Source organism: Candidatus Thiodiazotropha sp. LNASS1 (assembly GCF_964212655.1).
Classification (GTDB): domain Bacteria; phylum Pseudomonadota; class Gammaproteobacteria; order Chromatiales; family Chromatiaceae; genus Thiodiazotropha.
In genome coordinates, this window is the sequence record NZ_OZ156465.1 from 922,379 (window position 1) to 1,037,721 (window position 115,343).

The 115,343-nt window shown below is 51.1% G+C and carries 99 protein-coding genes, 1 tRNA gene and 1 riboswitch (2 of these 101 running past the window's edge); of the genes, 50 read left to right on the forward strand and 50 right to left on the reverse strand.

Going from position 1 to position 115,343, the window contains the following annotated elements:
- The 4 genes from AB8516_RS04005 to AB8516_RS04020 form a co-directional block, all read right to left on the reverse strand.
- On the reverse strand, nucleotides 1-926 hold the start of the coding sequence (locus AB8516_RS04005) for an Ig-like domain-containing protein (RefSeq protein ID WP_369158331.1). Its footprint begins 2,395 nt before the window's first position; the window shows 926 of its 3,321 coding nt (coding positions 1-926); the start codon lies at nucleotides 924-926; the stop codon falls past the left edge of the window.
- An 18-nt stretch (nucleotides 927-944) separates the two neighbouring features.
- Nucleotides 945-2,348: a multicopper oxidase domain-containing protein gene (locus tag AB8516_RS04010; RefSeq protein ID WP_369158334.1), complete on the reverse strand. Its 1,404-nt coding sequence runs from the start codon at nucleotides 2,346-2,348 to the stop codon at nucleotides 945-947.
- 27 nt (nucleotides 2,349-2,375) lie between these two features.
- Nucleotides 2,376-3,731, reverse strand: coding sequence for a multicopper oxidase domain-containing protein (locus tag AB8516_RS04015; RefSeq protein WP_369158336.1), 1,356 nt, complete (start codon nucleotides 3,729-3,731; stop codon nucleotides 2,376-2,378).
- A 139-nt stretch (nucleotides 3,732-3,870) separates the two neighbouring features.
- Entirely contained in the window at nucleotides 3,871-9,843 is a 5,973-nt protein-coding gene (locus AB8516_RS04020; protein ID WP_369158339.1) for a hypothetical protein, read from the reverse strand.
- A 601-nt stretch (nucleotides 9,844-10,444) separates the two neighbouring features.
- Between AB8516_RS04020 and AB8516_RS04025 the strand changes: the two genes are divergently transcribed.
- Nucleotides 10,445-11,107: a response regulator gene (locus AB8516_RS04025; protein ID WP_369158342.1), complete on the forward strand. Its 663-nt coding sequence runs from the start codon at nucleotides 10,445-10,447 to the stop codon at nucleotides 11,105-11,107.
- Here the strand turns inward: AB8516_RS04025 and AB8516_RS04030 are convergent.
- The 7 genes from AB8516_RS04030 to AB8516_RS04060 form a co-directional block, all read right to left on the reverse strand.
- A complete protein-coding gene (locus AB8516_RS04030; protein ID WP_369158344.1) occupies nucleotides 11,097-11,945 on the reverse strand; it encodes a sensor histidine kinase in 849 nt (282 codons plus the stop codon). The two genes, AB8516_RS04025 and AB8516_RS04030, sit on opposite strands and share 11 nt — an antisense overlap.
- A gap of 408 nt (nucleotides 11,946-12,353) precedes the next feature.
- Nucleotides 12,354-13,106, reverse strand: a complete 753-nt coding sequence (gene kdsB, locus AB8516_RS04035) for a 3-deoxy-manno-octulosonate cytidylyltransferase (protein ID WP_369158346.1) — start codon at nucleotides 13,104-13,106, stop codon at nucleotides 12,354-12,356.
- Nucleotides 13,106-13,303 (reverse strand): Trm112 family protein, encoded by a 198-nt coding sequence (locus tag AB8516_RS04040; RefSeq protein WP_369158348.1) that lies wholly within the window; start codon nucleotides 13,301-13,303, stop codon nucleotides 13,106-13,108. Before AB8516_RS04040 ends, kdsB begins: the two co-directional genes overlap by 1 nt.
- Nucleotides 13,284-14,279, reverse strand: a complete 996-nt coding sequence (gene lpxK / locus AB8516_RS04045) for a tetraacyldisaccharide 4'-kinase (RefSeq protein ID WP_108292988.1) — start codon at nucleotides 14,277-14,279, stop codon at nucleotides 13,284-13,286. The genes AB8516_RS04040 and lpxK overlap by 20 nt, the downstream gene beginning before the upstream one ends.
- A 13-nt stretch (nucleotides 14,280-14,292) precedes the next feature.
- A complete protein-coding gene (locus AB8516_RS04050) occupies nucleotides 14,293-14,712 on the reverse strand; it encodes a biopolymer transporter ExbD (protein WP_108292986.1) in 420 nt (139 codons plus the stop codon).
- A complete protein-coding gene (locus AB8516_RS04055) occupies nucleotides 14,709-15,323 on the reverse strand; it encodes a MotA/TolQ/ExbB proton channel family protein (RefSeq protein WP_069123525.1) in 615 nt (204 codons plus the stop codon). The genes AB8516_RS04050 and AB8516_RS04055 overlap by 4 nt, the downstream gene beginning before the upstream one ends.
- Before the next feature lie 145 nt (nucleotides 15,324-15,468).
- A complete protein-coding gene (locus tag AB8516_RS04060) occupies nucleotides 15,469-17,751 on the reverse strand; it encodes a DNA internalization-related competence protein ComEC/Rec2 (RefSeq protein ID WP_369158353.1) in 2,283 nt (760 codons plus the stop codon).
- A 152-nt stretch (nucleotides 17,752-17,903) separates the two neighbouring features.
- On the opposite strand from AB8516_RS04060, the gene AB8516_RS04065 reads away from it, so the two are divergent.
- Complete coding sequence (locus AB8516_RS04065; protein ID WP_108292982.1) at nucleotides 17,904-18,443, forward strand: DUF2062 domain-containing protein; 540 nt, start codon at nucleotides 17,904-17,906, stop codon at nucleotides 18,441-18,443.
- Between the two features lie 68 nt (nucleotides 18,444-18,511).
- On the opposite strand, the gene lolD is transcribed toward AB8516_RS04065, so the two are convergent.
- Together lolD and AB8516_RS04075 are read right to left on the reverse strand one after the other, a co-directional pair.
- Nucleotides 18,512-19,213, reverse strand: a complete 702-nt coding sequence (gene lolD, locus AB8516_RS04070; RefSeq protein WP_369158355.1) for a lipoprotein-releasing ABC transporter ATP-binding protein LolD — start codon at nucleotides 19,211-19,213, stop codon at nucleotides 18,512-18,514.
- A complete protein-coding gene (locus AB8516_RS04075) occupies nucleotides 19,206-20,453 on the reverse strand; it encodes a lipoprotein-releasing ABC transporter permease subunit (protein ID WP_108292978.1) in 1,248 nt (415 codons plus the stop codon). The genes lolD and AB8516_RS04075 overlap by 8 nt, the downstream gene beginning before the upstream one ends.
- Before the next feature lie 274 nt (nucleotides 20,454-20,727).
- Between AB8516_RS04075 and AB8516_RS04080 the strand changes: the two genes are divergently transcribed.
- From AB8516_RS04080 to ccmI, 13 genes are all read left to right on the forward strand, one after another.
- Nucleotides 20,728-21,018, forward strand: coding sequence for a hypothetical protein (locus AB8516_RS04080; RefSeq protein ID WP_369158359.1), 291 nt, complete (start codon nucleotides 20,728-20,730; stop codon nucleotides 21,016-21,018).
- 371 nt (nucleotides 21,019-21,389) lie between these two features.
- On the forward strand, nucleotides 21,390-22,496 hold the full coding sequence (locus tag AB8516_RS04085; RefSeq protein WP_108292974.1) for an anthranilate phosphoribosyltransferase: 1,107 nt from the start codon (nucleotides 21,390-21,392) through the stop codon (nucleotides 22,494-22,496).
- Nucleotides 22,497-22,501: 5 nt separating this feature from the next.
- Nucleotides 22,502-22,816, forward strand: coding sequence for a non-heme iron oxygenase ferredoxin subunit (locus tag AB8516_RS04090; RefSeq protein ID WP_108292972.1), 315 nt, complete (start codon nucleotides 22,502-22,504; stop codon nucleotides 22,814-22,816).
- 158 nt (nucleotides 22,817-22,974) lie between these two features.
- Nucleotides 22,975-23,112, forward strand: a complete 138-nt coding sequence (locus AB8516_RS04095; RefSeq protein WP_369158362.1) for a hypothetical protein — start codon at nucleotides 22,975-22,977, stop codon at nucleotides 23,110-23,112.
- 344 nt (nucleotides 23,113-23,456) lie between these two features.
- Nucleotides 23,457-24,107 (forward strand): cytochrome c biogenesis heme-transporting ATPase CcmA, encoded by a 651-nt coding sequence (gene ccmA / locus AB8516_RS04100; protein WP_369158364.1) that lies wholly within the window; start codon nucleotides 23,457-23,459, stop codon nucleotides 24,105-24,107.
- A complete protein-coding gene (ccmB, locus tag AB8516_RS04105; RefSeq protein ID WP_108292970.1) occupies nucleotides 24,104-24,787 on the forward strand; it encodes a heme exporter protein CcmB in 684 nt (227 codons plus the stop codon). Before ccmA ends, ccmB begins: the two co-directional genes overlap by 4 nt.
- Before the next feature lies 1 nt (nucleotide 24,788).
- On the forward strand, nucleotides 24,789-25,535 hold the full coding sequence (locus AB8516_RS04110) for a heme ABC transporter permease (RefSeq protein ID WP_108292968.1): 747 nt from the start codon (nucleotides 24,789-24,791) through the stop codon (nucleotides 25,533-25,535).
- Nucleotides 25,532-25,699, forward strand: a complete 168-nt coding sequence (gene ccmD, locus AB8516_RS04115; RefSeq protein WP_108292966.1) for a heme exporter protein CcmD — start codon at nucleotides 25,532-25,534, stop codon at nucleotides 25,697-25,699. The genes AB8516_RS04110 and ccmD overlap by 4 nt, the downstream gene beginning before the upstream one ends.
- Nucleotides 25,696-26,157: a cytochrome c maturation protein CcmE gene (gene ccmE, locus AB8516_RS04120; protein ID WP_069123492.1), complete on the forward strand. Its 462-nt coding sequence runs from the start codon at nucleotides 25,696-25,698 to the stop codon at nucleotides 26,155-26,157. The genes ccmD and ccmE overlap by 4 nt, the downstream gene beginning before the upstream one ends.
- On the forward strand, nucleotides 26,154-28,151 hold the full coding sequence (locus AB8516_RS04125; protein ID WP_369158367.1) for a heme lyase CcmF/NrfE family subunit: 1,998 nt from the start codon (nucleotides 26,154-26,156) through the stop codon (nucleotides 28,149-28,151). Before ccmE ends, AB8516_RS04125 begins: the two co-directional genes overlap by 4 nt.
- Nucleotides 28,152-28,158: 7 nt before the next feature.
- Nucleotides 28,159-28,698 carry a DsbE family thiol:disulfide interchange protein gene (locus tag AB8516_RS04130; protein WP_108292960.1) on the forward strand — a complete coding sequence of 180 codons (540 nt, stop codon included), beginning with the start codon at nucleotides 28,159-28,161 and terminating at the stop codon, nucleotides 28,696-28,698.
- 4 nt (nucleotides 28,699-28,702) lie between these two features.
- Nucleotides 28,703-29,182: a cytochrome c-type biogenesis protein gene (locus AB8516_RS04135; protein WP_108292958.1), complete on the forward strand. Its 480-nt coding sequence runs from the start codon at nucleotides 28,703-28,705 to the stop codon at nucleotides 29,180-29,182.
- A complete protein-coding gene (ccmI, locus tag AB8516_RS04140) occupies nucleotides 29,179-30,465 on the forward strand; it encodes a c-type cytochrome biogenesis protein CcmI (protein ID WP_108292956.1) in 1,287 nt (428 codons plus the stop codon). Before AB8516_RS04135 ends, ccmI begins: the two co-directional genes overlap by 4 nt.
- On the opposite strand, the gene AB8516_RS04145 is transcribed toward ccmI, so the two are convergent.
- The gene (locus AB8516_RS04145) at nucleotides 30,420-30,728 is read right to left on the reverse strand and encodes a hypothetical protein (protein WP_369158370.1); all 309 of its coding nucleotides are present in this window, start codon (nucleotides 30,726-30,728) and stop codon (nucleotides 30,420-30,422) included. The two genes, ccmI and AB8516_RS04145, sit on opposite strands and share 46 nt — an antisense overlap.
- A gap of 44 nt (nucleotides 30,729-30,772) precedes the next feature.
- Between AB8516_RS04145 and fusA the strand changes: the two genes are divergently transcribed.
- The 5 genes from fusA (at nucleotide 30,773) to AB8516_RS04170 (ending at nucleotide 37,419) form a co-directional block, all read left to right on the forward strand.
- Nucleotides 30,773-32,809 (forward strand): elongation factor G, encoded by a 2,037-nt coding sequence (gene fusA / locus AB8516_RS04150; protein ID WP_369158372.1) that lies wholly within the window; start codon nucleotides 30,773-30,775, stop codon nucleotides 32,807-32,809.
- A gap of 593 nt (nucleotides 32,810-33,402) precedes the next feature.
- Nucleotides 33,403-34,896 carry a multiheme c-type cytochrome gene (locus tag AB8516_RS04155; protein WP_108292952.1) on the forward strand — a complete coding sequence of 498 codons (1,494 nt, stop codon included), beginning with the start codon at nucleotides 33,403-33,405 and terminating at the stop codon, nucleotides 34,894-34,896.
- An 80-nt stretch (nucleotides 34,897-34,976) separates the two neighbouring features.
- Nucleotides 34,977-35,420, forward strand: coding sequence for a lipopolysaccharide assembly protein LapB (locus tag AB8516_RS04160; protein WP_108292950.1), 444 nt, complete (start codon nucleotides 34,977-34,979; stop codon nucleotides 35,418-35,420).
- A 26-nt stretch (nucleotides 35,421-35,446) separates the two neighbouring features.
- A complete protein-coding gene (locus AB8516_RS04165) occupies nucleotides 35,447-36,115 on the forward strand; it encodes a c-type cytochrome (RefSeq protein ID WP_108292948.1) in 669 nt (222 codons plus the stop codon).
- A gap of 11 nt (nucleotides 36,116-36,126) precedes the next feature.
- Nucleotides 36,127-37,419 (forward strand): FCSD flavin-binding domain-containing protein, encoded by a 1,293-nt coding sequence (locus AB8516_RS04170; protein WP_369158375.1) that lies wholly within the window; start codon nucleotides 36,127-36,129, stop codon nucleotides 37,417-37,419.
- Nucleotides 37,420-37,666: 247 nt separating this feature from the next.
- On the opposite strand, the gene tnpA is transcribed toward AB8516_RS04170, so the two are convergent.
- The 3 genes from tnpA to AB8516_RS04185 all read right to left on the reverse strand — a co-directional run bounded on the left by tnpA (nucleotide 37,667) and on the right by AB8516_RS04185 (nucleotide 40,961).
- Complete coding sequence (gene tnpA, locus AB8516_RS04175; RefSeq protein WP_369157546.1) at nucleotides 37,667-38,095, reverse strand: IS200/IS605 family transposase; 429 nt, start codon at nucleotides 38,093-38,095, stop codon at nucleotides 37,667-37,669.
- Nucleotides 38,096-38,387: 292 nt separating this feature from the next.
- The gene (gene cfa / locus AB8516_RS04180) at nucleotides 38,388-39,677 is read right to left on the reverse strand and encodes a cyclopropane fatty acyl phospholipid synthase (RefSeq protein WP_369158377.1); all 1,290 of its coding nucleotides are present in this window, start codon (nucleotides 39,675-39,677) and stop codon (nucleotides 38,388-38,390) included.
- A gap of 375 nt (nucleotides 39,678-40,052) precedes the next feature.
- Complete coding sequence (locus AB8516_RS04185; protein WP_369158379.1) at nucleotides 40,053-40,961, reverse strand: crotonase/enoyl-CoA hydratase family protein; 909 nt, start codon at nucleotides 40,959-40,961, stop codon at nucleotides 40,053-40,055.
- Between the two features lie 391 nt (nucleotides 40,962-41,352).
- Between AB8516_RS04185 and AB8516_RS04190 the strand changes: the two genes are divergently transcribed.
- Nucleotides 41,353-43,923 carry an ATP-binding protein gene (locus tag AB8516_RS04190; RefSeq protein WP_369158381.1) on the forward strand — a complete coding sequence of 857 codons (2,571 nt, stop codon included), beginning with the start codon at nucleotides 41,353-41,355 and terminating at the stop codon, nucleotides 43,921-43,923.
- Between the two features lie 273 nt (nucleotides 43,924-44,196).
- Here AB8516_RS04190 and AB8516_RS04195 read toward each other — a convergent pair whose 3' ends face one another.
- On the reverse strand, nucleotides 44,197-46,302 hold the full coding sequence (locus AB8516_RS04195) for an ATP-binding protein (protein ID WP_369158383.1): 2,106 nt from the start codon (nucleotides 46,300-46,302) through the stop codon (nucleotides 44,197-44,199).
- A gap of 452 nt (nucleotides 46,303-46,754) precedes the next feature.
- Here AB8516_RS04195 and AB8516_RS04200 point away from each other — a divergent pair, with 452 nt between their 5' ends.
- The gene (locus AB8516_RS04200) at nucleotides 46,755-47,939 is read left to right on the forward strand and encodes a YbfB/YjiJ family MFS transporter (RefSeq protein WP_108292934.1); all 1,185 of its coding nucleotides are present in this window, start codon (nucleotides 46,755-46,757) and stop codon (nucleotides 47,937-47,939) included.
- A gap of 116 nt (nucleotides 47,940-48,055) precedes the next feature.
- Here the strand turns inward: AB8516_RS04200 and AB8516_RS04205 are convergent, their stop codons facing one another.
- Genes AB8516_RS04205 through AB8516_RS04220 form a run of 4 tightly spaced genes read right to left on the reverse strand, consistent with a single transcriptional unit; the run spans nucleotide 48,056 to nucleotide 54,580 of the window.
- The gene (locus AB8516_RS04205) at nucleotides 48,056-48,409 is read right to left on the reverse strand and encodes a copper-binding protein (protein ID WP_369158386.1); all 354 of its coding nucleotides are present in this window, start codon (nucleotides 48,407-48,409) and stop codon (nucleotides 48,056-48,058) included.
- Nucleotides 48,410-48,422: 13 nt separating this feature from the next.
- Complete coding sequence (locus AB8516_RS04210; protein WP_369158388.1) at nucleotides 48,423-51,620, reverse strand: efflux RND transporter permease subunit; 3,198 nt, start codon at nucleotides 51,618-51,620, stop codon at nucleotides 48,423-48,425.
- 27 nt (nucleotides 51,621-51,647) lie between these two features.
- A complete protein-coding gene (locus AB8516_RS04215) occupies nucleotides 51,648-53,279 on the reverse strand; it encodes an efflux RND transporter periplasmic adaptor subunit (RefSeq protein ID WP_369158390.1) in 1,632 nt (543 codons plus the stop codon).
- Nucleotides 53,276-54,580: a TolC family protein gene (locus AB8516_RS04220; protein ID WP_369158392.1), complete on the reverse strand. Its 1,305-nt coding sequence runs from the start codon at nucleotides 54,578-54,580 to the stop codon at nucleotides 53,276-53,278. Before AB8516_RS04220 ends, AB8516_RS04215 begins: the two co-directional genes overlap by 4 nt.
- 728 nt (nucleotides 54,581-55,308) lie before the next feature.
- Here AB8516_RS04220 and dusA point away from each other — a divergent pair.
- Nucleotides 55,309-56,331, forward strand: a complete 1,023-nt coding sequence (gene dusA / locus AB8516_RS04225; RefSeq protein ID WP_369158394.1) for a tRNA dihydrouridine(20/20a) synthase DusA — start codon at nucleotides 55,309-55,311, stop codon at nucleotides 56,329-56,331.
- A gap of 366 nt (nucleotides 56,332-56,697) precedes the next feature.
- On the opposite strand, the gene AB8516_RS04230 is transcribed toward dusA, so the two are convergent.
- From AB8516_RS04230 to AB8516_RS04245, 4 genes are all read right to left on the reverse strand, one after another.
- Nucleotides 56,698-57,270, reverse strand: coding sequence for a YceI family protein (locus tag AB8516_RS04230; RefSeq protein WP_108292924.1), 573 nt, complete (start codon nucleotides 57,268-57,270; stop codon nucleotides 56,698-56,700).
- A 192-nt stretch (nucleotides 57,271-57,462) separates the two neighbouring features.
- Nucleotides 57,463-58,062, reverse strand: coding sequence for a flavodoxin family protein (locus AB8516_RS04235; protein ID WP_108292922.1), 600 nt, complete (start codon nucleotides 58,060-58,062; stop codon nucleotides 57,463-57,465).
- 23 nt (nucleotides 58,063-58,085) lie between these two features.
- Nucleotides 58,086-58,631, reverse strand: a complete 546-nt coding sequence (locus AB8516_RS04240; protein WP_108340455.1) for a cytochrome b — start codon at nucleotides 58,629-58,631, stop codon at nucleotides 58,086-58,088.
- The gene (locus tag AB8516_RS04245) at nucleotides 58,631-59,476 is read right to left on the reverse strand and encodes a pirin family protein (RefSeq protein WP_369158397.1); all 846 of its coding nucleotides are present in this window, start codon (nucleotides 59,474-59,476) and stop codon (nucleotides 58,631-58,633) included. The genes AB8516_RS04240 and AB8516_RS04245 overlap by 1 nt, the downstream gene beginning before the upstream one ends.
- A 115-nt stretch (nucleotides 59,477-59,591) precedes the next feature.
- Here AB8516_RS04245 and AB8516_RS04250 point away from each other — a divergent pair, with 115 nt between their 5' ends.
- Nucleotides 59,592-60,506 carry a LysR family transcriptional regulator gene (locus AB8516_RS04250; RefSeq protein ID WP_369158399.1) on the forward strand — a complete coding sequence of 305 codons (915 nt, stop codon included), beginning with the start codon at nucleotides 59,592-59,594 and terminating at the stop codon, nucleotides 60,504-60,506.
- Here the strand turns inward: AB8516_RS04250 and AB8516_RS04255 are convergent.
- The 6 genes from AB8516_RS04255 to AB8516_RS04280 form a co-directional block, all read right to left on the reverse strand.
- On the reverse strand, nucleotides 60,503-63,247 hold the full coding sequence (locus tag AB8516_RS04255) for a hypothetical protein (protein WP_369158401.1): 2,745 nt from the start codon (nucleotides 63,245-63,247) through the stop codon (nucleotides 60,503-60,505). The two genes, AB8516_RS04250 and AB8516_RS04255, sit on opposite strands and share 4 nt — an antisense overlap.
- Nucleotides 63,240-64,013 (reverse strand): carboxypeptidase-like regulatory domain-containing protein, encoded by a 774-nt coding sequence (locus tag AB8516_RS04260; protein WP_369158403.1) that lies wholly within the window; start codon nucleotides 64,011-64,013, stop codon nucleotides 63,240-63,242. The genes AB8516_RS04255 and AB8516_RS04260 overlap by 8 nt, the downstream gene beginning before the upstream one ends.
- A complete protein-coding gene (locus AB8516_RS04265) occupies nucleotides 64,006-64,632 on the reverse strand; it encodes a hypothetical protein (protein WP_369158405.1) in 627 nt (208 codons plus the stop codon). The genes AB8516_RS04260 and AB8516_RS04265 overlap by 8 nt, the downstream gene beginning before the upstream one ends.
- A 229-nt stretch (nucleotides 64,633-64,861) precedes the next feature.
- Nucleotides 64,862-70,831 carry a PKD domain-containing protein gene (locus AB8516_RS04270; protein WP_369158407.1) on the reverse strand — a complete coding sequence of 1,990 codons (5,970 nt, stop codon included), beginning with the start codon at nucleotides 70,829-70,831 and terminating at the stop codon, nucleotides 64,862-64,864.
- A gap of 287 nt (nucleotides 70,832-71,118) precedes the next feature.
- Nucleotides 71,119-71,457, reverse strand: coding sequence for a polysulfide reductase chain A (locus tag AB8516_RS04275; RefSeq protein ID WP_108292906.1), 339 nt, complete (start codon nucleotides 71,455-71,457; stop codon nucleotides 71,119-71,121).
- Between the two features lie 69 nt (nucleotides 71,458-71,526).
- Entirely contained in the window at nucleotides 71,527-73,095 is a 1,569-nt protein-coding gene (locus AB8516_RS04280) for an AAA family ATPase (RefSeq protein WP_369158409.1), read from the reverse strand.
- A gap of 159 nt (nucleotides 73,096-73,254) precedes the next feature.
- On the opposite strand from AB8516_RS04280, the gene AB8516_RS04285 reads away from it, so the two are divergent.
- Nucleotides 73,255-73,455, forward strand: coding sequence for a DUF2892 domain-containing protein (locus AB8516_RS04285; RefSeq protein ID WP_108292902.1), 201 nt, complete (start codon nucleotides 73,255-73,257; stop codon nucleotides 73,453-73,455).
- Nucleotides 73,456-73,536: 81 nt separating this feature from the next.
- On the opposite strand, the gene rimO is transcribed toward AB8516_RS04285, so the two are convergent.
- From rimO to AB8516_RS04300, 3 genes are read right to left on the reverse strand one after another with little or no spacing between them, the layout of a single operon-like run.
- The gene (gene rimO / locus AB8516_RS04290) at nucleotides 73,537-74,877 is read right to left on the reverse strand and encodes a 30S ribosomal protein S12 methylthiotransferase RimO (RefSeq protein ID WP_108293020.1); all 1,341 of its coding nucleotides are present in this window, start codon (nucleotides 74,875-74,877) and stop codon (nucleotides 73,537-73,539) included.
- 10 nt (nucleotides 74,878-74,887) lie between these two features.
- On the reverse strand, nucleotides 74,888-75,751 hold the full coding sequence (locus AB8516_RS04295) for a tetratricopeptide repeat protein (protein ID WP_369158411.1): 864 nt from the start codon (nucleotides 75,749-75,751) through the stop codon (nucleotides 74,888-74,890).
- On the reverse strand, nucleotides 75,748-76,080 hold the full coding sequence (locus AB8516_RS04300) for a transcriptional regulator (RefSeq protein WP_108292898.1): 333 nt from the start codon (nucleotides 76,078-76,080) through the stop codon (nucleotides 75,748-75,750). Before AB8516_RS04300 ends, AB8516_RS04295 begins: the two co-directional genes overlap by 4 nt.
- Nucleotides 76,081-76,420: 340 nt before the next feature.
- Here AB8516_RS04300 and AB8516_RS04305 point away from each other — a divergent pair, with 340 nt between their 5' ends.
- Nucleotides 76,421-76,561: a hypothetical protein gene (locus AB8516_RS04305; protein ID WP_369158414.1), complete on the forward strand. Its 141-nt coding sequence runs from the start codon at nucleotides 76,421-76,423 to the stop codon at nucleotides 76,559-76,561.
- Between the two features lie 132 nt (nucleotides 76,562-76,693).
- Here the strand turns inward: AB8516_RS04305 and AB8516_RS04310 are convergent, their stop codons facing one another.
- On the reverse strand, nucleotides 76,694-76,894 hold the full coding sequence (locus AB8516_RS04310) for a hypothetical protein (protein WP_108292896.1): 201 nt from the start codon (nucleotides 76,892-76,894) through the stop codon (nucleotides 76,694-76,696).
- Between the two features lie 99 nt (nucleotides 76,895-76,993).
- On the opposite strand from AB8516_RS04310, the gene AB8516_RS04315 reads away from it, so the two are divergent.
- From AB8516_RS04315 to AB8516_RS04365, 11 genes are all read left to right on the forward strand, one after another.
- Nucleotides 76,994-77,779 carry a hypothetical protein gene (locus AB8516_RS04315; protein ID WP_369158417.1) on the forward strand — a complete coding sequence of 262 codons (786 nt, stop codon included), beginning with the start codon at nucleotides 76,994-76,996 and terminating at the stop codon, nucleotides 77,777-77,779.
- Between the two features lie 3 nt (nucleotides 77,780-77,782).
- Nucleotides 77,783-78,268 carry a peptidylprolyl isomerase gene (locus AB8516_RS04320; RefSeq protein ID WP_369158419.1) on the forward strand — a complete coding sequence of 162 codons (486 nt, stop codon included), beginning with the start codon at nucleotides 77,783-77,785 and terminating at the stop codon, nucleotides 78,266-78,268.
- A 24-nt stretch (nucleotides 78,269-78,292) separates the two neighbouring features.
- A complete protein-coding gene (gene ispH / locus AB8516_RS04325) occupies nucleotides 78,293-79,252 on the forward strand; it encodes a 4-hydroxy-3-methylbut-2-enyl diphosphate reductase (protein ID WP_369158421.1) in 960 nt (319 codons plus the stop codon).
- 468 nt (nucleotides 79,253-79,720) lie between these two features.
- Nucleotides 79,721-80,161 carry a GspH/FimT family pseudopilin gene (locus AB8516_RS04330; protein ID WP_369158423.1) on the forward strand — a complete coding sequence of 147 codons (441 nt, stop codon included), beginning with the start codon at nucleotides 79,721-79,723 and terminating at the stop codon, nucleotides 80,159-80,161.
- The gene (gene pilV, locus AB8516_RS04335; protein ID WP_369158425.1) at nucleotides 80,158-80,736 is read left to right on the forward strand and encodes a type IV pilus modification protein PilV; all 579 of its coding nucleotides are present in this window, start codon (nucleotides 80,158-80,160) and stop codon (nucleotides 80,734-80,736) included. Before AB8516_RS04330 ends, pilV begins: the two co-directional genes overlap by 4 nt.
- 1 nt (nucleotide 80,737) lies before the next feature.
- Nucleotides 80,738-81,583 (forward strand): PilW family protein, encoded by an 846-nt coding sequence (locus tag AB8516_RS04340; protein WP_369158428.1) that lies wholly within the window; start codon nucleotides 80,738-80,740, stop codon nucleotides 81,581-81,583.
- A gap of 8 nt (nucleotides 81,584-81,591) precedes the next feature.
- A complete protein-coding gene (locus AB8516_RS04345; RefSeq protein WP_369158431.1) occupies nucleotides 81,592-82,116 on the forward strand; it encodes a PilX N-terminal domain-containing pilus assembly protein in 525 nt (174 codons plus the stop codon).
- A gap of 11 nt (nucleotides 82,117-82,127) precedes the next feature.
- A complete protein-coding gene (locus AB8516_RS04350) occupies nucleotides 82,128-84,929 on the forward strand; it encodes a pilus assembly protein (protein WP_369158433.1) in 2,802 nt (933 codons plus the stop codon).
- Nucleotides 84,922-85,350, forward strand: a complete 429-nt coding sequence (locus tag AB8516_RS04355) for a type IV pilin protein (protein ID WP_369158435.1) — start codon at nucleotides 84,922-84,924, stop codon at nucleotides 85,348-85,350. Before AB8516_RS04350 ends, AB8516_RS04355 begins: the two co-directional genes overlap by 8 nt.
- A 293-nt stretch (nucleotides 85,351-85,643) precedes the next feature.
- Nucleotides 85,644-86,729, forward strand: a complete 1,086-nt coding sequence (thiO, locus tag AB8516_RS04360) for a glycine oxidase ThiO (RefSeq protein WP_369158437.1) — start codon at nucleotides 85,644-85,646, stop codon at nucleotides 86,727-86,729.
- Between the two features lie 115 nt (nucleotides 86,730-86,844).
- Nucleotides 86,845-86,920, forward strand: a tRNA-Thr gene (locus tag AB8516_RS04365).
- Nucleotides 86,921-86,998: 78 nt separating this feature from the next.
- On the opposite strand, the gene AB8516_RS04370 is transcribed toward AB8516_RS04365, so the two are convergent.
- Both AB8516_RS04370 and AB8516_RS04375 read right to left on the reverse strand, forming a co-directional pair.
- Nucleotides 86,999-87,472 (reverse strand): hypothetical protein, encoded by a 474-nt coding sequence (locus AB8516_RS04370; protein ID WP_369158439.1) that lies wholly within the window; start codon nucleotides 87,470-87,472, stop codon nucleotides 86,999-87,001.
- A 328-nt stretch (nucleotides 87,473-87,800) separates the two neighbouring features.
- Nucleotides 87,801-87,889, forward strand: a riboswitch (cyclic di-GMP riboswitch).
- A 595-nt stretch (nucleotides 87,890-88,484) separates the two neighbouring features.
- Nucleotides 88,485-89,642: a c-type cytochrome gene (locus AB8516_RS04375; protein WP_369158441.1), complete on the reverse strand. Its 1,158-nt coding sequence runs from the start codon at nucleotides 89,640-89,642 to the stop codon at nucleotides 88,485-88,487.
- Nucleotides 89,643-89,866: 224 nt separating this feature from the next.
- Here AB8516_RS04375 and AB8516_RS04380 point away from each other — a divergent pair, with 224 nt between their 5' ends.
- Entirely contained in the window at nucleotides 89,867-90,196 is a 330-nt protein-coding gene (locus AB8516_RS04380; protein WP_369158443.1) for a cytochrome c, read from the forward strand.
- Between the two features lie 46 nt (nucleotides 90,197-90,242).
- On the opposite strand, the gene AB8516_RS04385 is transcribed toward AB8516_RS04380, so the two are convergent.
- The 7 genes from AB8516_RS04385 to AB8516_RS04415 form a co-directional block, all read right to left on the reverse strand.
- Nucleotides 90,243-91,784: a cytochrome c3 family protein gene (locus tag AB8516_RS04385; RefSeq protein ID WP_369158445.1), complete on the reverse strand. Its 1,542-nt coding sequence runs from the start codon at nucleotides 91,782-91,784 to the stop codon at nucleotides 90,243-90,245.
- A 253-nt stretch (nucleotides 91,785-92,037) separates the two neighbouring features.
- On the reverse strand, nucleotides 92,038-93,045 hold the full coding sequence (locus AB8516_RS04390) for a 6-bladed beta-propeller (protein ID WP_369158447.1): 1,008 nt from the start codon (nucleotides 93,043-93,045) through the stop codon (nucleotides 92,038-92,040).
- A complete protein-coding gene (locus tag AB8516_RS04395; RefSeq protein ID WP_369158450.1) occupies nucleotides 93,042-95,039 on the reverse strand; it encodes a hypothetical protein in 1,998 nt (665 codons plus the stop codon). The genes AB8516_RS04390 and AB8516_RS04395 overlap by 4 nt, the downstream gene beginning before the upstream one ends.
- 23 nt (nucleotides 95,040-95,062) lie before the next feature.
- Nucleotides 95,063-95,401: a c(7)-type cytochrome triheme domain-containing protein gene (locus tag AB8516_RS04400; RefSeq protein WP_369158453.1), complete on the reverse strand. Its 339-nt coding sequence runs from the start codon at nucleotides 95,399-95,401 to the stop codon at nucleotides 95,063-95,065.
- A gap of 53 nt (nucleotides 95,402-95,454) precedes the next feature.
- Nucleotides 95,455-96,099 carry a c(7)-type cytochrome triheme domain-containing protein gene (locus AB8516_RS04405; protein ID WP_369158455.1) on the reverse strand — a complete coding sequence of 215 codons (645 nt, stop codon included), beginning with the start codon at nucleotides 96,097-96,099 and terminating at the stop codon, nucleotides 95,455-95,457.
- 61 nt (nucleotides 96,100-96,160) lie between these two features.
- Entirely contained in the window at nucleotides 96,161-96,787 is a 627-nt protein-coding gene (locus AB8516_RS04410; RefSeq protein ID WP_369158457.1) for a cytochrome c3 family protein, read from the reverse strand.
- A gap of 499 nt (nucleotides 96,788-97,286) precedes the next feature.
- Nucleotides 97,287-98,384, reverse strand: coding sequence for a 6-bladed beta-propeller (locus AB8516_RS04415; protein WP_369158459.1), 1,098 nt, complete (start codon nucleotides 98,382-98,384; stop codon nucleotides 97,287-97,289).
- Nucleotides 98,385-98,670: 286 nt separating this feature from the next.
- On the opposite strand from AB8516_RS04415, the gene AB8516_RS04420 reads away from it, so the two are divergent.
- The 5 genes from AB8516_RS04420 (at nucleotide 98,671) to AB8516_RS04440 (ending at nucleotide 103,313) form a co-directional block, all read left to right on the forward strand.
- The gene (locus tag AB8516_RS04420; protein WP_369158461.1) at nucleotides 98,671-99,390 is read left to right on the forward strand and encodes a hypothetical protein; all 720 of its coding nucleotides are present in this window, start codon (nucleotides 98,671-98,673) and stop codon (nucleotides 99,388-99,390) included.
- Nucleotides 99,391-99,697: 307 nt separating this feature from the next.
- Nucleotides 99,698-101,305: a TIR domain-containing protein gene (locus AB8516_RS04425; protein ID WP_369158463.1), complete on the forward strand. Its 1,608-nt coding sequence runs from the start codon at nucleotides 99,698-99,700 to the stop codon at nucleotides 101,303-101,305.
- Between the two features lie 400 nt (nucleotides 101,306-101,705).
- On the forward strand, nucleotides 101,706-102,041 hold the full coding sequence (locus AB8516_RS04430; protein WP_201259016.1) for a DUF1820 family protein: 336 nt from the start codon (nucleotides 101,706-101,708) through the stop codon (nucleotides 102,039-102,041).
- 70 nt (nucleotides 102,042-102,111) lie between these two features.
- A complete protein-coding gene (locus AB8516_RS04435; protein ID WP_369158466.1) occupies nucleotides 102,112-102,693 on the forward strand; it encodes an ankyrin repeat domain-containing protein in 582 nt (193 codons plus the stop codon).
- A 155-nt stretch (nucleotides 102,694-102,848) separates the two neighbouring features.
- A complete protein-coding gene (locus AB8516_RS04440) occupies nucleotides 102,849-103,313 on the forward strand; it encodes a hypothetical protein (RefSeq protein WP_369158468.1) in 465 nt (154 codons plus the stop codon).
- Nucleotides 103,314-103,332: 19 nt separating this feature from the next.
- On the opposite strand, the gene AB8516_RS04445 is transcribed toward AB8516_RS04440, so the two are convergent.
- Both AB8516_RS04445 and AB8516_RS04450 read right to left on the reverse strand, forming a co-directional pair.
- Nucleotides 103,333-104,457 (reverse strand): PilT/PilU family type 4a pilus ATPase, encoded by a 1,125-nt coding sequence (locus AB8516_RS04445; RefSeq protein ID WP_369158470.1) that lies wholly within the window; start codon nucleotides 104,455-104,457, stop codon nucleotides 103,333-103,335.
- 126 nt (nucleotides 104,458-104,583) lie between these two features.
- Nucleotides 104,584-105,618 (reverse strand): type IV pilus twitching motility protein PilT, encoded by a 1,035-nt coding sequence (locus AB8516_RS04450; protein WP_108289743.1) that lies wholly within the window; start codon nucleotides 105,616-105,618, stop codon nucleotides 104,584-104,586.
- 553 nt (nucleotides 105,619-106,171) lie between these two features.
- Here AB8516_RS04450 and AB8516_RS04455 point away from each other — a divergent pair.
- The 6 genes from AB8516_RS04455 (at nucleotide 106,172) to AB8516_RS04480 (ending at nucleotide 111,369) form a co-directional block, all read left to right on the forward strand.
- Nucleotides 106,172-106,879 carry a YggS family pyridoxal phosphate-dependent enzyme gene (locus AB8516_RS04455; RefSeq protein WP_369158473.1) on the forward strand — a complete coding sequence of 236 codons (708 nt, stop codon included), beginning with the start codon at nucleotides 106,172-106,174 and terminating at the stop codon, nucleotides 106,877-106,879.
- Between the two features lie 37 nt (nucleotides 106,880-106,916).
- Entirely contained in the window at nucleotides 106,917-107,744 is an 828-nt protein-coding gene (proC, locus tag AB8516_RS04460) for a pyrroline-5-carboxylate reductase (protein ID WP_108289745.1), read from the forward strand.
- Nucleotides 107,744-108,322 carry a YggT family protein gene (locus AB8516_RS04465; RefSeq protein WP_369158476.1) on the forward strand — a complete coding sequence of 193 codons (579 nt, stop codon included), beginning with the start codon at nucleotides 107,744-107,746 and terminating at the stop codon, nucleotides 108,320-108,322. Before proC ends, AB8516_RS04465 begins: the two co-directional genes overlap by 1 nt.
- Nucleotides 108,319-108,603 (forward strand): DUF167 family protein, encoded by a 285-nt coding sequence (locus tag AB8516_RS04470; protein WP_108289747.1) that lies wholly within the window; start codon nucleotides 108,319-108,321, stop codon nucleotides 108,601-108,603. Before AB8516_RS04465 ends, AB8516_RS04470 begins: the two co-directional genes overlap by 4 nt.
- A gap of 101 nt (nucleotides 108,604-108,704) precedes the next feature.
- A complete protein-coding gene (locus AB8516_RS04475; RefSeq protein WP_369158479.1) occupies nucleotides 108,705-110,681 on the forward strand; it encodes a dynamin family protein in 1,977 nt (658 codons plus the stop codon).
- A gap of 244 nt (nucleotides 110,682-110,925) precedes the next feature.
- Nucleotides 110,926-111,369, forward strand: coding sequence for a DUF4426 domain-containing protein (locus AB8516_RS04480; protein WP_108289749.1), 444 nt, complete (start codon nucleotides 110,926-110,928; stop codon nucleotides 111,367-111,369).
- Nucleotides 111,370-111,483: 114 nt separating this feature from the next.
- Here AB8516_RS04480 and AB8516_RS04485 read toward each other — a convergent pair whose 3' ends face one another.
- Together AB8516_RS04485 and AB8516_RS04490 are read right to left on the reverse strand one after the other, a co-directional pair.
- Nucleotides 111,484-112,164, reverse strand: coding sequence for a sulfite exporter TauE/SafE family protein (locus AB8516_RS04485; RefSeq protein ID WP_108289750.1), 681 nt, complete (start codon nucleotides 112,162-112,164; stop codon nucleotides 111,484-111,486).
- Between the two features lie 39 nt (nucleotides 112,165-112,203).
- Complete coding sequence (locus AB8516_RS04490; protein WP_369158482.1) at nucleotides 112,204-113,607, reverse strand: AmpG family muropeptide MFS transporter; 1,404 nt, start codon at nucleotides 113,605-113,607, stop codon at nucleotides 112,204-112,206.
- A gap of 415 nt (nucleotides 113,608-114,022) precedes the next feature.
- Between AB8516_RS04490 and pyrE the strand changes: the two genes are divergently transcribed.
- Nucleotides 114,023-114,667: an orotate phosphoribosyltransferase gene (gene pyrE, locus AB8516_RS04495; protein WP_369158484.1), complete on the forward strand. Its 645-nt coding sequence runs from the start codon at nucleotides 114,023-114,025 to the stop codon at nucleotides 114,665-114,667.
- Nucleotides 114,668-114,691: 24 nt separating this feature from the next.
- Here pyrE and AB8516_RS04500 read toward each other — a convergent pair whose 3' ends face one another.
- Nucleotides 114,692-115,343: the 3' portion of a sulfite exporter TauE/SafE family protein gene (locus AB8516_RS04500; protein WP_108289753.1), read on the reverse strand. It continues 95 nt past the right edge of the window; 652 of the gene's 747 nt are visible here — the last part of the coding sequence; its start codon lies off the right edge, out of view; the stop codon is at nucleotides 114,692-114,694.

A 115,343-nucleotide genomic window follows, 5' to 3' on the forward strand; every position in this document is an offset into this window, starting at 1 on the left:
TTTTCGGTTGCCGCACTGGCGAAACGAATCAGATTGCTCTGATTGACATCGATACCGGTAATAGTATTGGTACCCACGGCGTTAATCGTCCCGCTCGGATCATAGGGCTCGCCATTGATCAGGAACCAGGTGGGATGACGCTCGATAGCCGTTTCCAATGGCGGATATGCAGCGTATGCCGGATCGTACGGTGCCACCACTGATTTATTGAAGTCAGGATCGATATCGCTGTAGAAGAGCGTGGTATCGCTGGTGTACGCGACGCCGGGATAGACCTCGCCAGAAACGGAGTCACGTGTGACCATGCCATAGAGCCCCATGTAGAGCTGCTTTTGGGGATGTGTGCCGGTGTGGTAAATGAAACTGCCCGTATTCGTAATAGGATTGTTCCGGTTACTGTTCCAGATATATGCCCGTCTACCGCCGTTGCGATTCGCTTCACGACCATAAGAGCGCATCTTCAAGGTTGTATCGCCGGCTGGGCGTCCCCCGGTAATGGCATTCCCACCGAACGGACCATCCCAAGTGGGACCGTTATCGGCCGCTGAGTAAGGCAACTCCTGCCCTGGGATCACGATGGATGACGGCTCAGGCAACGTATTAGTCAAAAAAATCCGCAGTGCCGTATCGGTCGGCGGAATATCCAACCTCGGGCCCGGTGCCACAGGATCAGGCAGATTGTCGACACAGGTACGTCGCGCAGCCGCTGGCGTTGTTTCATAACAATCACCTCTGCCGGAACTATCGTTATCCGGATCGATCACATACCCCCACATGGGAACAACACTTCCATCCGGCATAGTCTTGGAGTACGCCTTTGTGGCCAGGGTGTAGTCGATAGCACCTGCTTGTCCGGCTGCCATGGCCAATGCACAGGCGGCGACGATGGGTTTGATTCTAAGCTTCATGATTTTTGACCTTTTCATGTTCGTGCCCTCCCACGCTTATTCGATGGGTGTGCCGGGAGGCACAATAACCACGGAGCCCAAGCTGCCGCCGGGGAAGATATCGAATGTGGTCAGCTCCTTTTCCGCATGTGAGTGCCACACCAGAAAGTAGCCGCCAAAGGGATTCAGACCACCTTCACCGGGAGGCAGATCACCTGTATCGCCGAGGAATGGGCTACCACTCCACCAGCCACCGAGTGAAAGATCGCCCACACCTGGCAGCGTGACCGGCAACGGTTTGCCATGATCGGCACAATATTCGTGATCATAGGTGGAGCCGGACTCAACATCGCCAAATCCGTCATTGTCCGTATCGATACAGACATGGCCGGTATCATGTCCATAGATATCCCAATTCAGTCCCTTGCCGGTCCAGGTCCAGAGTGCATCAACAGTCTGTTTCGGCGCTGAGTTGATAGTATTGTCGGAACGTCCCAGGTCGGAAACGATGCCGTCTGAACTCAACATCTTCCCATCGCGACCGATAAAGGTGAGGTTCTCGCCATGGTAGTGCATGGGGTGGGAATCGTGTCCCGCATTGATATTACGCACCAATACCATGTCACCCGGTTGAGCTATTGCGAGTGCCTCATAGGGTTGATGTGGAAAGAGCGGGTTGTAATCCCCCTGGAACAGATCGGGAAAGACCCGACCGTTGATAAACCAGATCTTGGCATGCCGATCGGAGTGGGTGAAATGACTTCTGTGCCCACGCTCCATCTGCAGGTGAATTTCAGGATCAACCTCTGTCATAAGATAGAGATTCTCCTGATCGTACTGTGTACCGGTATCTACACCGTAAGCGGTGCGATTGGGACCTGCACCGAAATCAGCCGGACGCACAATCATCACCCCCAACAGCCCCATCTCTACATGCAGTCCGGGATTGCTGCCATCCAGGCTGTGATAAATGTAGGTGCCTGGGGATCCTGCGGTAAAGGTGTATGTCACCGCTTCATTGATATCAGCGGATGAGGTCACGAGTCCTGCTGTACAGGTGCTTGGACCACCGCCGGGAAAGGGTGCACAGGACCCACTCGCGTTATGGCCTGTAACGACGATACCGACCGGTTCGGGAACCCCATAATTGGCGATATTGATGGTCACGCTATCCCCTTCCGTGACAATCAGGGTGGGTGCCGGGTATTGCGGTAGTGCATAACCATCACCCGCTGCATGGGTGGCGTTCGCACCGCCATCCATATCACCAAAACCCCACATATATAAACTGGTGCCTTCAGGCAGGTTCATATTGAAGGGATAGGCATACAGGTTGAATGTGGGACCTGTTATACCGCGAATGTCGTGAGCCGCATGGGTTAACGGCGCACTGAAGACACCTGCAAGGCCCAGCATAAGGAAGCTGATGAACCGCCCAGGTTTTTTGAATATGCTCTTCATTAGTCTCATCTCCTAGTTCGGCCAGCCTCAGTTGACAACAATCTCGGTTATCATGCCGCCATCCAGCTGTGTCGCATTACTCATCTGGTGTACTTCGGTGGCATGGAGGAAATAGGTGCCAGGTGCCACATCGGCCGTATCGATGATGACATCGGTGGTCTCACCGCCACCGAAGTTGAGTGATGCCGTTTCACGGTAGAGATTTTTGCCATCACTTCCGCGCATCTGACGTGCACCGGTACCGACAATCTTCATCTTCAGACCCATGGCAGTGATGGTCCAGAAGCGGTCAAGGCCCACATTCGACAGACGCAGCAAGAGACGCTCGCCCTGATTGACCTCAATGACGGAATCCATCGTCTGAGTGGGATCGCCATTGTTCAGGATTTCACCGGGATTGCCAGTCACTTTACCTGCAGGATGACCTGCCACCGGCGTTACGTTATCGGTAGGTGCCGGTAAATCGCCTGGGCTTACCGTATCCGGATAGCCTCGACCGTTGATCTGAGGATAATTACCTTCAAGATCCGCAAACGGCAGAGGCTGAACGAAAAGACTGGCGTCATGGAAGTTGCCATCGAAGCTTGAGAACTGCAGCGCCACTTCCACATCCCAAGCCGTGGAGCCGTCGTTGTCGTTGTAGACATAACCTGTCGGGCCGGTGCTGCCTGGATCTTTTCGGGTTCCCGGCGCACAACCGCCGTTCGGTACAGGTTCCGGATCATATTCCGCGGTACCCGGGTTATCGACCAAATCGAAACAACCGATCTCGTCCTGAATCGGATGCACGTAGAGATTGGCCAACATACCCATCTCCATGTGCTCAGTGGCTTCCACGTGGCAGTGATAGATATAAGTACCGGGCTCGACGATGTTGTAGTAGTAGGTCAGTGTCGATCCCATATTGATGGAGATCGAAACCTCAGGTACACCGTCGAAAGCCGCGGAGGCGTTGGGGAAGCCATGGAAATGAACCGTATGCGGATCGAACAGATCGGGTCGGATCACAGTACCCACGTTGGTCAGATTGAGAAAGAACTCCTGCCCTTGATCCAGTTCGATGGTGGGTCCAGGCCACTCGGCCGCCAAGATACCATTGCCGATCACCGTGTCTGGTGTGTTGCCATTCCCTGTTTTGTCACCAAAACCGAAGGTATACAAGGGATTGCCGTCTGACATGATTGCAAAGCTGTCACCGGCGATCAGATGCATACATTTGGCATTCTCATTGTAATCGGGATGGCCAGGTCCAACATCGACAGTTGCGTCCCCGTCTAAATCGCCTGGACACTGAACATTGACCACGGCACTGGCGGTACCAACGAACCCCAACAACGTGAGGGCAATTGCCCCTGCAAGTATGTTTTTACGATAAGTTTTCATTGGGCGTTACTCCTCGTGATCTTGTAACCGCCGTTTGTGATTACTCGGTGACCCACCACTACGATCAATCTGACGTCGGTAGCATGGGTCGTGATGCTTGTATGATTCTTTGTTTGTTTCATTGCCACACTACCCTTTACTAAGGCGCCAGTTCATCAGCGCCGATATCAGAACCCGTGGCGGGTCTTGGATCATTGTCGAAATCGACCTGTGTACGGCTGCCACCGGTGGGACCACCCTGGTTGTCAGCCTGATTGCCTGCCGCCAGGTGATAGTCATAAAGCGCACCGAGGGAATCAACCAGCGTGACAGGACCGAAACTGACCTGCAGGAAGTTACCGCCTTCATCGAAGGCCCCGGCCGCCTGTATCACCTTGAACTCTGGGAACAGCAGACTGTCGGTCGCTTCGTTGTAGACCGGATTGACAAATCCCACATCACCGGTGATCAGCTCATTTGTACCGCTGGCTGTGTCGTACTCGGTACCATCCTGCAGCAGGCAGTAACGAGGCCGCAACAGATCCGTTGTGCTCTCGGTGACACCGGTCACTACACCCATATCATTGGTATAAGCCTCATAGTCCGTCAGTGCACAACCGGCACAATCCGGCAGCAGACCGCCTGAGAGCTGTGTCGGATCACCGTTGTTGGACCAGTAGAACGAACGGTTGTGGTAAACAATGGTGTCACGCAACGTTGGGTTGCTGTAAGTTGCGTTCTGCGTCATTGCGCCAGGCGCCGGATTGTCATCCTCATCATAGGAGTCGATCGCGAGCGCCATGGCCTGCGCCATATCATTACTATGGGTCCGCGATACGATACCCGCCGGCAACGGTTGCGACTCATTCGGATTGGCCGGATCGGCAAACGCCTGGGAACCGGTCGAGGTTGAATCGTTTCTCGCCACCGTGTTGTTGCGAATCACAACCTTCGGGGAGTCGAGTATCGATAAACCACCACCTGCTACTCCGGCCACATTGTTATTGACCATGTTGTTGAACAGGTTGACGCCGTACCAGCGGCCTCTGATCCATTCATCGCTCTCTTCGCCATCTGCAGCAAAGCGACTTTGCGGGATATCCTGTCCATTGACGCTGGTGATGCTGATACCGCCGCCATCGCCGGCACCCGCCAGGTTACCGCGGATGATGTTGGCGTCGACGGTCACGTTACCGGTACCGGGTGACAACATCAGCCCTGTCTCTGCCTCAGGCACCAGCGCGGGCTGTCCGGCGATATAGATACCGCCACCATCCGGCGAAGTTCCCGGTGTCTGCTGGAAGGACTCATTGAAGATAACCATATTATCCTCAATGATGCCGCCCCGGTTGAGACCCAGGTGAGCGATACCGGCGCCGCTTCCTTGAGCGAAGTTACCGCATACCCAGTTATTTCTCACCCGGTAGGCGTCAGCGCCTGTATTCAGCGAGATACCGGCACCTGCACCGTTCAGTACACCGTTCTTCTGTACCAGGTTGTGATGGATATTGACGCGGTCGTTTCGGCTGTCGGTATAGACCAGAGTGCCTACCGCATAGTTGTCATTCTCCTCAATGAAATCCGGATCGTCTTCAGTTTCGATCTCATGGGTCAACTGAGGATGACCGACACGGATACCGCCACCGTAGAAACCGGAGTTGGCGGTAATCTTATTGTTGGAGATATTCAACCACTGGTTATAGCCGTTGGCGACAATGCCACCGCCGGTGCTGGCACCGATTATGGTGAAACCATCGATACGGGCACCACGATTCCTGGGATGGCCGAAACGGTTGCCACCGCTGTTGGTGCCGGCCACGAAGATACCTGCACCCTCTTCTGTCGGGAAGAGTTGCGCACCCAGTCCGGGGAAACCGAATGGCGCCAGGGCCTGACCCGGCAGGAGTGAGATCGAGCCATTGGACTCCAGCGTGGTGGCCAGATTACGCCAGTTGGCAACCTTTTCGGTGGGCACCTGTCTGGCATTCAGGGTAACCGCACCGGCACCCCAACCTTGCAGCTTGACAGGTTTCCACATGATCACCATCTCGTCATAGTCACCCGGCGCAACGAGAATCAGGTCACCAGCGGCAGCGGAAGGTCCGGCTGGATTGTTGACCGGATCGCCAATCGCCTCCTGAATGGTGGCGAAATCACCCGGTACGCGCCAGACCGCTGACGTTGTGGCTTCCTGGTTTGCAGCATTGTAATTGGCCCTGGGGGCACGTTCGCCCAGACCGGTCACATCAACACCCACAGTCAGAGTGACTCCTACCGGTGAACTGACATCACCATTGGAGACCATGACCTGGTACTCACCTGGACCGACTGCGGGGATAGTGCCCTCAATAAAATCCTCGTTTCGAGCGCTGTAGGAAGAGAGCTCGATCGGCACTGTTGGATCATCCAGATCGATGAGGAATGCCCGCGATTCCATACCTGGAACACCTGGGTTGAAGCTGTAGTCACGCGTTATCAGCTTCTCCGCAGGAATCACGCCATCCCAATAGGGATTGGGCACAAGCACTTCACCCATTGAATTGATGCGAATGGTATCGCCGGCCAGACCGAAAGGACCGGGCAGCCCGCCCGTCCGGGTGACTGACGATATCATAGGTGTATTGTCGGTCTGCTCACAATCCAGTGGAAAGGTCTCCCTGTCCGCATGTGCGGCAACCGGTACCACAGGCGTATCCAGATAGGTGATAACGCCGGGCATGTACTGGAAGGTGTAGCAGAACTGGCTGTACTGGGTCTTGAAGTTCGGATCGACGATCTTGGCGGGCGCACCCGTGTTGTCGTCAAGTCCGTCATTATCGACATCGACCAAGTATTCGGGATTATCGATCGGTCCCGCATCATTCATACAGGAAACCAGCATGTTGGGTGACATACCCGATGGAATCCCCAGATTCGCCGTGGAGGTCGATGGCACCATCAGGTTGTAGCGACCGTACTGATCCGCATAAATACGATTGACTTCGTTGCCGTTCCAGTCATAGAAGGAGATCGGTATGTTACGCGGCGCGAACTTTTCGCCGAAGGCCGGGGAGTTCGGATTGAACTCGTTGGCCAGGTCGTTGAGGACCACCCCTGACACATTGCCGGCAAGCGGCACATGGGTCATGAGGAAGAACTCAGCGGCAGCGTTCTGACCGGATGAGAGCGGCACCAGTTTGCGATCGCAACTGGGACGTGTCTCATTGGCGAACGGCGCAAACACACCCTCGTCGCCCAGCAGCGCGGCATCCACAAGATTGCTGCCGTCGCCCGGATCGGTACCGCTGCCATCCCTGGTCACCATTGTCAGGTACTGAGGCACCGTATGGGGGTCGCCCACACAGGCCACGGGCAGCGCTTGCAGTGAGGGTGTATATTCGTCACCGAAATCGACGTTCTTATGCTCCTCTTTGAGACTTTCATAACCCGGGGGCGTAGCCATCTCGACAATATAGTCACCGGGGAGAATCCATTGCTCGGGTAGCTCAAGCGCCTTTCCGGTTGCTGCGGCAACCGTACTGACGGCTGCATTTCGATCCGCGAAGAAGTTGTTCAGGATAGTGACGTTGCCACTCTGGCCAGCCAGGCTGCCCAGGTAGTCCATGTCATACTCTTCGAAAGCGAATCCACCGTCGAAGACGCCAGGCCTGACCTGATTGAAGTTGCGCAGACCGTCGAAGCAGCGCTCATCAGTAATCGGCGGCTCAACAGGGATGCCTGCAGGGAAAGCGGGGCTAGGTGGGATATTGTTCAGGCCCTGACAGCCTTCGGGCAGGCTATCGTCCCAGCTGTCGGTCCAGGTCACTTGCAGGGCGTCGCCCAGATCAAATGCACCATTGCCGTTTCTGTCGATATCCTCCGGACCGGGTGCTGCACCCTCGGCAAAACCGAACGGGTGGTTGTCCACATCGGCATACTGAATACCGGGCACACCATTAATATTTTCGACCACACCATCGTCGGGATCCAATGTGCCATCGTTATTCCAGTCGATGTCACAGTTCACCTGGCCAGCGAGGGCGGGACAGTCGATGTCACCGTCGGCATAGAGTGCCAGCTGAACCCGGGGTACACCCGGCTCCCACTCCTCGGCGGCGGCGAATTGCGGTTCGTTCTCCGCGCGGGTGGTGGCATAGAAGACCATACCGGAAATACCGCCGTTCTCACCGACAAACTCAGGCGGATGGAATGTTCCATCGTTGTAGGGTGGTGTAATACCGATGTAATCCACCTTACCGAACTGCATCACACTGGTCTGGCCGAGAAAACCCTGGAAGCCCTGGGTCAGTACCGCACCGGTTTCCGTGCGTGACAGGTTGTCAGTGGTGTTCGGATTGATCAGCGCATCACCTGGGGTACATCCAAAGTTGGGATCTTCAGCATTTGCGGCAATCGCCGGTGTACATAACTGAGGTTGGGGATTCAATTCACCAAAACCGGGAAAGTCACCGTTGGCCGTATCCACTGGACCACCCGCGTCGACCACAAAGGTGGCGCCGGTCGCCTTCTTGTTGGCAAAGCTGACCTCAGCCACCAGCCAATGGAAGAAGGGAAAGATCTCGTCGAATGGCGCAAGACCCTCATGGTCGGTGGGGAAGTTCTGATAGACGCTACCGTCGCGCCAGCGCAGGGTCACATCCTGGCTCTCGGGGCCGATACCCCGCTCACCGTTGCCAAGCCCTGGTTCGCCCTGGTCCCAGAAACCATCCAAGTCTTCGTCCAGGAAAACGCCGGTGTTCAGACGGGTAAACCAATTGAAAACGGCCACTTCACCGAAGGCGCAGCTATTGCCGCCATTACAAGTACCACCTGTGGAATCCACGCTGAACGGATTTGCGGCGAAGACCACATCCAGGTTTGCATCCCAGATCGCCAGCTGATAGCTGCCTGGAGGCAGATCAAAAGAGAAACCGCTATCCCCGTCACAGGGGGCTGCTTCGACACCCTGACCCAGGGCACCGGCCGCATCCACTTGGTTGATACCAACCCAGCAACCCGGGAACGGGCGACCGGAAAAGAACTCGAATGTCGGTTGGCGTGTGACGCGCGACATATGCATGTCAGTGACAGTGCCACTCACGGTAGCTATCTGCTCACCCGGTTGCGGACCTGGCGCACCTGGCATACCGCCATCAGCTGTAGCTTTTACAAAACCGACGAACACATGGGGCCCCGGTAATCCGAACTCGACAAAGACCGGCGGTTCATTGGCCTTGACCCAGGCATCGATGACCTTGCTGCCTTCGATGGTGCTGGTCTGCTGCCAACCGATACTATCGTCGGGATTGGTGGGTGGGATGATCACAACACCGTATTTACCCGGCGCGATATTTTTTACCGTCAAAGTGCCGTCGGGATTGGGGTGCATGGTACCGTCACCCATTTCGAGCACGACTGGATTACCCTCAGCGTCGAAACAGAAGTGATCGATTAAAAGTACTGGCTCACCGCCAATAATCACGATATTGCCGGCGCCATCACGCAGGTACGCAGGCGATCCATCGGCAAGGCAGTGCTGATCATAGACGGTACCAAGCGGATTCCCGAAGGCATCCTGAATCACCTGGCCGCCTGCGATGCCGTAACGACCGCCCGGCTCTTCCAGAAACAGCGAAAACTGGGTCCAGTCAACGCTGCCATCGTTGGCCTCTTGAGGGAGGTCAGGCACACCGTTGATGGGATGGTTATCCTCAAACAGATAGATCGAGATCTGAGCTGTGGGGATCGGATGGGGCTGCACGGTCACAGTCAGTTCATTTGCACCAGGGACAACCTCTATCGGGGCGCCACTGATGCTGTGACCGCTGTAAGGCAGCACTGAAACATAGTAACGCGTGTCGGGCAGACCAGTGATTGTGGCTGAATTGGTATCCTCATTGCCACTCAGGTTCTCAGCCTGACCTGCCACATCTCGAGTGGCTGGTGGATGGTTACTCGCATGAAAACCCAATGACAAGAGGCCATCAGCGGTCGTCGCAGGATTATTGGGGTCGACAGCATAGGTTGTGTCTTCCTGAAAGATATAGCGAAAACCCGGCACAGCTGCGCCATCAGGTCCCACTACATTAAGCGTGACATCACCCGCGTTAACAATTGTAGACAGAAACAGCAATGACAATGCAAATAGAGACATTACGCTTCTGCTTGTATAACCCTGATGCTCGTTTATCATGGTTTTTTCTCCAGACCCCTAATGGTCATTCATCTTTCCCGGGGGTGATTTCCGCTTACCGGACGCACCAGCCCCTTCACCAGTACTTAGTGGCAAAGCTTACATCGCCATATATATAGGGTCTTTGCGTGAAACTACGCTTTTTTTCTACTCAATCACCTACCCGCACAGGTGACGATTGAGTATTTTGTCAGGAGCAGAAACCCTACCCCGAAAGGTAGGGTTTAATTAATAGGATTTAGAGTCGTTTTTATGCGCTGCAATCAACCTGTTTTTTCAGAGAAAAGATTGCATTAAAAAAATAAAAAACGCGCTGCTGTTCAGCGGAAAAATAAAAATGAATTGCTGCCTGTCATCCTCCATACTCGCTAACAGGGTTTATTCAAAGTCTATTTTATGTAATGGTGGATTTGTCGGAACTGCGATGTCATTTGTGTAATAAAACCCAATGAAATTTGCATCGCTATCAATCAGGCCTAAACTTAATTGAAATCGAAAAACAGATTACGATACGCTATTGAAACTCTACCATTTAAGGGTTGAGGATAGATTTCAGATAACAATGAATACGGACAAGAAAACAATCATCATAGCCGAAGACCATAATATTTTACGCGCCGGTCTGAAGGCACTGCTGACCTCCAACCCCCAGTTTGACGTGGTTGGAGAGGCCGATAACGGCCGTGACGCAATACGCCGTGTCATCGAGCTCAAACCCGATCTCGTGATCATGGACCTGAATATGCCGGGCCTCAATGGTATGGATGCTATACGTGAAATAAAAGAGCGCATGCCGGATATAAAAACACTGGTTCTGACAGTGCACAACGAAGAGGAGTATGTATTGGCCAGCCTGAAGGCCGGCGCCAACGGTTATGTATTGAAGGATGCCACACAGAACGAATTGATGACGGCGGCAGAACGGGTATTAAATGGCAAAACCTACTTGAGTGCGGAAATCACTGAAAAAGTGGTCAACAGCTATCTCAATACAAACAATATCAGTCAAGAGCCAGTCACGCGCTGGGACACCGTCACCCAAAGAGAACGGCAGATATTAAAGCTCATTGCCGAGGGCCACACCAATAAAAGCATGGCGGAATATCTCTGCATCAGTGTAAAGACAGTGGAGAAGCACCGGGCAAATCTGATGAAAAAGCTCGATTTACACAGCGTTTCGGCATTAACGACTTATGCGCTTGATAAGGGTATCATCAGCCGTTGAGAGTGATCTTTTTCGCAGGAAACGAACCGCATATCTTAACCCCCCGGCCCACTTCCGCATTTACCTGCAGTGTACCGCTTGCCGACTCCGCCCGCTCGCGCATGCTCATCAAGCCCATACCCAGCCTATCTTTGATCTCGACAGGATCAAAACCGACGCCGTCATCTTCAACAGTCAGCTGTATGGCGCTGTGAGTATGCCACAGACTGACCTTGACCTGTTTTGCCCGCGAGTACTTCAACGCATTGTTCAAGGATTCCTGGACAATGCGATAGATGACTGTCTTTAACTCTTCCGGTATCTCCGATTCGTCGATACCCAATTCGGCCACCACATCGAAATCAGTACTGATTTGAGAAATCTGTCGACACTGCCAAGTGATGGCTGCAATCACACCCAGGTCGTCCAGAATGGCGGGGCGAATCGTACTGCAAATTGTCCTGACTTCATCCATCGCAAGTTTGACCATCGACGAAAGCGCGTTAAGGGACTCGATGTGTTTGTCATACAGCATGTCTTCAACATTCTGATCGTTACACCCTTCCAGGCATCGTTGGATGTGCAGATTCATGCTGGTCAGTAGTTGCCCTAAACCGTCATGCAGCTCCCTCGAGATCCTTTTTTTCTCTTCCTCCTCGATACCCATTCGATTATTTGGAAATTGAGCGAAATCGAGCAGTTCCGAAACACCTGCAATATGACGGGAATCGATTAAAGACTTATCGTGTTTTGATGTGGAAGTATTGGGAGATTGTGATCCCGGTGTGATTGAAGAGGCAGATAGTGTCAGGAGTGATTGCCCCACTGATTGTAGATTCTTATCTTTTACCAAAGTCATCAGCAATGCCCTTCATAATAAGTTCCCAATCCTTTCAGCCAGCATTGATTGGTAAAGTGTGATTCAAATCTCAATAATATTTTTGTAAAACAAGAAGCACAGTTTGTGCCATACAGTATTTTTTTCTATTAATACATGCAATTAAGGCACATATTTAATGAATTTTATAATAACTCAGTATACACAACTGTAAAATTATCCGACAAATAGGAGGTAAACTCCCACCGCAATATGGGTGAAATACCCTATTTCTCTACTATTGTCGAGAATATTTACAATTTTAAACAATTAAGGTTGACGGATTCGCTTGACAATATAGAAATTTCAACAAAGACATGCAGCTCGCCAAAATTGATCAGAGCTGCTGATCAGAGGCAAGTGTGGTAACTGTTCTAGTGTAGTGTCCTACTACAGAAGCTCGGAAACCCGCTTCAGATCGTCGTGAGTATCGACACCATGGCCGGGTTCAATCATAGCCTCACTTACGTGTATCCGGTCACCGTGCCACAGGACCCTTAATTGCTCCAGGGACTCCGCCCGCTCTATCGGGGCATGATCCAGGGTGACGAAACGGGTGAGATAACCGGATCGATAGGCATATAGGCCTATATGTCGGGCAAACCCGATATCGGTGGGCAAGGGCGTATCGCTGTTGATAAACTCATCCCGGTGCCAGGGAATTGGCGCCCGACTGAAATAGAGTGCATAGCCTTGGGCGTCGGTGACGACCTTGACCACATGAGGATCGAACAGTTTATTGCGATCGGTGATGCCTGTAGAAAGCGTTGTCACTGCGGCCGCATCATGGCTGTCCATATCCTGTGCAACCTGATGCAGCAGCTCGGCCGGCATACAGGGTTCGTCACCCTGCAGATTGACGATGATTTCATCGTCTGCCCAGCCCCGCATCGATACCACCTCTGCGATCCGATCCGAACCGCTGCGATGGTTGTCCGAAGTCATGCAGACATCGGCGGAAAAACTGCGGCATACATCGGCAATTCGTTGATCGTCTGTGGCGATTACGACTTCACTGGCGCCACTCTCGACCCCGCGCTGGAAAACATGCTGAATCATTGGCTTGCCCGCCAGCTCCAATAAGGGTTTACCGGGAAGCCGGACAGAGGCATAGCGTGCTGGAATGACGACCTTGAACTGCATCAGCTGCGGCCTTCTGGGGAAATCTCCTCGTCCTCAGGCAGTTTTCTGGCCTCATCTTCCAGCATAACAGGTATATCATCCCGAATCGGAAACGCCAGCCGGTCAACGGGACAGATCAGCTCGGCGGCTTTTTTCTGATAGGTAAGTTTTCCCTTGCAGAGTGGGCAAACCAGAATATCAAGCAGTTTTCTGTCCATCTTTCAGCCTTTTCGTCAGTGTCATCAGTGCTTCCTCAAAACCATCATCCACTCCAGCCATGACCGGCACGTACCAGTGGCTTGGTTGTGCGAATAGCTCGCACTTTACCGCATCTTTCTCTGTCATGAGAACAGTCTGACTTGAAAAAGGCTGTAAATCGTCGGGGGTGAAGGCATGGTGATCAGGAAAAGGGTGGCGCTCGAATTTCAGTCCGAATCCTTCCAGCATATTGAAGAATCTGTCAGGATGGCCGATTCCGGCGATCGCATGCAGGCGATCATTTTTGAATTGGATCAACGCTCTCGATTCACCACGGCGATCCAGTGCGACTGCATCGGTAGCCTTCAGATGCATACTGTATTCACACCCCTTCGAGGCACCATTGACGATCACCAGATCGGCTTCGACAAGCCGTCCTCTCCTTTCGCGCAGAGGTCCTGCCGGAAGACAGAGACCATTACCGAACCAGCGCTCCCCATCGATGACCACAATCTCCAGATCTCTTGCCAAAGCATAGTGCTGCAGACCGTCATCGGAGATAATCAGATCGCACTGATGATCGGTCAACAACTGTCGTGCTGCTGCCGGTCGATCCGGCCCGGCGTAAACCGGACAACCGGTCCGCCGTTGGAGTAAAACGGCCTCGTCGCCCACCTGTTTGGCGGAAGTGTTCTGTTTGACTTCACAGGGCCATCGATCCGAACCACCACCATATCCCCTGGTGACGATGCCCGGTTTGTATCCCCACTGCTGTAATTTTTCGGCCAACCAGATCACCAGAGGAGTCTTTCCTGTCCCTCCCACGGTGATGTTACCGACCACAATGACCGGTACCTCGAGAGAAACGCTACTCAATAACCCGACACGAAAAAACAAGCGACGGATAGCGCTGACCAGACAGAAAACCCCGGACAGGGGGAGCAACAACAGGGTCAGGCCACTCCAGCCACGCCAGGATGCCTCTATTGCGTTCAAGCGCCGGCCTTCCTCACTCGCTGATCGGACGATGGGCGGAAAAGGTCATCTTCGTCAGCCCCAACTGGCTTGCCGCATCCATTGCCGTCATCACCGATTGGTGCGGTGTTCTGGCGTCGGCATTGATGATGACCGGAAGATCGTGCTGATCGCCAATCGCATTTCTGATGGCTTGTTTGAGGGTTTCTATTTCCGTATTGACGACTTCACGCTGATTGACGAAGAAGGTACCGGATATATTGATGGTGATATCCAGTTCGTCTTTCTTATGTTCGACTTCCTCTCCTGTCGCTTCGGGGAGCTCGATCATGATCTGACTTTCACGCTCGAAAGTCGTGGAGACCATGAAAAATATCAGCAGCAGAAAGACCACATCAATAAGTGGCGTTACATCCACTCCGGGTGATTTGCGCGGCGACGGCCGGAGATTCATCTCAACTCCCGCTCCCCATGGATCACCTCGACCAGTTTGAGCGCCTGTTCTTCCATGCCGATCACAAACCTGTCGATCAGACCACTGAAATAACGATGAAACATCAAACTCGGTATAGCCACTGAGAGGCCGGCGGCCGTGGTGATCAGCGCTTCGGAAATACCACCCGCCAAGACCCCGGGATCTCCGACCCCCGCAGTGACGATGACGCTGAACACTTTGATCATACCGATTACGGTGCCCAACAGACCGAGCAATGGCGAGATCGAAGCTATGGTACCAAGGGTGTTGAGATAGCGTTCGAGTTCATGCACCACCTGCCGCCCGACCTCTTCGATGGCTTCCTTCATCACCTCTTTGCTGTGATCCCGGTTGATTAATCCGGCAGCCAGAATCTTCCCCAGGGGAGAGCTGTCTTTCAGTTTATCGAGATCCGCCAGATTGAGCTTGTCATCCTTGTGCAGTTGCAGGATCTGCCTCATCAGGTATTCGGGCATGACCCGCTTTCGCTGTAGCGACCACAGCCTCTCCAAGACGATCCCCAGCGCGACAATGGAGCACGCGATGATGGGCAGCATGAGCCATCCGCCGGACTTTACCAGTTCTAGCACCTTTTCTACGTCCTATATTCTTGATATGAAGTATTAAAAATCCCTGTTGCTTATCATACTTGATGCGTCGTGCAATCTGAAACAAAGGGTCGTAAACTGATATCCGTTTCATACCGCAGCAAGTGCGGAACACCGTCTAAAGCAATCATTCACTCCAATAGCGGCTGTTGTGTTTGCGATAGAGGCGGGGCTCGATCTCCTGCTGATCCCTACTGATACGAAACTGTATCGCCCCCGTTTCAGCTGTATTCAGTATAACTGCACCCTGTTGCCGCCAACGCTGAACAACCTCATTTTTCGGGAAACCATAGCTGTTTCTATAACCACTTGAGACAAGCACCCAGTCAGGCGCCACAGCGTTCACGAACGGCAGTGTAGAAGATGTCGCCGAGCCATGATGAGGCGCAACCACAATATCTGACGCCAGATCCCCGGCATAGTGTCTCAACAATGCCCCTTCACCCCGCTCCTCGATATCGCCCGGCAGCAATATGCGCCAATCACCCACAGCTACCTGCACCACACAGGAGCGATCGTTTGCATGCTTGAATCTTTCACTCCGGTCCGGGTGCAGCACAGTGAATGACACACCATCCCAATGCCACTTCTCACCTGCCTGGCAGTCCCGTATCTGTGCTATACGTTCGGGTTCTCCCGCCAGGCTGTCAGCAACCTCCACAGCCTGTTTCAGTGCACTATAGCCACCGGCATGGTCACGATCACCATTACTCAGCACCAGCCGGTCAACACTTGCGTGCCCTCGTGATCTTAAATACGGAATAAGCACCGATTCCGCGGTATTGAATCCCGTTGCGTACGCGGGCCCCGTATCATAGACCATAACATGACGCTCTGTTTCAATGACACAGGCCAGGCCCTGCCCAACATCCAACAGTGTAAACCAAAGCTCTCCATGGGCAGGGCGAACCGGCTTAACGAGAATCAAGGGGGCGATCAACCAGATTGCCAATCCGCGTGCCGGTATACCTGCGGGGATCAGGAGCAGCAGAAAACCGATAATTGCCACGATCCAGCACCAAACAGCAGCAACAGGCAGGGTGAACATTGCATAGGGGAGCGTGGAAAACCAGACCAGAAACTGATAGGTATGGGCAGCCAGCCATCCAAGCAGGCCAAACCACCAACCAGCCATAAGCGGCACCGTCAGCATCGGCAGACCGAACAATACCATGGGCACCAGGATCAGGGTAAACCAAGGCACCATAATCAAATTCACGATCAGCGATATCAATGACGCCTGGTCGAAAAACAGCAATAGAACAGGCACCAATCCCAGGGTAACGAACCACTGCACCCGTATCATCTGCCGCCACCCTGTCCAGCAATCGATGCGTCCGCCGGCACTCATGATAATCACAGCGACTGCGCCGAAGGAGAGCCAAAATCCAGCCGACAGGGTCGCCATGGGATCCATTATCACCACCATGAACATTGCCAGTACAAGACTTCTTCCCGGCTGAACCCTCTGTCCGAGTATGACGCTGCCGAGGGTCGTGAATAGCATCAGCAGGGCACGTTGAGTGGGGAGTGAAAACCCAGCCAGCGCGGCATAGACGAATGCCCCGGCCAATGCGACGACCGATCCTGCCTTGATGGCGGGGATTCTGAGAGTCAGGCGCTCGCTACGGCGCCACAGCCACTGGCTGACGAACAGCAACCATCCGGCAACTATGCCTATGTGGAGTCCTGATATGGCCACCAGATGGTTGGTGCCGGTGGTACTGAATACACGCCATTGTTCCGTTCCGATACCCCGCTTGTCCCCTATTGCCAAGGCCTTTAAAAGAGACACCGCGTCAGGCTGTCGAACCCGCTGATCCAGCTGCAGCGCTATGGTCTGGCGCAACCTGTCTATCCACGCATGGTGCGTCCCGCTTTCCAGGATCCGGTTGCCGTGCCACTTTCTGACATATCCCTTGGCCTGCACTCCCTGGCTGAACATCCACCGTTCGAGGTCCGCCCCGGCCGGGTTTTGCATGCCTCTTGGTCGTTTCAACCTGACTTTCAAGCGCCAGGTTTCACCGACACGAAGTGTATCGCGTAGGCCATACCAACTGAGTTGCAGACGGGTCAGTGGAACCACATTGCCATGACTGTCAAACAGCTGCTTCACATCCGCTTGAAATCCTGTCAATCGGCCCTGACGCTTTGGCAGGGATGCAATAACAGCCTCCACCACCATATCCCCGCCTTCCAATTCGGCTGGAAGCCTGTGCTGCAGGTGATTGGTAGCGAACAGAAGCGTCCACCCTCCTCCGACCAGAAATGCAATCAAGGGTCGCAGACGACGGACACGCCAGAAAAAGACCAGTGGTATGAGTACAGCCATCCACCATGTTTCAGGCAGGATCTGAAGTTGATGAAATAGTGTTGCACCGACCACAAATGCGATCAGAATTAAATTCACGACATTCCCTGTCTCTTATTTCTATTGTGTAATTGTTTCTTCCATTAATCTAAGTTGTACTATGCTTTAACATGCTTCAGTATTGGTGTCGATTCAGGTATACCCTCATTTTGAACGTCATCAGCGGCTTGTGCAGATAATTTCATTGACTCATGCCCAAGAGATTTATTAAAAGCCTGTTACCCCACCACGACACGGTACGTAACCATAAGCATTTGAGGATTTTCGGCTCGCTGATGCATGACGCAAATCTGTGGCATCTCAACAGGCACTCCGTCTCAGGTGCGTTTGCGGTAGGTCTTTTTATGGCCTTCATTCCTATCCCGTTTCAAATGGTGCTCGCCGCAGCGGCAGCCATCTTTTTTCGCGTTAATCTCCCTCTCTCGGTAGCCCTGGTCTGGATCACCAATCCGATCACCATTCCTCCAATGTTTTTCTTCGCATATTGGGTGGGAACATTGATCACCGGCGATACAGCCACATTGGAGCCTTTCCATTTCAGTTGGGAATGGATACAGAATGTCGGGGTCGAGATCTGGGTTCCATTGCTCATCGGCAGCTTGTTCTGTGCCACGGTCTCATCCATACTGGGTTACAGTCTGATTTTATGGATATGGCGCTGGCATGCGGTGGAGAAATGGAAGGCCCGTCGCCTGAGAAAGAAAACCCGCCGATCAGCCACCACACCCTAGACCTGATTCTCGACACCCACATCAGTCTGACTACTCATCCCCTGAAATCAATCAACCTGAAAAAGCTGCTATCCCGTCAGCGGCTCGGGCCTTGACAGCTTTCCATCCACCAACTGCCAGGTATGATCCATTCTTGCCGCCAGTTCATAATCGTGGGTAACCACCACAAAGCTTGTGTTGCTCTCCCGGTTCAATTGCAGCATCAATTCATAGACCTGTTCAGCACTTCTTCTGTCGAGATTTCCTGTCGGCTCATCCGCCAATACACAATCCGGCTGGTGGACCATTGCCCTCGCCAGTGCAGCCCTTTGCCGTTCTCCGCCCGAGAGTTCATTCGGCTTGTGCTCAACCCGCGCTTCCAAACCAACCTGCTGTAACATCGCCTTGGCCGCCGCCCTTGCGTCGGTTACCGATTCACCGCCTATCAACAGCGGCATCGCAACATTTTCCAGTGCCGTGAATTCAGGCAACAGATGGTGAAACTGGTAGACAAAACCCATATGCCGATTTCTGAGCAGACCCTTTTCCCGTTCATTCATGATCAGCAGGTCATTGCCATGCAGCATCACCTGCCCCGAATCTGGCCGGTCCAATCCACCCAGACAATGCAGCAGTGTGCTTTTACCTGAGCCCGATGCACCGATGATCGCCACCCGTTCACCTTTTTTTATGGATAGATCGACCCCTTGCAACACCTCCACATGAAGATCGCCCTGGGTGAAAGATCTCACCAGGTTGTTCGCCTGCAGGACAATCCCGGCATCACTCATAGCGCAATGCCTCGGCGGGTTGGGTGCGTGATGCCTTCCAGGCGGGATAGAGGGTTGCCGCAAGGGTGATGATGAAAGCGGTAAACCCTATCAGCAACACATCGGAGAGATGCGGTTCGGATGGCAACTTGGTGATGTAGTAGATACTGGGATCCAAAAAATCGATCTCGAATACCGACTCGATCCAACTGACAATCTCCTCCACGTTGATCGCCAGCAGCACCCCACCGATCATGCCGAGTATGTTGCCGACGATACCGATAGTGGCGCCCTGCACCATGAAGATGCTCATTATAGATCTTGGTGATGCCCCCAGGGTACGAAGAATAGCGATGTCCGACTGTTTATCGGTCACCACCATCACCATGGTGGAAACGATATTGAAGGCCGCAACGGCCACGATCAGAGAAAGAATGATGCTCATCATACGTTTTTCCGTCTGCAACGCGGCAAAAAAATTACGATGCTGCATGGTCCAATCACTGATGCGATAATAACCACCCATCTTCAGTGCCAACTCTCTTGATATCTGTGGGGCCAAATAGAGGTCATCCAGCTTCAGGCGTATCCCGCTCGCACCCGACTCGAGACGCATCAATTTGGCCGCATCCTCCATATGCATGATGGCAACCCCTCTGTCGTACTCCCCCATTCCCACCTGGAATATCGCTGCCACAGTAAAGCGTTTCAGGCGCGGCATGATACCGGCGGGCGTAACATTGACCTGGGGTGTCACCAGGGTGACACGATCGCCAACCCCGACCCCTAATACCAAGGCCAGTTCTCGTCCGAGAATCAGACCGTATTCACCCGGCTGGAGGGCCTCGATAGAGCCATTTGTGATGGCTGAAATCACTTCGGATACCTTGCCTTCCTGGTCCGGCAAGATGCCCCGTAACAATACACCGCTGACCTTTTGCCCGCTGATCAGCATCCCCTGCCCCTCTACATAGGGCGCCTCTCCTATCACGTGCGGAAATGTTGCGGCCTCGGCCTGCACCTCAGCCCAATTCTCCAGTTCCCCATTGACACCGGAAATCGTGGCATGTGATGTCATACCGAGAATTCGTTCACGGACTTCTTTGTGAAACCCGTTCATAACTGATAGAACGACGATTAACGCCACCACACCCAACATGATGCCCAACATCGAGATCAGCGATATGAAGGAGATAAAGTGATTACGCCGCTTGGCGCGTGTATAGCGCAGGCCGATATAAAATTCGATCGGTTTGAACATTTCTGGCGATTAAATCCTGTTTTGTTAGCACCCAAACCTGCGGAATTATTTAGCGCCGCCGGGGGTTGCTCCTCGAATCGGATAGCCTAACAAAAATAGGCGGGAATAGCGGCCATATTTTTCCAATTCCGGAAAGATCATCCAACCATCCACTGCCACTATACATCAGAGCCATGAAAAGCAACTGACATGATTAAAGAAAAACTTTTTAATTTCTATACTTAGATAAGAGTGCTATATTCATTCCTGAAGAGATAAATTCGGAGTTACCCAGATGACTTTTCGTATCACCACCCTATCCGCCACACTAATCTGCATACTCGCACTGCCGGTCTCCGCCGATGTACTTTTGATCGAATCAATCCATTCGGCACCCATCAACAGTGAAGAGGGTATCCCCCGTCCGACGCGCAGCATGTCTATGGATCAGGTCAGCCAGCGATACGGCCAGCCATTGACCGCTCACCCCAGCGTCGGCGAGCCACCGATCACCCGATGGGAATACAGCAGCTATTCTGTGTTCTTTGAATACGATTTAGTCCTGACATCCGTCTTGCATCGCTGAGGGCCAAGCGACACAAGCGCCTTCTATCTGGCCTGGTCAAACCTCACCATAACTGAAGGGCAAATGTACCTCGGTAAGCGACCGGGGTGCATATCTCGAGATGCTGCCCATCACACCATTTCCGCTGCAGCGTCACATATTGTTGTTTCATGGTTAATACCGCCTTACCCCCATAGACCATCCTTTGCAGCACACACATAACCCGGGGTGGGGCCCAGCCTTACCAGGCTAGTCTGCTGCATCGTACCCGATTCCTGGTCATCAAAAATTGAATCTGTAGATTAAACTTTACACTGGCCGGGTAATTCTTGACAATTTTACTATGTTATTTATACTGCGCTCCATCAAGTCACTCAATCAGGTAGTACTTCATGACTGACACCATGACCTCTCAAACGTTGATGCATTCGATCATTCAGCGCATTGCCACCGGACCGGAACTGAGCAAGGACATCTCCCTTGAGGAGGCCAGTAAAGGTATGGCTGCCATCCTGAGAGGCGAAATCGATGAGGTACAGGCGGCAATATTCCTTATTGCGCTTCGTATGAAACGAGAGACCGACGACGAAAACAAAGGCGCACTGGATGCAATCCTTAACATCTCACAAAGTCGTCAGGTCGAGATTGACCAATTGATCTCCCTGGCTGACCCCTATGACGGTGTCAACCGAAATCTTCCCGTATCACCTTTTATACCCGCTGTATTGGCTGCCTGCGGCCTGCCCTGCGTAAGTCATGGCCTCGAAACCGTGGGCCCTAAGTTCGGTGTCACTCACCGCCATGTACTGCAGGCTGCCGGCATCGGTGTGGATCTCGATCTCGATAGTGCCGCCTCTCGGTTGGAGAATCCGGAGTTGGGATGGGCCTATGTGGATCAGCGTACTTTTTGCCCGGGCCTGCACAATTTGATCGATTTGAGACAAAAGATAATCAAACGACAGGTCCTGACCACAGTCGAGGTACTGGCCAAACCTCTTGTCGCCCGAAGCAAGACCCACCTGGTAACCGGATATGTGCATAAACCTTATCCCGCAAAATATGCTTCACTGGCCCGTTTCGCCGGTTTTGAGGGTTGTCTGCTGGTGCGCGGTATCGAAGGAGGTGTTATCCCCTCCCTGAGACAGCAGGGAATGGTCTACCGCTATGATGACCTGGGTGATGAGCAACCTGTCGAGATCACACCGGAGAGCCTTGGAATCAACCAGCCCCTCAGAGCCGTTCCACTTCCTGAGGACGATGCCATCAGAATCGGTGGGGATGAAGTCGCCCGCATTAAGGATATCGGCGCTGCAGCTTCAGCCGCTGCCGAAACAGGCATGCGAGCTCTCCATGGCGAGCAAGGCCCGGCCTACGATTCACTGGTCTATAGCTGCGCCCTGATTCTGTGGCATGCCGGGGTTTGCAGCACAATCGCATCCGCTGCTGACCAGGTTCGTCAGGTTCTCGACTCAGGCCGTGCCCATCAGCGAATCAGGTAGTGACGATGGCGAATGATTGGGTGCAAGTAGCACGTTGTGATGAGCTGCAGCCAGGCAGGATGAAGCGTGTCGATATTGACGGCCGGCACTATCTGATTGTGAATGCCAACGGCCGGATCTATGGCGTCGATGACCTCTGCAGTCACGAAGAGGTCTCTCTCTACCTGGGTTGTATCCAAGGGGATAGCATAAAATGCTCACTGCACGGCAGTCGTTTCAGCCTGAAAAACGGTAAGCCTTTGGACGAACCTGCAACAGAACCTATTAAAACCTATCCAACTAAAATCAGTTCTGATCTTATCTATCTGCATGTAGAATAGCCCTGGCAGGAGGTGTTTAGGTGATCTAGATCAAAAATCCACTCATTCCCGGACTAGCGAACCTAGGGTAATTCCTATATATTCCACCCTTTAAAAAAAAACTGCTCACAAGGGCGCCACAATTTCACCACCAAGTTAATTTCCGGGGGACATGTCCGGTGAAATATATTTTCGTATTGGTTATCGCTTTCTGTTTGACCCTGGTATGGCAAACATCCAATATTGCTGAACGTACCCCCAATCTGCAAAGTTTTGAGCAGGAACAGGTCATTATAAAAAAACCGCAGGCCACCTGATACCTAAAGACATCCCCTTTAGACTCATCAAAGTCGGACACTTCCCAATTGCATTCTTAAGCAAATCTTAAGAATTCGAAGAATACTATCTCAACCAGACGATTTCGTGACAGTGTACTGATTACAAATGGGAATCAGTTTGCTGAATGGGCATCAATAATAGTGTCTAATGGCAATTGATGGGAATTAATTCCCATTTTTTTATAAGGAGATTGTTCCCATATTCGATAGCGTTCGATTTTTGTTGAGGCTATGGAGTGAGATCGGGTAAGGTTGTCAACTTTGCCAGGGCTTTGTTCTCCACTCCATGAACAGAGTGATAACGATAAAACGACAGTAAATTTGTGACAGCATCAAGCACATCCTCTTCCATCACCTTCGAAGCACGCTCGCTGCTCTGCATACGAGACGACAGGGTACTGTTCGAAGACCTGAGCTTCAGTATCAACCCAGGTCAGGCGCTGGTACTGGAAGGCCGCAACGGTAGTGGAAAGACCTCACTGCTTCGCATACTCTGCGGCATACGCCTGCCAGAATCGGGCGATCTGTTGTGGCAGGGGAAAGATATTTTTCGACTGGGGCCCGAATTCCATGAGCATATCGCCTATTTGGGTCACAAGGATGGTTCCAAGCTCGATCTGACACCTTTGGAAAATCTCCGCATCGCCCGTGGACTCGGCAAGGCACAAGCAGGAATTGATCTGGATGATGCGTTGGATCAGGTCGGTTTATACGGCTTCGAGGATATACCGACACGTAACCTCTCTGCAGGCCAACAGCGTCGTCTGGCGATAGCAAGACTTTTGGTCACCGATGCGAAACTCTGGATACTGGATGAACCCTTTACCTCCCTCGATCGCAAAGGTATCGAGCATATGGAGCGCCTGTTCGAGGGACACCTACACCGAGGAGGCATGGCAGCCATGACCACCCATCACCGGATTGGCTTCAGGGATGAAATCCAACTGATACGTGTAAATCTGTCTGATCGATGAGTACCCTCTCCCTCTCAAGCGCTTTCAGCCTGCTCCTTAAAAGGGACCTGGTGCTGGCCTATCGCCGTCGGGCGGAACTGGCCAATCCGATGCTCTTCTTCATTCTGGTCACGGCCATGTTTCCATTGGGGATCGGCAACGATCCCAAACTCATAGAAGCGGTCGGTCCCGGGGTGATCTGGGTGGCCGCCCTGCTCGCCGCCCTGCTCTCTCTGGACAGCATGTTCCGCTCCGATTACGATGACGGTTCATTGGAACAGTTCATGTTGAGTGCCCATCCGGTATCGATCCTCGTCCTGGCGAAGATACTGGCCCACTGGCTGGTAACCGGTCTCCCGCTTTTTATCATCGCACCCTTGCTGGCAGTATTGCTGCACATCCCGGGTTCCGCCGTTCCCACCCTGATGCTGACCTTGCTACTGGGTACCCCGGTACTGAGCCTGATCGGGTCCGTGGGTGTGGCCCTGACGGTCGGCCTGCGCCGGGGGGGTATGATACTTTCACTCCTGGTGCTGCCTCTGTACGTACCGGTGTTGATCTTTGCCACGGATGCTGTCAAAACTGCTATTGTCGGCATACCGACGACAGCGCAACTGTCCATTTTGTCCGCCATGCTGGTGGGTTCATTGGTACTGGCCCCAATGGCTACTGCCGCATCATTGAGAATCAGTCTGAGTTGATATGATCATTCGCTTCTTTCATCAAATGGGTTCGCCACGCTACTTTTATAATGTGGCCGGAAAATTAATCCCCTGGTTCATGGTCAGCTTTCTGATCACCCTGGTATGGGGGCTCTACAATGGCCTTTTCATCGCCCCCACTGATTACCAGCAGGGAGAAAGCTACCGCATCATGTACATCCACGTACCCGCCGCATGGATGTCGATGTTTATCTATGTGGTGATGGCCGTCTCCGGCCTTATCAGCCTGGTTTGGCGTATCAAGATGACGGAAATCATTGTCATCAGCAGTGCCGCGGTGGGGGCCTCGTTTACGTTTTTAGCCCTTGCCACCGGCTCCCTGTGGGGTAAACCGATGTGGGGGACCTGGTGGGTTTGGGATGCGCGACTGACGTCTGAGCTTCTGTTGCTGTTTCTCTACCTCGGTATTATCGCCCTGCACAGTGCCATCGAGGATAAACGCGTCGCTGCCCGCGCAGTCTCGATTCTGGCCCTGGTCGGCGTGGTCAACATCCCCATCATTCACTATTCGGTTGAATGGTGGAACACGCTGCATCAGCCTGCATCGGTGACAAAATTCGACAAACCGTCAATGGATATGAGCATGTTGATACCGCTGCTCACCATGGCCATCTCATTTAAACTTTACTATGGCGCTGTGGTCTTAATGCGCGCGCGCGCGGAAATTGTCGAGCGTGAACGCAATTCACGCTGGGTGCAGGAAATGGTCGAGCAGGAGGCGAAATGAGTGAGTTCTTCGCCATGGGCGGGTATGCCGTCTACGTTTGGCCCTCTTTTTTGCTGGCGCTGATTGTCCTTGTCGCCAACGTTGTTGCGCCGATGCAACAACGCAAACGAGTTTTGAAAGATATTGCCCGAAAACTCCGTCGGGCCAGGAAAGAACAGAGATGAATCCGATACGCAAGAAACGACTGACCCTGATAGGCTTGATGGTTGCCGGTATTGGCGTGGCCACTTGGTTGGCCCTCAACGCCTTTGACGAAAACTTGATGTTCTTCTTTTCCCCTTCGGAAGTCGCTGAGGGTAAAGCACCGACCGCCCATCCCTTTCGCATCGGCGGTCTGGTCGAAGCCAATAGTGTAAAGCGTAAACCCGATGGGCTGACTACCGCATTCTCGGTTACCGATAATGCCGAGGCCGTTACCGTGGAGTACACAGGTATCCTGCCCGACCTGTTCCGCGAGGGGCAGGGAATCGTCGCCATGGGACAGCTGAACGAATCGGGCATCTTCATCGCCAGCGAGGTGCTCGCCAAGCATGACGAGAACTACATGCCGCCCGAAGTCGCGGCTTCACTGAAGACCGCTCATGACGAGGGGGTCAGCAACATGCAGTCGAAAGTCCAATGATTCCTGAACTCGGCCATTTCGCACTCATCCTCGCGCTCTGCCTGGCCATCACTCAGGCGGTCGTGCCCCTGATCGGATCCTATACCCGCACGTCCTCGTGGATGGCTGCATCACGCTCTCTTGCCTGGGGTCAGTTCGTTTTCTTGGGTATTTCCCTGATCATTCTTACCAATGCGTTCTTGAGTAACGATTTCTCGGTGATCTACGTTGCCCAGCATGGCAATACCAAGCTGCCCGATATCTATAAAATATCAGCGGTTTGGGGGGCCCATGAGGGCTCTCTGCTCCTTTGGGCCTTTTTCCTCGCAAGCTGGAGTGTTGCAATTGCCGTTTTCAGCCGCAACCTGCCCCTCGAGATGGTTTCCCGGGTACTCTCCGTAATGGGTATGATCAGCATCGGCTTTCTGCTCTTTATGCTCCTGACGTCAAATCCATTTGCCAGAACCTTCCCAGCCCCCATGGAGGGCGGAGAGCTGAATCCCATGCTTCAGGATCCCGGCCTGGCGATCCATCCTCCCATGCTCTATATGGGGTACGTGGGGTTTTCCGTTGCCTTCGCCTTCGCTATCGCCGCCCTTCTTGGTGGACGGCTCGATGCCTCCTGGGCACGCTGGTCTCGTCCCTGGACAACCATCGCCTGGGTCTTTCTCACGCTGGGCATCGCCCTGGGAAGCTGGTGGGCCTACTATGAACTGGGTTGGGGCGGCTGGTGGTTCTGGGATCCGGTAGAGAACGCCTCGTTCATGCCGTGGCTGATAGGTACTGCATTGATCCACTCCCTGGCGGTTACCGAAAAGCGCGGTGCTTTCAAAAGCTGGACCGTACTGCTCGCCATTTCCGCCTTCTCCCTGAGCCTGTTGGGTACTTTTCTGGTGCGTTCCGGCGTACTCACCTCGGTACACTCCTTCGCCTCGGATCCGGCACGTGGCGTCTTTATCCTGATTTTTCTGCTGATTGTCATTGGCGGATCACTGCTGCTCTATACCTGGCGCGCACCCTACATATCGGGAGGCGGTCGTTTCGATCTGATATCCCGGGAGACATTCCTCTTGGGCAATAACCTATTGTTCTCGGTATTCGCCGCCTTGGTTCTGATTGGCACGCTGGCACCCCTGATCTATGACGCCCTCGACATGGGCAAGATCTCGGTGGGTTTTCCCTGGTTTAACAAGATGTTCCTGCTGACAACCCCATTTCTCGCCCTGCTCATGGGAATGGGAACACTGGCACGCTGGAAACATGCCGAACCGTCTCAGCTGGTCAAGCAGCTGAGAGCCGCCTTCATTGTCAGCCTGGTGTTCGGTCTGCTCAGCCTCCTGCCCATGTTTTCAGGAGGGAACTGGCTGGTTGGCCTCGGCATGGGATTGGCAATGTGGATTGCGACCTCCCATGTGGTCAATCTCAGGGACCGACTGAAGCACAAGCAGGGTTTTTCCGGCTTCTGGCTCGACCTGAAAACCGGCGGACGCAGTTATTACGGTATGATCCTCGCCCACCTGGGGGTGGCGATGTTCATCGTCGGCGTGACCATGGTCAGCAACTACGGCATCGAGTCTGATGTTCGCATGAGTCCTGGCGATGTGAGTGACATTGCCGGTTACAGCTTCAAGTTCGAAGGCGTGAATCGCACACCAGGTCCTAACTACAATGCCCATCGCGGCCGCTTCCAGGTCTCAAAAGACGGTGAACACATGGCCACCCTGGAACCGGAAAAGCGTACCTACTTCGTCCAGACCAAGCCGATGACCGAGGCCGCAATCGATTGGGGACTGACCCGTGACCTCTATGTATCGCTGGGTGAGCCCCTTGGCGCTGGTGACTGGAGCCTCCGCCTCTACTACAAACCCTACGTTCGCTGGATATGGTTGGGCGGACTGTTGATGGGGCTGGGGGGTATTCTTGCCGTCTCTGACCGGCGTTATCGTACCGCCAAAGTAAGGTCCTCTCAGCAGGTCAACACTGCCGATGCCGCACCGGCATCGTCAGGGAGTTAAATCAACCATGAATCGCTATCTACGCTATTCCATACCCCTCATAGTCTTTGCAGTGATCGCTGCCTTCCTGTTCAAAGGTCTGGGTATGAATCCACGTGAGATTCCATCCCCTTTGATCGGCAAGTCGGTACCTGAGTTTGCTCTCCCTACCGTGGAAAGTCCCGACACGATCGTAAAAACGAGTGATCTGCAGGGTAAGGTCTATCTGCTCAATGTATGGGCCACCTGGTGTGTCTCATGCCGTGCCGAGCATGAGACCCTGGTGCAACTCTCCCGCTCCGGCAAAGTGGATATCGTCGGCTTAAACTGGAAAGACGAACGGGATAAGGCACAGGTATGGCTACGCCAGCTCGGTGATCCCTACAGCATCAACATATTCGACAAGAAAGGACGCACCGCGATCGATCTTGGGGTGTATGGTGCTCCGGAGACGTTTTTGGTGGACAGCAAAGGCATTATCCACTACAAACATGCAGGGCCGATGACCATGCAACTGTTCAATGAGAAACTACTGCCCCTGATTGAAGATTTAAAGCCTAAAGGATAGCGACGTGCGCCTGTTTGTATTGATTTTCACCCTGTTCTTCGCCCTGCCCGCCGTACAGGCCGCGACCCTGGCTGACTACAGCTTCGATGAGCCGGGAAAGGCGGAGGACTTCCGCGATATTATCGAAGAGATGCGATGCCTGGTATGTCAGAACGAATCTCTGGCCGGATCCAACGCCGAACTCGCTATCGATCTGCGTAACGAGATCTATGAGATGATGAAGAGTGGCCAGGAGAAAGAGGATATCATCAACTTCATGGTTGCCCGCTATGGGGATTTCGTGCTCTACAGTCCACCCCTCAAACCCACGACCTATCCGATATGGTTTGGCCCCCTTATCGTTTTTCTTGTCGGCGGGGTGGTTCTATTCCGTATTCTAAAGCGTAAAAGCGTATCCAGGGAGACAGAGCTTTCTGCAGAAGAGGAACAACGACTCAATCGCTTGTTAAACCAGTCGAACGACCACAGAGACGCTGATCAATGACCCTATTCTGGATTATTATCGCCGGGTTCTCACTCCTGGCTATGGGATTTGTCGCATTGCCATTGATGCGTAAGCAGGTTACCAGTGGCATCACTTCCGATGAACTCAACCTGGCTGTTTTCAAACAGCAGCTTGCTGAATTGGACAGCGACCTGAAATCAGGTGCACTGGACCAGGCACGTTATGACGCAGCGCGCAGGGATCTGGAAAAAGAACTGCTGTCTGATGTATCCGAACAATCTCGACCGGCGGAATCCGGAGGAAGCGGACAGAAAATGGCATTGTCAGCCCTGGTGATACCACTGGCAGCACTGCTGTTATACCAGTTTATAGGCTCACCGGAGATTATATCGCGTTTGGCCAATCAACCTGCAGCTACGCACACGGCTTCAGTGCAATCCCAAGGGTCCTCAACCCAGAACCTGCCGCCGATGGAGGAACTTGTCAAACGGCTCGCCGCCAAAATGCAGGAACAGCCTGATAACCAGGAGGGCTGGATTATGCTGGGGCGCAGCTATATGGCGATGAACGATCCGTCAGCTGCCATCAACGCCTTTGATCGCGCCATGGAGATCAGTGATAAAAACGTGGGTCTGCTGCTTGCATATGCCGAGGCCATAGCCTCGAACACTGGTAATGACTTCACCGGACGGGCGGCACCGATGGTCGATAAGGCATTTCAACTGGAGCCTGACAATCCCAATGTGCTCTGGATCGCCGGTATAGTCGCCTACCAGCGGACCGATTACCAGGATGCCGTTGACCGCTGGTCCAAACTGAGGGGTCTGTTGAAACCACAGAGCGCGGAACTCGAATCCGTCAATGAGGCCCTGGATGATGCCCGCTCCAAATTGGGACTGCCTACTGAAGAACCTGAACTGCCCAGCATCGTTCAGCCCAAGAAGCAGGTGCCGGCAGAGCCTGCTGCCGCTGGAGATAAATCGATTCAAGTCGAGATCTCCCTATCCCCGGATATGCAGGACAAGGCAAATCCGGATGATCTGCTGTTTATCTATGCCAAGGCGATGAGCGGCCCCCCCATGCCGCTGGCAGCAGTGCGAAAACGTGTCAGTGACCTGCCTCTGTCTATCAACCTGGATGACAGCATGGCAATGATGCCACAGATGAAACTCTCCCAATTTCCGGAAGTGGCAGTGGGTGCGCGTATATCCCTGTCTGGCAGTCCCACCGCTCAAAGCGGTGATCTCGAGGGCGAAATAATCGCAGTCAGTCCGGGTCAGCCGGAAATCGTGAAGGTTGTAATAAACTCTGTCCATCCATGACAGTAACAAAAACCGACCGGTGAAATGGTCGCGGCTGCCTGTTTACCTTGAGCGAACGCATCATGGGCTGGGACTGTTCGCGCTGATTCGATAATTGCTGCACTCCACCAGACATGCGTAGATGTCAATCCAATCAAGTGGGCAGTTGAACATGCCGACTGATTTCTGACATTTTCCTGTTCAGGCTCAATTACTCCGGCGTTCGGATTGATATACTGGCCTAACCAGAAGAAAACTAATATCCTTTTGCTGTTATCTTCCATCAATCCTCTTGGATAGAGCCGCGTTTCCGCTGATAGGAGTCAATATGGCCAGTTATTCGACCCACGACATTCGTAATATCGCCCTCGTTGGGCATGCAGGAGCTGGCAAGACCAGTCTGATCGAATCGTTACTGCAAAAAAGCGGTATGATTCTTAGTGCTGGCAGTATCGAGAGAGGTGACACCGTCTGCGATTACGACGATATGGAGAAAGAATTACAACACTCTCTCGATATCGCGATCACCCATCTCAGCCATGAAGGTAAACAGGTAAATATCATCGATACACCCGGATACGCCGATTTCCTGGGACGGGGCATCAGCATCCTTCCAGCTGTCGAGACAGCCGCCGTCGTGGTCAATGCCGCCACCGGTATCGAACCCGTCACCATCCGCATGATGGAAGCCGCCAAGCGCAGAAATCTGTGCCGATTTATCATTGTCAATAAAATCGATACTGAGGGTATAGATTACGCAGCACTGATGAATAGCCTGCAGGAGAGCTTCGGCAAAGAGTGTCTTCCTATCAACCTACCCGCGGACAACGGGCAACGGGTCATTGACTGTTTTTTTCAGCCCGGTGGTGATGAAACGATTTTCTCCTCAGTCTCTCGTGCCCACGACAATATGATCGACCAGGTGGTCGAAGTGGACGAGGAGTTGATGGAAGTCTATCTGGAGCAAGGCGAAGCACTGCAACCCGATCAGCTGCATGACCCCTTTGAAAAGGCCCTGCGAGAAGGTCATCTGATCCCTGTCTGCTTCACCTCCGTGGAGAACAGTGCCGGGCTGGATGAGCTGCTGACACTGTTCGCGCGCCTGATGCCTGATCCGACAGAAGGAAACCCACCCCCCTTCATGAAGGGCGAAGGGACGGACACGCTGCCTGTAGAGGTCTCACCCGATCCGGACAAACACGTCATCGGGCATGTTTTCAAGGTCCTCAATGACCCCTATCGGGGAAAATTGGGGATCTTTCGCATACACCAGGGAACCCTGGAAACCAATGCGCAACTCTTTATTGGCGATGCACGCAAGCCCTTCAAGGTCAATCATCTGCTCAGACTCCATGGAAAAGAGCAGGACGAGATGAGTCAGGCCGTTCCGGGGGATATCTGTGCGGTGGCAAGGATTGAAGACATCCACTTCGATGCGGTTCTGCATGATTCACACGATGAGGACCACCACCACTTGCGATCCATCGAATGTCCCGTGCCTCTGTTCGGCCTTGCCATCAATACCGCCAAACGGGGTGATGAACAGAAGCTGAGCGATGCACTACACAAACTGGAGGATGAGGATCCCTGTTTCCACGTCGAGCACAACGTCAGTATGAATGAAACAGTGATGCGAGGCCTCGGGGAGTTGCATCTTGAAGTGTTGCTGCAACAAATCAAGAAAAAATATGGTGTCGAGGTGGAGACCCACCCACCCAGCATCGCCTATCAAGAGACCATTACCCGTAAGGCAGAGGCAGATTACCGGCACAAGAAACAGACCGGTGGTGCTGGTCAATTCGGTGAGGTGCATCTTCGCATAGAGCCCCTTGGACGAGGTGAGGGCTTTGAGTTTGTCAACCAAATCGTCGGTGGAGCAATCCCGGGTCAATTCATCCCCGCTGTTGAAAAAGGGGTGAAACAGGCCATGGAGGAAGGTGCGCTGGGCGGTTTTGCCATGCAGGATATTCGCGTGATTATCTTTGATGGAAAATACCATTCAGTGGACTCCAAAGAGATTGCCTTTGTCACTGCAGGCAAGAAGGCCTTCCTGGAGGCGGTCGAGAAGGCTGGACCGGTCATATTGGAACCGATCGTCAATATCTCGATCACCACACCAGACACATTTATGGGTGACCTGACCGGTGACCTTGCGGGGCGCCGTGGTCAAATCAGCGGTACTGAGTCGGGACACAACAATATGTTGGTCATTAAAGGTCAAGCGCCTCTGTCTGAACTCGAGGGATACGCCACACAGCTTAAAGCGATTACCGGTGGCGAAGGCAACTACACGATCGAGTTCAGCCACTACGAGGCGGTACCTCCGAATGTCCAGCAACAGCTCAAGTCAGCAAAACAGGGATAAGTCACTTGGCATGATGATATGATCATTGACAAGCAAATACCCACTTATAGGTAGCTTTATAAAACCAAATGGGTGAGCATGGTCCGCTCTGGTTTTTTTATAAAATCAGAGCGGTTTTTTTTTGAATGTTTGTTTGTCAATAATTGACGAGATGATGAAAGTTAAAAAATTAAAATAACCAATCAATGACAGTAGAAAATAAGGGTTCAACTTACCTGGGAGTAGAAATAAAACATCGTTTTCCGGTCTTCTTATCAAACACTGTATATTGCAAAATAATTATACACTGTACATGCTTGATTTAGATCAATGCAGTTATATTCCCGAATCGTTTTGATAGGTATGTGTTAAGCATAATAAGTACAAGGTTTTACTGAATAAGAATAAAAGTAAAACCATGCAGTCCCCATATCAATAATAATTTGGGGTTGGGGGGAAAGTCGTAAACATCCTTTCTTGTATATTGGCTTGCCGCACCAATTGGGAGAACTCATTTGCTTCGCTCGCACTTCATCTGTACTGCTGCAGATGTCGAGTCACCGGGCGTTGCCTATGCAACTCTTCCTTACTGTCAACCCATTAAGGAGGGAGCTATGAAACGCTTCGGTAATGGTCGATTCACCGCAATATTGGGGAGTATTGCAGCGGGAATCACGCTGCTGCTGCATATCTCTACAGCGGATGCCGCTAGACCGTCTGGTGAAATTGGTAAAGATTGGGGTAACCCGAAAGGCCACGAATGTGTCGAGTGTCACTGGATGGAAGATCCCGGACTCACTATGGAGTGGAACAACAGTCAGCATGGACAGAGTGGCGTCAACTGTCTCGACTGCCACGAAGCCAAACCTGAAGACAAGGATGGTTTCGAACATGAGGGATCCCGTATCTCCATCATAGTAACACCGAAGGATTGCTCCAAATGCCACTCCACTGAATTCGAGGAGATGGATGGCTCCCACCACTCCAAAGGCGGTCAGATACTCGCCTCCCTGGACAATCTGCTCGGCGAAGTGGTCGGTGGACCCGCAGCGGTAAATGCAGGCTGTCGCCAATGTCACGGTTCAGTGATTGAGATCGGTGATGACGGCAAACCAGCACCGACCACCTGGCCGAATACCGGCATTGGCCGGATCAACCCGGATGGATCCGCCGGTTCCTGTACCGCATGCCACGGCCGTCACCGCTTCTCCAAGGCCCAGGCACGTACCCCTGATACCTGCGGCAAATGCCATGTCGGACCCGACCATCCGCAAATCGAGGTCTACAACGAATCCAAGCACGGCATCATCTACCGTGCCAAAGTCGATGAGATGAACCTTGAGTCCGACAAGTGGGTCGCCGGTGTGGACTACTCGGCCGCCCCAACCTGTGCCTCCTGCCATATGAGTGCCGGCGGCAAGGAGGGTAAGACCCACAACGTGGGCGATCGTATCTCCTGGACACTGCGTCCGCCGATCTCTCAGAAGATCAATCTGGTTCGCCTGCAGAACGGTCAGGAGTTCGACGTCAAAGAGGGCAAGGAAATTCCCAGCGTGGGCGACAAGGCCAAGGGCTCCACCGTGGTCGAGGTCGTGACCTGGAAAGAGCGTCGTAAGAAAATGCAGGAGGTCTGTAAGGCCTGCCACAGCGACAGTGTCATCACCGGTCACTACAACCAGTTCGACAATGTGGTGGAACTCTATAACGAGAAGTTCGCCAAACCGATCGCAGCCGTCATGGGCGAGTTGAAGAAGAACGGCTACATCACCAAGTCGCCTTTCGACGATAAGATCGAATGGACCTGGTGGGAGATCTGGCATCACGAAGGCCGGCGCGCCCGTCACGGCGCCTCCATGAACGGTCCGGACTACACCTGGTGGCACGGTATCTACGACGTGGCCAAGCACACCTACTTCAAGTGGATTCCGGAACTCAAGGAAGTGGCCATGAAGAAAGACGGTAATGAAGACTTCGCCAACAAGATGCTGGACAAGTACTTCAAGCCGATCGACGGTCATACCTGGTATTTCGAAGGCATGAGCAAAGAGGCCATCGACAAGGTCCGCAAAGGGTTCGAAGAGCGCTACGGTAAAGGTGCACTCAAGTAGATTCCTTTAATGCTGCATACCCCTTCAGGCCTCACAGCCTGAGGGGGTCTTTTTTTCATCTTCCTGTATAGGGGTCATTCATGGGGAGACAACTCATCTATCTACTGACGGTCTTGCTCAGCATGGGCTTCTCGACCGCCATCGCACAAGAGAGTGTCGAACAGTTGATTGCGGATGCACAGGCATTGTCCGAATCGGGTAATCTTGACGATGCGCACGCTATACTGGTGAAAGCGGTTGAGACAGACCCTCAATCTTCACATGCCCATACACGGCTCGGTGGCGTGGAACTGCTGCAACGCGACTACAAGTCCGGCATCAAGCGTTTTCAACAAGCGATCATGCTGGATCGCAACAATGCGGATGCCTTCGTCGGCCTGGCTGTCGCCTACCTGCATCTGGGCCGCTACACGCTGGCCAGAGAGGCATTGAAAGAAGCGGAGCAGCTGGGTCCGTCGAAACAGCAAGATATCGATAAAGTACTGGCCTGGCTCGATCAAAGATCCGGACAATCCGGACACTGAGCCACAGTCCACCTGAGGAGATATTCATGAAAATAAACAGAAAACTGTCAACGGCACTCTTCGTTGGCGTGATGTTTGGCTGGCTGGCGTCGAGCTGCAGCACCACCGACAGCGCAATGAAAAAAGAGAGTGCCAAAACTGCAGCCAAACCTGCGGCTGAGATGGCCCCCGCCAAGCCACCAGGTATCCGTTCCCCCAGCATGCTTGCCAATACATGTGCCGGCTGTCATGGAACCGACGGTGCCAGCGCCGGCGATGCTATGCCGATCATCGGCGGTATGGAAAAGGAGTATATGCAGCTGGTACTGGCCGAGTTCAAGAGTGGCGAGCGGGACTCGACCATCATGGGCCGGATTGCCAAAGGTTACTCCGACAATGAGTTGAAGGCGATCGCTTCCTATATCGCCAGCCAGCCTTGGGTCTCCAGTCCCGCCAAAGCTGACAAAAAGCTGGCTGCTATAGGTAAAAAGATACATGAAAAGCGGTGCAAAACATGCCATGAAGATGGCGGCAGAGTTCAGGAGGACGATGCTCCCCGGCTGGCTGGGCAGTGGCCGGATTACACAATGATCTACCTGAAGGATTGCCACAAGAAAGGCCGGCGCTGTCTGCCGAGAAAAATGGGTAAACGAGTCGCCGAACTCTCTCAGAAAGAGTTGCAAGCCATGGCTCACTACTATCTGAGCGAGAAATGAGGGGGAGAGCAATGGCCAGACTAACACGAAGAAAATTTATCAAAGCCACCGGCGCATGTGCCGCACTGGGTAGCGTCGCTTCATTCAGCCCGGTATCATTCGGTAAAGGTGCCAAAGGGCGGGTGATTGTGATCGGTGGCGGCTACGGTGGCGCTATCGCCGCTAAATATATTAAAAAGGCCGATCCCTCGATCGATGTCATGCTGATCGAGAAGAATACCCAATATGTCTCCTGCCCCCTCAGCAACGAGGTGCTGGGTGGTGAACGGGATATCGGCAGCATCACATTCAACTACAAGGCCATGAATCAGAACCACAATGTCGAAGTGGTGCACGACGAAGTGGTGGAGATCGATGCGGCCAACCATACCGTCAAGGGTGCCGGCGGTAACCAGTACCAGTACCAGTACGACAAACTGGTGATCTCCCCAGGCATCGACTTCCGTTTTGAAATGATCGAGGGTCACAGTGCGGCCGTGGCGGAGAAGATTCCCCACGCCTGGAAGGCGGGTCCGCAAACCACTCTCCTGCATAAACAGCTCATGGCCATGAAGGATGGCGGTGTCTGCTATATCGCGGCGCCACCCAATCCCTTCCGCTGTCCACCAGGTCCCTATGAGCGTGCTGCACAGATCGCCCACTACTTCAAGCATCACAAACCCAAGTCGAAGGTCATTATCCTGGACGCCAAGGATAAGTTCTCCAAACAGGGCCTTTTCATGCAGGGCTATAAGAAGTTCTATGGCGATACCATCGAGTGGGTTAGTGGCGCCGACGGCGGTATCATCGAAGCAATCGATCCAGACAACATGACTCTGGTCGGACAGGTAGACGAGTACAAAGGCGATGTCCTCAATGTTATCCCGGCACAGAAGGCGGGTAAGATCGCACAAGTCGCCGGACTGACCGATGATTCCGGCTGGTGTCCGGTCAACCAGAGTACATTCGAATCGAAGATCCATAAGGATGTGCACGTCATCGGTGACGCCAGTATTGCCGGCAAGATGCCCAAGTCAGGCTATGCCGCCAACTCACAGGGTAAGGTCTGCGCCGCCGCCATTGTCGCTGCGCTTAACGGTGAGGCACCGGGCGAACCCTCCTATGTGAACACCTGTTACAGCATCATCACACCTGATTGGGGCATCTCGGTAGCTGCTGTCTACCAATTGGTTAACGGTAAGATCGTCGGTGTCAAAGGTGCCGGAGGTCTTTCGCCAATGGATGCATCCGCTGAGACAAGAGCCATCGAGGCGCAGTATGCGCGCAGCTGGTTCAAGAATATCACCTCAGATATGTTCACCTGATAAAAAAAACACTTTGTAGAAAGACTAAAAACAGGCTATTCAAGCGCCACATTGTGGCGCTTTTTTTATCTGTTGCTCAACCAGATCTATCCAATTGTTGTCAACGCACCGAGCGGTAAACACCCTCACACTGACGTTTATTCAGTAGTAAGTATCCCCCGGCAAAGCCGGGGGCTTTAGTTGTGAACCGCTCGAAGCGGTCTGTAAAACGGAGCCTATTGGCTCCTTGAGCCCCTCAAAGGGGCTGTTACATCAACTGTAATTGATCAATCCTGCGGTCTTCCGCTTCCTGGTGCCGTATATACTCCCGAATCACCTGCTCATCCCTGCCTACCGTCGAAGTAAAATATCCCCTGGCCCAGAAATGATGGCCAACATAGTTCCTTTTACGACCCAGGTAGGTACGGGCTATGTGGATCGCACTTTTCCCTTTGATAAACCCAACTACCTGCGATACCGCATATTTTGGTGGTATCGATATCATCATATGTACATGATCAGCCATGACATGCCCTTCCTCTATCAAACTCTCTTTCTGCCTTGCCAACCGATGGAATACCTCTCCAAGCTCCTGCCTGATCTGCCCAAAAAGCGTCTTCCTCCGGTACTTCGGGATAAACACAATATGGTACTTACACTCCCATCTCGTGTGGCTTAAACTTTCTACTTGTCTCATGGTTTCTCCTTAGCGTGTTGCTTGGCGGCTCACGCTTTGGGGTTACTATGAGACTCCTGTTTCTGTCAAACTGTTGATGCCTCCCCAGCAGAGCTGGGGGGTCTCCATTTTTGTCTAGGGCCTGTTAACACTAATCCAATCGACTCTGCTGGAGCTGTTTTTTTACCCAGCAAGGCAGAATGAGCGAGGTTTAGCCGTGCTAAATGAGCGAATGATAACGCCGCTGGGTGGAAAAACAGCCCCAGCCCTTCGGGTTGTGCCTGAAAATGCGCCACTCGGCGTTGCTCGTCACTCATTTGGAATCACCAAACCTCACTCCTCGCGCCTTGATTGGCGCATTTTCAGACACAACAGAGCCGATTGGATTAGTGTTAACAGGCCCTAGTTGCCAAAGCTGCCCCTGGCGACTGCGGAAAAAACCGGCACATGAGTGCAGATAGTATTTCCACATGCGATAAAAACGTTCGTCATAGTGCTTACGCAGCTCAGGCCAGGCATGGTCAAAATTATGCCACCAGGCCATTAATGTTCGGTCATAGTCCGGTCCGAAATTGTGCCAATCCTGTATCAGGAACACAGATTCCAGGGATTGCGTTATCTCCTGTGCAGAAGGCAGTTTACCGTTGGGGAAAATATATTTATCTATCCAGGGATCTAATGTCTTCGCTGTTTTGTTCTGGCCGATCGTGTGCAGCAGGAACAAACCGTTATCCCTGAGCAATCTGTCTACGGTATGGAAATAGGTGCGATAGTTCTTGTGGCCTACATACTCGAACATGCCTACGGATACCACCTTGTCATAGCTGCCTGTAATTTCCCTGTAGTCCTTGAGTTCAACCGTGACAGGAAGATCCTTACAGCGTTCACGGGCTAGTTTCTGCTGTGCTTTTGACACGGTAATTCCAATCACACTAACATCGTAATGTTCGGCAGCATACTGCATCAAGGCACCCCAGCCACAGCCTATATCAAGCAGTCTCTCACCGGGTTGCAATTGAAGCTTGCGGCAGATGATATCCAGTTTGTCGTGTTGTGCCTGTTCCAAATTTTCCGCGGACTTCCAATAACCACAAGAGTAGCTCAAGGTCGAATCGAGCATGGCTTCGAATATGTCATTACCCACGTCATAGTGCCGTTCACCCACTTGAAAGGCTCGAGTAATAGACTGAAAGTTGAACAGATAGTTGCGAATCAACTCGACGAGCATACTAAACTTAAACCAACCAGCAATTTGGTGATCGATATCAACTGTCATCAAGCGAGAAAATAATACATCCATTGCATCACACATCCAGTGGCCATCCATGAAAGATTCACCAAAACCGAGTGAACCCCGGGTCAGGACATATCGATACAGTTCTTTGTCATGTACTTGAATGTCCCACGGTCGATTGCCGTTAAACTGAACATCAGCCTGCTTCAGAAGATCGACCAATACCTGGGGAGGCTTAAGCTCACCGTGAGGTTCATTATGCAGGCCGTGATTAATATTCACGGAAGGCATAGGCAATCTCCTCTCAGGTAATCGGTAAAATATCAATTCACCTATTACAAATTGATTTATTTTTTGTGACAGGTTCAATCAATTGCATGGAGCCGTTTCATTGTCATTTTTTACAGATATGCACCACCACAGCACTAGAACGTAGTTTCGCCAATATACTACAGTTTTAGTTATACAATTCCTGATGTTAGTAGATACGCTGCATATCACCTGCCGGTTTCAGACCAACTGTTCACAATTCCAACCCAATGCTCAGCTGAGCATGCGCTCTCTTATGGAATTGACACAAACTGGTAACACAACAATAGCCCCCCCTCGGTACAAGGAGTGCAAACCAAATAATCGCACCACTACATCTCACCAGATTTTAATCAAAACGTTTATTTATGATCGTCCAGTGACACACTCTCCAATATATTTAAAGATAAATTGGTTATCTTACAGACACCCCAGTTAACCATGACTCTGCATAGGCAAGTCAGTCGGCTTTTCTTGCGTTTCTTGCTGGCTCATCATCTTCGTTTGTGCCCTTACAAGACGCGACATCGCTGAAATATCCCTATCTGAGAGTGAAAATGCCGCATCCACCCAATCATGCGCAATATCAAGCAACTCTTGTTTCTCCAAGGGCATGATCCGGTTTCGCATCTTTAGTACTGAACGCCTGGTAATATTCGACTTATTGAGACGCTTGATGAATGATCTGAGCGCCAGCTCACCCTCACCCGGATCTGCAACAACATCAACAACTCCCATCTCATAAAGCTGTTCTGCGGTATAACCTTCAGCATTAATGATCATTCTCTCCACCAATGCGGGTGATATCCGCCGGGACAGGAAGGAATAGGCACCCATACCAGGGAACATATTGAAAACAACCTCGGGAAATTTAAACACACTACCGGCTTCAGCAATGATGTAGTCACTGGAAAGTGCTGCTTCGAATCCCGCTCCAAGCGCTGTTCCGGTAACCAATGATATGGTGTGGACATTGGTATTGAGATTGATGAAATTGGCATACAGCACATCGATACTCAGCTCTGCATATTTTTGCAGGGTCTGCCTGTCGCCTGTTGTTATCATGTCCACAAAAAATTTCAAATCGCCACCGAGATTGAAAATTCCGGGCACATCGGAGCCAAAAATCAGGAAATCGATATCGGTCTTCGATTCAGTACTTTTTAGGTAATCACTTGTCCATGTCTGAAAACAGTTTATGTCTTTCAGTAATTGGGGTGAAAAACAGGGAATTGTGCCGGGATCCATGGCAAAGGTAAGGGTCCTGTAACTTTCATCATATCGAATGTTCAACGTGTCAAATGTCAACTCTGATATTGATTGTGTAGGTACGGCTTTAAGCATTTTCTGTTCCTCACGGGTAGATGTCATATAGGTCTGGTGATAGGTATGTTTAATTTCCATCGCATAAGAAAAATAGATGGTGGATTTATATTAGGCGTTGCCACCACAGGATAGAAACAGCATTTTATGAAATGTTTAAGGACTGAGTAATCAAGTCAATCTGATCGTGACTCAATTCCACATTCCCTGGGAAGTAGAATCGCTTAAGCAATTGATCCCGAGCAACATATTTTGACATTAAACTTTTTTATAGGAATTTATTTCTTATAATGACTAAAATTTTGCCTATTCTCAGCCGCTATCATTGTCCTATACGTTTAAACGTATGACTTGACTGTTACAATGGCTGGTCTAGAAAACCTAAAATCAATCACTTAGGGGTATTTGTGCCATGGCTGGCAATACATTGAAAGAGGTTTTTAAATTACCCAGACTCACTTTCATCTCCCATGGACTAAGTGATGAGGCACGTCTGGAATATGAGCAGGGACTGATTCGCCTCTTTTTTACCTTCATCGTGTTCACCTATCTGCTGATTTCTGATCTGACCAACCCACTCGGAAGTACTCATGTAACAGCTACAAGGCTGGCAGCTGGATACGAACTATTCTCAATTCTGATTCTTTTATCGTTTATTTACATCAAACAGGGTTCAAAGTTACGTAAAACCATCACCATGCTGGGTGATCATACGATGACCTGTCTCGCCATGTATGGCGCAGGTGAGGTTGGTGCGCCACTCTTTACTGTCCTACTCTGGATCACCGTTGGATATGGCGCACGTTTCGGTAACAGCTATCTCTACCTGGGTATGCTGCTCTCGACCTCCGGTTTTCTGGTTGTGATCAACACAACACCCTTCTGGCTAGCACACCCGGTTGTGGGTTATGGATTGATCATCACCAATATCATCATACCAATTTTCGTCTCCAAGATACTTGGACAGCTGGTAGATGCAAAAGCTATTGCTGAGGCAGCAAACCAGGCAAAGGGGCGGTTTCTTGCAAATATGAGTCATGAGATGCGAACACCGTTAACAGGCATCATAGGTGTTTCTCAATTACTGATGACTGAAAACCTGGGAAAAAGGATAGAGAAAAAAGTCAATACCATCGACTCCTCAGCAAAACACCTGCTTTCACTCATCGATGATGTCCTTGATTTTTCGAAAATAGATGCCGGTGAAATCAAGATTGAACACCAGGAGTTTGATCTGCATTCACTTATTACAACTGTCAGCGCATCACTTGAACCAATCGCAAAGGAGAAAAACATCAGTTTGATGACCCATATATCTCCTGAAGTTCCGTTCAATCTGCTTGGTGACCACCATCGCATACAACAGGTACTTAACAACCTCGTGGGTAATGCCATCAAGTTTACTCATCAAGGCTATGTAGACATCAGAGTCAACCCATTACACACCACTGACTCAATGGTAAATTTAAGATTTGAGGTTATAGATACCGGTATCGGTATTTCTCAAGAGGGACTGAAAAATTTATTTCAGCGTTTCAACCAAATTGATGATTCCATTACCAGAGAGTATGGTGGTTCAGGTCTTGGTACTACAATTTCTAAAGAGCTCGTTAACTGCATGGGTGGCGATATTCATGTGGAAAGCACGTTGGGAAAGGGGTCTCGGTTCTATTTTGATCTTCCACTCGAGATACCTGGGTCAACAAAGGAGCAGAGCTATACAGGACACACTACAATCACATTCACCAACAGCCTTCACTTCTACAATAAGATCAACCAACCCCTGAAGCTGTGGGAGATAGGCAATGATGTGGTAAGTACAATTGAAGAATTGACTGAACTTCTCACTCAAAGCACATCTATATCTGATCAACAACCCCTTTTAATTCTGGATGCAGAGTATATAGATGAAAATCTAGCACAACTTGCAGTAAGATTACGTGAAGTATCGGGTGATCAAGCCCATCTGATACTAATTGATATTATCGGCAAATACCAACCATTTGATGTACCACCTGAAATAGATTCTGTAGTCCATGATCTGAAAAACCGACGCCAACTTTATAATGCGATTCACACTGCATTTCTCGATACCAACCTACCGGAGGGTGTAGAGGCAATCGATAGCTGGGCACATTCCCAGAACCACGACAAACTCAAGATTCTTGTTGCTGAAGATACTGCCGTTAATCGTCTAATTCTCAGTGAGATGCTGATTAAGGCAGGCTATCAAGTCGAGTTGGTAGAAGATGGACAAAGTGCCTTGGAAAAATTCGAAGATTGTGAATACGATTTGGCCATCCTTGATATGCAAATGCCCCGAATCGGTGGACTTGATGTCATACGCGAGTACAAATCCGGGTATGGCCTAATAAAAGATATACCTTTTATCATACTGACAGCAAATATCTCGAAAGATGCGGAACAGCAGTGTCGAGAAGCAGGGGCCGATGTCTATTTACAAAAGCCAATCGATATCAGCGCCCTACTCAAGGAGATCCATCGTCTGACGGATCGTGGCAACAAAATTTCAGAACAGACTCCCACGACCTACATGGCAGGTCATAAGACTACTCCTTTTGCATCAAAAAGAATGCAATACCTAGACAGGGACACACTTGATCAGTTAACCAGATTGAGTACACGCGATGACTTTTTCAAGGAACTGGTCAACCATTTCCTTACTGATGTCTACAGTTGCATAGGACGCATGGAAATCGCTATACATGATACCGATATAACACAGATCATCGATGATGCACATGCAATCAAAGGTGCCGCAGGTAATATTGGTGCAATTTATCTGCTCGAAAAGGCCAGCAGACTGAATCGCTTGTCGAGTGAAGAGATCAGACGTAATGGACAAACCTACCTGAAAGAGTTGGCAGAAATCATCGATAAAACCAAGTCTGCCTTGGAGCAATATCTTGAAGACAATCACATCAACATAAAACTGGTCAACCGCAAGGAAAATCTAGATTAATTATTCTCAGCAGCGGTTACGGTAATTGTGCATCTCCTAACCCGGCCTGACACATCTACTGATGCCGAACACAATCCCATTTCAGGTAATCTATAAACACTTTACTTTCAGTAATTTTTAGATAGATATCTTGTCGTGTCTTTCCATGCAGTGTCAGATGACAATGTACGTTAGAAAATTCAATTCTTATTAGACGCAACATTGTGCTTTCCATCCTTGGCACAATAATTTGATCTCAATTATTTCGATACTGCTCATATAGAATATTAAGATCTATGACCTGCCATCTTTGCCATTACGCTCATCTTTTTTTGTTATCAGTATTTGCTGAACTTCTGCTTTTAAATCTGCTCCTCTCAATGGCTTACTGAGATATTTGACGCCTATACTATCGCATGCCATCTGTGCTTCCTTACTCACATTGGCAGTAAGGACGATAAACGGCAGTTCAGTTCGGCTACCCTGTGTATTACGAAATAACTTGATCACATCGAGCCCCCCATGCCCCGGCATCATCATATCCACAATCGCTAAGTCAAAGTCTTGCGCCTCTAATTGATCAAGGGCTGTATCCCCATTATCTACCAATACCACCTTATGCCCGTCTTGCTCAAGAAATCTACACGTTACTCGTTGATTTATCTTGTTGTCTTCTGCGACTAAAATATGGCCTGTTAGTAACGACTTTGCTGTTGCATTATCTTGATCTGGCTGTAATTCAGTATCATTGAATGTCGCTGTCTGCAAACTATGTAATACGTTGAATAAACGTTCACGTTCAATCGGTAGTGGTTGTATATCGATATAGTCGAATTTGTTAGCATCTTGCGATTCACGTGTTTTGTCAGTGATCAATATCAAGTCTCTACTGGCAAGTCCTGATTTACCAAGTATCGACTTATCTCCATGCTTCAAACAACGTGTATCAATAAGTACAACTGTTTCGTCAAAATCTGTTTGTAATGTAATTCCCATATCCACTGTGCAGCTTATTTTCCACTCCCCTAACCACTCGCATAAAGTCTTGATTAATTTACTGTCACTACTGATTAAGCGGATACCAGCAGGAAACCTCAAATACTGTACACTAGCTGGCACACTCGCACGCTGACAGTCCATAATCAAAGTAAACCGGCTGCCTTTGCCCATCTCACTTGAGGCTAAAAGCTGTCCATCCATCAAATCAACCAATTGCTTGGCGATGCTCATGCCTAAACCTGTACCCCCAAATCGTCTGTTGATCCCCTCATCCTCTTGTCGAAATGGGTCAAAAATATAAGATTTAGCCTCTTCAGATATACCTATCCCTGTATCTTCGACAGTTAACTTTATTTGCACACTGTCACTTGTCACGCTGTTGGCTTCTACTCGTACTTCAACCCACCCCTGATTAGTAAACTTTACAGCATTTCCAACCAAGTTAACCAAGACCTGGCGCAAATGCAGTTCATCTCCGATCAACCAGTATGGACATGCCGGTTCAATATTACGTTTTAGTACCAGATTCTTTTTTCTTGCCTCATTGTTAAACAAGCCGACAACACCGTTTATTAGAGCGTGCAAATCAAAAGGAGCATTTGCAATTATTATGCGTCCTGCTTCAATTTTGCTAATGTCCAATACATCATCGACCAAGTGCAACAGCATAGCTGCTGATGATTGAGCTCCATGTACCAGTGACTTCTGCTTTTCCGCCAAAGGTGTAACACTTAGCAACTCCAATAACCCGATTACACCATTAATAGGTGTACGGATTTCATGACTCATATTGGCCAGAAACCGGCTTTTGGCTTCATTTGCGGATTTGGCAGCATCCAGAGCACGTGATAGTTTAGCCAATAATGAAGCAATGTACATGGGCAGTACAATTAATCCGATCCACAAACTCCAACCTATGATAGGATCCTCTCTCCACTCTGCGTTGTAGCGCATTACTAAAATAAAGCCCATTGCAGCAAGCACAGTAGAGGCAGCTAAATAGCGGTTTCCGTAACGCAACCCATAACCGGATGATACCCATAGATATACAACGTAAAGTGGAGTCATCATCTGACCGTAATAGTACAAAAGATATGTAATCATCCCCATGTCACCAAGCATACATATTATTCGCCTGGTAACAGAGATGCCTGGATTGATTGCAATCGCTATTAATATTACCGTGGAAAATACCAAGAATAGACAGAGAATTATCAGACCGTGCTTTACAGACTCGCTTTGCTCGCCAAGTAGTGACGACAACCCAAGATAGATCAGCACTATTATCGTAATAGCAATCCTGACAAGGGATTGTTCATGTTCAGAGTCTGGCCGATTTTTAAAGCGGGTAATAATCCTCTGAACAATCGATAAAGAACGAGTGATATTTTGTTCAATCATTTACCGTTTCGCATGAATAATCTAAGACATCTCAAGTCTACAATAATATTGTGTGCAAAATCATAATAAGTGGAATTCTGTTAGCACTGATGGCAGTTATTACAAATACTATTTTTGAAAAATGGCTTCTTTAGTTCAATTTTTTGATAAACCCGTATAGGAATAACTCAATGGACACGGATTCACAGATTCAGGCATAAAAAGTGAATCCTCCTGCCAAACTCTGAGATTAAGGAAGCTTGACCAACCACCAGACAGAGAACAGCGCATACTTAACGAAATTGCCGTATTTTGGGTATACTCTCGAACTGGCTCTGCTTCTCAAAGCACACTGAGTGTACCGTTACAAATACCTAATGGCCGAGTGACGGTTACATTGAATACAACTGATTAAAAAAATCACATCTTAGTGAGTAATATCAAGATTTTATGTACAGTAAAAACTTCACCACATGGACAACCAGACTGAACGGCTAAAAGTACTGGCTGGCGGTATTATCAGCCTGATATTGATGTTGGGCATTGCCCGTTTTGCCTATACACCGCTACTCCCGATCATGCTGGAACAGGCCGGATTAGGACTTTCCCAGGGAGGCTGGTTAACGGCGGTCAACTATCTAGGTTATCTGAGCGGGGCTATCACGGCATCACTGATCAGTAATCTGGTACTCAAAGACCGTCTCTATCGTATCGGTCTGGTCGTGGCGGTGGTATCCACCCTGGGTATGGGACTTACAGAGAACATATGGCTCTGGTCCTTCTACCGCTATGTTGCAGGTTTAAGCAGTGCTGCGGGACTGCTGTTGGGCTCCGGTCTCATTCTGAACTGGCTCATACGACACGGTCATCGCAGCGAGCTGGGCATTCATTTCAGCGGTGTCGGCCTGGGCATTGCGTTTGGCGCCATTGCGGTGGAACTGATGAGTCACCATTTCGATTGGCGTGGACAATGGTTGATGCTGAGCCTGATGGGAACCCTGATGGTTTTACCCGCGTGGGCATGGCTGCCTTCTCCCGATACCAGCCAGGTCACACGCAGCGGTAAGGTGATGGTCGATACACCACCCAGCCGACGCTTTTTGCAACTCTTCATGGCTGCTTACTTTTGTGCTGGTGCGGGCTATGTGGTCAGTGCCACCTTTATCGTAGCCATTATCGATCAATTACCCGGTCTCAACGGGCTGGGCGCCTGGAGCTTTTTCATCCTCGGCATGGCCGCGGCGCCCGCCTGTATCCTTTGGGACCTGGTGGCACGTCGAACAGGCGATCTCAACGCCCTGCTCATCGCCTTCCTGCTGCAGACTGTCGGCATCCTGTTACCGGTGGTAGCTCATAGCCCCATCATGACGATGGCCGGGGCGTTGTTGTTTGGCGGAACTTTCATCGGCATCGTCAGCCTGGTACTGACCATGGCCGGGCGCTACTACCCTACCCGCCCCGCCAAAATGATGGGAAAAATGACCATTTCCTACGGCATTGCACAGATCGTCATTCCTGCCATTACGGGAGTGCTGGCTGAACGTAGCGGCAGCTATAGTGACGGTCTCTATCTGGCCGCCGGCATCATGATAATCGGCTCATTATTGATAGCCGGCCTGAGACTGTTCGAGACCAAACAAAACACCGCCACTTTATAATACAGCAGCCTCGCCATCATTGTATGCCTTTGAAGATCAACTTGTCTGTGACAGCACCCTTTACAGATCAAAGAGATCTTCGTTATGGTTGAGGTTGTTTGCTCACCGCCCTTTATTCACTTGTCCAATTCCATGACGGTAATACGAAACTGTTTGTCACGACCTTTTTTTACCGTAAAGTTAACCTTGTCATTTGGTTTGAATTCAGACAAGTCGACCCGTCTTGTAACCGGCAAGTCCATTGTCATCCCCATCCAATTGAGCTCGGGAATTGGTTGGTGTGTCAGATTGACGATTTTGTTTTCCATATCGATTTTGTGTAGCACGCCCTTCCCCATACCATGATTAGCGCTACTCGTCATTTCACCGTGACCATGCATACTATGGCCGCTGTGGCTGTCACCTATAACTGGAGCAGCGATGATCACACCGGCAACCACAATTGAGATCAATTTTATTACTTTGTTCATGCTCGAAATCCTCTTAGGGCAGTCTGGATGAGTATTCATCGGTTTTTTGAGAAGTCGGTACAGTCTCGGGTAGCCGGCGTGCCTCCCAGATTAAATAGATCACAGGAATCACGATAAGGGTCATGACGGTAGTGCTGACCATACCGCCCACCATTGGCAAAGCAATTCGTCGCATGACATCAGAACCAGGCCCCTCAGTGAAAAATATTGGCAACAAGCCGGCAATGATGACTGAAACGGTCATAAGCTTTGGCCTAACGCGTAAAGCAGCACCCGCCATAATGGCGGCAAACAATTGATGCCGATCCAACGGTGGTAGAGTACGCACCTGCTGATCGATATAGAGCAGCATTATCACAGCAGTCTCCACAGCGATGCCACCAAGTGCTATAAAACCGACCGCCACGGCCACCGAAAGATTGTATCCCGCAAGATACACCGACCACATACCGCCCACCAGGCCGAACGGTAAGGCGGTCATTACCATCACCGTACGATCGGTGCGGCCAAAATGAATCATCAAGAGTACAAGGATAATGGCAACAGCTCCGGGTATCGCGATTTTCAAGTTGCTTCTCGCCTCAAGCATCTGTTCGTATTGACCGGACCATGTAACAGCGTAACCCTGAGGCAACGTAACTTGATCAGCCACAAGCTTACGCGCTTCATCCACATAACCGCCAATATCACGCTCACCAATATCCACAAATACCCAACCGGTTAATCTGGCATTCTCCGACTTGATCATAGGAGGGCCTTCGGTAAACTTGATTTCGGCCAGTTCACCGAGAGGAATATGCATACCGCCAGGTGTCGGCACAAGAACCTCGGTGAGGTCCTGCACAGATTCGCGGAACGGCCTGTCATAACGTAGAATGATGTTATATCGTTCCCGTCCTTGCACACTTTCCGCCACTTTCATCCCACCGAGCGCGGTTTGAATAATAGACTGAAACACACCAAGATCGATATTTCTCCGCGCCAATTCATCTCGATTTGGTGTAATTTCCAGGTATTTGCCGCCGGTTACACGATCGGCAAATACACTACGGGTTCCCTCCACATCCTTGACTACCGCTTCCACATCTAGTGCGATACGCCCAATCTCTTCAAGATCCGCACCGGATATCTTTATGCCGACTGGCGTGCGTATACCCGTTGAGATCATATCCATTCTGATCTTGATGGGATAACCCCAACTGTTGACCAAACCGGGTAACTTCACCTGTTGATCCAGGATCTTGATCAATTCGTCTATATTCACCTCCGGCCGCCACAGTTCCCTCGGCTTGAGGCGAATCCAACTCTCTATCATTGATATTGGTGCGGGATCCGTAGCTGTATCGGCCCGTCCCAACTTGCCGAAAACCTGCTCCACTTCGGGCACGGAGCGAATCAAGCGGTTGGTCTGTGCCAAGACCTCCTTCGCCTTGGTGATAGATACACCCGGCAATGTGGTCGGCATATAGAGCAATTCTCCTTCATAGAGAGCGGGCATAAACTCTGAGCCAAGCTTGGATAGCGGGTACCACAGACTGGCAATACCCAGCAATGCGATCATCAGCGTCAACCAACGAACCCGCATAGAAAACTGTAGGACAGGTTTGTACAACGCAACAAAGAGACGATTTAGTGGGTTAGCCTCCTCACGGCGTATTCTGCCTCGGATCAGCCAAAGCATGAGAATAGGTACTATGGTGACCGAAAGCAGGGATGCAAAGGCCATGGCATAGGTCTTGGTGTACGCCAGCGGCGAGAATAACCGGAAACTTTCGCCAGTCAGTGCAAAAACAGGCAAAAAGGAGACGGTGATGATCAAGAGGCTGAAAAAGAGACCTGGTCCAACCTCCTTGGCCGATTGCAGGATAGCTGCGTTACGCGCCTTTTGACCCACGGAATCTGGCATGTCACTGAGCTTTCGATGGGCGTTCTCCACCATCACGATTGAAGCATCCACCATTGCCCCGATCGCAATCGCTATGCCACCGAGCGACATGATATTGGCGGTAATACCCTGTGCTGACATCACAGTGAACGCACCCAGCACACCTAGCGGTAGGGTAATGATGGCGACAAAGGCCGAGCGTGCATGTAACAGGAAAAGGATGCAGACCAGGGCAACCACAATTCCCTCTTCAACCAGCTTGTGGCTGAGATAATCAACGGCACCCCGGATCAGGGGTGCCCGGTCATACACGGTTCGGACCTCCACACCTTCGGGCAGACCTCGACGCAGAATATCGAGCTTTTCCTTCACTGCCTTGATCACGTTCAGCGCGTTTTCTCCGGAACGCATGACCACGATACCACCGACAACCTCGCCTTCACCGTCCAGTTCCACAACCCCGCGCCTGAGCTCTGGCCCCTCCAGTACTCTGGCAACATCAGTGATCAATACAGGCGTACCGTTACGCGCCCGCACCACAACCCTCTGTAAATCCTCCAAGGTTGATACATAGCCTCGGGAACGGATCATTAATTCGGTCTCGGCCCGTTCCAACACCCTGCCACCCACCTCCATGCTGGCGGCTTCAACCGCCTCGCGTACCCTAACCAACGGGATGTCATAAGCGCGCAATCTGTTTGGATCAATCAGCACTTGGTACTCGCGTACAAATCCGCCAACAGCGGCAACCTCAGATACGCCGGAAACAGTTGCGAGCTCGAAGCGCAAGAACCAATCCTGCAACGCGCGCAACTCGGCCAGATCATAGCGGCCGGTTCGGTCCAGGAGGGCATATTGGTAGATCCAACCCACACCTGTGGCATCGGGACCGAGTCGAGGGGTGGCGTTTTCGGGAAGATCATTCTGTACCGTCGCCAAAGCCTCAGCGACCCGACTACGTGCCCAATAGTCATCAACACCATCCTGAAATATGACGTAGACGAAACTCGTTCCAAACATGGAAAAACCACGCACCGCTTCTGTCTTTGGCAATCCTAGCAGGGTGGTGGAGAGCGGATAAGTCACCAGTTCTTCAACGATCTGTGGCGCCTGCCCTGCGAAATCAGTGCGGATAATCACTTGCGTATCGGAGAGATCGGGAATCGCATCCAGAGGTGTGCGATCAATCGCAAGCATACCCGCGACAGCCAAGGCCGTGGTTAAGATCAACACGATCAACTGATTGTGAACCGACCAGCTAATTACTTGGGCGATAAAGGACCGGGAGGGATCCTCTCCCACAATATCGCTTGCATCATGCATCATGATTCCTTCTTCTGAATCGATCTCTGCTCATTGCACCAACGCCCCCTTGCTGCCATCGAGATAGGGGCTGAATACCTGGTCGCCCTGCTGTACCCACAATCGCCCATCGGTTACGTCTTTGAACAATCGCACCCCCTTTTCGTGGTAATAGTCTTTTCTACCATCCAGCATCCAAGGCCTTAGAGCACTGACCAAACCATGTAATGCATTCCGCAAGTCACTCTCTGTTCGTGCCTGTTGGGCTTCAGCGATGGCATGATTAGCATTGTCTAGAACCGGCCCCAACCGGGTATTACCGAACTTCGGCCATAGCAAGTCGCGAATCTCCAGTGCAGGCTGCAACTGCACGGGATCGACATCGTAACCATCAGCCAAAGCCTCGTGCAGATATAGGCCAGCGTCGACCAGATGATCCACCATCGCCATCTGCGCCTTACTCAGGTTTAGATCGGCCAACTCCAGTTTGAGACGCTGGAGTTTCTGAAAAGACTCTCGTAGCGCACTCTCAGAATCGATGAGAAACTGGCCAGAGGCGACGATACGCTCATCCCTGTCTATTCCTTCAACCACCTCGGTAAATCCGCCACTGCTCAGTCCTGTACGTACCTGGCGTGGCTGAAAACGACCGTTCCCAAGCGCCACAACCAGATAGGGGCCATCGGCACCGATTAACAGTGCACTATCCGGTACCGCCAATCGACGATCCAACCCTACCTCGAACAGCACATCGGCATATGCGCCGGGCCGAAGCCGGTTATCCTTGTTATCCAGCTGTAAACGCACTGTACCGGTCCTGCTCGATCGATCCACGGTTGGGTGAATGTAATCGACGCTGGTCTCAATCACCTGGCCTGGAAGATTGGGGAGCATGATACGAACTTGTGTCGTACTGTTGATTGCCACCAAGTCCTTCTCTGCCACAGCAGCATTAATCCAAACCGTGGAGTAATCCTGAATTACTGCCAAGGTCTCCCCGGGCCGCACATAGGTTCCTTCCCTAACCCGTAAATCGCTCAAAGTACCGTCGGCTGAAGCGTAAAAAGGTACCTGTTCCACGACGCTTCGTTTCTTACGCAGCGTGGCGATAAACGACTTGGAAACACCCAAGGCACCAAGCCTGATCGCTGCAGACTGAATACGGTTTGCGCTTTGTCTTTCCAGAGCGCTGAGATAGTCCTGTTGAGCCGCTACCAAGTCTGGACTGAACAATCTGTATAGCAAGTTACCGCGTTTTACCTTATCACCGACAGCGGTTACAGCGAGCGACTCTATCCAGCCTGCCACCCTGCTCGATATCTCACTACGCAATCGTTCGTTCTCCGCCACCACGCCATAGGCACGTATACGACGGCCGAATACCGTGGCTTCGGGTTGTGCGTAGCGTACCCCCATGTTCTGAATGGTCTCTGGTGCGATGGTTATCGCGGCACGTTCACCGTCTGTATCTTCTTCCTCGACAGCCAGCTCTGGCCCAGACGTCATTTTTACCAAGTCCATACCACATATGGGACAACTCCCCATCTCGTCGGCGATATAGTGCGGATGCATCGGACAAGTATATTTGGCGCTGTCCCCCTCTTCGCCAGCGCCCACTACAGAAGATACCAGGAACAACACAATCCCTAACATGCGGGGATTCAATAACTGAATCGGAGTCATGAGCCATCCTCCACCAATAGGGCATTGATTCTGGCAGCGGAAATGGTACGCGCTGCGCGCTGTTTCGCCTTGTCCAGTGCAATCTCGGTTCGCTGAATCGCAGGACGAATGACATCCTCAAGTGAACCGTCACCCGCTTCGTAACGCCTCCTGTTGGCAGCTTCAAGCTCGCTCAGCCTTCCGTTGCGTCTGGTCAATGCTCGTAACAAGTTATCCGATGTACGGTAGTCCGCCATGGCATCATCATATTTTCCCCGTGCCTCTCTTAATCGGTGTTCCCGTTCAGCCGTCGCACTCGTTACCGCCTCTTCCGCGGCAATCAATCTGGGCCGTTGATTGGAATCCGCCCAAAACGGGATGCTAACGGTGAACTTGAACGTAAGCCAATCCTTACCGTCGAAATTCGATCCTGACTCCCGTTGTTGCCAAGCCATACCCAAAGCGTAATCGGGAGATAATGCTGCCTTTTTTTCGTTTACTTGGGATCGTGCCACTTCAAGTTTCCGTTGCGCCCCCCGAACGGCAAGTAATTCCGAAGCGTTTCCCGTCCATTCTCGAGGTTCGATATCGAGTAATATATTCTGATCCGGAACCGTATCGAGGAGCTCTCTTAATTCAGCCTGCCAACGAAGGTCTTCGCCATCTAGCGCAACCAGTCTCTCCTCGATTCGTCCGCGTTGTACATCTAGCTCATCAAAGCGGGCGTAAACAGAATTCCCTCCTTTCATCTCGCCGCGAAGCCAACGTTCCAGTTCACTAATAAGATCCAGTTGTCCGCTCAATGCTCCTTTGGATTCCACAATCCGTCGCCTTTCAGCCAACGCGGTTATCAGTCTTTCCTTCAACTTGGCCAGAACTTTTAATCGTTCCAATTCCGCCACTTCCGAGCGTGCAAGATGTGTACGTCGTACTGCTTCCCGTGCGTCTCCATTGGGGATTGCCTGCTTAAATTCCAGGCTGCGGTTGCTGGGTAAATAGCGTTCGAGATTCAAGGGATCATCTGCAGGCACATTGTTCAAACCGATCGTTATGCTTGGATTAGGCAAACCCAGTGCGCCATCCGAGTTATTGCTCCATTTCCTTGCAATCGACTCATTCATACGAACCTCGGGGTGTTCATGCAAGCGATCCACCATTGCTTCAAGTGGAGTCAATTCCGCTCTCGCCGCTGTATGACCAACGGCTAGATAAAGCATCAACAGCAATACATACAGGTACCGGCGGCCACTAGACAGCGCGCCGTAACGACCTGAGATAGAATATGATTTACGCGACAATAGCGCCGCGTTAACAGAGTACATTGAATATCCCCCCACGCATGAGTTCACCTTTGTGAACAAAAGCCAACCTTAAGTCAGGAACGCAACTACACGGGGAAAATCTTTGGTGGGGGCGTTTCGACAGGGTGCTCTGAGCGTGGAGCTGCCGCAGTGACAGGAGTGAGAATCACCGATTGCAGTGAGACGAAGACACTTATTCGAGACCTGGAGCATTGCGTCACGAAGCCGCAGAAAACACATCCTTTTTCCGAAAAGATGGTAGATGGGTCTCCGGTATCGTGACAATTAAGATACTCGGAAGTCACCTCCATGTTGAATGTTTGCGGTGATCCATCACTATTTCCGGCGAACTGGGGCCACGACATCAACATCGTTGCATGCAATAGCAGAAACGACAGAATACAGATAACCCAAGGATCTCGATTGGTCTTCATAGGTATTTATAATGTAAGACAAGTTACTATAGCGTCAACCCAGAATCACAGAATTTCAATCAATCTTTTCATTCGATCACACATAACATTTCGTACCCCGGATTGCTAACCAAACACCGCTTTAACCGAGGACAACCAAATACCACTAATAGTTTCATCCAACTATGAAAAAGAGATTCAGCTCTATCTTAGCTGAGCCCGGCGACATCGAAACCTACTAACAGGCAGGCTTTAACGAACGCGGCTGATCATCGATTCAACTAGGCTATGAAAAGAGTTAGTATAGACCGATTTGATCTTACTGTAATTTATTGAATGATAGTACGTAGACTCTGCATCGCTCCGATGCTGGATTGGACAGATCGCTATTGTCGTTATTTTCTGCGTCTGATCTCCAAGCACGTGGTGCTGTATACGGAAATGGTCACCACCGGCGCCTTGCTGCATGGCAATCGGGCGCGTTTCCTCGATTTTGATCCCACCGAACACCCGCTGGCGCTCCAGTTGGGCGGCAGCGATCCGCAAGCCCTGGCCGAATGTGCAATACTGGGCAGCCATTGGGGCTATGACGAGATCAACCTCAATGTGGGCTGTCCCTCTGACAGGGTGCAATCGGGCCGTTTTGGTGCCTGCCTGATGATGACACCCGGGGCGGTCGGTGACTGCGTCAAGGCGATGCGGGACAGCGTCACTATTGATGTCACCGTCAAGCACCGTATCGGTGTGGATGAGCGTGACAGCTACCAAGAACTCTGCGACTTTGTCGGCACAGTCTCCGATGCCGGCTGCAGGACCTTCATCGTGCATGCCCGCAAGGCATGGCTGCAGGGATTGAGCCCGAAGCAGAACCGTGAAATCCCTCCACTTTCATACGGGACGGTTCATAACCTTAAGCACGACTTCCCCGATCTCGAAATTATCATCAACGGAGGAATCACTAACCTTGAACAGGTTGGCGAACAACTGCAACAGGTTAATGGCGTGATGATCGGCCGTGAAGCCTATCACAATCCCTGGATATTGGCCGAGGCCGACCGCCTGATCTTCGGTCAATCCGACTCCCCTTTGACCCGACACCAGGTTGTTGAGTCACTGATTCCTTTTGTCGAGCATGAACTGTCGAAGGGAACGCCGATCAACCGCGTCACACGTCACATACTCGGCCTGTTTCAGGGTCAGCCGGGCGCCAGGAAGTGGCGCCGGGTGTTGAGCGAAGGGGCGCATTTGGCAGGAGCCGATGCCCAATTGTTACGTAAGGCGGCAGCTCAGGTTACTGAAGCGGTAAACCGGTGCGGCAAGCCGCACCCTACATCTCGATTGCCGGTTTCGTCACAGTGACTACTGTTTCTGCCCAGCAGTTCTAAACCGATCCGGCTCACTCACGGCCACCCCCAGATCCCTGGCGATCTGTGAAGATGCAGGCCGCAAATGAACGCTAATCACCGCAAATTTTCGCGAATATGTAACTTACCCTCCGCATGTTGAGTGCCTGGGTCAATGTTCCTGGATCAATCTGCACTCAACAATCAATAAAATCCTCGTGAGTCAGCAACGAATTGTGGGTGGTCAAGCATCATCAACCATTTGCGTACATTCGCGGTGACTAGCGTTCATTTGCGGCTAATCTTTCATGCAAATCTAACAGGCGATTGGCATCCCCTCTTCCTGTACAGAGAGTATGCCATCACCTGGTTATGAGTCACTTTACTGCCTGATCCCTTCCACTGAGAGTTCCAGCTGCACGGTTTTCGAGGCCGGTCCCAGATCGAAGGGGATCCCGAAGTCGGCAAGCGCGATCTCGGTGGTACCGAAAAATCCACGTCTGTATCCGCCCCAGGGATCTTTACCGTGTCCGATATGTTCAACCGCAATCACAACCGGTTTGGTTACCCCGCGCAGGGTGAGATCGCCCTTGAGCTCCGCCTTGCCATCGCCTTTCTCGGTAAAAGAGGTTGAGACGAATGACGCCTTGGGGTATTTGTCAACATAGAGGAATTCATCACCACGCAGATGCTTGTCACGTTCTCCATGGTTGCTGTCGACGCTGGCCGGTTTGATATCCACCGATATCTTCGAGGCCTGGGGATTCTTCTCATCATAGCTGAAACGGCCGCTGAACTCGTTGAAGCGACCCAACAGCCAACTGTAGCCAAGATGCTTGATGCGGAATTGTATGAAGGCGTGCGCACCCTTGGTATCGATCACATAATCTTCCGCTTGAAGGGGTGCAGCGAATACAAAGCTGGCCGTAATCAATGGTAGTAAAAAAATTTTCATAATATTCTCCTTTTATTTATTCACACAAAACCTACAGGTATGGGAGCGGTTGGCGGTCATCTTTCGTAGCAGCGGCATGGACGCCGCGGTAGCCCCTTCAGCATAGGGATATGCTGCAGGGGCGGCGTAGAAAGATGATCGCCGGCCGCGTGGAACTTGTGTAGTGCTCCAGACGTGTTGGCTGATAAATACTCAAGCCGCATTTCGGCCACGCACCAACTGTTGAGTAATAGTGGCAACCCTGGCACCGTAAGCCTCAGCGGTTGCAATGTCCCCCGTGGAGGGGGCATCTCCGGGATTGACCTGAAAACTGGCCGCCATCGGTCCCATATAGGAACCGATCCGGTTCAACACCTCGGGACCCGGACCCTCGATACGGTTCATCGAATCCGGATCGCTGGCTGCCGGTTGCATACCAAGACTGACATAGATCATGCTGTGCTGCATGGCATTGATCACAAGCCCTACCAGGGTATTCAACTTATCCCCGGAATAGGAACTGGAGTTGGTGAAGGCACCCGCCACTTTATCCTTCCAGGATTGGGTGAACCACTTGGCCGCCGCGGTCTCAAGGAACCTCTTCATCTCCGCCGACATGCTTCCCATATAGGTGGGTGTGCCGAATATGATCCCATCCGCATCATCGAGACCGTCCAGATCGGCGCCGGCCTCTTCCGCGGTGAGCAACACGGCCTCCACGCCATCGATTGATGCGGCGCCTTTATGCACTGCCTCCGCCTGCAACTTGGTATGGCCGAAGCCACTGTGATAGACGATTGCTACTTTTATCATCCGATTCTCTCCTCCGAGTCGTGTCAGATCCCCAGCATGCGCTTGAGGCTCCGGTCATGGTCAAAAAAATGGTGTTTCAGGGCCGCCAGAGTGTGCAACAGACTGAGCAGCACTATGCCCCAGGCAAGATAAAGGTGGATCTTGCCGGCGATGTCCTCCTGTCCGTCGATGCCGCTCAGGGTTGCCGGAATCTCGAACCAGTCAAATACCTCCAACGAACGACCGTCAGCGGTGGTAATCAGATAGCCGCTGATCATGACGATGAGTATCAGCAGATAGAACAGCCAGTGCACCAGGGAGGCTGCCCATCGTTCATAGGGTTTATGGGTGGGCAGATGATCGGGACGCGGCGTGATGAAGCGCCATGCAAGGCGTAGCACGAACACGAAGAAGAGCATCACGCCGATGCCTTTATGCCACCAGGGTCCAAGCTGATACCAGGGATCGTAGTAGCCAAGATCGCGCATCCATAACCCCAGACCGAACAGGCCGTAGATCACCAGGGCCACCAGCCAGTGCAGCAGAATGGCAACCAGACCATAGTTCTCCCGGTCATTGGCCAAGCGCATCAGAAACGACCCTCCTGATAGTCGTTGAAGGCCTGCTGCAGCTCCGCTTCGCTGTTCATGACGAAGGGGCCGCGTCGGGCAATGGGTTCGTACAGAGGCTGGCCTGCCACCAGCAGTAAACGACTCGGCTCCTGGGCGGTTATTTCAACACTATCTCCTTGATCCAGTACCGCCAGGCTATTTACCTCCAGATCAATTCCATCGATTGAAACCGTCCCTTCGATGAGGTGTACAAAGCCATTATAGGTTTCCGGCAAAGATTCTTCGAAGCGGCTACCGGCGGGCAGTGTGATATCGTAAAAAAGTACCGGTGTCACCAATTCACTCACCGGTCCTCTCGTCTGCCGGGATGTCTGCCCGGCCACCACGCGTACCTCGACACCACCGCTCCGCATCTCCAGCGGTATCGCCTGGCGATCGAACTCCTGATAGCGTGGATCGATCATCTTCTCGCCGGCCGGCAGATTGACCCAGAGCTGGAAACCGGACAACAGGCCATCCTGCTGTTGCGGCATCTCGGAGTGAATCACACCTCGCCCGGCGGTCATCCACTGCACACCCCCCGTCTCGAGAAGACCGGTATGACCGGCATTGTCACGGTGCTCCACCTGGCCGGCCAACAGATAGGTCACTGTCTCGAATCCCCTGTGAGGATGGGGAGGAAAACCGCCGATGTAGTCATCGGGATCGTCTGACACAAAGTGGTCCAGAAGCAAGAATGGATCGAATTGGGGTAACTGCGGTCCGCCGATAACCCGGGTCAGGCGCACGCCGGCGCCATCGGAAGTCTCTTGGCCGACAACGACTTGTTTAATCCCTCGTCTGTTAGTAACAAGCTGTTCCATGACAGCCTCCTCGCAAAAAATGCATAGTGTTTTAATCAGTTATTAGCCAGTTTAGGTTGTCAATTACAAAGATAAAGGCCACAATTAAGGAAACACTGTTGCAGATTTTGGAACAATGGACCGATTAGCGTGCTTAGAGAGCTTTGTCGCCGTGGTCGAGTCGGGTCAGTTCAGCGCGGCCGCGGAACGCTTAGGATTAGGTAAATCGGTCATCAGCCGACGGGTTTCGGAGCTCGAGGAGTATCTGGGCTCCCTACTGATCCAGCGCACCACACGCCGTCTATCCCTCACCGATGCCGGTCGCACCTTCTACCCAAGGGCGATTCAGTTGCTGGAAGATCTGGCGGATGCGGAGCAGTCCGTCTCCAGCGCCCAGCACGCCTTGAGCGGCCGAATCCGCCTGGCCGCCCCACTCTCTTTTGGCCTGATGCATCTGGCGCCCGCGCTCAACAGCTTCATGAGCAAGCACCCCGGTGTGATACTGGATATGGACTTCAACGACAGCCAGGTCGACCTGATCCAGGAGGGTGTCGACCTGGCACTGCGTATCGGTCAGCTTGAGGACTCCACCATGGTCGCCCTGCCCCTGGCGCCGATACGCACGATACTCTGCGCCAGTCCGGGTTATCTCGCCCGCTACGGTACTCCTGAGACACCTGAAGCGCTAACAGGTCATCAGTGCCTCTGTTATTCAAATCTGCCGGAACCGCAAAAATGGCGCTTTGTCGACCATAGAGGTGTGGCCCATACCGTGCGTGTGGAAAACCGAATGCTGGCCAACAACGGCCAGATTATCCTGGAAGCCGCCGCATCGGGACACGGTATCTGCCTCTCCCCCACCTTCATTGCCTACCGGACCATCCTCGAGGGCCGTCTGGTTCCGATCCTGGCGGATTACGAACTCCCCACTGCGACCGCTTATGCCATCTACCCGAATCGTCGTTTCATACCGCAGCGGGTCAGGGTTCTGGCTGAATATTTTCGTGAACTGTTTGGCGAACGACCTTATTGGGACGAAGGCTTGGTCTAGATTTCCGGATGGTACAAACCGGGTATTGCGCCATTGTCACCCGCATAGAGCAATACGGATTCGTTGTTGAATTCTCCCGGAAGCCTGACTTTGTACCACTGTACCCCGCCATCCCGTGTAAAAAACAGGCTCTTGCCGACAACCTGGTCCCAGTAGACTCGCGGTGAGCCCGATGATGAGTCCTCATACACTTCCTGACAGCGCGTCAAAGCCATCATCACATCCTTGTCTTCAGGAGACTTGCCGATATAGATCGCGTTTTCAACTCTTCCCTCCCAGACAGGCAGTGATTCACAGGCCTGATCAAAGGGTGCATTCATGGCGCTCAACCAAGTCATACCGCCATCAGAGGAGAGATGGAAAGTTAAGCCATTATGATAATCAGCAAGTGACTCGGAACGCAGATCCACCCAACCGAGTAACCGCTCATCCCCTAGGTATTCAAAGTGCTGGATACAATAAGTAACCTTGTTATCAGGATCATTCGGATCGCCGCATTCAGAGGAAAAGTCTGTCAACGGATAATAACTGGCGCCCCCATCGTCAGTTCGCACCATGATTGAATCAAATGGAAAGTCACCACCCTCCCGTCCCCCGGGCGGATCGCCCTCAAGGTAACCGGCAAAGCCAAAAGATGAGCTACCCAGGTAGTCTAGCTCCGGCAATCCCCCGGTACCCAGCCCCGGTGCACCTATCCAGCTTCCCGGCGCACCTAAGGCATTGGATTGAAAAAGCTGAAACGAGCGTGGTTCACCTCGCTCTTCCGGATGCTGAATCCTAATCCCCGCCAAGCCTTGCTCACCTGTATAGACAATGCTTTCATAGACAGAAAAAACATCCGAACCAAGTGCTGCACCAACAAGTAACGGCTGCCAAGTAAAATCGACAAGCTCCCACGTTTGACCATAGTCCGTACTACGCGCCATGCTATTCTCTGATCTGCCTGTCATGATATTCCCTTCATCATCCATGTAATCGATATAGCTGAAGTGAACGAGCAGCTCACCTTCACCTAAATTGATCGCGTTGTGGACCAGTACGCGATTGCCTGTAAACAGGGTTGTATCACTAACGGGCTTGTAAAATGCACCCTTGTACTCCCAGGTAAAGCCCATGTCGTAAGAAGCGGAGACAGTAATGATATTTGGGACGGGCGACTCCCCTTCAACACCATCAACGGAAAAGGCCAAAAGTGGATCCGGATAAAATTCCTTAACTACGATACCCCGTTCTTCACCGACAATACCGTCAAAGATCAAGGTCATGGGTTTAGTCCGATCCCACTGACTTATCGGTATTTGATATGACAGATACTTGTCTTCCTGGTCACGCAACACATCTGTTTGGCCAAGCGCCACTTCGTCCCGATCATGCGGAGCCGCAGACCGTCGTTCACCTTGCAGTGTCTCATAATAAAGGCTGAAGCGGCCATCACTGAAGTCGAAGGGCGCATTGCCGGGCGTATGCTCACTCGATGCATTGACAATGGTAACACCGAGGCTATCTGTTGTCGTAGAACCGGTATTATATATCCTGGCGCCTGTGACCTTCATTTGACCACGAAAGAAGTAGTTGACCAGACCGGCGCTGTAGGCCACGGTGCGGGGGATCAGAAAGGACCTGGCAGCCGAAAAAGTCTCCTCATTCAACGTAAAGAGGTTCTCTGGGTGTGGGATATATTCGTACTCTTGCAAGTCACTATGGAATATTGACAGGGTACTTGCCTTGTCGTTCACCCCTGACTGTTCAGGCCGATATTGATCCGTTACCTGGTTTCCAACAAACCACTTGATACCGAGATCACCATATACAGGACTTACAACAGGTTCACTCGTCAAGGAATTAGGCACAGGGTTATCGTAGAATGGACTTGGATAGAAATCGGGTTGATCTGTTGGGAACAAAGGATGGTGAACATAGATAAAGTTGGTGTCCTGGCTGACGAAGTTCCAGTTGGCGAACTCTGACATCCCTATACCGTGCCATTGACCACCGGTAGACCAGAAATCCCGCACCTTTCTGAAGTTGTTTAGGTTTAGGTCCATGTACCCAGTCAGGGGAAGGTTATTGTATACATATTCTGTACTCCGCTCATAAATGCTCGGATCATGGACCAGAAATCCTAAACATCTCGTTAGGCGATCTACCTCAGCGTCACAATGCATATCGTTGCGCACATGGGCCGGCTGTGCCATGTCCTGGAGATGGTGAACTACATGCCCTAGGGCAAGGAAGAGTTTCTGCTCGTTCTCACCCCGAATCCCTTGAGACGATTGTGTCTTTGATCCAAGAAAATAGCGGTATGCATCCCGGAGCGAGAAATCCTGGCTGTTATACTCCTCAGCATCCTCGAGCGCCCAGTCAGGCGACCGGCGAAAACCCGACAATGGCACACCGAGACGGTGCAGCGGTAGGTCTCTCACGGGATCATAAAAATGATTGAAGGAGCGCAGACCAATATCCTCGAATGCCGCACCACAATAAAAATGCTTTATGTTTGAGTCTCGCATGGCGGAATCACACTGATCATCACCTTTATCATTGGTTATCAGCAAACTATCGACCTCCTCCGGGACCACAACACCAAAACCCATCCCCGACATCAGCTCCTCATTCGACAGGGTTGTCCTTGACGCCACATGGTTGGTGATCGCTTTGTGGGTCATCGCTTTATAGGCAGGCGCGGGACAAGCGTAAACCAATACGGCTATCGCCACACCCAATAGTTCTCTACTACTCATAATCCTTGTACTCCATCAGGTATCCTACCGGGTCGGGGTGGCATCGCTCAGGATTCTCAAACCAACGATCAACCATATACTGCGCCAATGGCTTTCTCTGCATTTCTGGTTTATCTTTTATTTCTCTTTCCCTATGCCCAATCGCCATTGTCATTCTTGGCATCTTCATCCAATAACAGTCTTTAAATGGAACGCTGTCGTAATCACTGACCACATGAATATTCTTTGACTTTAGAATCTTGTCTAATCTTGTCTTAGAGATAGCCCCTGATGGTTCTAACTCAATAACCGATCCCTGGAACTGCCACACCCATCCCGGTCCGCTGTAGCCCAGTTTGCCTTTTCCTATGCTGGTGTTCCAAAATGGACTGTTTCTGCTTTTCTTCGGAAAATAACCACGCTTGTAAAAACTGATACTGGCATCGCTGTGAAAGAAAACACCTGTAGTTTTAAGGCAACCCGGGATCCTGAACGCGCCGGTGCGGTCTGTAGTAGTTTCGTGCACATGGGATCTCATTGCTTCATGATCACCACAGTGGGTGCTACCGATCCCCGGCCAGGTGCCCACGACTATCACATCCTTCAACGGTACGCCCGTTGCCCCATCAACCACATGGCCTGTAACCTCCCGGGTAAAGCTGTAGTAACCGGGCGACGCACATGCGGTTAAAACTGACAGGTTGAAAAGTATAAAAAGAGTGTGCCATGCATGAAATGTTCTTTGCTCGCGTTGTGTTTGCAAGCTCAACGATTCATTCCTATTCATACCGAACGGCCTCCTTCAAGTAGCTTGCAGGATCAGGATGGCATTTTTTCTGTTTCTCCAAATAAAGCCCTGTAAGATACTCCGATACAGGCATGGCAGTCTTTTCCTTGTCACGCTCCCTGAGTTGCATCTGTTGGGCCTTGAACATCAGGGTCTTCGGTATCTTCATCCAGTTACAGTTGTCGTTGAGGTAGAGTCTCGGTGAGAGGGAGTAGGCCGCCTCGAGTCTAGGGTCGTTTTCGTCACTGACCGGCTCCAATTCAATGGTTTTACCGTTCCAGCCCCAACGCCACAGGATATGCTCGGACGAGCGCGGATCATAGTGAACTTCCGAGATGGGATTGGAAAGCGCCTTGGGATAGTAACCTGCTTTGAAAAATAGGATGTCAGGCTGATAGTAGGCAAAAAAACCGTCAACCTTGCAGGGAGGCTTGCAGGCAGGAATCTCAAAACGGCCTGATGCGTCGCTCGATGTCTCGGCCAGGTGGGCGGCGCCTACTGTAGCCCTCCAATGAGGTGAGGTCATCATCTTCGGCCAATACCCCATGATAAGGACTCCCTCCAGGGGCTCGCCCGACCTGCTATCGACTACCGTTCCATGGACGGTCTCGATACTCATCTTGCAGAGGATATTCCGATTATCATTACAGTATCCCATATGCCCTGATGTCACAAAATCTTGACCGGGAGGAACATAGACGCAGCTGGCAAACAGGATCAGCATCAGACCAATCAATCCTATCTGTACTAATCGACCGGGCCATGGCAGTTGTAAATAGTTACTCAGTTGTCTCATAAAAGTCACTCATTCTCTCACCATATTTTCATGAGTTTACACAAGTCAGATACTACATACTGATGATCCGCCACACCCCAAAAATGTCTTGGTTGAAACCGACCGTAAAGACTCGATTCTCACCATCGATGGTTCGCACCACATGGACAAAGGAGTGATCCAGTGAGAGAGATTCGACATATAAAGAAGAATAACTTGCAATGATCTCAGGCATTCTTGGCATCAGATAGGTAAACTGCCTGCTGAATTTCTCGCTGTGGCTGGCAGCAATATGTTCCAGCGCCAAGCCGAGATTGCCGTCATTGAGGGCATTGTTCATACCGGACCAGTGATCCTCCAACTGGGCTAGTATGCGCATTTCTGGGATTGCGTTGACAACCTGAGTCAGGGTGTATTGCACGCCATCCACATCCGTCACGATCGCGGTCGGATAGTAGATTCCCTCCGTTTCGTAGACATACAACAGATCCCTCTCGAAGTCGTCGACCAAAGTCTCGTCGATAGCCCCATCGCCTTCGTAGTCGATATCGACCTGAGTGATCGGACTCTCACCTTCGTTGACCAGGCTTAGCCGATTTTCCAATGGTGTCAGGCCACTGCTTTCAGACACGAAAAATCGAATCGGGCTAGAACCAACCCGATTGACGGTCAGGGTCTGGCTCACCTGTTGACGACTTAGTGTTGTCGCCAAAACCTCAATTTCATTGGCGCCCACGGCAAGCGGTATCCTGGCGACGAATTCACTGCCATAGGGCTCTCCCCCTCTCTCTGCAACAATGCCGTTAACGGTGGCGCCTATGCTTGCCGGTCCGTCTAGTGTGCCCTTTACGATGACGTATCCCGATTCGATATCCGCACCGTTCATCGGCTCTGTTATATCTATCTGAGGCGGATTCTGTCTTTGCGGATCGTTGGGATAATAATCGAGATCATTTTCAACACCATCCCCATCCCTGTCAGTGTCCCCGATGTCGCCGATACCGTCATCGTCGAAGTCGTAGGCTTCGCCTGGATTATCGGGAAAGCGGTCGTTGTCGTCGCTGACGCCGTCGGCATCGATATCGCCGTCGGTCAGATCGGGCGTCACTCTTATTCTGACCGTATCGACCGCCTCCATCTCCCAATCGTTGGCCACAGTGAGTTGAAACACCAGATCCGCTTCAACAGCCAAAGCAGGCAGAGCCACCTCAGTTATCGCTTCATGTGGCTTAGTCAACAAGGCCTGCGGACCCTCCAACTGTATCCAATGAAATTGTTCTATCAAGCCATGCGGATCATAGCTGCCGGAGCCGTCAAGGGTTACCAGGTTTTTCTCCGGACTCTCTTGATCCGGACCCGCATCGGCCGTCAGTGCGGCCCCCTGAGGAAGTAGATACACCTTGACCGGATCGACTTCCGTCACAGCCCGATTATTGAAAGCGGACACTATCTTGGTCAAGCCAAAGATCAATTCCACACGCTCGGTTACAGGCGGAGCCGTGAAAGAGAGGCTCCAACCACGACTCTGCATCAACTCTATAGGGGGTCCCGCGAGCTGCAACCAGTGGAGACCGGCGCTATCGTCCACACAGCCGGTGATCGGATTACACTCTGCAGGCACATAAGGCTCTCCCGTTATAGTCACCTGGGATCCCGCCTGCACATAGATATCGTCACCGGCAGTAAACAGCGCTGCTTGATAATCAGGTGAAACGATCCAAAATGGCAGGGTTTCAGGAAAACGTGTGTCAGCGCCATAGAGATCAGTCACAATGAGTTCGATCCCCACACTCGCCAAACCGGAGACCGTATTTCTATCCGGCAGCTGTACCCTTGGTTGGACCGAATTGTCCAGGAATGTGACTGTAGGACCATAGTACTGGCTCCAGCGATAGCTTGAGATATAGTCATTGGGATCGCGATCGTAACTTGATGACGCATCCAATTGAATGACGCTATCCGCCAAGCTTAGGATTGGCTGGTGGTTGAAATTTGCAGTGGGCTCGCTATTTACTAAATAGATCTGACGCCTCACGAAACTCTCGTCCTTATCCCCTTCGTCATCAGTGACCATCAAGAGAAACCGGTATTCAATAGGGTTAGAACTGGTTGCGGAGCCATCGAATGGTTGAGGGATAAATGAGGTAACCGAGCTGTCTGGATTGGCAATATCCACTGTTGGCCCCGATAGCTGTTGCCATTGGAATGAGACGATTGAACCGTTTGCATCTGCACTGTCACTACCATCAAGCCTCAATGAATCGTCCAATTGCCAATATCTGAGGGGCGTTTTATAGTGGGTACCGGCATCGGCATCTGGTGGATTATCTGTCGAACTCGTATATGGATTGAAGTTGACAATCACGTCATCGGTGGATATGCCACCCCTGTCATCCGTTACCGTCAACCGTAGAGTGTAATCACCAGGTTCATAGACCGAGGCATGATTTATTGGATATTGGCTGTCTCCTCTGAATGATCCGACATAACCTGGTGAATCGATAACCGACCATTCATAGGATACAATTTCGCCATCTATATCATGGCTGTTCGTACCATCAACAATAAGAAAGTATTTACTTGAGCTGATTCTATCCTCGCCTGCAACAGCAACTGGCGGGTTATTTGGCGGAAGATCTTCTGGGTTGACAACATGTACTGTAACCGTGTTGGTTGCTGGCAGGCCGAAACGATCTTCAACCCCCACCTCAAATATCAAGTCAGTCGCAACATCAACTTCCGGCGCCAGTATCCTGACCTGTTCCCGATATTGCCTATATTGCAATATCGCTGGAGGACCACTGATCTGCCGCCATTGATAGCCAGTCAAAGACCAAAAACCATCTTCTGGTTGAAAGGAGAAATATTGAGAAGCATCCAGAACATGATAGCTGCCTTCGACTATGGTTATTTCGTCTATCGCCAAGGGTTGAGGTGGTAGGTTGTCAAGCACCAAAACAACGATCTCGTCAGACGAGCTTAATCCACCATCGTCAGTCACGGTGAGTCTAAAACGAAGTTCTGTGTCTTGATCAACCTCGGGCATGTTAACGCTGAAAATAGATCTCGATGCGTTTGCTTCACTAATATTTACTGTTGGACCTGAGATTTGTTCCCATAAATAACTGGCAATGGAACCATCACTATCGCTACTTGATCTACCGTTAAATTGGTGATAACGCGTCTCTAAATGTGTTGCATCAGGGCCTGCATCGGCAATCGGGGGGGAATTACCACCTACTTGGACAGTTATATGTACATCATCTGTTACCCGTGTGCCGCGATCATCTTCAACGATCAATCGTAATAGGATATCCCCTGCTGTAGTAGCAACAAAATTCGGTGTGGCACTATTTTTGTCGTTGAGTTGAACTGTCGGCCCACTACGTTGCGACCAGATAAAGCGAGATATTTCTCCATCCGGATCTGAACTTGCACTACCATCCAGTTGAGCCAATTCACCTTCAATTACTACCAAGTCAGGTCCTGCATCGGCAACAGGTGGTTGATTGATATTGATCGCACTGCGAACCACAACGCCATCTCTCGTGACTGCTCCCGAATCATCGATGACAGTCAGTGTAAATGCCAGCTCGGCATTCGCCGGCATCGTAAAACTCGGTGTCGCCGTCCGGCTGTCTTGAAGCACCACCGAGGGCCCGCGGTTTTGGGTCCAGATGTATCTGACGATCGTGCCATCCGCATCGCTACTCGCACTGCCGTCCAGCTGTACCGTCTCACCGGCGGCAATTGTCTGATCGATACCCGCATCGGCAACAGGTGGTTGATTGATATTGACCGCACTGCGAACCAGAACGCCATCTCTCGTGACTGCTCCCGAATCATCGATGACAGTCAGTGTAAATGCCAGCTCGGCATTCGCCGGCATCGTAAAACTCGGTGTCGCCGTCCGGCTGTCTTGAAGCACCACCGAGGGCCCGCGGTTTTGGGTCCAGATGTATCTGACGATCGTGCCATCCGCATCGCTACTCGCACTGCCGTCCAGCTGTACCGTCTCACCGGCGGCAATTGTCTGATCGATACCCGCATCGGCAACAGGTGGTTGATTGATATTGACCGCACTGCGAACCACAACGCCATCTCTCGTGACTGCTCCCGAATCATCGATGACAGTCAGTGTAAATGCCAGCTCGGCATTCGCCGGCATCGTAAAACTCGGTGTCGCCGTCCGGCTGTCTTGAAGCACCACCGAGGGCCCGCGGTTTTGGGTCCAGATGTATCTGACGATCGTGCCATCCGCATCGCTACTCGCACTGCCGTCCAGCTGTACCGTCTCACCGGCGGCAATTGTCTGATCGATACCCGCATCGGCAACAGGTGGTTGATTGATATTGACCGCACTGCGAACCACAACGCCATCTCTCGTGACTGCTCCCGAATCATCGATGACAGTCAGTGTAAATGCCAGCTCGGCATTCGCCGGCATCGTAAAACTCGGTGTCGCCGTCCGGCTGTCTTGAAGCACCACCGAGGGCCCGCGGTTTTGGGTCCAGATGTATCTGACGATCGTGCCATCCGCATCGCTACTCGCACTGCCGTCCAGCTGTACCGTCTCACCGGCGGCAATTGTCTGATCGATACCCGCATCGGCAACAGGTGGTTGATTGATATTGATCGCACTGCGAACCACAACGCCATCTCTCGTGACTGCTCCCGAATCATCGATGACAGTCAGTGTAAATGCCAGCTCGGCATTCGCCGGCATCGTAAAACTCGGTGTCGCCGTCCGGCTGTCTTGAAGCACCACCGAGGGCCCGCGGTTTTGGGTCCAGATGTATCTGACGATCGTGCCATCCGCATCGCTACTCGCACTGCCGTCCAGCTGTACCGTCTCACCGGCGGCAATTGTCTGATCGATACCCGCATCGGCAACAGGTGGTTGATTGATATTGACCGCACTGCGAACCAGAACGCCATCTCTCGTGACTGCTCCCGAATCATCGATGACAGTCAGTGTAAATGCCAGCTCGGCATTCGCCGGCATCGTAAAACTCGGTGTCGCCGTCCGGCTGTCTTGAAGCACCACCGAGGGCCCGCGGTTTTGGGTCCAGATGTATCTGACGATCGTGCCATCCGCATCGCTACTCGCACTGCCGTCCAGCTGTACCGTCTCACCGGCGGCAATTGTCTGATCGATACCCGCATCGGCAACAGGTGGTTGATTGATATTGATCGCACTGCGAACCACAACGCCATCTCTCGTGACTGCTCCCGAATCATCGATGACAGTCAGTGTAAATGCCAGCTCGGCATTCGCCGGCATCGTAAAACTCGGTGTCGCCGTCCGGCTGTCTTGAAGCACCACCGAGGGCCCGCGGTTTTGGGTCCAGATGTATCTGACAATCGTGCCATCCGCATCGCTACTCGCACTACCGTCCAGCTGTACCGTCTCACCGGCGGCAATTGTCTGATCGATACCCGCATCGGCAACAGGTGGTTGGTTGGTATAAGGTTCCACTCGAATGACAACGCCATCTGTAGCAATTGCACCCGCGTTATCTTCAATCCTCAGTGAAAATCCCAATTCAGCATTAGGCGGCGCTTGAAAGCTGGATACCGCAGTCTGCGCATCAATCAATTGTACATTGGGTCCACGAGATTGATGCCAACGATATTTTATGATCGTGCCATCGGCATCACTACTGGCTGTGGCATCTAGTTGCACCAGATCGCCAGTTGCGACTATTTGATCAATTCCCGCATTGGCTTGTGGTAGTATATTATTATAAGGATCTGTTCGGATAACTACCCGATCAGTTGCGACTTCATCCGTGTCACTAACCAATCTTAAGCCAAACTCAAGCTCGGCGTTTGCCGGCGCTTGAAAGCTGGCAATGGCTGTTCTGGCACTCTCAAGAGTGACTACCGGGCCACGTACCTGATACCAGTGAAAACTGGCAATGGTGCCGTCTGTCTCGCTACTGGCACTTCCATCCAACTGAACCTGTTCACCTGCTGTAACAATCTGGTCGGGACCGGCGTTTACAATCAGCGCAGCATTTAGATCGCTTTCAACGATCAATAGGCATGTAAATATGATAAGAGGTAAAGTTATGAAAGAATATGGAGACGATTTTGCGGAATGATTGAGCATCCTTGTTCACCTACATGAAATCCAGTTCATAACTACGACAGTCCGCCAAAGCAGGCAAACTGAGAATGATACTGCTTTAAAGAAAATCAGTGGGGAATCATAACTACGACAATAATAAAATCAAAATGACGCAGATCAACAAACCTGCAGTCAATCAATTCAGCATTCTTTTACTGAAACCAGCAGGTCAACCACCGTTTGGTATAAACTATTAATCACAGGATTGATTCAAACATGTCATTATCTTTGATTAATACAAGCAGTTGTTCGAGTTGCAAGGTGCCATTTACATCAGCTATCTTCTGCGATTCCTGGATAATTCTAGTCCTGTATCCTTTACACAACTCATTCACCTCTTCCCGGCTGTAGCTCTGCTTGACTTGTTGTTTTAGTGCTCCAGATACTGCTCCATCAATGAGTGTCACCTCTGCCGAACGCCTGATCATAGCGCTGGCGCCCGTTCCCTCTTCAGAGGCAGTCAAAGGGCCTGTCTTGGTATATTGCTTGCCCTGATATTCGAATTGCTGGCCGATCTTGAGTTGAGGAAAACGCATTATTAAAACCTGTATGTCATCTATCAAATAGGTTCATATAAAAAGGGATTACCCGCTACCCACAACATGCTATCGCATCAATCGTTGCAGCACAGTGGCCAGCAGTCCCGAAGGTGGAAAGTGTTCGCTGTCGACGACAATTGTCCTTTCCAGTTCCGAGGCGGTTAACGGCTGGCGTTTCTCTTGCTGTAGCTTGAGTACTGCAAGATCGGCTTCAGAGGCGTCCTGCCCGCTGTCACACCTCTCCCGGATACGTTTTTTCAGCAGCGATTCCTCTGCCTGACAATCGATGATGACCATCGGTGCCTGCTGGCTCTGCGACAATTGAAGAAACAACTCTCGTTGCCATTGTGCCAGACTGGTGGCATCGATGATCACCGAAAAACCCGATCGCAGCAGCTGTTTTGCCATTCCCGCCAGATGATTGTAGGTAATGCGTGATGCACGTTCGCTGTAGCGCTCAATTTCAACACCGGAGCCCTCCCGCTCAGGAAACAGACGCCGGCGTTCCACGTCGGATCTTATCCTGATCGCCATCAACTGCTCTGCGAGCCAGCCACTGACTGTACTCTTTCCCGAGCCGGAGACTCCATGGGTCAGGATCAGCGAAGCGGGCGGATGGCGAATCACCGACTCCGCCAGGCTGAGGAAACTTCGATACTCTTCCAGTTGCTGCTCCCACTCCTCATGTTGCAATCCCGACTGCGTAGCCCTGATGGCGCTAACCTTGGCCCGCACGGTGGCGCGATAGAGCAGATAGAAGCGCAGCAAAGGCAATCCTGCGTAATCGTTCGTTCGCTCCAGGTAGCTGTTGAGAAGCTGGGAAGCCGCAGAATTCATCCCGCGATGCTGCAGATCCATGAGCAGGAAGGCGATATCGCTGAGGGTATCTATCCAGCGCAGATCGGGATTGAATTCGATGCCGTCAAAGGGTGTGATCTTATTTTCAAACAGTGTGATGTTACCCAGGTGGAGGTCACCATGGCATTCGCGGATATGGCCTGCATAATAGCGCTCTTCCATGATGGGTTGCAGAACCGTGCTTTGTTGCTCGGCCCAGGTTTGCAGGACATTCAATCGTTCGATTTCAAACAGCGGCTGTTTCAAGCCCCGTATGAGCCGAAAGTTCTCCAGAATGGGCTGAATGATATGCTCCGGAGTACCGTAGGGCATACCATGACTGATCGAGGGTATTGAATGATGGAAGTCTGCAAGTAAGCGGGCCAGATACTCGATCTGTTCTCTGTCCGGCAGCGCGTGACTGAGCAGATCCTGTTGGCGAAACCGGCGCATTTCTACCGCATACTCGATGATTCCCTCATCCGCATCGATTCGCGGCGAATCCAAAGTGCCTCCAATGCCCACCACACCCAGGTAGAGGTCCGGCGCCAATCGGCTGTTGAGACGCAGCTCCTCTTCGCAACACTGTCGCCGTTTTTCCAGGGTTGAGAAATCGAGAAATCCGAGATCCAGTGGTTTCTTGATCTTATAGACCCGATCCCCCGCCAAAAGCAGGTGTGAGATATGGGTCTCAATATGCTCCACTTCACACTGGGGATCGCCAAAGCACACCGGACAATGCACCAATCGCGCTATCAAACGATCCTGTATATCTGCTTCTTCATGGTTCAGGGTCATGATTGGTTATGTCCTTGACTAAATATTAGATAGTGCTAATATAGCGTCCAATTTTTCGCAGGCTGTTATCGCGATGGCTGATTCCATGAATGACACATCCTGATCCATCTATTTCAGGTGTGGCTGATGGATAAACATAGACAGTTTAGAGGCAAATCCATGAATATCGACCGAATCGTTCTCGCTTTTGCGGGTGTTGTAATCCTTCTGAGTGTAGTGCTTTCACACTACCATCACTCCTATTGGCTCTTCCTGACCGCCTTCGTTGGGCTCAATCTTTTACAATCCGCATTCACCGGATTCTGTCCATTGGCTACAATTCTAAAGAAGATGGGCAGGCAGAGCGGCTCTGCATTCTGATTTAATGGCCATCACAAATTAAAGGGCGATTCGCCCTCTCCTTCGGTTGGCATGGCGCATGGATGCGCCAGATCCACTACCCTATTCACTCTCCGATTCATCCACATCCACAGGTTCCACCCGCAGATCGTGGGCCGTCGCGGCAGTAACCCGTACCTCTATAAAATCCCCAGGTTGCAGATCCCAGGCGCCGGGAATGAATACCCGACCGTCGATCTCGGGGGCATCCGCAGCACTACGGGCCACCACCTGTTTATCTCTGACCTCATCAACCAGAACCACCATCCTGTTACCTATTTTCGCCTGTAATCGTTCACGGCTGATCTCCGCCTGTACCTGCATAAACCTGGCACGACGGGCCTCTTTGACCTCGTCCGGCACCGGGTCCGGCAGATCATTGGCCTGGGCTCCCTTAACGGGTGAGTAGGCAAAACAACCCACCCGATCGAGCTGTGCCTCGCGCAGAAATGCCAGCAGTTCTTCGAATTCCGCCTCTGTCTCACCGGGAAATCCGACAATGAACGTACTGCGCAGGGTCAGATCCGGGCACTCCCGACGCCAGCGCTCAATTCTGCCCAATACCTTCTCGGTGGCAGCCGGCCGTTTCATGGCTTGCAGAATCCGTACATTGCCGTGTTGCAGCGGCATATCGAGATAGGGCAGGACATGGCCCTCCGCCATTAATGGGATCAGGTCATCCACGTGGGGATAGGGATAGACATAGTGGAGTCTTATCCAGGCCTGCAACTCCCCAAGGGCAGCGGCTAAGGATGCTAATTTCGTGGCGACCGGCCTGCCCTGCCAAAAATCGGGTCGGTATTTGATATCCACGCCATAGGCACTGGTGTCCTGGGAGACGACCAGCAACTCCCTGACTCCCGATTCGACCAGCCGCTGGGCTTCAAGCATGACTTCCCCCAAAGGCCGGCTCACCAGGGGACCGCGCAGATCAGGAATGATGCAAAAGCTGCAGCTGTGATTACAGCCTTCAGAGATCTTCAGATAGGCATAGTGCCCGGGGGTCAGTTTTATACCCTGCGGTGGAACCAGACTGGTAAAAGGATCATGGGGAGGCGGAAGCTGCCGGTGTACAGCATCCATCACCTCCGCATAGGCGTGGGGCCCCGTCACCGCCAGTACCTGTGGGTGTGCATCTCGAATACGTGACTCATCCTTGCCCAGGCAACCGGTAACGATGACCCTGCCGTTCTCCTCCAGCGCCTCGCCGATTGCCTCAAGAGACTCCTCCACAGCCGCATCGATAAAACCGCACGTATTCACCAGTACCAGATCTGCGCCATCATAACTGGCGGAAAGCTGATACCCTTCCGCCCGTAGACGACTCAGTATCTGCTCCGAATCGACCAGGTTCTTGGGACAACCCAGGCTGACAAAACCGATCTGTGGGGGTGTTTCAGGCATCTTTTTAAATTCAGTAATCGAGCCGATAGAGTTCACGACGATAATGTGCAACCTGTTCATCGCCGGCATCGAGTTGATCCAGTACGGCCCGCATGGCTTTACGCGCAATACCGTTACGATAACCAGGATGGCTACGTGCAACTTCAAGCAACAGCTTGAGGGCTGCCTCTAAATCATCTCCGACCAGGCGTACCGCGGCAAGCTGATAGAGCGAATCGGCATCCTTGGGGTCTGCCTGCAAACGTTGCATCAGGGTTGTTGGCGGATCCGCATCCTCAGCAGTAACGATGATATCCAGATGCGCCAGCAGGTTGCGCACTTCCACCGCATCCCGGGCCTGCTCCGGTAGTGAACTCAGCAGGGCATGGGCATCACGAGTGCGTTGCTGACGCATGAGGATCTTGCTCATCAACGCCGGCAAGGCAAGGTTTTCAGGATCGGCCACCACCGCTTCGGCTAGCAACTGCAATGCCTTTTCCGGATCTCCCGCCTGCCAGGCGACAATCGCCTCGCGACTGACAGGGTCGGGCTGTCGCTGTACATATTCGTCGATAATCCGTGAATAATCGGCTTCCGGCTGCACCCCATGAAACTCCGCCACCATCTCTCCCTGGTGGAAGAGTTTGAATGAGGGCAGACTGCGCACAGCGAACCGTTCAGCCAGCGGCTTCTGTTCGTCGGTGTTGATCGATACCAACAGGAAACGCCCCTGGTAACGCTTGGCCAGGTCGACAAAAATCTCACGCTGTTTGAGGGACGGTCCCACCCAGGGCGCCCAGAAATCGACTATTACCAGACCCCGTTTGGAGTTCTCCACCACCAGCCGGTCAAAGTTGTCAACTGTCCCCTCCAGGATATAAGCGGCATCGCTCATGAATTGAGCAGGCCCATGAGGGAGTCACTGGCATAATCCCGTCCCATCTCGACGATAATCGTCTCCGAGATCTCCAAATCCCCGGTCTGCAGATGCGGCAACAGCTGTTCTGCGATCTGTTGTACGATCAACATCCCTGCCCGATTGGGATCGCCCTCCGAAAGTGACTCGATACTGCGTCCCAGGAGTTGTAGATACTCGACGAAGGTGTTTGCCTGGCCCGATTGCTCAAGCGCCTGAAACTCAGAGGTAAAACTGATATGCAGTTCGCGCCCCGGTTGTTCAGGATCATCCAGCACGGCAATCTTCAAAGGGCCTTCAATCAGCATCCGCTTCTCCATATATCGAGTGAAACCAGGGGATATGTTAATACGATCACAGACATCATCAAAGCGAACCTTCTAAAAACAAATACTTAGATATACCCTGGTATTTTCCGGCAAGACTGCCCACTTCCAACACCTGAGAAAGTGTGCGACCATGATTGCCGGTTGATTACTGCAACCCAGCGTCGTCCAGGAACACCAGCCACCTGAGCGATCGTGTTGTGCATAGTGGAATAAGATGGGCTCAATGAGCCATCGCTCAGGCCACCCTGGCCTAAGCAGCAACGGTCGGCTCATCTTATAAAGTAGAGCTGCCGACCTCTGTAGTTTGTGAGGTATGAGAATGAAAAACTGCAAGATTTGCCGATTCAGCAAAGTCTGCAATGACCTACCTGGAATCTGTATTCTGTTTCAATACCTGGCGGTGGCGGTGGTCATCGTCTCTATAGGTATCCTCTTCGTCACCCAGGAGATACTCGTCTGAATCAGCGGATTGAGAGGATGCATCTGCACAACTCAGCCTGTATTGTTATGGTGATCCAGGCTGACCAATACGGCAGAATATCACCCTACTCGACCTCCCTACCTTTCTACTGAAACTTGGCCTACTGAGCCTCTATGTGCCAGTCATGGGCCAATCTGCGTTCATCGATCGCGCCTGGCTTCGATGCTTTATCATTTCAGCGGCGCGGGAGATCGACGACTCCCGGGCAGAACTACCCTGCTCTTTCAAAAGTAACATCGCATCGAGTAGGGAAACCTCTTGAACTTCATAGAGAGGAAGCTCGTGATTGACAATAATTTCTTTATTTATCATGGTGCTGCCTATATTTATTAATCCTCCTACTTAAGGATATGTTAGACCTTTATAAAAATAATGCAAATCCGCTATGATGCGTCCTGCAAAGTAGAACCAATGGTGAGTAATGATATGCCGGGAAATGAGGTTGTTTTAATCGGTGTCGGCGAGATAGGCGGCGTTCTGGCCAAGGGTTTTCTCCGCCTGGGCTTCACTGTCCACCCGGTAACCCGAGAGACCGACAGTCACCATTTAGCCGCGCGGATCGGGCAGCCGGCGCTGGTGATCGTGGCGGTCGGTGAAAACGCCTTGAGTGGCGTACTCGACGGGATACCCGAGAAATGGCGATCAGGTCTCTGCCTGCTGCAGAATGAATTATTACCCGACGATTGGCAGGGGGTGGACTCGCCTACTGTCATCTCCATCTGGTTCGAAAAAAAGCCGGGCATCGACGCCAAGGTCATCATACCCTCCCCGGTGTTCGGCCCTCAGTCTGAATTGATGCTTCGCGCCCTGGCCGCGGTCAACATCCCGGTGTCGGTCCTGGCGGATGAGGAACAGCTGCTGTTTCAGCTGGTACTGAAGAATCTCTACATTCTCACCACCAATATAGCCGGACTACGCACCGGCGGTAATGTGGGTGAGCTTTGGCAACACCATCAAACCTTTGCACGGCAGGTTGCCGGAGAGATCATATCCTTGCAGGAAACCCTGACAAACAGAACCTTCGACCGGGAGGCATTGATTGCCGCCATGGTTATGGCATTCGAGGGTGATCCGCAGCATCAATGTATGGGACGCAGCGCCCGGGCCAGGTTGCAACGAGCGCTTTCCCATGGCGAGCGCCTGAAGCTTGATCTGCCTCAACTGCGCGCACTGCAACAGAGTATCCCCGAGTCGTGAAAAATGGCTGAGTTCAAACCAAAAATCGCTCCCCTTAGCCGGGTCAAGATGCATTTTTCACTGACCTTGCCGGATGGTACGGAAATCATCTCCACCTACGGCGATGAACCCTTGGATTTCAACCTGGGTGACAACACCATGGAACAGATGCTTGAGTTCGCCATTCTCGGGCTGCGTGCAGGAGACGAGCAGGAACTGCTTGTTCAAGGCGACGATGTCTACGGCCCCAGAGACAACAGCCTGATCCATTGGCTGGATAAACAAGAGTTTTCGGCAGCTCAACCGCTCAACCCGGGTGAGATTATCGCCTTCACCACCCCTGAAGGCGAGGAGCTTGCCGGAGCGGTTCTACAGGTCTACGATGAGGGCGTTCAAGTCGATTTCAACCATCCTCTGTCCGGCAAGCAATTCAACTATAAAGTCACTATCCTTGATGTTCAAGAGGCCCCGGATCCGGATCGGAATGGGAACGGCCCCGGTTCCAATTAAAGACGCGAGACCGGCAAACAACCGATGAACCAAACACCACAGATACTACTCGCCAATCCCAGAGGCTTTTGCGCCGGCGTCGATCGCGCGATCGAAATCGTCGAACGTGCCCTGGAGCTCCTGGGGGCGCCAATCTATGTCCGCCACGAGGTCGTACACAACCGTTTTGTGGTAGAGAGTCTGCGTGCCCGAGGAGCCATCTTCGTCGATGAACTGAAAGATGTTCCGGATGGACATACCGTGATATTCAGTGCCCACGGTGTCTCCCAATCGGTCCGCGAGGAGGCGAAACAGCGGCAGCTCCGCGTGTTCGACGCCACCTGTCCACTCGTGACCAAGGTACATCTTGAAGTCGCCCGCCGCTGTCGGGACGGTTATGAAGTGATATTGATCGGCCACAGGGGGCACCCCGAGGTCGAGGGCACCATGGGACAGTGCATGGCGGACGACGATAACAGCCGCATCCACCTGGTGGTCACCAGCGAAGATGTCGAGGTGCTGGATCTAGGGCATCCAGAGAAAATCGCTTTCGTCACGCAAACCACCCTCTCCATCGACGATACACAACAGATCATCAACACCTTACAACAGCGATTCCCGAATATTATCGGCCCCAAAAAGAACGATATCTGTTACGCCACGCAAAACCGTCAGGATGCCGTCAAGGAACTCGCCAAACAGTGTGACCTTGTACTGGTGGTGGGGTCTCCAAACAGCTCCAACTCCAACCGCCTGAGAGAGATCGCGGAAAAGTTCGGCCCTTCTGCATACCTCATCGACGGCGCCGAGGATATCGATCCGGGATGGTTGGATGGTAAACACAACATCGGCGTCACCGCCGGCGCCTCCGCCCCTGAAATCCTGGTTGAAAATGTGATCGATAAACTAAAGGGATGGGGCGCGGAAAAGGTCGTGGAGACCAAAGGTAAAGAGGAGCAGGTTGTGTTTGCCTTGCCGAAATCGTTATTGGGTGAATCGATGTAGCAATTCGCTGTCATCCTCATATAACAGCTGTTTGCAATAGCTCGAAGACAAATTCAACATGTGGTTGATGCAAAATAAGGATCATCGTTTTCACACAATGGCAAACGTCATTGACCAACTCAAGATTCGGATATCCCAATAGATAGAGTCGAGGCCTGAATATCCAAGCGAGTGCCTTTTCTCATCAACAAGCCATTGTTTGAGTGAACCAGACCTAAAAAGAACACAATTCAGCATGTATCACCATTGCCCCAAGGCATTTAATTCCTGCATTCAAACAAATTTTTAGCACACTATTACTATCTCTCTAATTTTGAGCCGTTTATTGCCGATAAAGTCAGATGATTGGTGCTTAGGGCCCGATATGACACTTATTTCCAGACATATGGGCAATCTCTCCCGATAAACGGTATGCCGCTGTGATGGCGACTGAACTAAGCTACTAAGCAGAATAAGCGAGGTTTTATTATGTATCGAGTCCGTGGCTTCACATTGGTAGAGCTGATGACGGCCATTGTTATCGGAGCAATTCTGGTAACTGTCGGCATCCCGAGCTATATAGGATTTATCCAGAGAAATACTATCTCCACGACCAGCAATGAATTGCTGGGAGCCCTATTATACGCCCGTAGCGAAGCTGTAAGACAAGAAGCCACCGCTACTTTCACCCCTGAAGCTGACGGGTGGCTGGTGGAATCCGGTGATGTAACGCTGTTAGACCACACCGTGGAAAACGACAATATCGCCATCGACGGTGATGCTGTTACTTACAGTCCGAGAGGTAGAGCCAATCTTGTTGCAGAACAATCAATCGATATCAGCTACAAAGGAACACTAGAGAGTCGCATCTGCCTCAGCCTCAGCGGCCGCCCATTCATCAAAATGGTAGAAGATGGAGAGTGCCCATGAGGATATCAACACCTATCGCTCATTCCCGGGCAAGGTGTCAAGGCATGACACTGATCGAAGTGATGGTTGCGACTGTCGTTATCGCCATAGGCCTGTTAGGTGTGGCGGTGCTGCAAGTCACAGCCCTGCAGGGTGCGAGCAATGCGGATTATCGATCCAAAGCCATCGATTTCGCCTCTGCCCTGTCTGACCGAATGCATGCGAATCTTAGCGCTTTTGATGATGAGGGCGTTCATGACAACGCTTATACACCCTTAATCCCAATAGATTATTGTGCGGCGCCGCCTGCCGCACTCTGTGCCATGAACCCCAACATGACCAATACCGTAGGGGTCAGCGAGTGCAATCCAACCCAGATGGCAACCTACGATATGTGGCAGATCAGCTGCGATGGTGGTGTCCAGGGGGCTTTGCCTGATGGCCAGTTAACTGTCACCTGCATTGATAACGATGGTTCTGATGCTGATCTCTGTTCCGATCTTTCCCCCCTGTTGATTACAATCACCTGGGCTTTGCAAAGCGAAGACAATGCAACCGAGCAGGTAATCATGACAGCCATACCGGGGGCGCCTTAAAATGTATCCATCCAAAAAACATCAATCAGGCTTCTCTATCATCTCATTGATGATTGCCAGCGCCATCGGCATCTTTATTATTGGAGGCGCCGGCAAGATCTATGTCGACAGTAAAAACACCTTTAATGCGAGGACAGCCGTCGCCGCAGCAACGGAAAACTACCGCTTCGCTTTCCAGGATATGCGCCGTGCACTGGTGATGGCAGGAAGGGGCGTATCCGCATCAGACGATGGCAGTGACTCCTATGAAGGAACCGATAACGGTTCGCGTACTTTTCCCGCTGTCGACAGAGTGCCTGACGGCATAGTGAGTGGTGCTACAGCTGGAGGTTCGCCCTGGAGTCCCGATCCCGAAGATTCGAGCGTGGTAGCCATCCGTTACGCTTCCGGTCCCGCACCCTGCGGAGTGGCTGACGCAGAGTTTACAGATACGCTCACTGTACGCTTTTTAGTCAATGATGAAGGCAATCTCATTTGTCAAGTCTATCGGGGCGCCGAACGACTTACCTCTCAACCCCTCGTTTCCGGGATTGTGCAGATGCGGGCGCTGTACGGCATAGATACCGACGTTGATGAACCTGATGGTGTTGCGAATCAGTTTCTCACAGCAAATGAGGTGGGTGAGGCGAGTTGGCCAGCAGTTGTCTCCATCCGTATCGGCTTGGTTGTCCAATCCGGGGACGATATAGAACTACCTAACACCTTCCGCCCTGACGACCTTGAGACATTAGATCTTCTCGGCAAAGTATTCACTGCCCCGGACACAAATAACGTTTATAAATCCGCTAGCACCACGATTTCATTACGAAATCTTCATCATGTGGATCGTCAGCCCTCCGACAATTAGGACTAGCTATGACAACTTACACCAGATTATATTCAAACCATAGAAATAGCCAAAATGGTGCGGCATTGGTTATCAGTATGGTTCTGCTCCTCATCATCACGATGTTAAGTGTAACTGCAATGCGTAACACCAACTTTGAAACAAAGATTGCAGTCAACCATCAGTTCAAGGAACTGAGCTTTCGAGCTGCTGAGAACGCCCTTGCGATTGTCACCGGTCCCGAATTGGATTCTACAAACCTGGACATTCCAAGCACCATCGGCAACACCGCCCATAATGTGGATTTTTTCGAATCTCATCCGGGAGGCACGCCAATCGACCCTACGCTTACAGAACAACCTCCGATGTCGGTTGATGTCGACCTTCTGTATGAAGACAAAATCGACCCCAAGGAAGGTAAGGGCAATATGCTCTTCTCCGGCCATCAGCTCGATATCATCACTCACCTCTTCCAGGCAGATGCCGTTGGAACGGTCGGCGGTAGCGGCACCAGGACACATAACCGTATGCAAGTCGCGCTGATACGGCAGTAAGGAGTTAAACCATGATACGCATGAAACCTACATCGAAACACTGGCATTCCCTTTCTGCCTTGGCATTGACATCGCTGATTACATTTAACTCACCAACAGCCCTCTCTGACGATATTGAAGTCTATCTGCAGGAGCCGCCGGATCCCGTGCCGCCTAATATCCTGTTCGTATTGGATGAATCGGGAAGTATGGGTTGGTATAATCCAACCCCTCGGGATCAACTCGTTGACGCATTGCAAACAGTTTTCAATGATGATGCCATGAGTAATGTCAACACAGCCCTACTGGGTTATTCGACACGGGGGAATTTTGCACACTCAGGTGCATTCAAAGTCATCTCGGAGGGTACCAATCAGAGTTCATTCAATACCGAGATTGAAAATCTTACAGCTAGTGGCGGCACACCCACTGTAGATGCGTTGAATGCCGCTGTCGATTGGTTCAGAACCGATGCCACATTCACTGACGCTGATAATCTAACCTTAGAATCTCCGCTTGAAGAAGATGGGGTGCGCGCAGAGGATATGCGGTGCGCACCGAATCACATCGTCTTACTATCAGATGGTTCTCCTAACTCCAATACATACTCAAGCTATAATGGAAATCAGTGCACTATAAGCACTCTCTTTACTAATTCACCGCCTGGTGATCTTTGTGCGTATGAGATTGCTTCATACGCAAACACTGTTGATCTCATGGAAAGCACTGGATGGGATGGTGATCAGAATATCACTGTCAGCACAATGGGCTTCAACACATCAGGTAATACACGTACATTCCTGCAGCGAGTCGCGGAGTTCGGTGGTGGAACCTATTATGACTCCGACGGTGGTTCACTGGTTCAAGACCTGACTGACATCATCACGAGTGCACAAACCAATATCGACTACGCCTACAATGCACCGGCCATCCCGTTTAACTCGGACAATGCCGCAGTTAGTGGCGATGAAATCTACGTCCCCATGTTTCTTCCCGAAGATCGCACCTTTTGGAAAGGCAATCTAAAGAAATACACGATTACCGTCACAGAAGAGGATGTGGTGCTGACAGCTTTGAATAACGAGCGCGTACTGAATGAAGCTCAGGAGTTTCAAAGCACGAGAGACCTGTTCTGTGATGATGACGCGTGTGATCCCGATGAAGGATACCCCCTTGCGGGTGGCGTTGCACAGGATATGACTGAAGTCAGAAACCTCTATACCTACCTCGGCAGTGATCCGGTACTGACCAGTGCCGCGAATCGAGTCAGAAATTCAAACACCGCTATTACCACCAGCATGTTAGGGGTAGCGACTGATGAGTTACGGACCGAACTGCTGAATTGGGTTACCAGGGATCCCGCTTATGTCGCAACGGAGGATGATCCATCACATTCAGGCGTGATGGGCGCACCTATTCATACCCAGCCTATCGTGGTCAACTACAGCGATGGAGATGTGGTACTGATCCCTACCAGTGAAGGTGTGCTCGAGGCCATCGATGCCAGATTAGGAGAAGAACTCTGGGCCTTTATGCCGCAAGATCTCTTACCCGGTATACACACGATAAAGAACAACGATGCTTCCTCAATACCCTACTACGGTTTGGACGGTCCCATGACCTATTATGAGGTTGGCAATGAAAAAATGGTCATATTCGGAATGCGACGCGGTGGAAGAAAATACCACATTATCAATGTCACCGAGCGGCTTGCCCCCGAGTACGTTGCTGAAATATCCAGTGACGCCTCCAGCCATTTCAGCAAACTTGGCCAAACCTGGTCAAAGCCGCTTTTCGTAAAAATGGAAATCGGCGGTACGGTTCGAGAAGTCCTGGTTTTTGGTGGTGGCTACGATCCCGATCAGGATAACGCCACCCCACCCGATGCAAGTTATTCCGACGATGAAGGTAATGCCATATTTATCGTTGACGCAGAGGATGGCACCCTGTTGAGATCTATCTCGGATACGGGAGCCAATGTGAATATCCCCGAAATGACATTTGCCATTCCCAGTGATCTTGCTACAGTCGACTTGAACGGGAACGCCGTAGTTGAACGTATCTACGCCTCTGATGTAGGTGGCAGAATCATTCGTATCGATATCGATGAAGATGACGCGACCAATACAATCACTGGCGGTATAATTGCCGACATCAATGATGGCACTTCTGCTCACCGCAAATTGTTTAATACCCCTCAGATCGGTTACTTCTCCAAGTCGGGTATACAGTTCCTTGCCATTATGATCGGTACCGGCGATATCGCGAATCCACTCGAGGATGTAACGGATCGATTCTACATGATCAAGGACACAGCTCTCTGGCATACACCAGATTGGGATACCTACGATGCAATCGCTGATGGCGACTTAGTTGATGCTTCAGATACAGTCGTAGCTGGTCTTGATCCAGAAAACAGGGGTTGGTATATCGACTTCTCTAATGCCGAGAAATCCTTCTCCAAAGCGATTCTTTACGACTATGCCATCTTTTTCACAACCTACAGCGCAGATACTGTTGAGCCAGATAGCCTCTGCGAAGCCGTTGGTACGATTGGTACGGGAAGGATCTATGGGCTCAACTTGCTAACAGCGAATGGCGCCATTCATTGGGATGGTTCAACCGAAGGTGCGCTAACTATCAGTGACCGAACCTCACAGTTAGAACTGCAAGGCATCCCGCCATCACCTCAGCTCTTATTCCCGGGTGGCACAGACGAAGATGGCAATACTGTGATAGGCAAGAAGATCTTCCTGTTCTCCGATCTCAAGAAAAAACACGAGTGGAGCGATCGCTTCCGTCCCATTTATTGGGAGGAGGTGATTGATGAGTAGCAATCTGAAAAGTACTGGATTCACCTTGGTGGAATTGATGGTGGTTATACTCATTGTTGGTATTCTGGCGGCGATAGCCTTCCCCAGTTACGATGAGTATGTCAAAAGGGCGCGTCGTGGTGACGGTACGGAAACACTCCTTGCCGCCGCCCAGAGCTTTGAGGTCTTTCGTGCGCGCACTGCAACTTATCCTAACGATATTGCTCTGGTGAACCTCAATGATGAAAGCCCCGATGGGTATTATGGCAACCTAACCGTTCTTGATCCAACTGTGGATTGCCCAATCGTCAGCTGTTATATTATCCAAATCCAGGCCCAGAATCAGCAGGCAAATGATGACATAACAGCCTTCCGCCTCAGCTCATCAGGTGTAGAAGAACGGTATGAAGATGGGGCTTGGCATACCAACTGGAGAGAGTAATATCCCTGTGCTGATGCGCGCCATTCCGTTACTAGGAATGGTGCCCATCAGCTGATCAATAGCTATATGGCTCGGCTGCTTCTAGATCAGCACTAAATCGAACTCCATATACCTGACACCGACTTCATTGCCATCTTTGCTTCATCCCTAGCCAATCTTTTTTCCAATCCTACATACTGAATCATTACTTTAGTGGTATAAATATACTCAGATATCAACTGAGAGACTCTGGGTTACTACCGACTGCTAATGTTCGACCCTGTTAAATTTAGCTTTCTTAGAAAAAAATCATCATGATAGATTGCTTAATCGTCGGCGGCGGCATCATCGGCATGCTCACGGCAAACGAACTGCACACCGCGGGAATGGCTGTCGCGTTGGTTGAAAAGGGACACCCCGGCCGCGAATCCTCCTGGGCGGGAGGCGGCATCGTTTCGCCGCTCTATCCCTGGCGCTATGACGATTCCATCTCCAAGCTCGCCCAATGGAGCCAGGCCCACTACCCCGCAATCGCCCGGATGTTGATCGATGCGGGTGGGCCCGATCCAGAATATCTAAAGAGCGGGCTGTTGATCCTGGAGCCTACCGATACCGATCGCACAACGGCATGGTCAGGACGTTTCGAGCAGCCGCTCCATCTCATCGACCGAAAAGGCATCGCTGAATGCCAACCCGGATTGGATACCGAAGCCTCAGAGGCAGTCTGGCTACCCGATGTTGCCCAGATACGCAATCCCAGGTTCAGCAAATCCCTCTATCACGCCATCCGGCAGAAGATAACCATTCACGAGCAGACCGAGGCCACTGAACTCATGAACGAGCAGGGTCGGGTACGTGGCGTCAAGACTTCAACCGGCACCCTCGAAGCGGACAAAGTGATCGTCTGTGCCGGCGCCTGGAGCGGCAACCTACTGAGCGACATCGTCACGCCCCCGGCCATCGAACCGGTGCTGGGGCAGATGATCATTTTTCGCCACCAACCGGGCGCGATCACCAGCATCGTCCTGCACAACGACCGTTACATCATCCCCCGCAAGGATGGCAGGGTATTGGTCGGCAGCACCCTGGAGTACAGAGGTTTCGACAAGCACACCACTGAGCAGGCAAAGCAGGAACTCAAGGCCTTCGCCCTCGCCCACTTCCCCAGCCTGGGCGAGGCAGAAATCGAGCACCACTGGGCCGGCCTGAGACCCGGCTCCCCCAGCGGCATCCCCTATATCGGACCGATACCTGAGATCGGCGGCCTCTACCTCAACGCCGGACATTTCCGCAACGGCGTGGTGCTGGGGCCGGCATCGACCAGATTGCTGGCGGATATCGTGCTGGGACGTACCCCGATCCTGGATCCTGAACCCTATACTATTGATGCTAAAAGATAAATTTGAGGCATGATCGAATTCCGTTATATCTGCGTATTTGCCTGCGGACTACAGTTTGAAACACCCCAAAAGACTAGACCGGAAATCAGCTCAGCGTCTATAATTGCCCGCTTTGGCCGATGTAGCTCAGTCGGTAGAGCAACTGATTCGTAATCAGTAGGTCGGCGGTTCGATTCCGCCCATCGGCTCCATCAAATATATAAATTATATAATTAGGAAACACATCATAAAGTTGTTGCGCTCCCTCTCAACCTGCGGTGTATCCAGCTTTAATAATCCGGACCCTGCAATACGATCAGCACAAATCCGAGATTCCGGTAGTCACGGATCTGTGCCGGCCCCGAGGGTGAAACATCCACGTAAGCGGGGTAATCTTCTGGCGTGTAACCATCCCACCCGGCATGTACACCGCAGACATGCAGATCGATGTCATCGTCTCGCAGTTGCTGTGCCTTATCATGGATCGGCGCCATAAGACCCTCGGCCTCATCAGCCAGCAGACCGAACTGCTCACGGCCATGTGACACCACGGCGATCGGCAGCTCAGGAAAACGCTTGCGTAACTGGGCGCTGAGCCGCGCGATCTTGGGCAGTGCCCAGCCTAAGGCGTCGTCATCATCCTCTATGATCTCGAAGACCACGCCGACAGGCTCTTCATCAGCCTCAAGCAGTCGATCGACCTGGGTATCGGCCATGGATAGGCTCGATAAAGAGAGAAGTAATATCAGAAAGAAAAGACGCATGCTGCAAACACTCCCCGGATTCGTTATCAATAGATGACAGCTAGCCTAGTATTCAAGTTTCAGTTTCACCTATCAAAAAGTAAATAATAAAAAATATGGACGATCACCCTCCGGTATCACCGGTTATATTGATTGTCCGCCAAGCCTCCTACCTGCAATTTCTGTCAGAATTTTGTTCTTATTGCGTTCTTTTTATCTTTTTTTCTAGTACATACAGTTAGTTGTGTCATTTAATGAGCGTCAAGTTGTCAGTTGATTGTGTTGCTAAAGTTACACTGGCACAGGCCGTTATAGACTTCAGAAGCAAGTAATAATTTGCTTTTTAACGTGTTCGAAAAGGCAAACCTGCCGAAAGGCAGGGACGCAAAATCACAGTCTAAGGGTTGTTTCATTGCCTAAGACCGATGGATTACCGAAACCGTGACTCACAACCGACTCCCTGCTGGTTGGCGTCATATATTCACAACTGCACTCCCCTGCAGTACGCGTCTCGTCGATTCGAACTCCTATAACCGGATAGGAGAATTCTGATGCGCGTAAGGGCCAAATCAACTTTAATCATGCATGGGCTGATGCTGATAATTTTCAGCTTCTCAATGAATTTAATGGCCAGTGACCCTTTCAATGAGTTGTCTGCCAATCACAGTAATCGACAGCAATGGGTGTGCGATTACAGCCGGGCACACAATGACGTGTTGTATTTGCGCTGTGATGACCTGGCACATGTATTGAATGATTCGTTGATTGTGGAAGGCGAGAATCAGGAAAGTTCAACAAAATTTATCCCTATTTGGCGACGCCCTGACAATGAAAGCTCAGCAATCAAACTGGTAGAATCAGTATTATGTCACCAAAAGTTCCAGTGTAGCGTGCAACTTAAATCGATGTTTTCACCTCGACTCGTTGTCAACCGATAGTGTTTTCAATCAGTTCGATCTGATGTGTGATTTGTAAAAGCTGCCATTATCATCAGTAACAGGTAAAACTGCTGTTGATAGTGTTGTACGGTCTCCTAATTATTTAGTTTATATGTGCCTATTTCTTCATATTCATTTTCACCCATAGGCATTAAAACAAGGAAATAGCCCTCTTCGAAAGGCTGGAAGGACAAAGTGCTTATATTTGATTCGTGGGTCACAATAACAAGGTTGCCATTGCCGGAGAATGACCCAATCTTGTCCTCTAATTGTGATATGTATAACTCTGCTTGATCCTCAGCAAGGTTCTCACCTGAAATTAAGTATTCCACAGATTCCGCCTGACCGAACGCAAAAGTCGCGGTTTCCTTTGCCAGGCAGTGCGGACTTGTCAGGACATGTTCTATCGGCACACCCCTCGATTTGAACTGTTTTCCTATTCTGATCGCTCGCGCCTTACCCTTTTCGGATATATTATCTTCGCTTTTGCAGGATGTGTCGCGAAGCAATGAACGTGTACTGTCTTCATTTGTCTCCATGGTTGGCGATCTTAGAACAATCACTAAGCCGCCTGCTTCTAATTTCCCCCACACTTGATAAAGCAGTCTGATATAACTGACGAGGCCGTCAACCTCGCTTTTAGTTAATATGTCTCGCCACGCCGGCATGAAACGCCCCTTTCCATCAAGGATACTTCTGGCAAGATCATCATTAGCAAGTTTGTCCGTCTTATGTGGATTGGTGTGATCGATAGGCTTGATTCCAATGAGATTCGTCATGGTTCCATTTCCATCACCCTCCTTGCCGTGGCAGATCGAACAATATTTTCGGTAAACACGGAAGCCGAGTTCAGGGTCGCCGGTTAGAGTGTGACTCGAAGTACTGAGGAAACGTAGATAAGCAATCAATGCCTTGATCTGATCAGGACTGAAAACATTTTTCCATTTGGGCATGTCTTCACTGATCTGGCCGTGGCCTGCGCTATCAGATACGGTATCTCGCGCTTCTCCTGTGATAATTTTCTGAAGTGCGCTGTCACTTCTGGAAAGAATGGCAGACGTCAGGTCTTCAGCCTTGATTTGCATCTTTTTCGCCAGAGGTCCGTTGCCTTTGCCATTGATACCATGACACAGCAGACAATGCGAAATGTATAGCTTTCTACCTTCAAAGGCGGGAGGAAGTGCGGCAGTAACGTCAGGGATTAATAGTATGAGTAGAGCGATTGATGCCACCGATTGGATCATGTGTTTCATGTATCTACCCTCTAATTACATATCATTAATAAATGGAATAATTTAAGAATTAATAAAGGCAATCTTAAGGTTTCTTTAAGAAACCATCGATAAATATATGGTGAATTCTCTTTTTTTGCTTGAAAGCTTGACCGCATGCAAGAGTCCCGATATTTTTTGTTATTCCAGAGCCATTTAATCCCGAATCAGCAGAATAGGTTTTCTTACAACAGGAGTCTGCATTTATGTTGATCATGAAGTTGATTCCGGTAGTTGCGGTCATAATTTTGTTCCCGGTGTCAGTTGCCCAGGCGGATGGCGATCCTATCAGAGGTAAGTTGCTTGCTGAGACGGATTGCGCGGACTGCCACGGCGATGATGGTTTGGGTGATTACGACAGGCCTCCCATTGCCGGCATGAACCCTAAAGAACACATTAAAGAACTTATGAATTACAAGACGGGCAAGCGAAAGGATGAGAACGAGGACATGGATGTGGCTGATCTCAGTGAACAGGATATGGCTGATGTCGCCGCCTACTATGCCTCGCTGCCACCGCCGCCTCAGAAGAAATAATTTTTTCAGTGTATCACTCCAAGAATGCTGGAAAGAATTCTTGGTATCAATAATCAAAACCATCGTGTACTTCCCCATGGCAGTTGAGCCAGCATGTGCCATTGTGCAGGCCATTGTCTATCCAGGTGGGTTCTGCAAAGATACCAGCGCCTGTAATCTCACGAACTTGCCCAGCCACATTTGAAAAGGTGAGAAAATTGATCAGGTGCTGGTTCGATGCTGAGCCATGAGGATCATGGCAGTTGATGCAGGCAAGGTTTTCACCGATCACGTGCTTGTCGTGTGGAAAGGACTGGTCAGTGTATAAATTACCTGAATCATGGCATTTAAAGCAGAGACTGTTTGAGAGCGATGTGGCATTCAATGGGTCAAAATCATAAGCCTGTGACAGGATACCCTCATGTGTAGATCCATGAGGGCCCGATGGACCAGAGCCTCCACCGGCAGGAGACGCATTGCTGCTGTGACAATCACTGCAGTAGATTTGTCCACTGATCGTACTCAGTGGAATATCGTTGCGAAGACTGGGCACCTCGTTGTTGTTACCGGGATTATTGAGTTCGATAGGATGATAGGAAACCAGAGCGGGATTTCCTGAATTCACTTTGTCTCGGATATTATAGACACCGTCTTGACGCACCATATCGTAGCTGTTGGCCGTCGAACAACGCTGATTGTCGCATGCGCTCTTTCCAGGTACACCATGACACTTGAAGCAGACTTCGTATTCGTAATCCACTTCAGGTTTTACACTCCCATTGATATCGATCCCTGTCACACCCACCATGCTGCCATTGACGAAGGGTGCAGTTGAGTGGTTCGTGCTCATTGGACTGATCGGATCGAATGAGATCATAGGGGGCGAACTGAACATGGCATGTGGATTATGGCAGTCTTCGCACTCAACATGCAGTGTCATGGTAAGCGGATTCTCCTCGCGTGTGTTGTCATGGCCAATGCTGGGTGTCTGCTCCACCGGATGGTGATAGAATTTTTGTTGTTCGGCCTGTATATCGGTCTGTGCCACCGTTCCGTTATGGCAGAGGTAACAGGTATTCTCTTCCTGCTCCTTGATAAGTCGCTCCGGTGTCGATGCATTGTGGGGTGTATGACAATTCATGCAGGCATTCTCCTGCACCGTCAGTCCCACCCATGCGGGCTTCCGATCTGACCATGGATTTGTACCCTGCGGTGTGGCGGTAGAGGTGGCATGAGAGCTGCCCGTCCAATCCCAACCGGTGCCTGTCGGAATATGACAGGTAGTGCACAGTTCACCGTTCAATGTTGATTTGTGAAGAAAGGGCGGATGCATATCTTCATGCGCATCGTGACACGAGGCGCAGTGAAGTTCGTTGTTTCTCAGCGGCAGATCAACGTTGTTGGGATGGATCAGATCCGGGTCGGTCGGCAACAGATTTTGATTGTATAGAATCGATACCGGATGATCATCTGAAAGGTCTGTGCCCACAAGTGCACGTCCTGTCACAAAAGTACTGCCGAGGTCATTGGTTACCCCGGGATTGATCATGTTCCCCAGGGCAATGGTGCCGTCATGGCAGGAGAGGCAAAGCACTGATGAGGCGCTCATGGTGCCTGCTTCCGCATCCTTGGTGCTGCTTTGGTAGTCAATATATCCACCACCTGAATGTCTGTTCCATAACGGTGAATCGGGAGCCGCAGCATGAGGTGTATGGCAGAATATGCAAATTCGATCTTCCGTTTGACTCTTGACCAGTCCAGGTCCTGTTATCGAAAGATTATGAACAGTATCAGCAACACCAGCTAAAACAGTACTGGAGACAATCATAAGACATATGAAGGGTAGAGAGATCCTATGCACGTCAGTTACCCACCTTCAGGTATTGAAAAACCTGGATGCGTTGATTGTAAGAATCAGCCACGAATATCTTGTCATCCCAGATCGCAAGACCTGATGGCATACGAAAATTACCAGGGGCATCACCAATGCCGCCGAACTCAAGCAGGAATGCCCCACTCTGGTCGAAAATCTGGATGCGGTTTGCCAATGCATCGGCGATATAGATATGCCCGTCGGAGTCAAGGGCAAGTCCCTTTGACTGAGTGAAATAACCTGAAGCATTGCCTTGTTTGCCAAAGGTTTTCAGATGACGGCCTTTGTTATCGAAAGACTGAATCCTGAAATTCATGGTGTCATTGACATACAACCGCTGGTCGAAAAATGCCAGGTGACTTGGAAAATTAAACTGTAAGTTTTGCTCCCCGCGCTCACCGATCTTATATAAAAGATCTCCGTCAGAATCGAAAACCAATACCTCATGGGCCAGAGTATCCGCAATATAGAGTCGCTGTAATTTTGGATCGAAAGCCAGGCTGGTAGGACGCAGGAAACCTTTTAACATGTGTAATGTCTTCAGGCCGGAATTGAGGATGAATACTTTGTTCAATTTGGAATCGGCGATAAACAGCCTGTTTTTCGCCAGTGAAACCCCGATCGGCGACTCTAATCGATGAATTCCGGCATGATCGATTTTACGATAGGATTTGCTGTCCAATTCGAACAGATGCACAACTGCTGCATCAGGATCCGCTACCGCTATCCTGTTTTCATTGACGGCAATTGTATATGGACGTGACAGGCTGTGTTCTTCACTGCCGGTGAGCAGATCGAGAAACCTACGGAAGAAATTTTTTTCAAATCCCAGGTCCTCAGCGTTTTTGAATGCGGATATGAATTTAATTCTTGATATTTCAGGTGTTGCCGGCCAAACCAAATGCGGTGTATCACTGGTTTCGTTGAATGTCACCGGTCCGGTCGATGAACAGGCGCCAAGCAACAGTAGAAGCAGCATGCCCAAATATTTGGTCACATGATCCTCCGTCTAAAGGTAAACATCAGTCTGTCGTCGATGGTCTCTGTCAACCCGTTGTCCTGTGATCTGTCAACGGTACGACGATCGTGATGGTAGTTTAATTCAAGATCGACTTTACGATATCGCCAGCGAGCCCAAATACCGGCTGAGATAAACTCATCATCCAATCGACCGCCTGTGATGACACTACCCTCGTCATGTCTCTTCCAAGCGCTGATGGTCGGTCGGATTGTCAGGCTAGGACGAGGCTGCCAATTGGCTGTAAGGTCGATTCGGTAGAGATCCGTATCCAAGGATTCCTGTTCGGTGAACGATTGCGTTGCGTTAAGGTTCCATAAAATTCCCCTGGATCGGGTGTTTTCGAAAGTTGTCCAGGAGAAAAGTTGCCTATATGTGTAACTCGTTGATTCGAATCCGCCGGACAGTGTGAAGCGTCGTTCGGCGCCAACAAGGGCATCGATACCTGCCAGTTTAAAATGGAATTCCAGATCCGTGAGGGTATTGCGTGTGCTCTGTAGAAAACTCTCACTGGCACCTGAAATGAGCTTGTCATCAGACTTGCTGTCGGAATGGGAAAAACGTACCCAATCATAGTCGATTGAGAAATTATAGTTTGTAAAGGTGGTGGAAAACTCCTGTGATGGTAATTGCTGCGCATTGTAACTGACCAGGATAGTGTCACCGGTATCGATTCTGACACCCGGTATCACTTGGATTTGTGTGAGGTCTCCTGACAGACTCAGCACCGTGTAATCCATCCCCTCATCGTAAACAATGGTGCCACTGCTGTCGGTGACGATGATGCTGCCGGTAATTATGAAGCGCCGGTCAAGAATGACCGCACCTGTCAAAGGAACGACGTGACTCTCATCAATGACATCCACAAGCCCAAGATTTGAAATACGGTCGGTCTCTTGATAGGTGGCTCCTAGCCCGGCCCTGACATTGGCGCCCAGGAGATTGCTCTTGTTGTATTGCGTTTCAAGCCCAAAACGCCATCTGTCTTCATCCACGTTATCAGAGTCTCGAGTATTAATATTCACATGGGCTGTGGTATTTAGATTGTTGTACAATCTATGGTGCAATTCGAAATCACCTCCATGCTCCTCATTTTCGATAGTCTGAGTAATGGATTGATAGTGATAGGAGGTGCGACTGTAAAGATTGTCCAGGTGCTGTATCCGGGCTGTTTCATCCACTGTCAGACGCTCATTGGCGTTGAACCCGGTACGGTCGTAATAGTTGATGAGTGACTGCAACTGGCTATTTCGTCCCCAATGTAGATTATGCGATATGTTGGCTCTGTCCAGCTCATAATCCTGATCACGCGTGATGATTCTGTCATCCAAGCTGGCATGCTCCAGATGCACGCTTAATTTACTGCTGCGCCCTTTCAGGATCAAACTCTCGAGGATCTCATCACGCTCCGTCACCGAACTGTTGAGACTGGAGCGGAACTCTTCATCCAGTGACCTTTCCTCGTATGTCAGACTCATCGGGAATGCCGGATTTTTCCATTGAAGCGTGGCATTCTTAGTATCAATCACCGTATCGTAGCGGCTGCCCAGAGAGCCTGTGTTGAGGTTTGAGCTTCTTTGTGCGGATAAATTAACGCCCACTGGTCCGGGCGTGCCCCGTAGCAGGTTGGTCTGAAAAAGGTAATTTAGAAGTTCCCCATCATTTTCCTGCCGGGTAACACTGGAGTCGAACTCACTCCGGGTGTATACAGGCTCGATATCAATCAGAAACCAGGCAATCTCCGGATCCAGTACATAACCTATCTGACCCACTCTAAAACCGGCCTCCCACTCAGTTTCACGGGAGTCGGTACCATTTCTCCTATTGGTGCCGTCAAACTTTACAATGGCCTCGAGTTCAGTGGGATAAAGAACAATATTCTCCCCAAATTGAGCATTGAGGCTACCGGTCCAAAGCATGACGAGTATAAAAAGTAACCATGAATAAACCGGTGGATCTGCGATTCTTGGCATGGTCTCTACCGGAACCATGCTGATTACTTCTCTTTGATTAAATGACAACGGTTACAATTTGCGAAACCGTCATCAAAGGCCTCATTGCCATTATGACAAGTGGAGCAGACTTTACCTTCTTTCATCAGATCCTTATTGATCGGTGTGGTACCCGTCTTCATTTCAAAGATCTTGTTATGGCAGGCATCGCATCGATAATTGATGCGGTGTATCCAGTGGGGAAAAATGGATGGCGGAAATGATTTTAATTTTTCCGGGTCCCCTCCCTCGCGCTCATACTGAATATCCCCCGGTGCAGCAAAAACAGAAGCATATGTTGCTATCAAAAACAGGAACACCAACTGTGATGGGCATCTTCGCATACACTTACCTTCTGCTTTTTTTACATCGCTGTGTCGTCACAGCAGATGTATTATCATTCTTCTTCTTCGTCGTCTTCATCGCTGTTTAAATGGCAGCGATCGCATGCTTTGAGAGAGAAGGAAACTTTCTTTTTACCGTGGCAGGCACCGCAGGAGACGCCTTTTTTCTTCATCTCCTTCATCGTGGCCGGATTTCTTTTGTAGGGATAAAGGGATGGATTGTGGCAATTCTTGCACCCCAGCCATTGGGTATGAGCAGAGTGAGGAAAGAATGCGTCGTCCTCGGGCTCCTCACCTTTGATAACAAAGTCCCACTGGAATGCTGTGGCCCACAGCGCGCGAGGATCCTCACCGGGCCGCGGTCGAATCAATCCCTGTTCCAGTGCGGCTGACCAATCAATATTTTTTTTATAGTCTTTAGGCAGTAACTTCTTTACCCGATCCCACTCCATGACCGACTCAATCTCCGGTCTTGGCGCCTTATCATCGGGTAGATTGAACAGCATACCTTTCGATCCGGCTGCATGATTTTGTTGAAGTTCCTTGGATTGGGCTTCGATCAGCGCCGCCTGTTTTTTTAATTCCTGTTCCGCCAGCTCTTTAGCTGTCGGAGGCTGGATATCGAAAAACAGCTGCTTGGTCTTTGTGCTGCAGGCAGCGACGATCAGTACCAGTGAAAGGACCAGGGCAATTTTCATTACCCTGGTTCCCAGTCTTAGTTTTTCCGCCATTGCGCTCATACGGCGAAACCACTGTGAGCTACTTAACGTGACAAGCCAGACACAGGGCGCTTCCAGCGTTACTCATGCGCAGAAAAGGCTCATTTGTATTGTCATGTACGGAGTGGCAGGTACCGCACTCTACTTGATCACCACCCGTACCGAACAGTTGCAGTCCGTTCACTTGTGAATTCACAGGTGCAACAAAATCGACGTCCTGTGCGGCATTGTAGGTCAGGGAGATCGGATGGTCATTACTGAGGTCAGTACCAAGGCTGTCGCCCAGACTGAAAATTCCCTGCCCGGCGTTAACCCCACTTGGAAAGTTGAGAAGTTGATCCGCAGCCACAGTTCCATCATGACAACTCAGACATGCCAGCGAGACGCCCGCTGGCGAGCCGGCAATGGTCATATCCAGTGAAGGACTGCTGTACATCGTGTACGTTGCCTGCGTGTCCTCATGGTTCCATAGTGGGGTTGTTGTGTTAGTAGTACTGGCGTCATGAGGAGTATGGCAGTAAGCGCAGATCTCGGTATTGCCGGCATTTGTCAACAACGTCGTATTACTGGTCAGGTCATGAGATGTGCCGGTGATTTCTGCAAATGCCGCAGTGCCATAAAGGCCAAGTGATACAAGTAAGGAAGCTAGGATAGCTATTTTTTTCATTCCGATCCTCCAGGTACTGATAGGATGATGCACCAGCTTCTTGTCAGTGCTGTAAGCCGATTTTTTATACTTCTACTGCGTGGATACTTCTACTGCTTGAGTACTTCTACTGCTTTTTGGAGATTATTATTTTTATAGAATTCTTAAGGTTTGCTTAAGAATTGGGACAATATTCCCATAACATCCCAAGGAATATTAAGACAGCTATGTGTAATCGTCAATGACTGTTGGGAACTATTTGCTTAATTGTTTTTAATAGTCATTAAATTCCCAGTTTTTATTAACAAACTTTTAGAATTAACTGACGTTAGTAGTAGGAAAATAGATTGGTGAGCGATTTACTCACTCACCGTTTAACTTTGATGATTGATGTATGTCACAGGATGATAAGCCTTGGCCATCAGAATATTTGAATAGCTCCACTTGAGTCGATGTTATCAGTGAGACTGAAAGTTCCCCAAGTGCAGTGGCGTGATATCTCTAATAGTAGATTCACCCATCAGGGTAGAGTCGATTCTTCAAGATACTCAAACATCTGTATCCGATGATTTAGCTGGTCAGCTATATATATGCGGTTGTTTTGGTCAACATGTGCGCCCGCAGGCAGGTAAAATCCTCCTGGGCCGGTACCGGATTTGCCAAGCGACAGCATCAACTGTCCTTTCTGATTAAATATCTGTACGTTATTGAATGCGGCATCCACAGTATAAATGTGTCCTTCACGGTCGATGCCAATCCCTTTAAGCCGGCTGAAATGACCACGACCATCACCGAGTTTGCCGAAGCTGCTGATGTGGGTACCTTTTTCATCAAGGATCTGAACACGAAAGTTCATAGTATCGGCGACATAGAGACGGCCGTCCTGGTCAATTGCAATATTCGTCGGGAAGTTGAAGTTTCCATGATCGGCGCCACGTTTTCCAATAGTGAAGTCCACCCCACCTTCCTGGTTGAACACCACAATCTGGTGTTTCTTCGAATCGACAACGTAAAGCTGCTGTGTTTTATCGTTAAATACCAGCCCTACCGGAGATATTAATATCTCGCTACCACCAAGTGCGTTCAGGTAATTCCCTTCACTGTCGTAGACTACCACGCGGTGGTCAATGACATCACTGACATAGACGTTACCTTGTGCATCGCTAGTCACACCGGTTGGTTTCTTTAGCGCTCCAGGTCCTTCGATGCCCCAATAAGTCATGCCTTTCCTTTCCAGATCAAATACCACCAGACCGGAGATACCTGTATCGGCAACGTAGACCCGTCCCTTTGAATCGCTGTGTACCCCATAGGGTTTAGTCAGGGCAAGACGTTCTTCATCCTTTTTCCCGAGCAACCAATCACGCAGGCTCTGCTTTTGCTTCCCGATAATGGATTCAGTGGATTTCAGGCTGCCAAGGTAGCGGATTCGAGGTTTTGCCGGAGGAGCCGGCCATACGAAATTTTCTGCCGTGAGATTTTCAGTAGTTGCGGATGGTGCATGAGAGGCGCACCCTGAAATCACGATGATTATGGCCGTGAGGCCAATTCTCAACGCCGGTATAAGACTTGTTAGATGCAAGCGACACGGTGAATACTCTGTCAGCTTAAGGTTCACACTTATCCTCCCAATCTTCAGATGCCAACTGTTATTTTGTATTTTTAGTACTGACCCAGTACGCTTTAATGAATGGTAGCTCAACTCGAGTGAGTTAGAACTCCAGTATGACATTTATCCAATGTGAATAGAATACCAGTTACCTATAGTATGAAAAGACACTGTAACGTGTAATGACCAATTTTCTGATTGGATAGTTTTAATACATTATTCATTTTTAAAATAGTCCGCCATGGTACATGGACCGAATCCAGGAATCGGTATTCAATAACCTAAAGAGAAAACCATGAATATTTTTAAGCTAATAACAATAGGGTTCACTATTATTTTCGCTGTTTCAACCGCTGTCGCAGATGAAGAAGGATCCGTATCGGGTACAGTAGCGGAGGTTTTCGATGTCGGTAATTACACCTATATGCAGCTCAGTGAGCAGGGAACTTGGATCGCAACCAGCCATTTGTCGGTGGCTGTGGGTGATAAAGTTGAATATAGAGGCGGCATTGAGATGAGGGATTTTTACAGTAAGGCGCTGGACAGAAAATTCGATTCTGTCATCTTTGTACAAGCAGCTAAGCGGGTGGGTGAAAGTGTCAAAAGCAGCCAACATCAGGTGCTGAAAGGAGAAGGCCACGGAAATGAAAACAGACAAACTCAAATATTGACCACAGTAGAGGTACCCGCACCAGTACCTGGAGAGATTCCTCAACTGGCTGACGGAAAGACGATCGCCGATATAATGGCAGACGCGACTCAGCTGAATGAGCAATCGGTCAGCCTGCGGGCAAGAGTTATAAAGATAAGTCCAAACATTATGGGCAAGAACTGGATTACCCTGCAGGACGGAACCGGCACACCACCCAATGACAAGCTGATTGCGACATCGACAGAACTGGTTTCGCCGGGTGAGCTTGTCATTGCCAATGGCGTGATTCGATATAATGTTGATATCGGTTCAGGATACACATATAAGGTCTTACTTGAACAAACGAAATTCGCGCCAAAGTAACATCATCACACGCTTTACAGAAAACACTTGCGCAAAGGAATACTGCCCATACCTGAGTCACTCTACACTTACAATGTAAGAGGCAAACGGGACTATATTTATATCTTTTTTAGTGGTTATGTTTCTGGTCGTCGGTATTCGTGATGATTCTCTATTGTAAAATCATACTCACATGCTCAACGTCAACTAACCGGATCAGCAGCGTATATTTCCAATACCGACAAACACAAGAATGGACTGCTGTTACAGGAAAGACAGTATATACTTCCTCTAATGTATCTAAATAACTGATCGGAAGAGATACGGGATGACAGAAAACCTCGACCTCCTGACGAGAGATGACTTTCAAGCCTTGGCTCAATCTTCACGGGCACTGACAAAAGAGCTTTCACTTGAAATATTGCTCAACACCATTCTGGACACAGCTGGAAAACTAACAAATTCACCCGAAACAAGTATTATCCTGCGAAACGAACGTCAGCCGACACTCTATTTTGCCGCGGCAACCGGCGAAGAGGCGGAGTGGGTACTGAGTTCATTTGGACTCCACTCGGACCAGCAGGTACCGATCGACGGAAGCAAAGCAGGTGAAGTGTACAAGTCCGGCATTTCGATGGTTGAGAACATTGTCAAGGATCATTTCGGCGGGGTGGACGATGAGACGAACAAGATCACCAAGAGTATGGTATGCGTGCCGTTGGTGGTCGGCGACAGTCGTCTGGGAGTGATGCAGGTCTTAAATAAAATCGATGGCGACTATAGCGAGCGGGATCGCATTATTCTGGAATATTTTGCCGATCAAGCCAGTGTCGCTATCCGTAACGCACGGTTGGTCGAAAGTCTTCTTGCCCATAGCGGTCTTTACGGGTCATCACGCCAAACCGACAAGTTGATCGCGCGAATGAATGAACTCGAGCAAGAGGCTCATTCAGAAACCTTATCGGTGCTGTTTGCCGACATGCGAGGTTTTACCCAACTTTGCCAATCATTACTCGATCCTGGAATTGTACAAGAGCGACTGAGTGAGTTTATTACGATTCTCAGTCATGCCGTACTCGATCACGACGGGATAGTAAATAAGGTTCTGGGTGATGGAGTAATGGCACTGTTTCAGGGGAAAGATTGCAGTGAGAGGGCCGTGAAGTGTTCATTTTACATGGTGCGGGAATTTGAGCTGATGAAAGCGCGTTGGAATGAAGAAAGCAATCAGCAGCTCGATTTTCTTGATCTGGGAGTGGGCATAGTTACCGATCAGGTGATATTGGGGGGGATTGGCAGTGGAGACATGCGGGACTATACAGCAATCGGTACTGCAGTGAATCTTAGTGCCGCATTTGAAAGCAATGCCCGCAATGGGAAACGAATCTTATGTGACCAAGTCACCTACCGCAATGCGAAAGAGATCATTGTAGCGGCCGATGATGCAGTAGATTTCCTGCTACAAAAACCCGGCCAGGATGTCGGCGTTAAGTACAAGTGCTATAACATCCGCGAACTGGATTCGGACAAGAGTGTTTCTGTATTTCTCAGCCACAGCCATGAAGATAGTCATTTTATTGAGAAAAAGCTTCTCGAACCACTGAAGAAAAGGGGAATCCGTACCTGGTATTCTACTGCCGATATTCCCAAGGGAGCACTTTGGACTGCCGAAATTCGTAAGGCGATTTCCGAATCAAACTGGATGGCGGTTGTTGTCTCCAGGAATTCCGCTCAGTCGAAATGGGTCCGGCGCGAAATTGATCTCGGCGTCGCTTCCGGACACCTGGACAATCGTATCATCCCAATCATAATTGACGACACATCTCCCGGCGACGTTAACGACTATCTTGCCGCGATGCAGGCCATTGACCTTTCGAGTAGCCCGGATGCGGAAAAGGTACTTGCCGACCGTTTTTCCAAACTCGACCCTACATGATGTACAATTGTTTTATCCCTGTGACGGAACCTCTAAATTTTCCTTAGGGCCTGTTAACACTAATCCAATCGGCTCTGTTGTGTCTGAAAATGCGCCAATCAAGGCGCGAGGAGTGAGGTTTGGTGATTCCAAATGAGTGACGAGCAACGCCGAGTGGCGCATTTTCAGGCACAACCCGAAGGGCTGGGGCTGTTTTTCCACCCAGCTGCGTTATCATTCGCTCATTTAGCACGGCTAAACCTCGCTCATTCTGCCTTGCTGGGTAAAAAAACAGCTCCAGCAGAGTCGATTGGATTAGTGTTAACAGGCCCTAGTACCATGCCGCTACAGGGAAACAGTGGAATTCGAGTATGCGGGTTCAGGTAATACAACGATTCAGTCCTGTAATGTAGAGTCGATCATGCGCATATATAAAGTTGTCTTTCTGAACCAGGGAAAGGTCTACGAAATCTTCGCCAGGACCGTGCGTCAGGGTGAACTCTATGGATTTGTCGAGATCGAGGACCTGATATTTCAGGAGACCAGCTCGGTAGTCGTCGATCCTTCCGCCGAAAAGCTGAAAGAGGAGTTCTCCGGTGTTCACCGGACACGGATACCCATCCATGCGGTGATTCGTATCGATGAAGTGGAGAAGAAGGAACATGGGCCCGGCAAAATCATTGAGATAGACTCCAATTCGAATATCACACCCTTTCCCAATCACCTGTTCGATCCCAAGAAGACGCCCGAGAAATAGACGTCTGAAAATTTGGTGCCGATTGCGAATCCGCATTGAGCCTTTCTTCGAGCTGGTGAGAATGGAGAGAATGAGAACCATTCACACAACACCCGCGCGTCTCTTCATTTGGCTGCTGCCGCTTGCGCTGAGCTGGCACGGCTGCAGCAACGATATGAAGGAAGAGGCCAACACGGATGGGACTCCGGCTCCGGCATTGCTGATTGCGGCTGAAAACGGTGACCTCCCTACCCTCACCAGGCTGATCGAAGGTAACGATGCAGTCATCGACGTCAAGGATGCCTGTTTCTGGACACCCCTGATGAAGGCCGCATTGAACGGCCACACCAAAGTGGTTGAGCGCCTGATTCTGGCCGGCGCGGACATCAATCAGAAGGACAAAGGGGGTTATTCATCCCTGATGCTGGCTGCGTCGAACAATCACCCGGCTATCATCGATCTGTTGATCAAGGCGGGCGCCGATATCAATCAAGTCGAGATGACGCAAGGATGGACTGCTTTGATCTGGGCGGCTAAACGCGGTCACAGAGCGGCCGTGGAGCGTCTGTTGACATACCCGGCAGATCAAGAGATTAACGATTTTAACGGAAAGCGGGCCTTGGATTGGGCCAGGGAGAATCAGTTTCAGGAAATAGTCTCTCTACTGGAATAACCAGTTCCCAGACAATTTATACTGAGTTGTGCTTTGTTTTACCAGAATATGCTAATTAACTGATCTGGATCATCACCCCTGTAGCCCGGCAAATCTATGATATTTAATCAGACAGCTCCTATCTGTGATTGAGTGTTTCTCAGGAGGGATCTCTCATGCCTCAAACCATCACCAATGACCACGATCTTCGAGAAGCCATCAGTGGACTTTCACCCGTAGAGCAGCGTGCTCTGGGTGGTCAGTTTGTTGCCAATGTTGGCCATTTGAGCCAAGACCCGCGTATCAGCCGCGCCATCGATGCGGCTATTGACCCGGATATTTCACCGGCGGAGCTGGAGCAGATCTATAAGACAGTGAAGGCATTTGCGACGCAAACCTACACCGCCTGCGGCAGTGATGCCGATTGGGCGGCACAGGCCGAGCATTTTGTCGCAGCGGCCGCGGCAGCCTCCCTCTCAAGCGATGATCAGAGCGGCGCCCGAGGGGCGTGGAAAGCGGCCATGCAGGCCCGAATGGCGAAAAATTGCGAGATGATTTTGAACGATGACGGCGGTGCCGCAAACGAGTCGACAAACCAGTATCAGATGGTTGGACGCTATCTCGAAGGGTTAGAACAGTAACATCGCCCGTAAAACGGATTCAGCGTTTACCATCCGACAGGGTGATTCCATCCAGTTCATCGATCAGCGAGTCACTGGTATGGGTGGCGCCCAGTTTGATCATCAAGCGTACATCATTGGCGGAATCGGCATGGGCCAAGGCATTCTCATAGCTGATGACACCCTCTTCATAGAGCTGAAAGAGATGCTGATCAAAGGTAATCATGCCGTGTTCCGTTGAACGCTTCATCAGCTCTTTGAGCTTGTGGATTTCGCCCTTGCGAATCAGTTCTGCGGCCAATGGGGTATTCAACATCACCTCGACGGCAGCCCGCCGACCATTACCGTCCACACGCGGGATCAGTTGCTGAGCCACGATTGCCTTCAGATTCAGGGAGAGATCCATGAAGATCTGATCTCTGGCATCCTCCGGGAAGAAGTGAATGATACGATCAAGCGCCTGATTGGCGTTGTTGGCATGCAAGGTCGACAGGCAGAGATGGCCGGTCTCGGCAAAGGCTATCGCGTGTTCCATGGTCTTACGGGTACGTATCTCACCGATCAGGATCACATCGGGCGCCTGGCGCAGGGTGTTCTTCAGCGCAATCTCATAGGACTCGGTATCTATGCCTACTTCGCGCTGGGTAATGATGCACTTGTCGTGATCATGCATATACTCGATGGGGTCCTCGATACTGACGATATGGCCCTCGCCCCTGGTATTCCGATAGCCGATCATGGCAGCCAGAGAGGTCGACTTGCCGGTACCGGTGGCGCCCACGAAGATCACCAGGCCACGCTTCACCATGGAGAGATCCTGCAGAATGGCGGGCAGGTAGAGTGACTCCAGGCTGGGTATCTTGGTTTCGATGCGACGTAACACCATGCCCACGGTATCGCGCTGATAAAAGCTGCTGACGCGGAAACGCCCCAGGCTTTTCGCACTGATGGCGAAATTGCACTCTCTGGTTTCGTCGAACTCCTTCTGTTGCGCATCGGTCATGATGCTGTAGACCATCTCCTTGGTCTCTCGGGGTGTCAGAGGGGTCTTGTTGATCGGATGGATCTTTCCATCCACCTTGATGGAGGGTTCCCGCCCGGCGGTTATGAACAGATCGGACGCCTTGTTTTTGACGACCACGGACAGGAGTGCGTTCAAATCCATAATCTTATCCTCTTCAGTCACATACCGACCTGTAGCAGCAAACAAATAAAGCTATCCATGGCATCAGGCAGCAACCGCTTTCAGGGCCAAACGGGCGCCATCATACACCCGGAAGATAACTATAGTTTAGAACTGATCCTTATTTTGTGCCTTGGCCTTGGCATCAAGACGGCTTACAACTCCGCGCTGCACCAACTCCTTCAGTGCCTGGTCCATGGTCTGCATACCCGCCGCCTGGCCGGTCTGAATCGCGGAATACATCTGGGCAACCTTGTCCTCACGGATCAGGTTACGTATCGCGGGTGTGCCGACCATGATCTCCCACGCCGCAATTCGTCCGCCGCCAATCTTTTTCAGCAGAGTTTGCGCAATAACGGATCGCAGCGATTCGGAGAGCATCGAGCGCACCATCGACTTCTCCCCCGCCGGAAATACGTCAATGATACGGTCGATGGTCTTGGCCGCCGAACTGGTGTGCAGGGTACCGAATACCAAGTGGCCGGTCTCGGCGGCAGTCAACGCCAGGCGGATGGTTTCCAGATCACGCAGCTCGCCGACCAGGATGATATCCGGATCTTCACGCAATGCGGAACGCAGCGCCTCGGAAAATCCCAGAGTGTCACGATGCACTTCGCGCTGGTTGATCAGGCACTTCTTACTGGAGTGAACAAACTCGATCGGATCCTCGATGGTGAGGATATGGGAGTAGTCATTGTCGTTCTTGTAATCCATCATGGCGGCAAGCGTGGTCGACTTACCGGAACCGGTCGGTCCGGTCACCAACACCAGTCCCCGGGGTACATCCACGATATCCTTGAAGGTTTGAGGACAACCGAGCTCTTCCAGCGTCAACACCTTGGATGGGATGGTGCGAAAAACAGCCGAGGCCCCGCGTGCCTGATTGAAGGCATTGACACGAAATCTCGCCAATCCGGGGATCTCGAAGGAAAAGTCGTTCTCAAGGAACTCCTCGAAGTCCTTGCGCTGTTTATCATTCATGATGTCATACACAAGCGCGTGCACGACCTTGTGTTCAAGTGCGGGGACATTGATGCGCCTGATGTCGCCATCCACACGAATCATGGGCGGCAAACCGGCAGATATATGCAAATCTGATGCGTTATGCTTGACACTGAAGGCCAGAAGTTCAGCGATATCCATTCATTCCCCCATTAGAAATCTTTAAGACACATGACGAGACGCTATATAGACACTGTAGCGATGTTCCGCGATGATGGCATCTAGGGCCTGTTAACACTAATCCAATCGACTCTGCTGGAGCTGTTTTTTTACCCAGCAAGGCAGAATGAGCGAGGTTTAGCCGTGCTAAATGAGCGAATGATAACGCCGCTGGGTGGAAAAACAGACCAGCCCTTCGGGTTGTGCCTGAAAATGCACCACTCGGCGTTGCTCGTCGCTCATTTGGAATCACCAAACTTCACTCCTCGCGCCTTGATTGGCGCATTTTCAGACACAACAGAGCCGATTGGATTAGTGTTAACAGGCCCTAACAATCCCTGGATTTGCGCTTTTCATAGCTATCGTCCTAAAAGTAGATTAGTTTAGCCGTGTTGAGGTTAAAAATTAAGAAAGCGCTTTAAAAATCCAGGGCGCTTTTACTTGAAATGACATTAACCAGGCCTCATTTTGCAAGATAGTATCAAATTCAACCGAACAGCCAGGCCATTCGCACAATTTTAATGACGTATCAAGCGTGACAGATCAGACACACAACAGCCTCCAGCAGCACTATCAAAGGGTGTTGAATCGGATTCATCAAGCGGAAACGGCAGCAAAACGAACACCGGGTAGCGTTAAGCTACTCGCTGTCAGTAAGACCAGAAGTGCCGAAGAGATCGGATTGCTGGCGGATCTCGGGCATCAATGCTTCGGAGAGAACTATCTTCAGGAGGCGCTGACAAAGATCGAGCAGTTACGAGACAAAGGGCTGGAATGGCATTTTATCGGTCGTATTCAGAGCAACAAAACCCGAGCGATCGCGGAAAATTTCGCTTGGGTCCATAGTGTTGCAAGCCTGAAACACGCCACTCGATTGAGTGACCAGCGCCCCTCCGGTCTGCCGCCTTTGAATATCTGTCTTCAGGTCAATACCAGCGGCGAATCGAGCAAGGATGGTTACAGCGAGGAGACATTGAGAGAACAGTTCGAGGCCTATACCGCACTCCCCAATGTGCGCATCAGGGGTCTGATGACGATCCCCGCGCCCGCAGCCGATGAAGCCGCTAAACATACCCCCCTAAAGCGGTTAAGATTGCTGCGTGATGAGCTGAAGAGCGCGAAAATACCGCTGGACACCCTATCTATGGGTATGTCTGACGATCTCGAAGCCGCCATTGCCGAAGGGACTACAATCGTCAGAATCGGCACCGCAATTTTCGGCCCGCGGCAGTATAATCAATAACATTTGCACCCAATCAACATTAGTTAGCAGCAACGGTATGAGTAACAACAACATTACATTCATTGGTGGCGGCAACATGGCCACCAGCCTGATAAACGGCTTGATTGCAGACGGCTACGAGAAGCAGCGTATCACGGTCAGCGACCCCGACGCTGAGAAGCTCGCCCAGCTGGCTGCCCGTTGCGGCGTTCATACCCAATCAGACAATAACAGCGCTATCAGTAACGCCGAGGTGGTCGTATTGGCGGTCAAACCGCAAGTGCTTAAATCCGTGGCCCAGGACCTGGCAGCAGCCATACAGCAGGTCAAACCGCTGGTGATATCCATCGCGGCCGGCGTCAAGGAGTCCAGCTTGCGAAATTGGCTGGGAGGAGAAGTGGCCCTGGTACGCAGCATGCCGAACACCCCAGCCATGATTCAGTCCGGGGCGACAGGCCTTCATGCCGGCCCGGGGGTGAGCGAGGCACAGCGTAACCAGGCTGAAAGCATACTGCGGGCAGTGGGAGTCACACGCTGGGTTGAGGAGGAGTCGATGATGGACGCCGTCACAGCGGTCTCCGGCAGTGGCCCCGCCTACTTCTTTCTCATCATGGAGGCGATCGAGTCCTCCGCCCGGCAGATGGGTCTGGATGAGGATACGGCCCGCCTGCTCACCCTGCAGACGGCCTTGGGCGCCGCCCGTATGGCTCTGGAGAGCAGTGATTCACCTGCGGTCTTGAGACAAAAGGTCACCTCTCCGGGTGGTACGACAGAACGTGCTCTGGATATCCTCGAGGAGGGCAAGATACGAACCCTGATCGATATGGCCTTACATGGGGCTCAAGAGCGCTCAGTCGAGCTCTCAGAAATGCTGGGAGAGCAATAATGGGCGGCAGTTACCTTACCGATCCCGTCGTCTTTCTGATACAGACACTGTTCGGGCTCTACATCCTGGCAGTGTTGCTGCGCTTCCTGCTGCAGCTGGTAAGAGCGGATTTCTACAACCCGATTTCCCAATTTCTAGTGAAAGTGACCAACCCTCCATTGAAGATTTTTCGCCGCATAATTCCAGGTGTTGGCGGTATAGACCTCTCCTCACTCATACTCGCCTGGCTGCTTAAAGCCATCGAACTGTTTCTCATCATTAGTCTTGCCGGAACCGGCATCAACCTGATCGCCCCCTTCATCTGGGCCATCCCTGAGCTGGTGGAGTTATTCATCAATATCTATCTGTTTGGGATATTGATTCAGGTTATCCTCAGCTGGGTGAACCCAGGCAGCTATAACCCGGCCACGGCCTTGCTGTACAGCCTGACTGGTCCTCTGATGCGACCGGCACAGAAGATCCTTCCCCCGATGGGTGGCATCGATCTCTCGCCTATGCTGGTTATGATTGGCCTTATATTGCTGAAAATGCTGCTGTTGCCCCCACTCCGCCAGGTCGCGAGCAGTCCTTTTCTGTGACCTGGTATCGTTGGGATCAGAAGGATCTGATCCTCCATTTGCGTCTTCAGCCCAAGGCGTCTCGGGATGCCTTTATCGGCCCCTACGGTGAAAATGAGTATAAAATCGCCATCACGGCGCCACCCGTTGACGGTAAGGCTAACCGTCACTTGCTGAAGCTCCTCGCCAAGGCATTCGGTCTTCCCGCCTCCCGGGTCGAACTGATCGGCGGAAAAAGCTCCCGCAGCAAAACTGTACGGTTAAAGTCCCCCTCCCTACTGCCGATAAAATTTGAAGATTAGGCTAACCGCATATGGCGTCCCGGGCACTCCTCGCGTATTATGACGTTTAGCTGAAAAAGTTGATAAGAGTCTGTTCCGGCTTAAATTATTGGGGCAATGGCATGGAAAAGGTAAGATTTCAAGAACAGTTAAAGGCTTACGAACAGTGGAAGACGGATGTCATCAACACCATCGAGGAATATGGTCCCTGGCTGGAAGAGAACGGAATGTCCTCAGCCGATGTCGAGCAACGTATCGAAGAAACCTTGACCACCCTCAGGGGTGACAAGCTGACTATCGCCTTTGTCGCCGAATTCTCCCGTGGCAAAACCGAACTGATCAATGCCATCTTTTTTGCCGATTACGGCAGGCGCCTGCTCCCGTCCGATGCCGGCCGCACAACCATGTGCCCCACCGAGATCTTCTACGATGACGTGCGTCATGAAGCCTATGTGCGCCTGCTGCCTATCGAGACACGCCTGCAGGACAGTACACTGAGTCAGTTGCGGCACGATACCAAGCAGTGGGTCCACTACCCCCTGGAAATCGACTCGGTTGAACAGATGCAGGCCGCCCTGAATGAAGTCATCCAGACAAAAACGGTCACCCTGGAGGAAGCCAAGCATCTGGGTCTCTACAGTCAGGAGCTGCACCCCCATCAGGATAAGCCTCCGGAAACTGTAGAGATACCCAAATGGCGCCATGCCATGATCAGTTTCCCCCACGATATGCTGAAAAAGGGACTGACCATACTCGATACCCCCGGCTTGAACGCACTGGGAACAGAGCCAGAACTGACCTTGAACATGCTGCCTGCCGCCCAGGCGGTGCTTTTCGTACTTGGCGCCGATACAGGCGTGACCCGCAGTGACATGGAAATCTGGCAACACCACGTGAAGGGTTTCCAGAGTGGTCGCCAGCGTGGATTGATGGTGGTGCTGAACAAGATCGATACCTTGTGGGACGACCTGCGTGAGCATGAGGATATCCATGATGCCATCCGCAGCCAGCAAAGTGACACGGCCTCAATGTTGGGAGTGGAATCCAAAGCGGTCTTTCCCATCTCTGCACAAAAGGGACTGCTGGCCAAGATCAAAAATGAACCGGAGCTACTGGATAAGAGCGGGCTGCTGGATCTGGAAAACTATCTGGGCCAGGACGTGCTGAACATCAAACAACAGATTGTTCTCGACACCATCAGTTCCGATGTCGGTCAGATGCTGGACAACAGTCGCAGTATGCTGTCGGGCAAACTTAACGAGACAAAATATCAACTCGAAGAACTGGAGGAGTTGAGTGACAAGAGTGACGATGTCATCAACAACCTGATGGAAAAGACCCGCAGCGAACAGGCCCAGTACCTGCGCGATGTGGACACATTCCAACAGAGTCGCAAGCAACTTAAACAGCAGGCTGACCTGTTGTCAGAGATTCTCAGTCTCAATCAACTCGATGAAACCATCACCAAATGCAGAAAGGAGATGACCAACAGCTGGACCACAAGCGGCATGAAGACCTCAATGAAAAATCTCTTTGAGGAGACACGCCGCACCATGCTCCAAGTGGTCACACAAAGTGAACAGACCCGAAAGCTGATCCGCGCCATCTATCGTAAATTTCAAAACGAACATGGCTTTGCCGTCGTGCAACCGAAGATGTTCTCAATTGTAAAATACCGGGTTGAACTGGAACTGCTGCATCAGGAGGCAGAGATCTTTCGCAATAGCCCGGTTACTGCCATGATGGAACAGAACTTTGTCGTTAAACGCTTCTTCTCCGCACTTGTAAAACGTGCACGCGACATCTTCCAGCGTGCCGACAAAGAGATCAATCAATGGATCGTGAGCGCCCTCGAGCCCCTGGTGATGCAGATAAAGGATCACAAGGAGATGATGGAGAAACGTCTCAACAACCTGCAGAAGATTGGACAGTCACGCAATACCCTGCAATACCGCATCCTCGAGTTGCAGGAGCAATATACAGAACTGGCTCGCCAGTTAACTTCCTTGCGCAACATGTCCAACCGGATCAGTAACAACCGTCCACTGCATCACAGTCAACGCCAGAAACCCAAACTGGTAAAGCAGAATGTCTCCTGAGGACAAACGCTGCGGAAAACCATGATGTAGATTCTTATGATTCGCAGTCACCATGCTGTTTTACGTAAGGATATACTTTTTGGAAGTGGTTGCGCTGGATTGAATTGAGCTGTGCGGGTCACTGATTCAAGACCTTTACCTGCATAATCACCGGCCACTTCACCCATGCACACTGATCGACTACACTGTGACTACAACAAAGACCGGCCACCCAGGCCGGCATCATATCAGGAGGGGTTTGTTTATGTTTTTTACCAGAAAAGTTTTTGTTTTCCTTTCATTTTTTCTTGTGACCGCCACCGGCTGGGCGGAAAACAGCACCGCGATACCCGGATTCACCATTCACCACAATGCCATCCCCAGCGCCTCACTGGAGCCCTCAATCGCGAGGCAATATGGCATTCAGCGGAGTAAATACCGGGGTATGTTGAACGTCAGTGTCATCAAGTCCGTAGAGGGAACAACAGGTGAATCCTCAGAAGCCGTTGTATTGGCCAAGGCCAACAATATACGCGGACAATTGATCAGTATTCCGATGCGAAAAATCACCGAAGACGATGCTGTCTACTACATTGGAGAGTTCCGTATCGCCGACCAGGAGAAACTCAACTTTGAGATCCAGGTTCAACCAAAAGGTGAAACCCGCTACTACACGGCAAAGTTGTCACAGGAGTTTTTCATCGACTAATCTCAATCGACTGGCTTTGTTGGATTCTCCTGATAAGGGCTGAGTGTTTTTGACCCGGTGACCATATTCGTCGTGTTGATAACGCAGTCCGAGCGGGAGACCGGTTCGATACTGTCACAAGGCCCTCGCAAGGGTTACAATTCCAAACAGAATGACAATGAATCCGGCGGCTCGCCTGACACGGATATCCTTGAACCACCGTGCAAGGCTGCCCGCCAATATACCCATGACGAAGAGATTGGGCAGGGTACCGAGTCCGAAGGCAAGCATCAGCCCCGCCCCTTTCGCCACACTCCCGGCCGACACCGTCCACACCAGCATGCTGTACACCAATCCGCAGGGAATCCAACCCCATACCAATCCCAGAATCCAAGCCTGACCAGGTGACTTTACAGGTAATAATTTACGGGCGAAGGGTTCAATCTTCGTCCATAACAGGTTTCCCGCACGCTCGATTCTGGCTAACCCTGTCCACCATCCACCCAGATAGAGACCAAGCAGGATCATAAAAGCACCCGCAATCACCAACAACACCCGTTGTGCGACATAGACAGGCACTGCCTGTGTCAACAAAACACCCAATCCGCCCATGATAGCGCCGGCGGCCACATAGCTGGTGATACGTCCAAGGTTATAGCCCAACTGATAGGGAAAGGTATTGAGCAAGCGGCTCTGCACCGAGGCGGGAAGACCAAAAGTGAGTGCGCCAACAATTCCCCCGCACATACCGACACAGTGCCCGCCACCAAGCAATCCAACTACAAAAGCGGCCAGATAACTGCTTTGTTCAATCATTCACACATCCTCAGCGGCAGTTTATTGCATAGTGGATTATCAAGTGACCGCTCCTTCATGATCGGGCAACTGGCTAGGAGGCAGATGGTGCATTGCCAGCAGAATCAGGATCAATACAGGTATACCCATAGACGCGGTTATGAGAAAGAAATTCACATAACCCAAACCGTCGACCATAACACCGGAAAAACCACCGACAAACTTAGGCAGCAAAAGCATTACCGAGCTGAAAAGTGCGTATTGAGTGGCCGAGTAGGATACGTTGGTAAGGCTGGATAGATAGGCCACAAATGCCGAAGTAGCAAGACCGGCACTGAGATTGTCCGCTGATATCACCAGCGTCAGCATGGCCAGGTTATGACCAATGCCGGCCAACCATGCAAACAGCAGATTGGTGGATGCGGCCAAAATACCTCCCAATAACAGGATACGCATCACCCCCACCCGGGTCACCATCGTTCCCCCAAGGACCGCTCCAAGCAGGGTCATGATCACCCCGAGCAGATTGGCTACGACCGCAACCTCACGTTTACTGAATCCCAGATCGACATAAAAGACATTAGATATCACCCCCAATACCACGTCCGAGATCCGGTAGGTGGCGATCAAGGCCAGGATCAGGATTGCATGCCAACGATAGCGCCGGATAAAATCGGCGAACGGACTGATCACCGCACCGTAGAACCACTCGCTGAAGGCGCGAAACAGCCCCGGCAGCCATTCTTGACGTTCAATGATGCTGTCTACCGCCGCCTCCTGCTCCAGGGTTGCCCTGGTTGGATGGACATCGGGTTCCCGGATCACTAAAACAGTGACCACTCCCACCAGCATCAAGGCCGCCATGCTTAGATAGGCGACCATCCATGCGTTGAGATAGTAGCCGCTTTCAGTCGGGCTTGCCCATTGTGCGATCGCCAGGGCGCCACCCCCGCTCACAATCATCGCTATGCGGTATCCAATCATGTAGTTGGCGGCCATGACACCTTGCAATCTGACTGCCGCCCTCTCAATTCGATAGGCATCGATGACGATGTCCTGGGTCGCTGATGAGAAGGCCACCAACAGCGCCAATAAGGCAAAGCTGCGCAGTCCCTGCAGGGGATCGGAGAAAGCGAGTCCGCAGAGTCCGGAAATCACCGAGAGTTGCGCCAGCAACATCCAGGCACGGCGGCGTCCCAGCCTGGCAGTCAACCACGGGAGTTTCAGCCGATCGACCAGTGGCGCCCAAACCCATTTGAAACCGTATGCAAGCGCCACCCAACTGAGGAACCCAATGGTAGACCGCGCGATGCCCGCCTCTCTCAGCCAGTACGACAGGGTGCCGAAGACCAATAACAAGGGCAGTCCGGCGGAAAAGCCGAGAAACAACATACTGCGGGCTCCAGGCTGCCAATAGACCTTCAACGTCTTGAACCAGTCGGAAATCCTGCTGGCTGAATTCACGCACACCTCTGAAGCAAAAAGCGTCATTATAAGGGCCAATGGAGCCCAAGTCCCCTATCCCTTAGACAAAATGGCTCTACTCTCAATCAGGTGAATATCAATGGCAGGAATGCAGGCCGCAAATGGACGCGAATCACCGCAAAAAAACGCAATAAAACATACATTTTTTCAGAATCGAATCGTTCACTGTAATCAAAACCCCTTGATACGTAGTCGTAATCACAAAGAGAGTTGTGGCTACTGTGCAACAGACACATCATTGGCGTTAATTTTGCGGTGATTCGCGTCCATTTGCGGCTCCATCTTTTTTTCCGAATTCAAAGCATTCAATGCTGATCATATAAACTCGCATTTTGCTGAAAGCGTCCTCTCAAAAAGGGTACAATGCGCGATCGATTTTAATAGGTATTCTTAGATGCAGGATTATCAACGCGAATTTTTAAACTTTGCCCTCGATGTCGGTGTATTGCGATTCGGTGAGTTCACCCTGAAATCCGGGCGCGTCAGCCCATACTTTTTCAATGCCGGGCTATTCAACAGCGGTGCCAGCCTGGCCCGGCTCGGCCGCTATTATGCCCAGGCTATCGTCGATTCGGGCATAGCCTTCGATATACTCTACGGCCCGGCTTACAAGGGTATTCCGCTGGCGGCCGTGACCGCAGCGGCACTCTACGATCAGCACGACATCGACATCCCCTATGCCTTCAACCGTAAAGAGGCAAAGGATCACGGCGAAGGCGGTGTCATTGTCGGCCATGCGCTGGAAGGAAGAGTCTTGATTATCGACGATGTCATTTCCGCGGGCACCTCGGTCCGGGAATCCGTCGATATCATTCAATCTCTCCAGGCTATTCCCGCTGGCGTTGTAATCGCCCTCGACCGTCAGGAGCAGGGTCAGGGGGAGCAATCGGCCATCCAGGAGGTAGAGAGCGATTACGGCATGCCTGTCAGCGCCATTGTGCGGCTTGAGCAGTTGATCGAATATCTGCAAGAGAGTGATGATAGCAGAGAGTCGTTGCAGCGTATTATGGCCTATAGGGATCAATATGGCGTGATTTAAGTTGTAGCGACGCTATCGGCTGCCTCAGCCCAGAACCAATTTGGTTCCAATCAATAGGGTAACCACCTCAAATCCCCGTTTGATCCAGCGATTGCCCTTGGCGATGGAGAGGTGTGCTCCCAGGTAACCACCAAGCAGCGAACCGATGAGGAGTACCGGTATCCATGCCCAATGTATGTCGCCGAGGATACCGAGGGTGAGGGCGCCACTGCCGTTCCAAAAGACCCCGACCAGGACCAGTGTGTGGGCTACCGCCCGTCGATAGTCGAGACCGAACCAGCGTACCAGCCACAGGGTGACGAAGAGTCCCGTCCCCGATGTGAGAGAGCCATTCAGGATACCGATCAGAAACAACCCGGCTCCGCCGATCAGAAAACCGTTTCTATCCCTGTGGATCGCCTGATATTCGATGCCGAGCTTCGGACTCAGGTAGGAATAGATCCCCAGACCTAAGGTCAACACGCCCAGGGCGATTTCAGCATGCCTGTCCGCCACCTGGAGAATCAGGCTGGCGCCAATCACCACACCCGGCAACCCCGTGAACAGCATAAAAATCACAAACTGGCGTTCCAACCCACCCTCGCGCAGATGACGGACCGTAGCCCCTATGCCGAGGGCTACCGAGGCCACTTTATGTGTCGCGAGAGCCACCCCAAAGGGTAAACCGAGAAAGATC

Excerpts from the sequence above, each read along its gene's own strand:
- AB8516_RS04020 (WP_369158339.1), bottom strand. The coding sequence starts at position 9,843 with ATGTCTCTATTTGCATTGTCATTGCTGTTTCTGTCTACAATTGTTAAC.
- AB8516_RS04010 (WP_369158334.1), bottom strand. The coding sequence starts at position 2,348 with ATGAAGAGCATATTCAAAAAACCTGGGCGGTTCATCAGCTTCCTTATG.
- AB8516_RS04465 (WP_369158476.1), top strand. The coding sequence starts at position 107,744 with ATGGGCGGCAGTTACCTTACCGATCCCGTCGTCTTTCTGATACAGACA.
- AB8516_RS04405 (WP_369158455.1), bottom strand. The coding sequence starts at position 96,099 with ATGAAAATTGCCCTGGTCCTTTCACTGGTACTGATCGTCGCTGCCTGC.
- AB8516_RS04485 (WP_108289750.1), bottom strand. The coding sequence starts at position 112,164 with ATGATTGAACAAAGCAGTTATCTGGCCGCTTTTGTAGTTGGATTGCTT.
- AB8516_RS04130 (WP_108292960.1), top strand. The coding sequence starts at position 28,159 with ATGAATCGCTATCTACGCTATTCCATACCCCTCATAGTCTTTGCAGTG.
- AB8516_RS04080 (WP_369158359.1), top strand. The coding sequence starts at position 20,728 with ATGACTTTTCGTATCACCACCCTATCCGCCACACTAATCTGCATACTC.
- AB8516_RS04040 (WP_369158348.1), bottom strand. The coding sequence starts at position 13,303 with ATGGACAGAAAACTGCTTGATATTCTGGTTTGCCCACTCTGCAAGGGA.
- AB8516_RS04370 (WP_369158439.1), bottom strand. The coding sequence starts at position 87,472 with ATGCGTCTTTTCTTTCTGATATTACTTCTCTCTTTATCGAGCCTATCC.
- fusA (WP_369158372.1), top strand. The coding sequence starts at position 30,773 with ATGGCCAGTTATTCGACCCACGACATTCGTAATATCGCCCTCGTTGGG.
- AB8516_RS04475 (WP_369158479.1), top strand. The coding sequence starts at position 108,705 with ATGGAAAAGGTAAGATTTCAAGAACAGTTAAAGGCTTACGAACAGTGG.
- AB8516_RS04385 (WP_369158445.1), bottom strand. The coding sequence starts at position 91,784 with ATGAGCGCCTCATCAGTGCTTTGCCTCTCCTGCCATGACGGCACCATT.
- kdsB (WP_369158346.1), bottom strand. The coding sequence starts at position 13,106 with ATGCAGTTCAAGGTCGTCATTCCAGCACGCTATGCCTCTGTCCGGCTT.
- AB8516_RS04065 (WP_108292982.1), top strand. The coding sequence starts at position 17,904 with ATGCCCAAGAGATTTATTAAAAGCCTGTTACCCCACCACGACACGGTA.
- AB8516_RS04305 (WP_369158414.1), top strand. The coding sequence starts at position 76,421 with ATGAAAAACTGCAAGATTTGCCGATTCAGCAAAGTCTGCAATGACCTA.
- AB8516_RS04355 (WP_369158435.1), top strand. The coding sequence starts at position 84,922 with ATGAGTAGCAATCTGAAAAGTACTGGATTCACCTTGGTGGAATTGATG.
- AB8516_RS04440 (WP_369158468.1), top strand. The coding sequence starts at position 102,849 with ATGCCTCAAACCATCACCAATGACCACGATCTTCGAGAAGCCATCAGT.
- AB8516_RS04330 (WP_369158423.1), top strand. The coding sequence starts at position 79,721 with ATGTATCGAGTCCGTGGCTTCACATTGGTAGAGCTGATGACGGCCATT.
- AB8516_RS04450 (WP_108289743.1), bottom strand. The coding sequence starts at position 105,618 with ATGGATATCGCTGAACTTCTGGCCTTCAGTGTCAAGCATAACGCATCA.
- pilV (WP_369158425.1), top strand. The coding sequence starts at position 80,158 with ATGAGGATATCAACACCTATCGCTCATTCCCGGGCAAGGTGTCAAGGC.
- AB8516_RS04295 (WP_369158411.1), bottom strand. The coding sequence starts at position 75,751 with ATGAGCGATGCCGCTTATATCCTGGAGGGGACAGTTGACAACTTTGAC.
- AB8516_RS04170 (WP_369158375.1), top strand. The coding sequence starts at position 36,127 with ATGGCCAGACTAACACGAAGAAAATTTATCAAAGCCACCGGCGCATGT.
- AB8516_RS04250 (WP_369158399.1), top strand. The coding sequence starts at position 59,592 with ATGGACCGATTAGCGTGCTTAGAGAGCTTTGTCGCCGTGGTCGAGTCG.
- AB8516_RS04125 (WP_369158367.1), top strand. The coding sequence starts at position 26,154 with ATGATTCCTGAACTCGGCCATTTCGCACTCATCCTCGCGCTCTGCCTG.
- AB8516_RS04200 (WP_108292934.1), top strand. The coding sequence starts at position 46,755 with ATGGACAACCAGACTGAACGGCTAAAAGTACTGGCTGGCGGTATTATC.
- AB8516_RS04315 (WP_369158417.1), top strand. The coding sequence starts at position 76,994 with ATGGTGAGTAATGATATGCCGGGAAATGAGGTTGTTTTAATCGGTGTC.
- AB8516_RS04160 (WP_108292950.1), top strand. The coding sequence starts at position 34,977 with ATGGGGAGACAACTCATCTATCTACTGACGGTCTTGCTCAGCATGGGC.
- AB8516_RS04215 (WP_369158390.1), bottom strand. The coding sequence starts at position 53,279 with ATGACTCCGATTCAGTTATTGAATCCCCGCATGTTAGGGATTGTGTTG.
- thiO (WP_369158437.1), top strand. The coding sequence starts at position 85,644 with ATGATAGATTGCTTAATCGTCGGCGGCGGCATCATCGGCATGCTCACG.
- AB8516_RS04220 (WP_369158392.1), bottom strand. The coding sequence starts at position 54,580 with ATGTACTCTGTTAACGCGGCGCTATTGTCGCGTAAATCATATTCTATC.
- AB8516_RS04375 (WP_369158441.1), bottom strand. The coding sequence starts at position 89,642 with ATGAAACACATGATCCAATCGGTGGCATCAATCGCTCTACTCATACTA.
- AB8516_RS04075 (WP_108292978.1), bottom strand. The coding sequence starts at position 20,453 with ATGTTCAAACCGATCGAATTTTATATCGGCCTGCGCTATACACGCGCC.
- AB8516_RS04285 (WP_108292902.1), top strand. The coding sequence starts at position 73,255 with ATGAATATCGACCGAATCGTTCTCGCTTTTGCGGGTGTTGTAATCCTT.
- AB8516_RS04410 (WP_369158457.1), bottom strand. The coding sequence starts at position 96,787 with ATGAAAAAAATAGCTATCCTAGCTTCCTTACTTGTATCACTTGGCCTT.
- AB8516_RS04190 (WP_369158381.1), top strand. The coding sequence starts at position 41,353 with ATGGCTGGCAATACATTGAAAGAGGTTTTTAAATTACCCAGACTCACT.
- ccmD (WP_108292966.1), top strand. The coding sequence starts at position 25,532 with ATGAGTGAGTTCTTCGCCATGGGCGGGTATGCCGTCTACGTTTGGCCC.
- AB8516_RS04435 (WP_369158466.1), top strand. The coding sequence starts at position 102,112 with ATGAGAACCATTCACACAACACCCGCGCGTCTCTTCATTTGGCTGCTG.
- AB8516_RS04380 (WP_369158443.1), top strand. The coding sequence starts at position 89,867 with ATGTTGATCATGAAGTTGATTCCGGTAGTTGCGGTCATAATTTTGTTC.
- AB8516_RS04340 (WP_369158428.1), top strand. The coding sequence starts at position 80,738 with ATGTATCCATCCAAAAAACATCAATCAGGCTTCTCTATCATCTCATTG.
- AB8516_RS04300 (WP_108292898.1), bottom strand. The coding sequence starts at position 76,080 with ATGCTGATTGAAGGCCCTTTGAAGATTGCCGTGCTGGATGATCCTGAA.
- AB8516_RS04425 (WP_369158463.1), top strand. The coding sequence starts at position 99,698 with ATGACAGAAAACCTCGACCTCCTGACGAGAGATGACTTTCAAGCCTTG.
- ccmI (WP_108292956.1), top strand. The coding sequence starts at position 29,179 with ATGACCCTATTCTGGATTATTATCGCCGGGTTCTCACTCCTGGCTATG.
- AB8516_RS04185 (WP_369158379.1), bottom strand. The coding sequence starts at position 40,961 with ATGCTTAAAGCCGTACCTACACAATCAATATCAGAGTTGACATTTGAC.
- AB8516_RS04395 (WP_369158450.1), bottom strand. The coding sequence starts at position 95,039 with ATGCCAAGAATCGCAGATCCACCGGTTTATTCATGGTTACTTTTTATA.
- AB8516_RS04155 (WP_108292952.1), top strand. The coding sequence starts at position 33,403 with ATGAAACGCTTCGGTAATGGTCGATTCACCGCAATATTGGGGAGTATT.
- AB8516_RS04265 (WP_369158405.1), bottom strand. The coding sequence starts at position 64,632 with ATGAGTATCGAGACCGTCCATGGAACGGTAGTCGATAGCAGGTCGGGC.
- AB8516_RS04205 (WP_369158386.1), bottom strand. The coding sequence starts at position 48,409 with ATGAACAAAGTAATAAAATTGATCTCAATTGTGGTTGCCGGTGTGATC.
- AB8516_RS04195 (WP_369158383.1), bottom strand. The coding sequence starts at position 46,302 with ATGATTGAACAAAATATCACTCGTTCTTTATCGATTGTTCAGAGGATT.
- AB8516_RS04165 (WP_108292948.1), top strand. The coding sequence starts at position 35,447 with ATGAAAATAAACAGAAAACTGTCAACGGCACTCTTCGTTGGCGTGATG.
- ispH (WP_369158421.1), top strand. The coding sequence starts at position 78,293 with ATGAACCAAACACCACAGATACTACTCGCCAATCCCAGAGGCTTTTGC.
- AB8516_RS04025 (WP_369158342.1), top strand. The coding sequence starts at position 10,445 with ATGAATACGGACAAGAAAACAATCATCATAGCCGAAGACCATAATATT.
- ccmE (WP_069123492.1), top strand. The coding sequence starts at position 25,696 with ATGAATCCGATACGCAAGAAACGACTGACCCTGATAGGCTTGATGGTT.
- AB8516_RS04015 (WP_369158336.1), bottom strand. The coding sequence starts at position 3,731 with ATGAAAACTTATCGTAAAAACATACTTGCAGGGGCAATTGCCCTCACG.
- AB8516_RS04245 (WP_369158397.1), bottom strand. The coding sequence starts at position 59,476 with ATGGAACAGCTTGTTACTAACAGACGAGGGATTAAACAAGTCGTTGTC.
- AB8516_RS04320 (WP_369158419.1), top strand. The coding sequence starts at position 77,783 with ATGGCTGAGTTCAAACCAAAAATCGCTCCCCTTAGCCGGGTCAAGATG.
- AB8516_RS04240 (WP_108340455.1), bottom strand. The coding sequence starts at position 58,631 with ATGCGCTTGGCCAATGACCGGGAGAACTATGGTCTGGTTGCCATTCTG.
- AB8516_RS04110 (WP_108292968.1), top strand. The coding sequence starts at position 24,789 with ATGATCATTCGCTTCTTTCATCAAATGGGTTCGCCACGCTACTTTTAT.
- AB8516_RS04350 (WP_369158433.1), top strand. The coding sequence starts at position 82,128 with ATGATACGCATGAAACCTACATCGAAACACTGGCATTCCCTTTCTGCC.
- AB8516_RS04230 (WP_108292924.1), bottom strand. The coding sequence starts at position 57,270 with ATGAAAATTTTTTTACTACCATTGATTACGGCCAGCTTTGTATTCGCT.
- AB8516_RS04030 (WP_369158344.1), bottom strand. The coding sequence starts at position 11,945 with ATGACTTTGGTAAAAGATAAGAATCTACAATCAGTGGGGCAATCACTC.
- ccmB (WP_108292970.1), top strand. The coding sequence starts at position 24,104 with ATGAGTACCCTCTCCCTCTCAAGCGCTTTCAGCCTGCTCCTTAAAAGG.
- AB8516_RS04235 (WP_108292922.1), bottom strand. The coding sequence starts at position 58,062 with ATGATAAAAGTAGCAATCGTCTATCACAGTGGCTTCGGCCATACCAAG.
- AB8516_RS04310 (WP_108292896.1), bottom strand. The coding sequence starts at position 76,894 with ATGATAAATAAAGAAATTATTGTCAATCACGAGCTTCCTCTCTATGAA.
- dusA (WP_369158394.1), top strand. The coding sequence starts at position 55,309 with ATGATAGTACGTAGACTCTGCATCGCTCCGATGCTGGATTGGACAGAT.
- AB8516_RS04255 (WP_369158401.1), bottom strand. The coding sequence starts at position 63,247 with ATGAGTAGTAGAGAACTATTGGGTGTGGCGATAGCCGTATTGGTTTAC.
- pyrE (WP_369158484.1), top strand. The coding sequence starts at position 114,023 with ATGCAGGATTATCAACGCGAATTTTTAAACTTTGCCCTCGATGTCGGT.
- proC (WP_108289745.1), top strand. The coding sequence starts at position 106,917 with ATGAGTAACAACAACATTACATTCATTGGTGGCGGCAACATGGCCACC.
- AB8516_RS04210 (WP_369158388.1), bottom strand. The coding sequence starts at position 51,620 with ATGATGCATGATGCAAGCGATATTGTGGGAGAGGATCCCTCCCGGTCC.
- tnpA (WP_369157546.1), bottom strand. The coding sequence starts at position 38,095 with ATGAGACAAGTAGAAAGTTTAAGCCACACGAGATGGGAGTGTAAGTAC.
- lolD (WP_369158355.1), bottom strand. The coding sequence starts at position 19,213 with ATGAGTGATGCCGGGATTGTCCTGCAGGCGAACAACCTGGTGAGATCT.
- AB8516_RS04085 (WP_108292974.1), top strand. The coding sequence starts at position 21,390 with ATGACTGACACCATGACCTCTCAAACGTTGATGCATTCGATCATTCAG.
- AB8516_RS04420 (WP_369158461.1), top strand. The coding sequence starts at position 98,671 with ATGAATATTTTTAAGCTAATAACAATAGGGTTCACTATTATTTTCGCT.
- AB8516_RS04280 (WP_369158409.1), bottom strand. The coding sequence starts at position 73,095 with ATGACCCTGAACCATGAAGAAGCAGATATACAGGATCGTTTGATAGCG.
- AB8516_RS04050 (WP_108292986.1), bottom strand. The coding sequence starts at position 14,712 with ATGAATCTCCGGCCGTCGCCGCGCAAATCACCCGGAGTGGATGTAACG.
- AB8516_RS04345 (WP_369158431.1), top strand. The coding sequence starts at position 81,592 with ATGACAACTTACACCAGATTATATTCAAACCATAGAAATAGCCAAAAT.
- AB8516_RS04445 (WP_369158470.1), bottom strand. The coding sequence starts at position 104,457 with ATGGATTTGAACGCACTCCTGTCCGTGGTCGTCAAAAACAAGGCGTCC.
- AB8516_RS04090 (WP_108292972.1), top strand. The coding sequence starts at position 22,502 with ATGGCGAATGATTGGGTGCAAGTAGCACGTTGTGATGAGCTGCAGCCA.
- AB8516_RS04480 (WP_108289749.1), top strand. The coding sequence starts at position 110,926 with ATGTTTTTTACCAGAAAAGTTTTTGTTTTCCTTTCATTTTTTCTTGTG.
- AB8516_RS04400 (WP_369158453.1), bottom strand. The coding sequence starts at position 95,401 with ATGCGAAGATGCCCATCACAGTTGGTGTTCCTGTTTTTGATAGCAACA.
- rimO (WP_108293020.1), bottom strand. The coding sequence starts at position 74,877 with ATGCCTGAAACACCCCCACAGATCGGTTTTGTCAGCCTGGGTTGTCCC.
- AB8516_RS04260 (WP_369158403.1), bottom strand. The coding sequence starts at position 64,013 with ATGAATAGGAATGAATCGTTGAGCTTGCAAACACAACGCGAGCAAAGA.
- AB8516_RS04430 (WP_201259016.1), top strand. The coding sequence starts at position 101,706 with ATGCGCATATATAAAGTTGTCTTTCTGAACCAGGGAAAGGTCTACGAA.
- AB8516_RS04145 (WP_369158370.1), bottom strand. The coding sequence starts at position 30,728 with ATGGAAGATAACAGCAAAAGGATATTAGTTTTCTTCTGGTTAGGCCAG.
- AB8516_RS04275 (WP_108292906.1), bottom strand. The coding sequence starts at position 71,457 with ATGCGTTTTCCTCAACTCAAGATCGGCCAGCAATTCGAATATCAGGGC.